74 protein-coding genes, 1 tRNA gene and 1 riboswitch are annotated in these 83,629 nt (G+C 73.1%); of the genes, 47 read left to right on the top strand and 28 right to left on the bottom strand.

Annotated features, from left to right (window positions below; genetic code table 11):
* Positions 1–97: 97 nt before the first annotated feature.
* Entirely contained in the window at positions 98–1,537 is a 1,440-nt protein-coding gene (locus ACZ4UX_RS31170) for an aldehyde dehydrogenase family protein (protein WP_465709058.1), read from the bottom strand.
* Positions 1,538–2,062: 525 nt separating this feature from the next.
* On the opposite strand from ACZ4UX_RS31170, the gene ACZ4UX_RS31165 reads away from it, so the two are divergent.
* Positions 2,063–3,052, top strand: coding sequence for a class I SAM-dependent methyltransferase (locus ACZ4UX_RS31165; protein WP_465709057.1), 990 nt, complete (start codon positions 2,063–2,065; stop codon positions 3,050–3,052).
* A gap of 84 nt (positions 3,053–3,136) precedes the next feature.
* Here ACZ4UX_RS31165 and ACZ4UX_RS31160 read toward each other — a convergent pair whose 3' ends face one another.
* Positions 3,137–4,807, bottom strand: coding sequence for an APC family permease (locus tag ACZ4UX_RS31160; protein WP_465709056.1), 1,671 nt, complete (start codon positions 4,805–4,807; stop codon positions 3,137–3,139).
* Positions 4,808–5,088: 281 nt separating this feature from the next.
* Positions 5,089–5,176, bottom strand: a tRNA-Leu gene (locus ACZ4UX_RS31155).
* Between the two features lie 372 nt (positions 5,177–5,548).
* On the opposite strand from ACZ4UX_RS31155, the gene ACZ4UX_RS31150 reads away from it, so the two are divergent.
* Positions 5,549–6,022, top strand: coding sequence for an ATP-binding protein (locus ACZ4UX_RS31150; RefSeq protein ID WP_465709070.1), 474 nt, complete (start codon positions 5,549–5,551; stop codon positions 6,020–6,022).
* Between the two features lie 9 nt (positions 6,023–6,031).
* On the opposite strand, the gene idi is transcribed toward ACZ4UX_RS31150, so the two are convergent.
* Positions 6,032–6,685, bottom strand: coding sequence for an isopentenyl-diphosphate Delta-isomerase (gene idi / locus ACZ4UX_RS31145; protein WP_329490717.1), 654 nt, complete (start codon positions 6,683–6,685; stop codon positions 6,032–6,034).
* Between the two features lie 467 nt (positions 6,686–7,152).
* Here idi and ACZ4UX_RS31140 point away from each other — a divergent pair, with 467 nt between their 5' ends.
* The 15 genes from ACZ4UX_RS31140 to ACZ4UX_RS31070 all read left to right on the top strand — a co-directional run bounded on the left by ACZ4UX_RS31140 (position 7,153) and on the right by ACZ4UX_RS31070 (position 24,832).
* Complete coding sequence (locus ACZ4UX_RS31140; protein WP_329490718.1) at positions 7,153–7,908, top strand: phosphocholine cytidylyltransferase family protein; 756 nt, start codon at positions 7,153–7,155, stop codon at positions 7,906–7,908.
* Complete coding sequence (locus ACZ4UX_RS31135; protein WP_352292456.1) at positions 7,896–8,957, top strand: iron-containing alcohol dehydrogenase family protein; 1,062 nt, start codon at positions 7,896–7,898, stop codon at positions 8,955–8,957. Before ACZ4UX_RS31140 ends, ACZ4UX_RS31135 begins: the two co-directional genes overlap by 13 nt.
* Positions 8,958–9,048: 91 nt before the next feature.
* Positions 9,049–9,786, top strand: coding sequence for a CDP-alcohol phosphatidyltransferase family protein (locus ACZ4UX_RS31130; RefSeq protein ID WP_329492346.1), 738 nt, complete (start codon positions 9,049–9,051; stop codon positions 9,784–9,786).
* Between the two features lie 65 nt (positions 9,787–9,851).
* Entirely contained in the window at positions 9,852–10,697 is an 846-nt protein-coding gene (locus ACZ4UX_RS31125; RefSeq protein ID WP_329492347.1) for a glycosyltransferase family 2 protein, read from the top strand.
* Positions 10,698–10,885: 188 nt separating this feature from the next.
* Positions 10,886–11,827 carry an ABC transporter permease gene (locus tag ACZ4UX_RS31120; RefSeq protein WP_465709055.1) on the top strand — a complete coding sequence of 314 codons (942 nt, stop codon included), beginning with the start codon at positions 10,886–10,888 and terminating at the stop codon, positions 11,825–11,827.
* The gene (locus tag ACZ4UX_RS31115; RefSeq protein WP_329490721.1) at positions 11,820–12,629 is read left to right on the top strand and encodes an ABC transporter ATP-binding protein; all 810 of its coding nucleotides are present in this window, start codon (positions 11,820–11,822) and stop codon (positions 12,627–12,629) included. Before ACZ4UX_RS31120 ends, ACZ4UX_RS31115 begins: the two co-directional genes overlap by 8 nt.
* Before the next feature lie 358 nt (positions 12,630–12,987).
* Positions 12,988–13,920, top strand: a complete 933-nt coding sequence (gene hpnC, locus ACZ4UX_RS31110; RefSeq protein ID WP_465709054.1) for a squalene synthase HpnC — start codon at positions 12,988–12,990, stop codon at positions 13,918–13,920.
* A gap of 41 nt (positions 13,921–13,961) precedes the next feature.
* Positions 13,962–14,819, top strand: coding sequence for a presqualene diphosphate synthase HpnD (gene hpnD, locus ACZ4UX_RS31105; RefSeq protein WP_329492348.1), 858 nt, complete (start codon positions 13,962–13,964; stop codon positions 14,817–14,819).
* A 145-nt stretch (positions 14,820–14,964) separates the two neighbouring features.
* Complete coding sequence (gene hpnE, locus ACZ4UX_RS31100) at positions 14,965–16,398, top strand: hydroxysqualene dehydroxylase HpnE (RefSeq protein WP_465709053.1); 1,434 nt, start codon at positions 14,965–14,967, stop codon at positions 16,396–16,398.
* Positions 16,399–16,532: 134 nt separating this feature from the next.
* Positions 16,533–17,621: a polyprenyl synthetase family protein gene (locus ACZ4UX_RS31095; protein ID WP_465709052.1), complete on the top strand. Its 1,089-nt coding sequence runs from the start codon at positions 16,533–16,535 to the stop codon at positions 17,619–17,621.
* Between the two features lie 7 nt (positions 17,622–17,628).
* Positions 17,629–19,719: a squalene--hopene cyclase gene (gene shc / locus ACZ4UX_RS31090; protein ID WP_465709051.1), complete on the top strand. Its 2,091-nt coding sequence runs from the start codon at positions 17,629–17,631 to the stop codon at positions 19,717–19,719.
* A complete protein-coding gene (locus ACZ4UX_RS31085) occupies positions 19,716–20,408 on the top strand; it encodes a 5'-methylthioadenosine/S-adenosylhomocysteine nucleosidase family protein (protein WP_465709050.1) in 693 nt (230 codons plus the stop codon). Before shc ends, ACZ4UX_RS31085 begins: the two co-directional genes overlap by 4 nt.
* 2 nt (positions 20,409–20,410) lie before the next feature.
* Positions 20,411–21,436 carry an adenosyl-hopene transferase HpnH gene (gene hpnH, locus ACZ4UX_RS31080; RefSeq protein ID WP_465709049.1) on the top strand — a complete coding sequence of 342 codons (1,026 nt, stop codon included), beginning with the start codon at positions 20,411–20,413 and terminating at the stop codon, positions 21,434–21,436.
* 92 nt (positions 21,437–21,528) lie between these two features.
* Positions 21,529–23,439 (top strand): 1-deoxy-D-xylulose-5-phosphate synthase, encoded by a 1,911-nt coding sequence (dxs, locus tag ACZ4UX_RS31075; protein ID WP_465604591.1) that lies wholly within the window; start codon positions 21,529–21,531, stop codon positions 23,437–23,439.
* Positions 23,429–24,832: an aspartate aminotransferase family protein gene (locus ACZ4UX_RS31070; RefSeq protein WP_465709048.1), complete on the top strand. Its 1,404-nt coding sequence runs from the start codon at positions 23,429–23,431 to the stop codon at positions 24,830–24,832. Before dxs ends, ACZ4UX_RS31070 begins: the two co-directional genes overlap by 11 nt.
* 67 nt (positions 24,833–24,899) lie before the next feature.
* Here the strand turns inward: ACZ4UX_RS31070 and ACZ4UX_RS31065 are convergent, their stop codons facing one another.
* Positions 24,900–25,172 (bottom strand): DUF6343 family protein, encoded by a 273-nt coding sequence (locus ACZ4UX_RS31065; protein WP_329490728.1) that lies wholly within the window; start codon positions 25,170–25,172, stop codon positions 24,900–24,902.
* A 75-nt stretch (positions 25,173–25,247) separates the two neighbouring features.
* On the opposite strand from ACZ4UX_RS31065, the gene ACZ4UX_RS31060 reads away from it, so the two are divergent.
* Positions 25,248–25,436, top strand: a complete 189-nt coding sequence (locus ACZ4UX_RS31060) for an I78 family peptidase inhibitor (protein ID WP_329490729.1) — start codon at positions 25,248–25,250, stop codon at positions 25,434–25,436.
* Here ACZ4UX_RS31060 and ACZ4UX_RS31055 read toward each other — a convergent pair.
* Positions 25,387–26,172: a phosphatase PAP2 family protein gene (locus ACZ4UX_RS31055; RefSeq protein ID WP_465709047.1), complete on the bottom strand. Its 786-nt coding sequence runs from the start codon at positions 26,170–26,172 to the stop codon at positions 25,387–25,389. The genes ACZ4UX_RS31060 and ACZ4UX_RS31055 overlap by 50 nt on opposite strands.
* Positions 26,173–26,404: 232 nt before the next feature.
* Positions 26,405–27,172, bottom strand: a complete 768-nt coding sequence (fabG, locus tag ACZ4UX_RS31050) for a 3-oxoacyl-ACP reductase FabG (RefSeq protein WP_329490731.1) — start codon at positions 27,170–27,172, stop codon at positions 26,405–26,407.
* A 423-nt stretch (positions 27,173–27,595) separates the two neighbouring features.
* Here fabG and ACZ4UX_RS31045 point away from each other — a divergent pair, with 423 nt between their 5' ends.
* On the top strand, positions 27,596–28,462 hold the full coding sequence (locus ACZ4UX_RS31045) for a MarR family winged helix-turn-helix transcriptional regulator (protein ID WP_352292440.1): 867 nt from the start codon (positions 27,596–27,598) through the stop codon (positions 28,460–28,462).
* Positions 28,463–28,594: 132 nt separating this feature from the next.
* Here ACZ4UX_RS31045 and ACZ4UX_RS31040 read toward each other — a convergent pair whose 3' ends face one another.
* Positions 28,595–29,461 carry an aldo/keto reductase gene (locus ACZ4UX_RS31040; protein WP_465709046.1) on the bottom strand — a complete coding sequence of 289 codons (867 nt, stop codon included), beginning with the start codon at positions 29,459–29,461 and terminating at the stop codon, positions 28,595–28,597.
* A 320-nt stretch (positions 29,462–29,781) separates the two neighbouring features.
* Here ACZ4UX_RS31040 and ACZ4UX_RS31035 point away from each other — a divergent pair, with 320 nt between their 5' ends.
* The 11 genes from ACZ4UX_RS31035 (at position 29,782) to ACZ4UX_RS30985 (ending at position 40,523) form a co-directional block, all read left to right on the top strand.
* Positions 29,782–31,554 (top strand): ABC transporter transmembrane domain-containing protein, encoded by a 1,773-nt coding sequence (locus ACZ4UX_RS31035; RefSeq protein WP_465709045.1) that lies wholly within the window; start codon positions 29,782–29,784, stop codon positions 31,552–31,554.
* A 43-nt stretch (positions 31,555–31,597) separates the two neighbouring features.
* Entirely contained in the window at positions 31,598–33,370 is a 1,773-nt protein-coding gene (locus tag ACZ4UX_RS31030) for an ABC transporter ATP-binding protein (protein ID WP_380384668.1), read from the top strand.
* A gap of 171 nt (positions 33,371–33,541) precedes the next feature.
* Complete coding sequence (locus ACZ4UX_RS31025) at positions 33,542–33,787, top strand: LapA family protein (RefSeq protein ID WP_465709044.1); 246 nt, start codon at positions 33,542–33,544, stop codon at positions 33,785–33,787.
* Positions 33,784–34,548 (top strand): amino acid ABC transporter ATP-binding protein, encoded by a 765-nt coding sequence (locus ACZ4UX_RS31020; protein ID WP_465709043.1) that lies wholly within the window; start codon positions 33,784–33,786, stop codon positions 34,546–34,548. The genes ACZ4UX_RS31025 and ACZ4UX_RS31020 overlap by 4 nt, the downstream gene beginning before the upstream one ends.
* A 25-nt stretch (positions 34,549–34,573) precedes the next feature.
* Entirely contained in the window at positions 34,574–35,452 is an 879-nt protein-coding gene (locus ACZ4UX_RS31015; RefSeq protein ID WP_465709069.1) for a glutamate ABC transporter substrate-binding protein, read from the top strand.
* 12 nt (positions 35,453–35,464) lie between these two features.
* Positions 35,465–36,109 carry an amino acid ABC transporter permease gene (locus ACZ4UX_RS31010; RefSeq protein WP_465709042.1) on the top strand — a complete coding sequence of 215 codons (645 nt, stop codon included), beginning with the start codon at positions 35,465–35,467 and terminating at the stop codon, positions 36,107–36,109.
* The gene (locus ACZ4UX_RS31005) at positions 36,106–36,969 is read left to right on the top strand and encodes an amino acid ABC transporter permease (RefSeq protein WP_465709041.1); all 864 of its coding nucleotides are present in this window, start codon (positions 36,106–36,108) and stop codon (positions 36,967–36,969) included. Before ACZ4UX_RS31010 ends, ACZ4UX_RS31005 begins: the two co-directional genes overlap by 4 nt.
* 111 nt (positions 36,970–37,080) lie before the next feature.
* A complete protein-coding gene (locus ACZ4UX_RS31000; protein ID WP_329490739.1) occupies positions 37,081–37,995 on the top strand; it encodes a LysR family transcriptional regulator in 915 nt (304 codons plus the stop codon).
* Positions 37,996–38,109: 114 nt separating this feature from the next.
* Positions 38,110–38,676 (top strand): cysteine dioxygenase family protein, encoded by a 567-nt coding sequence (locus ACZ4UX_RS30995; protein ID WP_396488243.1) that lies wholly within the window; start codon positions 38,110–38,112, stop codon positions 38,674–38,676.
* A 13-nt stretch (positions 38,677–38,689) separates the two neighbouring features.
* Positions 38,690–39,727: a YeiH family protein gene (locus tag ACZ4UX_RS30990; RefSeq protein ID WP_465709068.1), complete on the top strand. Its 1,038-nt coding sequence runs from the start codon at positions 38,690–38,692 to the stop codon at positions 39,725–39,727.
* Between the two features lie 85 nt (positions 39,728–39,812).
* Positions 39,813–40,523: a spermidine synthase family protein gene (locus ACZ4UX_RS30985; protein ID WP_465709040.1), complete on the top strand. Its 711-nt coding sequence runs from the start codon at positions 39,813–39,815 to the stop codon at positions 40,521–40,523.
* 66 nt (positions 40,524–40,589) lie between these two features.
* Here ACZ4UX_RS30985 and ACZ4UX_RS30980 read toward each other — a convergent pair whose 3' ends face one another.
* The 4 genes from ACZ4UX_RS30980 to ACZ4UX_RS30965 all read right to left on the bottom strand — a co-directional run bounded on the left by ACZ4UX_RS30980 (position 40,590) and on the right by ACZ4UX_RS30965 (position 46,825).
* Entirely contained in the window at positions 40,590–42,860 is a 2,271-nt protein-coding gene (locus ACZ4UX_RS30980; RefSeq protein ID WP_465709039.1) for a glycosyl hydrolase family 18 protein, read from the bottom strand.
* A gap of 323 nt (positions 42,861–43,183) precedes the next feature.
* The gene (locus tag ACZ4UX_RS30975; protein ID WP_465709038.1) at positions 43,184–45,223 is read right to left on the bottom strand and encodes a hypothetical protein; all 2,040 of its coding nucleotides are present in this window, start codon (positions 45,221–45,223) and stop codon (positions 43,184–43,186) included.
* Between the two features lie 135 nt (positions 45,224–45,358).
* On the bottom strand, positions 45,359–46,249 hold the full coding sequence (locus ACZ4UX_RS30970; protein WP_352292422.1) for a TetR/AcrR family transcriptional regulator: 891 nt from the start codon (positions 46,247–46,249) through the stop codon (positions 45,359–45,361).
* 63 nt (positions 46,250–46,312) lie between these two features.
* Positions 46,313–46,825 carry an NUDIX hydrolase gene (locus ACZ4UX_RS30965; protein ID WP_329490745.1) on the bottom strand — a complete coding sequence of 171 codons (513 nt, stop codon included), beginning with the start codon at positions 46,823–46,825 and terminating at the stop codon, positions 46,313–46,315.
* A gap of 75 nt (positions 46,826–46,900) precedes the next feature.
* Here ACZ4UX_RS30965 and ACZ4UX_RS30960 point away from each other — a divergent pair, with 75 nt between their 5' ends.
* Entirely contained in the window at positions 46,901–48,124 is a 1,224-nt protein-coding gene (locus ACZ4UX_RS30960; protein WP_352292418.1) for a serine hydrolase domain-containing protein, read from the top strand.
* 6 nt (positions 48,125–48,130) lie between these two features.
* Here ACZ4UX_RS30960 and ACZ4UX_RS30955 read toward each other — a convergent pair whose 3' ends face one another.
* Entirely contained in the window at positions 48,131–48,454 is a 324-nt protein-coding gene (locus ACZ4UX_RS30955; RefSeq protein WP_329490747.1) for a nuclear transport factor 2 family protein, read from the bottom strand.
* A 145-nt stretch (positions 48,455–48,599) separates the two neighbouring features.
* On the opposite strand from ACZ4UX_RS30955, the gene ACZ4UX_RS30950 reads away from it, so the two are divergent.
* Complete coding sequence (locus ACZ4UX_RS30950) at positions 48,600–49,028, top strand: DUF6325 family protein (RefSeq protein WP_329490748.1); 429 nt, start codon at positions 48,600–48,602, stop codon at positions 49,026–49,028.
* Positions 49,029–49,035: 7 nt separating this feature from the next.
* Positions 49,036–49,308: an SHOCT domain-containing protein gene (locus ACZ4UX_RS30945; protein WP_465709037.1), complete on the top strand. Its 273-nt coding sequence runs from the start codon at positions 49,036–49,038 to the stop codon at positions 49,306–49,308.
* A gap of 157 nt (positions 49,309–49,465) precedes the next feature.
* On the opposite strand, the gene exaC is transcribed toward ACZ4UX_RS30945, so the two are convergent.
* The gene (gene exaC, locus ACZ4UX_RS30940; RefSeq protein ID WP_465709036.1) at positions 49,466–50,989 is read right to left on the bottom strand and encodes an acetaldehyde dehydrogenase ExaC; all 1,524 of its coding nucleotides are present in this window, start codon (positions 50,987–50,989) and stop codon (positions 49,466–49,468) included.
* Positions 50,990–51,287: 298 nt separating this feature from the next.
* The gene (locus ACZ4UX_RS30935; protein ID WP_352292410.1) at positions 51,288–52,235 is read right to left on the bottom strand and encodes a terpene synthase family protein; all 948 of its coding nucleotides are present in this window, start codon (positions 52,233–52,235) and stop codon (positions 51,288–51,290) included.
* A 291-nt stretch (positions 52,236–52,526) separates the two neighbouring features.
* Between ACZ4UX_RS30935 and ACZ4UX_RS30930 the strand changes: the two genes are divergently transcribed.
* Together ACZ4UX_RS30930 and ACZ4UX_RS30925 are read left to right on the top strand one after the other, a co-directional pair.
* Positions 52,527–55,517 carry an ATP-binding protein gene (locus tag ACZ4UX_RS30930; protein ID WP_329490752.1) on the top strand — a complete coding sequence of 997 codons (2,991 nt, stop codon included), beginning with the start codon at positions 52,527–52,529 and terminating at the stop codon, positions 55,515–55,517.
* Between the two features lie 325 nt (positions 55,518–55,842).
* A complete protein-coding gene (locus tag ACZ4UX_RS30925) occupies positions 55,843–56,925 on the top strand; it encodes an aldose epimerase family protein (RefSeq protein ID WP_465709035.1) in 1,083 nt (360 codons plus the stop codon).
* 137 nt (positions 56,926–57,062) lie between these two features.
* Here the strand turns inward: ACZ4UX_RS30925 and ACZ4UX_RS30920 are convergent, their stop codons facing one another.
* Complete coding sequence (locus tag ACZ4UX_RS30920; protein WP_465709034.1) at positions 57,063–57,569, bottom strand: GNAT family N-acetyltransferase; 507 nt, start codon at positions 57,567–57,569, stop codon at positions 57,063–57,065.
* 308 nt (positions 57,570–57,877) lie between these two features.
* Between ACZ4UX_RS30920 and ACZ4UX_RS30915 the strand changes: the two genes are divergently transcribed.
* The 5 genes from ACZ4UX_RS30915 to ACZ4UX_RS30895 all read left to right on the top strand — a co-directional run bounded on the left by ACZ4UX_RS30915 (position 57,878) and on the right by ACZ4UX_RS30895 (position 64,012).
* A complete protein-coding gene (locus ACZ4UX_RS30915) occupies positions 57,878–59,155 on the top strand; it encodes an extracellular solute-binding protein (protein WP_465709033.1) in 1,278 nt (425 codons plus the stop codon).
* A 109-nt stretch (positions 59,156–59,264) separates the two neighbouring features.
* On the top strand, positions 59,265–60,269 hold the full coding sequence (locus ACZ4UX_RS30910) for a carbohydrate ABC transporter permease (protein WP_380389992.1): 1,005 nt from the start codon (positions 59,265–59,267) through the stop codon (positions 60,267–60,269).
* 43 nt (positions 60,270–60,312) lie between these two features.
* Positions 60,313–61,221 (top strand): sugar ABC transporter permease, encoded by a 909-nt coding sequence (locus ACZ4UX_RS30905; protein ID WP_352296840.1) that lies wholly within the window; start codon positions 60,313–60,315, stop codon positions 61,219–61,221.
* 33 nt (positions 61,222–61,254) lie between these two features.
* Positions 61,255–62,967 carry a glycoside hydrolase family 13 protein gene (locus ACZ4UX_RS30900; RefSeq protein ID WP_329490758.1) on the top strand — a complete coding sequence of 571 codons (1,713 nt, stop codon included), beginning with the start codon at positions 61,255–61,257 and terminating at the stop codon, positions 62,965–62,967.
* A 25-nt stretch (positions 62,968–62,992) separates the two neighbouring features.
* Positions 62,993–64,012, top strand: coding sequence for a LacI family DNA-binding transcriptional regulator (locus ACZ4UX_RS30895; protein WP_329490759.1), 1,020 nt, complete (start codon positions 62,993–62,995; stop codon positions 64,010–64,012).
* A 59-nt stretch (positions 64,013–64,071) separates the two neighbouring features.
* Here the strand turns inward: ACZ4UX_RS30895 and ACZ4UX_RS30890 are convergent, their stop codons facing one another.
* Both ACZ4UX_RS30890 and ACZ4UX_RS30885 read right to left on the bottom strand, forming a co-directional pair.
* The gene (locus tag ACZ4UX_RS30890) at positions 64,072–64,272 is read right to left on the bottom strand and encodes a hypothetical protein (RefSeq protein WP_329490760.1); all 201 of its coding nucleotides are present in this window, start codon (positions 64,270–64,272) and stop codon (positions 64,072–64,074) included.
* 173 nt (positions 64,273–64,445) lie between these two features.
* Entirely contained in the window at positions 64,446–65,738 is a 1,293-nt protein-coding gene (locus ACZ4UX_RS30885) for a transglycosylase family protein (protein WP_465709032.1), read from the bottom strand.
* Positions 65,725–65,849: riboswitch (cyclic di-AMP (ydaO/yuaA leader) on the bottom strand. It overlaps the preceding gene by 14 nt.
* A 426-nt stretch (positions 65,850–66,275) precedes the next feature.
* On the opposite strand from ACZ4UX_RS30885, the gene ACZ4UX_RS30880 reads away from it, so the two are divergent.
* Positions 66,276–68,411, top strand: a complete 2,136-nt coding sequence (locus tag ACZ4UX_RS30880; protein ID WP_465709031.1) for a DNA polymerase III subunit gamma/tau domain-containing protein — start codon at positions 66,276–66,278, stop codon at positions 68,409–68,411.
* A 170-nt stretch (positions 68,412–68,581) separates the two neighbouring features.
* On the opposite strand, the gene ACZ4UX_RS30875 is transcribed toward ACZ4UX_RS30880, so the two are convergent.
* Positions 68,582–69,505, bottom strand: a complete 924-nt coding sequence (locus ACZ4UX_RS30875) for a sirohydrochlorin chelatase family protein (protein WP_465709030.1) — start codon at positions 69,503–69,505, stop codon at positions 68,582–68,584.
* A 514-nt stretch (positions 69,506–70,019) separates the two neighbouring features.
* Between ACZ4UX_RS30875 and ACZ4UX_RS30870 the strand changes: the two genes are divergently transcribed.
* Positions 70,020–70,265 carry a DUF397 domain-containing protein gene (locus tag ACZ4UX_RS30870; RefSeq protein WP_329490764.1) on the top strand — a complete coding sequence of 82 codons (246 nt, stop codon included), beginning with the start codon at positions 70,020–70,022 and terminating at the stop codon, positions 70,263–70,265.
* Between the two features lie 329 nt (positions 70,266–70,594).
* Here the strand turns inward: ACZ4UX_RS30870 and ACZ4UX_RS30865 are convergent, their stop codons facing one another.
* The gene (locus tag ACZ4UX_RS30865; protein ID WP_465709029.1) at positions 70,595–71,116 is read right to left on the bottom strand and encodes an ATP-binding protein; all 522 of its coding nucleotides are present in this window, start codon (positions 71,114–71,116) and stop codon (positions 70,595–70,597) included.
* A 417-nt stretch (positions 71,117–71,533) separates the two neighbouring features.
* On the opposite strand from ACZ4UX_RS30865, the gene ACZ4UX_RS30860 reads away from it, so the two are divergent.
* A complete protein-coding gene (locus tag ACZ4UX_RS30860; protein ID WP_329490766.1) occupies positions 71,534–72,400 on the top strand; it encodes a helix-turn-helix domain-containing protein in 867 nt (288 codons plus the stop codon).
* A gap of 45 nt (positions 72,401–72,445) precedes the next feature.
* Here ACZ4UX_RS30860 and ACZ4UX_RS30855 read toward each other — a convergent pair whose 3' ends face one another.
* Both ACZ4UX_RS30855 and ACZ4UX_RS30850 read right to left on the bottom strand, forming a co-directional pair.
* Positions 72,446–73,051, bottom strand: a complete 606-nt coding sequence (locus tag ACZ4UX_RS30855; RefSeq protein WP_329490767.1) for a TetR/AcrR family transcriptional regulator — start codon at positions 73,049–73,051, stop codon at positions 72,446–72,448.
* Between the two features lie 221 nt (positions 73,052–73,272).
* Positions 73,273–74,787 (bottom strand): MFS transporter, encoded by a 1,515-nt coding sequence (locus tag ACZ4UX_RS30850; RefSeq protein ID WP_465709028.1) that lies wholly within the window; start codon positions 74,785–74,787, stop codon positions 73,273–73,275.
* 87 nt (positions 74,788–74,874) lie between these two features.
* Between ACZ4UX_RS30850 and ACZ4UX_RS30845 the strand changes: the two genes are divergently transcribed.
* Positions 74,875–75,333 (top strand): MarR family winged helix-turn-helix transcriptional regulator, encoded by a 459-nt coding sequence (locus ACZ4UX_RS30845; RefSeq protein WP_465709027.1) that lies wholly within the window; start codon positions 74,875–74,877, stop codon positions 75,331–75,333.
* Between the two features lie 49 nt (positions 75,334–75,382).
* Here the strand turns inward: ACZ4UX_RS30845 and ACZ4UX_RS30840 are convergent, their stop codons facing one another.
* The 6 genes from ACZ4UX_RS30840 to ACZ4UX_RS30815 all read right to left on the bottom strand — a co-directional run bounded on the left by ACZ4UX_RS30840 (position 75,383) and on the right by ACZ4UX_RS30815 (position 80,086).
* Positions 75,383–76,330 (bottom strand): M56 family metallopeptidase, encoded by a 948-nt coding sequence (locus ACZ4UX_RS30840; protein ID WP_329490770.1) that lies wholly within the window; start codon positions 76,328–76,330, stop codon positions 75,383–75,385.
* A 132-nt stretch (positions 76,331–76,462) separates the two neighbouring features.
* A complete protein-coding gene (locus ACZ4UX_RS30835; protein ID WP_329490771.1) occupies positions 76,463–77,026 on the bottom strand; it encodes a DUF5134 domain-containing protein in 564 nt (187 codons plus the stop codon).
* A gap of 201 nt (positions 77,027–77,227) precedes the next feature.
* Positions 77,228–77,986, bottom strand: a complete 759-nt coding sequence (locus ACZ4UX_RS30830; protein ID WP_465709026.1) for an amino acid ABC transporter ATP-binding protein — start codon at positions 77,984–77,986, stop codon at positions 77,228–77,230.
* Positions 77,983–78,933, bottom strand: coding sequence for an amino acid ABC transporter permease (locus tag ACZ4UX_RS30825; RefSeq protein WP_465709025.1), 951 nt, complete (start codon positions 78,931–78,933; stop codon positions 77,983–77,985). The genes ACZ4UX_RS30830 and ACZ4UX_RS30825 overlap by 4 nt, the downstream gene beginning before the upstream one ends.
* Positions 78,934–78,944: 11 nt before the next feature.
* Positions 78,945–79,826, bottom strand: coding sequence for an ABC transporter substrate-binding protein (locus tag ACZ4UX_RS30820; RefSeq protein WP_465709024.1), 882 nt, complete (start codon positions 79,824–79,826; stop codon positions 78,945–78,947).
* Positions 79,827–79,990: 164 nt separating this feature from the next.
* Positions 79,991–80,086, bottom strand: a complete 96-nt coding sequence (locus tag ACZ4UX_RS30815) for a putative leader peptide (protein WP_352296849.1) — start codon at positions 80,084–80,086, stop codon at positions 79,991–79,993.
* A gap of 183 nt (positions 80,087–80,269) precedes the next feature.
* Here ACZ4UX_RS30815 and ACZ4UX_RS30810 point away from each other — a divergent pair, with 183 nt between their 5' ends.
* Genes ACZ4UX_RS30810 through ACZ4UX_RS30800 form a run of 3 tightly spaced genes read left to right on the top strand, consistent with a single transcriptional unit; the run spans position 80,270 to position 83,486 of the window.
* Positions 80,270–81,670, top strand: coding sequence for a DUF6421 family protein (locus tag ACZ4UX_RS30810; protein WP_329490777.1), 1,401 nt, complete (start codon positions 80,270–80,272; stop codon positions 81,668–81,670).
* Positions 81,667–82,413: an SDR family NAD(P)-dependent oxidoreductase gene (locus ACZ4UX_RS30805; protein WP_329490779.1), complete on the top strand. Its 747-nt coding sequence runs from the start codon at positions 81,667–81,669 to the stop codon at positions 82,411–82,413. Before ACZ4UX_RS30810 ends, ACZ4UX_RS30805 begins: the two co-directional genes overlap by 4 nt.
* Positions 82,410–83,486 (top strand): threonine aldolase family protein, encoded by a 1,077-nt coding sequence (locus tag ACZ4UX_RS30800; protein ID WP_352296813.1) that lies wholly within the window; start codon positions 82,410–82,412, stop codon positions 83,484–83,486. Before ACZ4UX_RS30805 ends, ACZ4UX_RS30800 begins: the two co-directional genes overlap by 4 nt.
* Positions 83,487–83,629 lie beyond the last annotated feature (143 nt).

Genomic DNA, 83,629 nt, shown 5'->3' with positions numbered 1-83,629 from the left:
CCTCTCCTCCCCCCCCCCCCCCCCCCCCCCCCCCCCCCCCCTCTCCCCCCCCCCCCCCCCCCCCCCCCCCCCCCCCCCCCCCCCCGCGCCGGCGTGCTCAGTACTGCAGCGACTTGAGCTGCAGGAACTCCTCCAGGCCGGCGCGGCCCAGCTCGCGGCCGAGGCCCGAGTTCTTGTAGCCGCCGAACGGGGCGAGCGGGTTGAAGCGGCCGCCGTTGAGGTCGACCTGGCCGGTGTCGAGGCGGCGGGCGAAGGCGGCGGCGGTGTCGGTGTCCGCCGCCCAGACGCCGCCGGCCAGGCCGTACTGGGTGCCGTTGGCGAGTTCGGCGGCGTGGTCCTCGTCGCGGTAGGCGAGGACGGCCAGCACCGGGCCGAAGACCTCCTCCTGGGCGACCGTCATGTCATTGGTGACGTCGGCGAGGACGGTCGGCCGGACGTAGAAGCCGGTGTCCAGACCGGCCGGGGCGTCCGCCCCGCCGACGACCAGCCGGGCGCCCTCGGCGAGCGCGCCGGTGATGTAGCCGCGCACCCGCTCCCGCTGCCGGGCGCTGACCACCGGGCCGATCCGGGTCCGCGAGTCGGCCGGATCGCCCGGGAGGTACTTGGCGGCGGCCTTCGCGGCGAGTCCGACCGCCTCCTCGTACTGGTCCTGGTGCACCAGCAGCCTGGTCCAGGCGCTGCACGTCTGACCGGAGTTGGCGAACACGTTGGCGACGTTGACGTTGACCGCCCGGGCCAGGTCGGCGCCGGGCAGCACCACGTTGGCCGACTTCCCGCCCAGCTCCAGCGCGACCCGCTTGATGCCCCGCCCGGCGGTCTCGGCGACGGTCCGGCCCACGGCGGTGGAGCCGGTGAACGAGACCACGTCCACCTCCGGGTGCCCGACCAGGGCCGCGCCCGCCACCGCACCGGTGCCGGTGACCAGGTTGAACACCCCGGCGGGGAAGCCCGCTTCGTGGACCAGCCGCGCGAACAGCCGGGCGACCAGCGGGGCGTCCTCGGCGGGCTTGAGCACCACCGGGCAGCCGGCCGCCAGGGCCGGCACGACCTTGGCCACGATCTGGTGCAGCGGGTAGTTCCACGGCGTGATCGCCGCGACCACCCCGGCCGGCTCGGCGAGCACCACCGAGTTCCCGATCCGCTCCTCGAAGGGGTACTCGGCGAGCAGCGCGAGGTAGGAACCGGCCACGGCCAGCGGCAGGCCGGCGTGCACGGCGGTCGCGAAGCCGATCGGCGCGCCCAGCTCGGCGACCACCGTGTCGGCTATCTCCTCCTGGCACCCGGCCAGGCCGTCCCGCAGCCGGGTGAGCAGCGCCAGCCGCTCCTCGCGGGAGGTGGCGGCCCAACTCCGGGCCGCCCGGCGGGCGGCGGCCACGGCAGCGGCGACGTCGGCCGTGCCGCCGGCGGGGACGGTGGCGAGCACCTGTTCGGTCGCCGGGTTCAGTACCGTGATCGACCCGGCGTCCAGCGAGGGCCGCCATTCGCCGTCGATGTACTGGTCGCCGTACTGGGTGCCCTGCTCCGCGTCCTGCTGCACCGGGTGGTCCTCTCATCGGATCGTCCGCCCGAGGAGCCGCGCGGGGCCGCCGCTGGGGGCCGCCGGAGGTCGCTCGGGGGTCGCTGGGGGTCGCTGGCCAAAGGGCCAGTCAAGGCCGCCCGGGCAGCCCGGCGCAAGAGCCGGACCCCCCTACTGCCCGGCCTCCTACCTCTCCGGCCCCTACCGCCCCGGGGATGGTGACAAAACGGGCACGCGAGCGGCAGTATGGACGAACCGGTCCTCCCGGGCCGCCGTCCCGCCGAGTGCTCACAAACGCGCACCGGACGAAAACGTTCGTGCGACATCTCCTCAACTCCGGACAGCGGACGGTAGATTGCGGCGCACTCCGGTGTGCGTCACTACCGTGGGCAGCGGGTTCGAACGGCGTCCGCCCACGCCGGTCCGCAGGCTGCTCCGGAAGGCCGGGCGGTGACGTCCGTCGCCGGCCCGCGCACCCGTGCGGCGGGCGGGTCCGCGCCGGAGGTCGTTCCCAGTGGTCGTCCGCACCGTGTGAGGAGCAACTTCGTGACCGACGCCGCGCTGAGCGCCGAGCAGTACCGGCCCACCGAGCCGGGCCGGCTCGATGACGTCCCCGGCTGGTTCTGGGACCACGACCGCCACCTCTTCGAGTGGTTCCTCGACCGCCAGGAGAAGGCGGGCGTCACCGGGGACCTGCTGGAGATGGGCGCCTACCTGGGGCGCAGCGCGATCGTGATCGGCGACCACCGGCAGCCCACCGAGACCTTCACGGTCTGCGACCTCTTCGACTCGGACGCCCCGGACGACGAGAACGCCGCCGAGATGTCCATGTCCTACCGGAAGTCGCTCACCCGGAAGGCGTTCGAGTCCAACTACCTGTCCTTCCACGACGCACTGCCGGAGATCATCCAGGCGCCCACCTCGGCACTGGCCGACGGCCGCCTCCCGGCCGGCGCGTTCCGCTTCGTCCACATCGACGCCTCGCACCTCTACGAGCACGTGGTGGACGACCTCCGGGTGGCCCGGGCGGCGCTCCAGCCGGAGGGCGTGGTGGTCCTGGACGACTACCGCTCCGCGCACACCCCGGGCGTCGCCGCCGCCACCTGGGAGGCGGTGTTCAACGGGGGCCTCACCCCGATCGTGCTGAGCGAGAGCAAGTTCTACGGCACCTGGGGCGATCCGGAGCCCGCCCGGCGCGCCCTGCTGGCCCGGACCGGGCTGGCCGAGGGCGTCCAGCTCGCCGTCGAGCACCTGAACGGCCAGCGGGTGGTCCGGGTCGGCGGCAGCTCCCACGGCATCGCCCCGTTCCGTCCCTCGCGCCACCACGACCGGCTGGCCGCCGAGGCCGCCCGCCGGGAGGCGGAACGGGCGGAGGCGGAGGCCCTGCGCGCCCAGCAGGAGGCCGACGTCGACCTCGCCGTCCGCCGCGCCCGCGCCGCCGAACGCCGCCGCCCCGCCAACGTCGCCAAACGCGTCGCGGGCGACCTCCTCCCCCCGGTCCTCACCGCCGCCATCCGCCGCGCCCGCCGCGGCTGACCACCCCGGCGCGCGCGTCCGCACCACGCCGAAGGGGCGTGCCGGCGGGTCGGCACGCCCCTTCGGCGTGGTGCGGCGGGTCGGTCAGACCCGGGAGGCCTCGCCGGTCTGGCGGGGCAGGGTGGCCGCGGGGCCGGCGGCATCGGCGGCGGCCGTCTCGGCCAGTTCCCGCTTGACGGCGGCCAGCGAGGGGTTGGCCCAGGCGCTGGCCACGCCCCAGCGGTAGAAGGCGAGCCCGATCAGGGCGACGATCAGCAGGTCCCAGCCCTCGGGGAGGTAGCCCCGGCCGCCGAAGTCCTCGCTGCCGGCCCAGGAGACGGCGGCCATCACGAACAGGTAGGCGATCATCCAGGCGCCGGCCTTGAGGTGCGGCTTGAGCTCGGCCCACGGCTTGCGCAGCTCGTACCAGGCCCAGATCGGCAGGCCGGCGGCCATCAGCAGGATGACCTTGCCGGTCAGCGGCCAGCGGGCCCAGTAGAGCACCAGCGAGCCGAAGACCATCGCCACCGGGGCGATCACCGGCATCGCGCGCAGCCGGACCGGTCGCGGCAGCTCGGGGGCGAGGCGGCGCAGCGCCATCACCGCGACCGGGCCGGTGACGTACGAGATCACGGTGGCGACCGAGACGATCTCGGCGAGCGAGCCCCAGCCGCGGAAGACCGCCAGGAAGAGGAAGGCGATCAGCAGGTTGAGCAGCAGAGCCGGGCGCGGGATGCCGGTCCTGGGGTCGACCCGGCCGAAGATCCTGGGCAGGTGGCCGTTCTCCTGCACGCCGTGGATCATGCGCGAGGTGGTGGCAGCGTAGATCATGCCGGTGCCGCTGGGGGAGACGAAGGCGTCCGCGTACAGCAGCAGCGCGAGCCAGTTGAGGCCCCAGGCGATCGACAGGTCGGCCAGCGGCGAGGTGTAGCCGAGCCCGCTCCAGCCGTTGCTCAGGTCCGCCGTCGGGACGGCGCCGAGGAAGGCCACCTGCAGCGCGACGTAGATCACCAGGGCGATCAGGATCGAGCCGATCACGGCCTTGGGCAGCGACTTGCCGGGGTCGCGGGCCTCGCCGGCCAGGTTCAGCGGGGACTGGAACCCGTTGAAGGCCCAGACGATGCCGGAGACGGCGACCGCCGTGAACACCGCGCTCCAGCCGTTCGGCGCGAAGCCGCCGTGGTCCGTGAAGTGGGCGGTGTCGAAGTGCGCCAGCAGCAGGGCGCCCGCGGTCAGCGTCGGCACGACCACCTTGAACACGGTGATCGCGGTGTTGGTCTTGGCGAACAGCGTGATCGCGAACCAGTTCAGCGCGAAGTAGCCGACCAGCAGCACGCTCGCCACGGCGACCCCGCTGACCGAGAGCTCCTCGCCGTCGAACAGGCCCTTCGCCCACCCGAAGTGCCAGGAGCTCATGTACTGCACCGAGGCGGTGGCCTCGCCGGGGATCACCGAGACGATGGCGATCCAGTTGGCCCAGGCCGCCAGGTACCCGGCGAGCGAGCCGTGCGAGTACTGCCCGTACCGCACCATCCCGCCGGCCTTGGGGAACATCGACCCGAGCTCGCTGTAGGTCAGCGCGATGGTGAGCGCGACCGCGGCGCCGATCACCCAGGCGACGATCGAGGCCGGTCCGGCGAGCCGGGCGGCCCGCTCGGCACCGAAGAGCCAGCCGGAGCCGATGATCGAGCCGAGGCCCACGGCGGTGAGACTGATGGTGCCGAGCGAACGGCGGTAGTGCTGATGGGAAGCCGTCGTCGACTCAGGCGCGCTCAACGTATCGGTCCTCTGTCTCCTGGGGTTCCGGACAAACGCACAGCAGACTATGGTGCGAAATAGGACGAAAACCTCAGATGAAGCTCAGATCATCCGATTGTTGCCATCTCGTGTCCGAAGATCGGACACGTACGGACCCCCGGTGGCCTCGATCCGCAGTACCCCTGTGCCCCTGTGCCGCCCCATTGCCGCAGAGCCACCGGCGCGGGCTCCCGCCGACCCGTCCGGGCAAAAAGAAATTCCCCGCCGAAACTCTTTCGAGTTCCTGCGGGGAATTGTTCTGGTGTCCGAGGGGGGACTTGAACCCCCACGCCCGATAAAGGGCACTAGCACCTCAAGCTAGCGCGTCTGCCATTCCGCCACCCGGACAGGGTGTGTGCTTCGGGGACTTTCTGCTCGCCCCCTCGGCGACAGAGAGAACATTACCAGGGTTCTGGAGTGCTTCTCACCTGCGTTTCCCCGGTGGGGACCACCGGGGTGGCGGGGATGGGTCGCAGGACTGAGCGAAGCGGTGGTTCAGGGGCGGGAAGTGGTCGGACTGTGACCGGCGGGCGGTCGGGAGCGGGCGGGAGTGGTCCGACACGGGCAAGTTGTCGACGGTGCGGCCGTGCCGGGGGCGGCTCTCCTAGCCTCTGTGGACCGAGGGCGCCATGAGCGGAACGCCTGATTCCCGGGGTCGCGGACGAAGGGCGGCTGGACGTGGAGCAGATCAGCGGGGCGGCGGAGGCCGAGCCCAGACGTGTGGCGTCCGGATGCCCGGCATCCGGACGCGCCGGGAGTGGGCCGGCCGAAGGGGTGTGGCGGTTCCCGGTGCCGGCGGTGGAGGCCTCGGTGCCGCGGACCAGGCACGCGGTGCGGGACCGGCTGCTGGCCCAGGGGATGGCGGGGGTGCGCTACCAGGAGCTGGTGGACGACCTGCTGCTGATCGTCTCGGAGCTGGTGGGCAATGCCGTGACGCACGCCGCCGAGCTGTCGCCGGAGGTGACCACCGAACTCGTGGTCGGAGCGGGCTGGGTCCGGGTGTCGGTCGAGGACGGCGACCCGTACCGGCCGAAGGCCCTGGAGAGCGACGCCGGGCGGACCGGCGGGCGGGGGCTGCTGCTGGTGAAGAGCGTCACCCTGCAGGCGGGCGGGGTCTGCGACGTGGAGCGGACGGGGGAGGGCGGCAAAGTGGTCTGGGCCTCGCTGCCCATCCCCCGGGAGGACACGCGGTAGCGGGTGGTCCTACCAGTCCCGGCCGGCGATCTCGCGGATGCCGGGCAGCGCGGCCTCGAAGACGGTCCGGAACCACACCGAGAACGGCCGCTCGTCCTGGAGCTCGCGCAGCTCCTGCGCGGACACGAAGGCGAAGTCGTCCACCTCGTCCGGGTCGGGCACGACGTCGGCGGTGACCAGGCCGACGAACAGGTGGTTCCACTCCCGCTCGATCAGGCCGGAGGCCTCGTCCGGCAGGTCGTACCGGACGGTGCCGGCCTCGCAGAGGAGCGCGGGGGCGACGCCCAGCTCCTCGGCGGTGCGCCGGGCCGCGGCGACGAACGGCGGCTCGTCGGGGTACGGGTGGCCGCAGCAGGTGTTCGACCAGACGCCGGGGGAGTGGTACTTGCCGAGGGCCCGGCGCTGGAGCAGGAGCCGTCCCTGGCGGTCGAAGAGGAACACCGAGAACGCCCGGTGCAGCCGGCCCGGCTGCTGGTGGGCCCAGTGCTTCTCGGCGGTGCCGATCGTGACGCCCTCGTCGTCGACGAGCTCCAGCAGGATCTCGGTGCCGGCGGGCGCTCCGGCCGCGGCTCGGGGGTCGGCCGTCACGTCGGTCTCCACGTCGAGACCGGTGTCGATCTCCGAGGTGAAGTGCGTCGGGCTGGTCGGCGGACTCTGGGGCATGAGGCCTCTTTCGGGGGCAATGGGAGCACCGGTGGCGTCGTGCCCCAGTCTGCCGTACGGGTGGCGGTCCGCAGGCGTCCCACACACAACAGGGCGGATCATGACCGTTCCCGCACCATTCCCGGTATCGGAATGGGCGACGGATTAGTAGAGGCGTTCGGAACGCGTTCGGCGCCCGTTCGATTCCGACGGCGTGCGGACGGTGAACGGACACCTCGACGGCACCCCTCCTTCACCACCGCCGGACCCGGTGTCCGCCCGGGCCACCGGCCGCGTTCGGGCTGGTCGCCACGGTCGCCTACCATCACTGATGACACGGTGCCCGCATCCTCGCCGGCATCGGCGCGCCACCCCGACGGCCTGCGGCGGCGCACGGTCCGGCGGCTTGCGGCAGCGCACAGCCCGCCGGGCGGCTGCGGCGTTCGGCCCGACGGATCAGCACAGCACGACGGATCAGGAGACCCCGCATGATCGGCCTCGTTCTGGCAGCCGGCGCCGGCCGCCGGCTGCGCCCGTACACCGACACCCTGCCGAAGGCGCTGGTGCCGGTCGACGGGGAGCGGACCGTCCTGGACCTCACCCTCGGCAACTTCGCCGAGGTCGGCCTGCGCGAGGCGGCGATCGTCGTCGGCTACCGCAAGGAGGCGGTCCAGGACCGCAAGGCGGCCCTGGAGCAGAAGTACGGCGTGAAGCTCACCCTGGTCGAGAACGACAAGGCCGAGGAGTGGAACAACGCCTACTCCCTCTGGTGCGCGCGCGAGCTCTTCGGCGAGGGCCTGCTGCTGGCCAACGGGGACACCGTGCACCCGGCCTCCGTCCAGCGGACCATGCTGGAGGGCAACCGGCGCCTCACCGAGGAGGGCCGCGCCCCCGGCATCCTGCTCGCCCTCGACACGGTGAAGAAGCTCGCCGACGAGGAGATGAAGGTCGTCGTCGACCCGGCCACCGGCATGCGGCGCATCACCAAGCTGATGGAGCCGGCCGAGGCGACCGGCGAGTACATCGGCCTCACCGTGATCAACCCGTCGGCCGCCGCCGACCTCACCGACGCGCTGCGCGCCACCTACGAGCGCGACCCGCAGCTGTACTACGAGGACGGCTACCAGGAGATGGTCGACCGCGGCCTGCGGATCGACGTGCAGCCGATCGGCGAGGTCTCCTGGGTCGAGGTCGACAACCACGACGACCTGGCCAAGGCGCGGGAGATCGCGTGCCAGTACTGACGCGGCTGGTGCCGTCGCCGGTCTTCGTGGAGATCCGCTCGGGGGCGCTCGACGCCCTCGGGGGGATCCTCGCCGACCAGCGGCTCTCCACCTCGGGCCGGATCGCGGTGGCGATCAGCAACGGCTCCGGGGCGGTGCTGCGCGAGCGGCTGGAGCCGGCCCTGCCGGGCGCCGACTGGTACAACGTCGACGACGGCAGCCTCGACAGCGCGGTGCGCCTGGCGGACGCGATGCGCGGCGGCCACTACGACGCGATCGTCGGCCTCGGCGGTGGCAAGATCATCGATGCCGCCAAGTACGCCGCCGCGCGGGTCGGCCTGCCGGTGGTCGCGGTGGCCACCAACCTCGCGCACGACGGCATCTGCTCTCCCGTCTCCACCCTCGACAACGACGCCGGCCGGGGGTCCTACGGCGTGCCCGGCCCGATCGGCATCGTGGTCGACCTCGACGTGATCCGGCAGGCCCCGCCGCGCTTCGTGGCGGCCGGCATCGGCGACGTCATCTCCAACATCTCCGCCTGCGCGGACTGGGAGCTGTCCCAGGCCGAGACCGGCGAGCCGGTGGACGGACTGGCCGTGGCGATGGCCCGTTCGGCGGGGGAGAACCTGCTGCGGCACCCAGGAAACCTTCAGGATCAGGACCTCCTGACAGCGCTCGCGGAAGCCCTGGTACTGTCCGGCATCGCGATGAACATCGCCGGCAGCACCCGGCCCTCGTCGGGGGCCTGCCACGAGATCTCGCATGCCCTGGACGTGCTGTATCCCAAGCGATCCGCCCAGCACGGCGAACAGGTCGGCCTCGGGGCCGCCTTCGCCAGCTTCCTGCGGGGCGAGCGCGAGCTGACCGGTCTGATCGTGGAGCGCCTGTCGCGCCACGGCCTGCCGGTGACCGCAGCTCAGATCGGCTTCACCGAGGCGGAGTTCACCGAGGCGGTGCACTACGCTCCGAACACCCGCCCGGGCCGCTTCACCATTCTTGAGCACCTCGACCTCTCCCCCTCAGCGATCAGGGACGCGTACGCCGACTATGTCCAAGCCGTCAACAGCTGACCCCGCCACGAAGGGCTCGCCCCCGGCCCCGGTGGATCTGACCCGCCGCCCCTCCGTCGAGGAACTGCGCGCGGTGATCCACCCGGAGGGCATGCTCCAGCGCCGCAGCGCGGAGCACTGGGCGGGCCGCCTCTACATGCGGCGGATCTCGCTGCGGATCACCCGCGTGCTCTCCACCGTGACGGCGATCACGCCCAACGGTCTGACCTACCTGATGATGCTGACCGGCATCCTGGCCGGTGCCGCGCTGATCGTCCCGGGCCTCACCGGCGCGGTCCTCGGCGCCCTGCTCATCCAGGTCTACCTGCTGCTGGACTGCGTGGACGGCGAGGTCGCCCGCTGGCGCCGGCAGACCTCGCTCACCGGCGTCTACCTGGACCGGGTCGGCCACTACATGTCCGAGGCGGCCCTCCTGACCGGTCTCGGCCTGCGCGGCTGCGACCTCTTCCACCGGAGCGGCACCGCCTCGCACTGGGAGTGGGCCTTCCTCGGCACGCTCGCCGCGCTCGGCGCCATCCTGATCAAGTCCGAGACGGACCTGGTGGACGTGGCCCGGGCCCGCAGCGGTCTCACGGCGGTCGAGGACAGCGCCTCGGTGCCGCGTTCCTCCGGCGTCGCCAGGGCCCGCCGGGCGGCCTCCTTCCTCAAGTTCCACCGGCTGGTGGGCGCGGTCGAGGCCTCCCTGCTCATCCTCGCCGCGGGCGTCGCGGACGCCGTGCACGGCGGGCTGCTCTTCACCCGGCTCGCGGTGGTCGTGCTGGCCGCGATCGCGATGCTGCAGACCGTGCTGCACCTGCTGAGCATCGTCCTCTCCAGCAGGCTCCGGTGAGCGCCGTGACGGAGCACCTCCCGGCCGCCGCCGACACCTTCCGGCTCGGCGCGGTCATCATCACCATGGGCAACCGCCCGGCCGAGCTGAACGCGCTGATCGAGTCGGTCCGCGCCCAGGAGGGCCCGACCGTCGAACTGGCCGTGGTCGCCAACGGCGCCCCGCTGCCGCCGCTGCCGCCGGGCGTGCGCAGCGTCGAGCTGCCGGAGAACCTCGGCATCCCGGGCGGCCGCAACGTCGGCATCGAGCTGTTCGGCAAGGACGGCCGGGAGGTCGACGCCGTCCTCTTCCTGGACGACGACGGCCGGCTCCCGGGCACCGACTCGGCCCGGCTGCTGCGCGAGGCCTTCAGCGCCGATCCGGAGCTGGGGATCGTCAGCTTCCGGATCGCCGACCCGGACACCGGCGTCACCCAGCGCCGGCACGTCCCCCGGCTGCGCGCCAGCGACCCGCTGCGCTCCTCCCGGGTGACCACCTTCCTGGGCGGTGCGAGCGCCGTGCGCTGCACGGTGTTCGAACAGGCCGGCCAGCTGCCCGCCGAGTTCTTCTACGCGCACGAGGAGACCGACCTCGCCTGGCGCGCGCTGGACGCCGGCTGGGCCATCGACTACCGGGCGGACGTGGTGCTCCACCACCCGACCACCTCGCCCGCCCGGCACGCCACGTACTTCCACAACGTGGCCCGCAACAGGGTGTGGCTCGCGAGACGGAACCTTCCGGCCCTGTTCGTGCCTCTCTATCTGGGAACCTGGTTCCTGCTGACCCTGGCCCGCCGCCCCTCCCCGGAGGCGCTGAAGGCCTGGTGGGGCGGGTTCCGGGCGGGCTGGCGCGAACCCTGCGGTACGCGGCGGCCCATGCGATGGCGTACCGTTTGGCGACTGACCAGGCTGGGCCGACCGCCGGTCATCTGATCGTACGGTCGGGCGGCCCCACGATGATTTGAACCGGACGGTTCAGTCGTCGTACGGTCGTCCGATCGCAGCGGCCGGTGACCACGCACCGGCCGGACTCCCCCGTGATCCGAGTGGATCCCCCTCGGCGAAAGGCCGGCGGACCCCCGTCGACCGGCCTCCCCGACGATCCCGCGCGAAGGACGAATGTGTCGACAGTGAGTGAACCCGTCAGCCTCTCAGCCCCGAGGGGGGCGGACGCGGGCCTGACCCCCAAGCAGCTTGCGGACAAGTACGGTCTCGCGGTCAGCGGCAGACGACCCGGCCTCGTCGCCTACACCAAGCAGCTGTGGGCCCGCCGGCACTTCATCTGGGCCTTCGCCACCGCCCGCCTGGTGGCCCAGTACACCGACGCCAAGCTCGGCCAGCTCTGGCAGGTCGTGACCCCGCTGCTGAACTGCGCCGTGTTCTACCTGGTCTTCGGTGTGATCCTGCGCAACAAGGACGGGTTCCCGGAGGGCACGTACACCGCGTGGCTCTGCATCGGTGTCTTCGTCTTCCAGTTCACCCAGAACGCGGTGCAGTCCGGCACCCGGGCGATCTCCGACAACCTCGGCCTGATCCGCGCCCTGCACTTCCCGCGTGCCTCGCTGCCGATCGCCTTCACGGTGATCCAGCTCCAGCAGCTGATGATCTCGATGGTGGTGCTGGTCGGCGTGGTGCTGGCCAGCGGCATCGAGCCCGGCCGGACCTGGCTCGCGGTGGCCCCGGCGCTCCTCCTGCAGTCGATGTTCAACACCGGGGTGGCCCTGGTGATGGCGCGGATCGGTTCCAAGACCAGTGACATCTCCCAGCTGATCCCGTTCGCGATGCGCGCCTGGATGTTCCTCTCCGGCGTGATGTTCAGCATCCAGGACAAGATCAACGGCTGGCCGGAGTTCTGGCAGAAGGTGATGCAGCTCAACCCGGCCTCGGTCTACATGGACCTGATCCGGCACGCGTTCGCGCCGGTCATCTACAACAAGCACGTCCCCCAGCACCAGGTGTTCCCGCCGCACCAGTGGACGTACGGCATCGCCTGGGCGGTCGGGATGTTCGTGATCGGATACGTCTTCTTCTGGAAGGCCGAGGAGGAGTACGGCCGTGGCTGACACCGACCTGCGAAAGGGCCTGACCGTGCAGGACAGCGACGTCGCACGCGAGCCCACCGTCGTCGTCGACGACGTGCACATCGTCTACCGGGTGCACGGCGCCGGCTCCGGCAAGGGCAGCGCCACCTCCGCGATCAGCCGGATCATCAGCCGCAAGCGCTCCGCGGGCGTGCGCGAGGTGCACGCGGTGCGCGGGATCAGCTTCACCGCGTACAAAGGCGAGGCGATCGGCCTGATCGGCTCCAACGGCTCCGGCAAGTCGACCATGCTGGCCGCCATCGCGGGCCTGCTGCCGACCGAGAAGGGCGGCATCTACACCAACGGCCAGCCCTCGCTGCTGGGCGTCAACGCGGCGCTGATGAACGAGCTCACCGGCGAGCGCAACGTCGTCCTCGGCTGCCTGGCGATGGGGATGACCCCGGCCCAGGTGCGGGAGCGCTACCAGGACATCGTCGAGTTCTCGGGCATCAACGACAAGGGCGACTTCATCTCCCTGCCGATGCGCACCTACTCCTCCGGCATGGGCGCCCGCCTGCGGTTCTCCATCGCCGCGGCGAAGACCCACGACGTGCTGCTGATCGACGAGGCGCTGGCCACCGGCGACCAGGCGTTCCAGCAGCGCAGCAAGAAGCGGATCGACGAGCTGCGCGGCTCGGCCGGTACGGTCTTCCTGGTCAGCCACGACAACAGCTCGATCCGCGAGGTCTGCGAGCGGACCATCTGGATCGAGGCCGGCGAGCTGGTGATGGACGGCCCGACCGAGGAGGTCGTGAGCCGCTACGAGCGCGGCGACCGGCCGTAGGACCGCAAGGGCCCCGCACGGAGGGCCGGTGACCGGGGCAGCCCGGCCGCCGGCCCTCCGTCGTTCCCCGGCCCGCCCGACCCCGGGTGGAACCCCGCCGTCCCCCGGGTGGCCCGCCGCTGCCCGGGTGAGCGCCCCGCGCGCCGGGTGGGGCGCCCTTTTCCGGCGCGGGCGGTGGTGTCAGGCTGTAAGGCGCGGGGGTGGTGTGTCGCAGGTGACCCCCGATATCGGACGCGTGTCCGACTCGGGCCGGTCGTACCGAGCGGTGTAGAACGGGGGAGTGACAGCAGTGTCGGCTTCGGCCCAGCCCAGTAGTGAGTCCCGGCCCGGCGACGGGACGGCGGACGGTCCAGCGGGAGTGACCCTGGACAAGGCGAGCGCGGAGAACTTCCCGGTCGCCCCGTTCTTCCTGCCCGCCGCCTGGCGCGACGACCTGATGGCCGTCTACGGCTTCGCCCGGCTCGTGGACGACGCCGGCGACGGCGACCTCGCCGACCCGGCCGGCGCCGCCCGGCTGCTCGGGGTGGCCGGGCGGCCCCCCGCCGTCACCCCTTCGGCCCAGCCCGCCCCGCCGGGTCCGGACGAGGTCGCCTTCCGGCTCGCACTGCTCGACGGGCTGGAGCGGGACCTCGACCGGGTCTTCGAGACCGCCCTGCGCCCCGCGGCCGCCGAGGCGCCCCGCCACCCGCTGATGCGCGCGCTCGTCCCGCTGGTGGACCGGCACGCGCTGACCCCGGAGCCGTTCCGCCGTCTGATCGAGGCCAACCGGGTGGACCAGACCACCGCCCGCTACGCCACCTACCGGGACCTGGTCGGCTACTGCACGCTCTCCGCCGACCCGGTGGGCCGGCTGGTGCTGGCCATCGCGGGCGTCTCCACGCCCGAGCGGATCGAGCTCTCCGACGCCGTCTGCAGCGGCCTCCAGGTGGTCGAGCACCTCCAGGACGTCGCCGAGGACCTCGCCCGCGGCCGGATCTACCTCCCGGCCGAGGACCTGGCCCGCTTCGGCGTCACCGAGGCCGACCTCGCCGCCCCGTCCGCCGGCGACGCGGTGCGTGAGCTGGTCGCCTTCGAGGTCGGACGGGCCCGCACCCTGCTGGACCGCGGCGCGCCGTTGGTAGGTACGGTTCGGGGGAGGCTTCGACTGCTCCTGGCGGGATTCACCGCCGGCGGGTACGCGGCCCTGGCCGCCATCGAGGGCGCCGGGTACGACGTGCTCGCCCAGCAGACGAAGCCCGACAAGCGCCGCCTCGCAGCGAAGGCGGCGGCCATCTTCGCGAAGGGAAGGTGAACGCCCGAGTGGCGGCATCACCACTGGCGTCGGCGCAGGTCATGGCGGCGTACCGGTACTGCGAGGCAGTCACCGGACTGCAGGCCCGCAACTTCAGCTACGGCATCCGCCTGCTGCCGGAGCCGAAGCGGCTGGCCATGTCGGCCCTGTACGCCCTGGCGCGGCGGGTCGACGACATCGGCGACGGCGAGCTCCCCGCGGACCGCAAGGCCGAGGCACTGCTGCGCACGCGCGAGCTGCTGGACGAGATCCGCGCGGGGTCGGTGTCGGAGGACGACACCGACCCGATCAAGGTCGCCCTGGCGGACACCGCCCGGCGCTTCCCGATCCCGCTCGGCGGCTTCGACGAGCTGATCGACGGCGTCGAGATGGACCTCAAGGGCGCCGAGTACCAGACGTACGAGGAGCTCAAGGTCTACTGCCGCTGCGTCGCCGGCGCGATCGGCCGGATCTCGCTCGGCGTGTACGGCTGCGACGACCCCGAGCGCGGGGCCCGGTACGCCGACACGCTGGGCCTGGCGCTCCAGCTCACCAACATCCTGCGCGACCTGCGCGAGGACGCCCTCAACGGCCGCACCTACCTGCCCGCCGAGGACCTCGTCCGGTTCGGCTGCGAGCGGGGCTTCGCGCTGCCCAGGCCGCCGGCCGGCGCCGACTTCACCGGTCTGGTCGCCTTCGAGGCGGCCCGGGCCCAGGCCGCCTTCGAGGAGGGCCTGCGGCTGCTGCCGATGCTCGACCGCCGCAGCCGCGCCTGCACCGCGGCGATGGCCGGGATCTACCACCGGCTGCTCGGCCGGATCGCCGCCGACCCGGAGTCGGTGCTGCGCGGCCGGGTCTCGCTGCCGGGCTGGGAGAAGGCGTACGTGGCGCTTTCCGGGCTCGCCGGGGGGCGTTCTTGATTCTCGCCGCACTTCTGTCACGCTGTGTCAGCGGGGAATCACTTATGGGTAGAGCCGTGTTGACCACCGTGTTGGGCACGACCGTGTTGACCACGAGCGCCCCGGACCGGACCGGGTCGGGCGCCGGATGCGAGGGGGAGGGCCGATGACCGGGCGAGCCGATGCCGCGCGCCCGGCCGCCGTCGTGGTCGGCGGCGGCCTGGCGGGCATCACCACCGCGCTCCGGCTGGCCGAGGCCGACCACCGGGTCACCCTCGTCGAGGGCCGTCCCCGGCTGGGCGGCTTGGCCTTCTCGTTCCAGCGCGGCGAGCTGACCGTCGACAACGGCCAGCACGTCTACCTGCGCTGCTGCACCGCCTACCGGGGCCTGCTGGACCGGCTCGGCGCGAGCCGGCTGGTCCACCTCCAGGACCGGCTGGACGTCCCGGTGCTCGGGGTGTCCGGGCCCGCGGCGGCGCCGGTGCGCACGCTCGGCCGGCTCCGCCGGGCGGGCCTGCCCGTCCCGCTGCACCTGGCCGCCAGCCTGGCCACCTACCCGCACCTGGCTCCCGCCGACCGGGCCCGGGTGGTCCGCGGCGCGATCGCGCTCCAGGGCCTCGACCTCGCCGATCCGGCGCTGGACGCGGTCTCGTTCGGTGACTGGCTGCGCCGCAACGGGCAGAACGAGCGCACCATCGCCGCGCTCTGGGACCTGGTCGGCGTGGCCACCCTGAACGCCCGGGCCGACCAGGTGTCGCTGGCGCTGGCCGCGATGGTCTTCAAGACCGGCCTGCTCTCCGATCCGGGCGCCTCCGACATCGGCACGGCAGCCGTCCCGCTCGGCGTGATCCACCACGACCGGGCGCTCGCCGAGCTGGAGCGCGCCGGCGTGAAGGTACTGCTGCGAGCCCGGGCGACCGAGCTCAAGCCGTCCGCCCCGCAGCACGCCGTCCGGCTGGAGAGCGGCGAGCTGCTCATGGCCGACACGGTGGTGCTGGCCGGCACCCAGGACACCGCCGCCGCCCTGCTGCCGCCCGACGCCGTCGACGCCCAGCAGCGGCTGGCCGGCTTCGGCACCGCGCCGATCCTCAACGTGCACGTGGTCTACGACCGCAAGGTGCTGCGGCGCCCGTTCTTCGCCGCGCTCGGCTCGCCGGTGCAGTGGGTCTTCGACCGCACCGCGCACTCCGGGCTGGCCGCCACCGAGCTGGGCCGGGCCCACCCCGGGGCCCAGTACCTGGCGCTCTCCCAGTCCGCCGTCCAGGACGAGATCGACCTGCCGGTGGCCGAGCTGCGCCGCCGCTACCTGCCCGAGCTGGCCCGGCTGCTCCCCGCCGCCGGCGGGGCCGAGGTGCTGGACTTCTTCGTCACCCGCGAGCGCACCGCCACCTTCGACCCGGCCCCGGGCACGGCCGCCGTCCGCCCGACGGCCCGCACGCACGTCCCCGGCCTGCTGCTGGCCGGCGCGTGGACGGCCACCGGGTGGCCCGCGACCATGGAGGGCGCCGTCCGCAGCGGCCACGCCGCGGCCGACGCGGCGCTCGCCGGCGCCGGCACCCGGCTCCCGGTGGACCGCGGCGACGGGAGGTGGCCCCGGTGACCCAGGGCCCCGCCGCCGGTCCCGGCGACCCCGCGAGATCCGGCCGCCCCACCGCCGGCCGCACCGGTCTCATCGACATCGCAAGCGCCCGGCCGTCCCGCGCGGCCCGGCACCACCAGGGAGAGGGAACGCACGTGGAGTCACGCACCGGCACTGCCGTCGGAGGCACGGCGCACGCCGAACCGGTCTCGGTGCCGGAGCTGCTCGCCCGCAGCCGCACGCTCTGCACCCCGCCGTTGCGGGCCGCCGTCGCCCGTTTGGCCGCACCGATGGACACCGTCGGGGCCTACCACTTCGGCTGGATCGACCGGGACGGCACGCCGGCCGCGGGGGACGGCGGCAAGGCCGTGCGCCCCGCTCTGGCGCTGCTCTCGGCCCAGGCCGTCGGCGCCCCGGCGGAGGCCGGTGTGCCCGGTGGGGTGGCCGTTGAACTGGTGCACAACTTCTCCCTGCTCCATGATGATCTGATGGACGGTGACGAGACCAGACGGCACCGGGCCACCGCCTGGACGGTCTTCGGACCGGCCCAGGCGATCCTGGTGGGCGACGCCCTGGCGACGCTCGGTACCGAGGTGCTGCTCGACGCGGCCACCGCCGGTGGCACGAGCCCCACCGACGCCGCGCGCGCCGTCCGGCTCCTCACCACCGCCACCCGTCGGCTCATCGACGGCCAGGCCATGGACGTCGCCTTCGAACAGCGGGACAGCGTCACCGTCGCCGAGTGCCTGGAGATGGAGGGCGGCAAGACCGCCGCCCTGCTCGCCGCCGCCTCCGCGATCGGCGCCGTCCTGGCCGGCGCCGACGACCGGGTCTCGGACGCCCTCCAGCGCTACGGCCACCACCTCGGACTGGCCTTCCAGGCGGTGGACGACCTGCTCGGCATCTGGGGCGCCACCGAGGTCACCGGCAAGCCGCACTGGGGGGACCTCCGCCAGCGCAAGAAGTCCCTGCCGGTGGCCGCGGCCCTCGCCGAGGGCGGCCCGGCCTCGCGCCGGCTCGCCGAACAGCTGGCCGACCCCTCCGGGCGCGGCGAGGAGAGCGAGCCCGAGCTCGCCGCCCGCGCCGCGCTGATCGAGGAGGCCGGCGGCCGCGCCTGGACCCAGGAGGAGGCCCGCCGCCAGCACACGACTGCCCTCGCCGCTCTGGACGAGGTGCCCATGCCCGATGTGGTGCGCGAGCACTTCGTCGCACTCGCCGAATTCGTGGTGGTACGAGAGAGGTGACGTTACGTTGACAGCAACCGCGGACGGCCGGCTCGACCCTGAGTACGATTCCGAGCCGGTCGCGGTGGGCGACCGCCCCCCGGCGCTGCTGAGCGCCGGGCGGTCGGTCGACCGGCCCGACCAGGAGCAGGACGGTCCGCTCTCGGCCGAGGAGGCACTGGCGCGCGCCACCACCCACCTGCTCTCGCTGCAGAGCTCCGAGGGCTGGTGGAAGGGCGACCTGGAGACCAACGTCACCATGGACGCCGAGGACTTACTGCTCCGGCAGTTCCTCGGGATCCGGACGGAGGAGCAGACCAAGGCCACCGCCGAGTGGATCCGCTCCCAGCAACGGGAGGACGGCACCTGGTCCACCTTCCACGGGGGACCGGCGGAGCTCTCCACCACGGTCGAGGCCTACGTCGCCCTCAAGCTCGCCGGTGACGATCCCGACGCCCCGCACATGCTCGCCGCCGCCCGCTACGTCCGGTCCGCCGGCGGCATCGCGGCCGCCCGGGTCTTCACCCGGATCTGGCTGGCCCTCTTCGGCTGGTGGCCCTGGGCGCGGCTGCCCGAGATGCCACCGGAGATCATCTTCCTGCCCAAGTGGCTCCCGCTGAACATCTACGCCTTCGGATGCTGGGCCCGGCAGACCATCGTGCCGCTCACCATCGTCTCGGCGCACCGCCCGGTGCGCCCCGCGCCGTTCCCGCTGACCGAGTTGCACACCGACCCGGAGCACCCCTTCCCCGAGCGCCCGCTCGCCCCCGCCACCACCTGGGACGGCGTCTTCGAACGCCTGGACAAGGTGCTGCACGCCTACCACCGCCGGGCGCTGCGCCCCCTGCGCCGGCTCGCCCTCTCGCAGGCCTGCCGCTGGATCGTCGAGCGGCAGGAGGCGGACGGCTGCTGGGGCGGCATCCAGCCGCCCGCCGTCTACTCGCTGATCGCCCTGCACCTGGAGGGCTACGAACTCGACCATCCGGTGATGCAGGCCGGGCTCTCCTCCTTCGACCGCTTCACCGTGCACACCGAGGACGGCCGGCGCTGGCTGGAGGCCTGCCAGTCCCCGGTCTGGGACACCTGCCTGGCCACCATCGCGCTGGCCGACGCCGGGCTGCCGGCCGATCACCCCGCGCTGGTCTCGGCCGTCGACTGGATGCTCGCCGAGGAGATCACCCGGCGCGGCGACTGGTCCGTCCAGCGGCCCTCGCTCGCCCCCGGCGGCTGGGCGTTCGAATTCGAGAACGACACCTACCCCGACATCGACGACACCGCCGAGGTGGTGCTCGCCCTGCGCCGGGTGGCCCACCCCGATCCCGCCAAGGTGACCGGCGCGGTCGACCGCGGGGTCGGCTGGAACCTCGGCATGCAGTCCAAGAACGGCGCCTGGGGCGCCTTCGACGTCGACAACACCAGCACCCTGCCCAACAAGCTGCCGTTCTGCGACTTCGGCGAGGTGGTCGACCCGCCGTCCGCCGACGTCACCGCCCACGTGGTGGAGATGCTCGCCGAGGTCGGCAAGGGCAAGGACCCCCGCACCCGCCGGGGCGTGGAGTGGCTGCTGCGCAACCAGGAGGCCGACGGCTCCTGGTTCGGCCGCTGGGGCACCAACTACATCTACGGCACCGGCTCGGTGCTGCCCGCCCTGGTCGCGGCCGGCGTCCCGGACGAGCACCCGGCGATCCGCCGCGCCGTCCGCTGGCTGGAGGACCGGCAGAACACCGACGGCGGCTGGGGCGAGGACATGCGCTCCTACGAGGACCCGGCCCGCTGGGCCGGGCGCGGCGACTCCACCGCCTCGCAGACCGCGTGGGCGCTGATGGCGCTGCTCGCGGCCGGCGAGGGCCCGGACGGCCGGGCCAACCCGGCGGTCGTGCGCGGGGTCGACTGGCTGGCCCGCACCCAGCTGCCCGAGGGCACCTGGGACGAGCCGCAGTTCACCGGGACGGGCTTCCCGTGGGACTTCTCCATCAACTACCACCTCTACCGGCTGGTCTTCCCGGTCACCGCGCTCGGCCGGTACCTGCACGGCACTCCCGCCACCGGCCGGGACAGCGTCCCCGGTGCCAAGGGCGCCCCGGCCGGCGGCAGCCCGGTGATCGGGGCGGCCCGGTGAAGCCCGCTCCGCTGCTGGTGCTCTGCGCACTCGGCCCCGAGGTCTGGGCCCTGCGCGGAGGGGACTGGCGCGGCGCCGCCGGCGGGCCGCCGGTACTGGTCCGCACCGGTGTCGGTCGCCGCCGGGCCGCCCACACGGTCAGACGGCTGCTCACCTCGGCCCCCGGCGGCTACGGCGCCGTCGTGGTGGCCGGATTCGGCGCGGCCGTCGCGCCGGGAATAACACCCGGTGACGTGATCGTTGCGGACGGCGTGCGCGATGCCGAGGGGAACCTCTTCGCGGTCGACTCCGGGCCCGAGCTCAGCCGGGCGCTGAAGACGCGTGGGCTGACGGCCCACACCGGCGTGCACCACACCGCCGACCACGTGGTGCGCGGTCTGGAGCGGCGCGCCCTGCACCTGCAGGGCGCACTCGCCGTCGACATGGAGGCCGCGGCGGTCCTCGCCGCCCTCCAGGAGATCCGCCCGGCCCTGCCCGCCGCCGTCCTGCGGGTGGTGGTCGACACCCCCGAGCGCGAGCTGCTGCGCCCGGGCACCCTGCCGGCCGGCGTCCGCGCCTGGCGGACGCTGCGGGCCACCGTGCCCGCGCTGGTCGACTGGCACGAGCAGAACCGGCCGCGGCAGGCAGGCCCGCGGTCCGCAAGCCTCAACCACCCCACACCCTCGACGCTCCCTCAGGAGGCGAGCTAGCCATGGCCATGCCGTTGCGCCAAACCGTGCGGGTCGGCACCTACCTCATGCAGCAGAAGCTCAAGCGGCGGGACAAGTTCCCACTGATCGTCGAGCTGGAGCCGCTCTTCGCCTGCAACCTCGCCTGTGAGGGGTGCGGCAAGATCCAGCACCCGGCGGGTGTGCTGAAGCAGCGGATGCCGGTCGCCCAGGCGGTCGGCGCGGTGCTGGAGTCGGGCGCCCCGATGGTCTCGATCGCCGGCGGCGAGCCGCTGATGCACCCGCAGATCGACGAGATCGTCCGCCAGCTGGTGGCGCGCCGCAAGTACGTCTTCCTCTGCACCAACGCGCTGCTGCTGCGCAAGAAGCTGGACAAGTTCACCCCCTCGCCGTACTTCACCTTCACCGTGCACATCGACGGGCTGCGCGAGCGGCACGACGCCTCGGTGGCCAAGGAGGGGACCTTCGACGAGGCGGTGGAGGCGATCAAGGAGGCCAAGCGGCGCGGCTTCCGGGTCACCACCAACAGCACCTTCTTCAACACCGACACCCCGCAGACCATCATCGACGTGCTGGACTACCTCAACGACGACCTCAAGGTCGACGAGATGATGATCTCCCCGGCGTTCGCCTACGAGAAGGCGCCCGACCAGGAGCACTTCCTCGGCGTGGAGCAGACCAGGGAGCTCTTCCGCAAGACCTTCTCCGGCGGCAACCGGCGCCGCTGGCGGCTCAACCACAGCCCGCTCTTCCTGGACTTCCTGGAGGGCAAGGTCGACTTCGAGTGCACCGCCTGGGGCATCCCCAACTACTCGCTCTTCGGCTGGCAACGCCCCTGCTACCTGATGGCCGACGGGTACGTGCCCACCTACCGCGAACTGATCGAGAAGACCGACTGGTCGAAGTACGGCCGCGGCAAGGACGCGCGCTGCGCCAACTGCATGGCGCACTGCGGCTACGAGCCGACCGCCGTCCTCGCCACCATGGGCTCGCTCAAGGAGTCGCTGCGCGCGCTCACGGAGACCGTCGGCGCCAACCGCGGTCGCTGACCGCGCCCCGCCCGGCACGGGGTCGCCCCCGTGCCGGGCGGTCCTGCCACAGGGGGGCACCACAGCACTGCTCCGAGTCGTGAGGTGAACACATGCCACTGCTCTCCGGCGTCACGTCCCCGGCCGACCTCAGAAAGATCCCGGCCGCCGACCTCCCACTCCTCGCCGACGAGATCCGCGCCTTCCTGATCGATGCCGTCACCCGGACCGGAGGCCACCTCGGCCCGAACCTCGGGGTCGTGGAGCTGACCATCGCGCTGCACCGGGTGTTCGACTCGCCCTACGACCGGATCGTCTGGGACACCGGCCATCAGAGCTATGTCCACAAACTGCTCACCGGGCGGCAGGACTTCTCGAAACTGCGTTCCAGGGGCGGCCTGTCCGGCTATCCCTCGCGCGCGGAGTCCGAGCACGACCTGGTCGAGAACTCGCACGCCTCCACCGCCCTCTCCTACGCCGACGGCCTCGCCAAGGCCGCCCAGCTGCTCGGCCAGCACGACCGGCAGACCGTCGCGGTGATCGGTGACGGCGCGCTCACCGGCGGGCTCGCCTGGGAGGCGCTCAACAACATCGCCGAGGCGCGGGACCGCCCGCTGGTGATCGTCGTCAACGACAACGAGCGCTCCTACGCCAGGACCATCGGCGGCCTCGCCCACCACCTCGCCACGCTGCGCACCACGCAGGGGTACGAGCGCTTCCTCGCCCTCGGCAAGGAGGCGCTGCAGCGCACCCCGCTGGTCGGGCAGCCGATCTTCGACGCGCTGCACGGCGCCAAGAAGGGGTTCAAGGACGCCTTCGCCCCGCAGGGCATGTTCGAGGACCTCGGGCTCAAGTACCTCGGCCCGATCGACGGCCACGACCTGGGCGCCGTCGAGCAGGCGCTGCGGCAGGCTCGCGGCTTCGGCGGCCCGGTCATCGTCCACTGCCTGACCGTGAAGGGCCGCGGCTACGGTCCGGCCGAGCAGGACGAGGCGGACCGCTTCCACGCCGTCAACCCGATCGACCCGTACACCTGCCTGCCCATCGCGCCCAGTGCCGGGGTCTCCTGGACGTCGGTGTTCGGCGAGGAGATGCTCGCGCTCGGCGCCGAGCGGCCGGACGTGGTCGCGATCACCGCCGCGATGCTCCAGCCGGTCGGGCTGGCGAAGTTCGCCAAGGCCCACCCGGAGCGGACCTTCGACGTGGGGATCGCCGAGCAGCACGCCGTGACCAGTGCGGCGGGGCTGGCCACCGGCGGGCTGCACCCGGTGGTCGCGGTCTACGCGACCTTCCTCAACCGGGCCTTCGACCAGGTCCTGATGGACGTCGCCCTGCACCGGCTGGGCGTGACCTTCGTCCTCGACCGCTCCGGGGTGACCGGGCCGGACGGCGCCTCGCACAACGGCATGTGGGACATGTCGATCCTCCAGGTCGTCCCCGGCCTGCGGCTGGCGGCCCCGCGCGACGCCGACCAGCTGCGGGCCCAGCTGCGCGAGGCGGTGGAGGTGACGGACGCGCCGACGGTGGTCCGGTTCCCCAAGGGGAACATCGGGCCGGCCGTCCCGGCCGTGGAGCGGATCGGCGGCGTCGACGTGCTGCTGCGGACCGGCGAGCTGCCGGAGATCCTGCTGGTCGCGGTGGGCACCATGGCGGGCGCCGGGCTGGACGCGGCGCGTCTGCTGCTGGCCGAGGGGTTCACCGCGACGGTCGTCGACCCGCGCTGGGTCAAGCCGGTCGACCCGGCCCTGCCCGCGCTGGCCGCCGCGCACCGGCTGGTCGTCACGGTCGAGGACAACGGCCGGACCGGCGGCGTCGGCGCGGCGGTCGCCCAGGCGCTGCGGGACGCCGACGTGGACGTCCCGGTGCGGGTGCTCGGCCTGCCGCAGGAGTTCCTCGGCCACGCCGCCCGGGGCGAGATCCTGGAGGAGACCGGGCTGACCGGCACCGGGGTCGCCGCGCAGACCGCGGCTTTCGCCAAGAACCTGCTACCGACCCGAGGAGCGAACCAGCGCCATGCAGGCTGACCCCGGCAACGAACCCCGCTTCGACCTCGCCGCCCTGCTCGCCGAGCGCGGGGGCGAACGGTACGAGCTGCACAGCCGCCACCTGAATCCGCAGCTGCCGCGGATGCTGCACACCATCGGCTTCGACAAGTACTACGAGCGCGCCGAGGGCCCGTACTTCTACGACGCCGAGGGCAACGAGTACCTCGACATGCTCGCCGGGTTCGGCATCTTCGCGCTCGGCCGGCACCACCCGGTGGTGCGCGGGGCCGTCCAGCAGGTGATGGACCTCGACCTGCCGGACCTGGTCCGGTTCGACTGTTCGCCGCTGCCCGGCCTGCTCGCGGAGCGGCTGCTCTCGTACGCGCCGGGGCTGGACCGGGTCTTCTTCGGCAACAGCGGCACCGAGGCGGTCGAGACGGCGCTGAAGTTCGCCCGCTATGCCACCAGGCGCCGGCGCGTGCTCTACGCCGACCACGCCTTCCACGGGCTGACCACCGGTTCGCTCTCGGTCAACGGCGAGAGCGGGTTCCGCAAGGGCTTCGATCCGCTGCTGCCGGACACCGCGATCCCGCTCGGCGACCTCGGGGCACTGGCCAAGGAGCTGAAGAAGGGCGACGTCGCGGCCCTGATCGTGGAGCCGATCCAGGGCAAGGGCGTGCTGGCCCCGCCGCCCGGCTGGCTGCGGGCGGCGCAGGAACTGCTGCACGAGCACAAGGCGCTGCTGATCTGCGACGAGGTGCAGACCGGCATCGGCCGGACCGGGGAGTTCTTCGCCTACCAGCACGAGGAGGGCGTGCTGCCCGACCTGGTCTGCGCGGCCAAGGCGCTCTCCGGCGGCTACGTCCCGGTCGGGGCGACGCTCGGCAAGGGCTGGATCTTCGAGAAGGTCTACTCCTCGATGGACCGGGTGCTGGTGCACTCGGCCAGCTTCGGCTCCAACGCGCAGGCGATGGCGGCGGGCCTGGCGACCCTGGAGGTGATGCGGGACGAGAAGGTGGTGGAGAACGCCCGCGCCGTCGGGGACCGGTTCCGGGAGCGGCTGGCGGCGCTGGTCGAGCGGTACGAGCTGCTGGCCGAGGTCCGCGGCCGGGGCCTGATGATCGGCATCGAGTTCGGCCGGCCGAAGTCGCTGAAGCTGCGGACCGGGTGGACGGCGCTGCAGGCGGCCCGCAAGGGCCTGTTCGCCCAGATGGTGGTCGTCCCGCTGCTGCAGCGGCACCGGATCCTCACCCAGGTCTCCGGCGACCACCTGGAGGTGATCAAGCTGATCCCGCCGCTGATCATCACCGACCGGGACGTGGACCGGTTCATCGACGCCTTCACCGACGTGATGGACGACGCGCACCGCGGCAGCGGCCTGATGTGGGACTTCGGGCGGACGCTGGTGAAGCAGGCGGTCGGCAACCGCTGAGCGGGCCGGGCCGCGGCGGAGTGGGAAGTCGGCCGGTCCGACTTCCCACTCCGTGGGAGACACCGCGTCAGAGCTCGGTCCGGCGGCGCCGGATGACGATGACGAGATCGACCACGGCGAACAGGGTGAGGAGCCCGCAGGCCACCGCGAATCCGGTGAGCGTGCCCCGGCCGGGCGCGCCGTACGCCGGGGCGTTGGCGGCCCATATCGCGAAAGCCACCGTCGCGACGGCGAACAGCGGGGTGAAGGTCAGGGAGAGCAGATAGCGCAGTTTGAGGTCGCTCCGGGCGGTACTGGGTTCGGTGCCGCTGCGCCAGCGCCGCGGCGTCGTGGCTCGCATACCCGCGCACCTCCCGTCGGACGGGATCCGGTCTACGATTCCAGCGTACGTCCGGGTACGAGTGGGGGAGGGGCGATGCCGGAAGCGGACGCGGAGGGCTACGCGGGCCTGCGGGTCGAGCGGGCGCGGGAGCTGGCCCACCGGGACGGCTGGACCTCGGTGCGGGTCCTCCAGCCGGGGGCGATGATGACCATGGACCACCGCGAGGGGCGGCTCAACCTCGCGGTGCGCGACGGGGTCGTGGAACGCAGCTGGGAGGGGTGAGCGCCGGCCCCCGGCGCCGGGCGGTCCGCTGTTCGAGGGCGGTCACCAGGGGCTCCAGCAGGGGCAGCGAGAGCAGCACCAGCAGGCCCGCGGCCCAGCCGGCCAGGACGTCGGTGACCCAGTGGGTGCCCAGGTAGATCGTGGTGAGCCCGACCGAGGTGGCGGTGGCGCCGGCGAGCACCGCGCCGCCGCGCCGCCACCGGACCGCCAGGTAGGCCAGGACGCCCCAGGTGACCACCGCGTTGGCGGTGTGCCCGGAGGGGAATATGGTGCCGCCGGAGAAGAGTTCGGGCGAGCCGACGTAGTGCGCGTAGTGGGGGCCCAGCCGGCCGGTGACGATCTTCACCGCGCCCACCGTGACGTTGAGCAGCAGCAGGGCCGCCCCCATCACCAGCAGCGGGCGCAGGCGCCGCAGCCGGAGGGCGCGCCAGCCGAGCCAGGCGAAGGCCGCGACGGCGGACGGGCCGCGCTGCCCGGCCACCACCCAGTTGTCGAGCAGCGGCTGCGGCCCGGGCCACCGCTCGTAGGGGCGGGCGAGGCGCACCGCCCAGTCGAGGTCGACCAGCGGGGTGTCGAGGAGGACGCCCGCCACCACCATCAGGTAGCCGAGCGCGGTGAGGGCCAGCAGCCCCGCGCGCCGTCGGCCGAGCGGGGGCCAGCCGGGTTCTCCGGAGGTGCGGCGGGAGCGCTTGCGGCGGGTGGTCGGGTTCTCCTGCAATTCACTCGGCGCTCGCACGCCGGTGACCCTACCCAGTGGACCGGCGTGACTCCCGGTGGAATTCGGAATTCTTCGGAGCGGCGTTTGAATGACCGGATCGCCATCGCTCCGGTCCGATTTCCCGATATTCCCCTGTCGAATGTGCGAGCGAACACCGATCGCCCATTCCCAAGGGCGGGCAAAACACACGGAGTGGGAGACCGGCCACGCCGGTTCCCACTCCGTGGTAACCCTGTGTAGGTTCGATGGCTCAGTCGAGGGGACCGCCGGCCACGTAGATGACCTGGCCGGAGACGAATCCGGCGCCCTCGCTCGCCAGGAACGAGATGGTGTGCGCGACGTCCTCGGGCACACCGACCCGCTGGACCGGGATCTGCGAAGCGGCTGCCTTCTTGAACTCCTCGAACTCCATCCCGACCCGGGCGGCGGTGGCCGCCGTCATGTCCGTGGCGATGAATCCGGGGGCGACCGCGTTGGCGGTGACGCCGAAGCGGCCGAGTTCGATGGCGAGGGTCTTGGTGAAGCCCTGCAGACCGGCCTTGGCGGCGGAGTAGTTGGCCTGGCCGCGGTTGCCCTGGGCCGAGGAGGAGGACAGGTTGATCACGCGGCCGAAGCCGGCGTCCACCATGTGCTTCTGCACCGCGCGGGTCATCAGGAAGGCGCCGCGGAGGTGAACGTTCATGACCGTGTCCCAGTCGGACTCGGACATCTTGAAGATCAGGTTGTCGCGCAGCACGCCCGCGTTGTTCACGAGGACGACCGGCGGGCCGAGTTCGGCGGCGATCCGGTCCACGGCGGCCTGCACCTGTCCGGCGTCCGAGACGTCCGCTCCGACGGCGATCGCCCGGCCGCCGGCGGCGGTGATCCGGTCGACGGCGTCCTGGCCGGCCGCCTCCTCCAGGTCCAGCACGGCGACGGCGTAGCCGTCGGCCGCCAGCCGCTCGGCGGTGGCGGCGCCCAGGCCGCGTGCGGCGCCGGTGACGACGGCGACCCTGGGGGCGGTGCTCTGCTCGGTCATGCTCGCTCTCGTCTCTCTCGGATCTCGCCGGGAGGCTCCCGCGGAGTCGCCCGGCGGGGGGTGGACCGCTGAGTGGGCCACACCCTACCGGCGAGTAAGGTGCGCGGCCAGGGTGGAAGGCGCAGGTGACCGAGGGTAAGGACCGGCCGGTCGGCTTTCTCCTGCGAACGGGTTACCCACGGGTCGGCACGGCGCGTAAATATGCCAATGTTGCCGAACCTGCGTCTACTATCCGCCCCCGCCTGCCAGCAAGGGCCAGCCGTTTGTATAGTGTCCGCCAGCAGCCACCGGCTGCACGGCTGGAGCGCCCTCCCTCACAGCGGGACGCCCACTCGCCGTTACTGCCCCACCCGGGTGTCCCACACACACCGGGTGTGACATCGGGACGGATACATGGTGCTGGGGGAGATCCCGACGACCCGCGTGTCCGCGCGACTGCAGCAGTCGCCCGGGCACCTGATCCGCGTTGCACAGCAGGTACACACCCGTCTGTGGTCCGAACACGTCGGAGCCGATCTCACGGCTCCGCAGTTCGCCGTTCTGCTGGTCCTCGCCCTCGAACCGGGTGCTGACCAGCGGACGGTCGGCGAGCGCGCCTCGCTGGACAAGGCCACGATGGCCGAGATGGTCGCCCGGCTCGTCCGGCGCGGCCTGGTGTTGCGACGCCGCGATCCGGCCGACGGCCGGCGCAAACTGCTCGCTCTCTCGCAGAGCGGCGCACAGGCGGTGCGCGAGGCCACCGGCGGAGTGGTCCGTGTGCAGCGCACGCTCTTCGAGCCGCTCGCGGCCGAGGAGCAGCTGGAGATTGTCCGGGTGATGGCCAAGATAGCCAGGCTTGAACCCGCCGCGGTCGCCGTCCTCACCGACGCGCGGCCGATGCTGGACGCCCAGCGGGCGATCGGCTATCTGATCAGGGTGAGCCAGCAGGTGCACACCAAGCTCTGGTCGGAGCACGTCGGTTCGGAGCTGACGGCGCCGCAGTACGCGGTGCTCGACGCCCTCGAACTGGAACCGGGCGCGGACCAGCGCACGGTCGGAGAGCTGGCCTCGCTGGACAAGGCCACGATGGCCGAGATGGTCAGCCGGCTCGTCCGGCGCGGCCTGGTGCAGCGCCGGCGCGACCCTTCGGACGGGCGGCGCAACCTGCTGTCGCTCTCGCCGGCGGGTCAGGACCTGCTGCACCGTTCGGCCGCGGGCGTCGCCCAGGTCCAGCGGCTGCTGCTCGGTCCGCTGGACGAGGACGAGCACGAACCGGCGATGGCGCTGATCGCCAAGGCGGCCAGGCTCTAGCCTTCGCCTTCGAAATCCAGCCAAAACGATTCGCCAACGTACCGAAGGCCGCCGACCCGAATGGGGGAAGGCGGCCTTCGGTGTTGACGGCCCTTCAGGAGCACGGCGACGGCTCCGTGCTCACCGAGGGTGTCAGCTCCAGTCGAACTCCTGCGGGTCCGGACCGATCCGCACGCCGGTGGCCAGGCCGGCGATCGCGGCGAGGTCGGCCGCGTCCAGCTCGAAGCCGGCCACGTCCAGGTTCTCCTTGATCCGGGAGGGGGTGACCGACTTCGGGATCGCGACGACGCCGCTCTGCAGGTGCCAGCGGAGCACCACCTGGGCGACCGTGCGGCCGTGCTTCTCGGCGATCTGCGCCAGCACCGGCTCGGCGAGCAGCTCCTTGCCCTGGCCCAGCGGGCTCCAGGCCTCGGTGGCGATGCCGTGCCGGGCGTGGAAGGCGCGCAGCTCGTCCTGCGGGAAGTACGGGTGCAGCTCGACCTGGTTCAGCGCCGGCACGACCGAGGCCTCGTCGAGCAGGCGGGTGAGCTGCTCGGCCCCGAAGTTCGAGACGCCGATCGACTTGACCCGGCCGTCGGCCAGGAGCTGCTCGAAGGCCTTCCAGACGTTCGGGAAGGTGCCGTGCATCGGGCGCGGCCAGTGGATCAGGTAGAGGTCGAGGTACTCCAGGCCGAGCTTGGCCAGCGAGGCGTCGAACTCGCGCAGCACCGCGTCCCGGCCCTGCGGGCCGGACCAGTCACGGGTGCCCGAGTTCCAGAGCTTGGTGGTGACGTAGAGGTCCGCACGGGCGACGCCGCCGCCCGCGATCGCCTCGCCGATCGCCCGGCCGGTGCCGGCCTCGTTCTCGTAGATCGCCGCGGTGTCGATCGAGCGGTAGCCCGACTCGACGGCGGTGCGGACGGCGGCCGTGGCCTCGGCGTCCGGGACCTGCCACACGCCGAAGCCCAGCTGCGGGATCTGCGAGCCGTTGTTGAGGGTGACGCTGGGGATGCTGCTCACGGGAAGGGGTGCCCTCCTGGTTGTCCATAGGTTCGTGTGGACCAACCGGCCCGTTGTCCGGATTGTTCCCGGTCGGGCAAAGAATCTTCTGACGCGTTGTACCGGCGTGCGCAGGAGGTCCGGGAGGGGGCGCGCGACGCGGAAAACCTGTTGCGCAGCTCACAGTCGCCTTGGCAGGCTCGCTGCCATGACCTCCTGAGCAGCCCCCCGGCCGTGACCGCACCGGCCCCATCCTCCCCTTCCCCCACCACGTGCTCCCGACGCCACCGCGCGACGAGCACGTCGTCGCCATTCGCCCGCACCACCCCCAACGGAGCGTCATGCCGCTCAAGACCCTGCCGCTGGCCGATCCCGGCGACCCGGATCTCTCCTCCCCCCTCGCCTTCCTGCGCTGGCTGCAGCGCAGCCAGCGGCGCGGGCAGGTGCTCGCCACCTGCTGGTCGCTGCTGGAGATGGGCAGCCGGGCGGCCCTGCCGCTCCCGGTGGGCCTCGGCGTCCAGGCCGCCGTGGACGGCGACGCCGCCGGCCTCCGGTGGGCCGGTGCCGCCGTGCTGGCCCTGGCCGTCGTCGCCGCCTTCGGCGCCGTCATGCTGCACCGCCAGGCGGTGTGGAACTGGATCCACGCCGCCACCCAGGTCCGCCAACTGGTCTCCCGTCAGGCCTCCCACCTGGGCGCCGGGCTGTCCCGGCGGATCGCCACCGGTGAGATCGTCGCCGTCGGCAGCGGGGACGTCGAGAAGATCGGCTGGTACGTCGAGCTGGTCGCCCGGCTCCGCGGCGCGGTGCTGGTCTGGCTGGCGGTCAGCGCCGCGGTGCTGGTCGCCGAGCCCGTCCTCGGCCTCGCCGTGCTGCTCGGCGTCCCGGTGCTGGCCGCCTCCGTCTGGCCGCTGCTCGGCCCCTTCGAGCGGCGCTACTCCGAACAGCGCGCGCTCGGCGGCAAGGCGACGGAGCTGGCCGCCGACACCGTGGCCGGGCTCCGGGTGCTCCGCGGCATCGGCGGCGAGGAGCTGTTCCTCGACCGCTACCGGGCGGCCTCCCAGAAGGTCCGCGCGGCCGCCGTCCGCTCGGCCCGGGTCTGGTCGCTGATGCAGGCCCAGCAGGTCCTGCTGCCGGGCCTCTTCGTGGTCGGCGTCACCTGGTACGGGGCCCGGCTGGCCGCGGACGGGGAGATCGGCATCGGCACCCTCGTCGCGGTGTACGGCGCCACCGCCTACCTGGCCGCGCCGCTGCGCATCCTCGGCGAGGCCGCGCACGCCTGGAGCGTCGCCCGGGTCTCCGCGGGTCGGGCCGTCCGGGTGCTCTCGCTCAGCCGGACGACCGGCACCGCCGAGGCCGTGCTCACCGGGCCGGGCCGGGCCGACCTGTTCGACCCGATGACCGGGCTGACGCTGCGGGCCGGTGAGCTGACCGCCGTCGTCTGCGGCGACCCGGACTTCGCCGGGGCGCTGGCCGGCCGGCTCGGCGGGCACGTCCCGCTGGGCGAGGGGGAGCGGGCGCAGCCCTCCGTCCGGCTCGGCGGCACCGAGCTGGACGCCGTGCCGCTGGCCGAGGCCCGGGCGGCGGTGCTGGTCCACGACAAGGAGCCGGTGCTGCTCTCCGGCACCCTGGCCGAGCTCTTCGACGTCCCCGCCTCGGGCCGGGTCACCCCCGCCGAGGCGCTGGCCGCCGCCCGCGCCGAGGACGTCCTGGACGCGCTGGTGGACGGCTCGCCCGAGTGCGCGGGGGACGCCATGCGGGCCGGGATCACCGAGCGCGGCCGCTCGCTCTCCGGCGGCCAGCGCCAGCGGCTGGCGCTGGCCCGCGCCCTGCTGGCCGACCCGCCGGTGCTCGTCCTGGACGAGCCCACCAGCGCGGTCGACGCCCACACCGAGTCCCGGATCGCCACCGGGCTGCGTGCGAGCCGGGAGGGGCGCACCACGGTGGTGTTCGCCACCAGCCCGCTGCTGCTGGACCAGGCGGACCGGGTGGTGCTGCTCCAGGGCGGCCGGGCCGTCGCGGCCGGCCGCCACCGCGAGCTGATGCGCACCGAGCCCGCCTACCGCGCCGTGGTCACCCGCGACGAGGAACCGGTCGCCGTCGGGGAGGGCGTATGAGCCCCGCACCCGTCCGCCGCCCCGCCCAGCCGAGGAGCACCGCATGAAGCCCCCCGCCCATCAGGAGCAGGGACCGGCCACCACCCTGCCGGTCGGCTCGCCGGCCACCGTCCGCGCCTACCTGCGGCTGCTCGCCCGGCGGCACCGCGCCGGCTTCGGCGCCGTGGTGGGCCTGCACTCGGTGGCCACCGTGGCCGGCCTGGTCGGGCCCTGGGTGCTCGGCACGCTGGTCGAGTCGCTGGCCACCGGCACCGCCGGGTCCACCATCGCGGTGGCCGTCGCCTGGTACCTGCTGGCCCTGGTGGTGCAGTCCGCCTTCACCTGGTGGTCCCGGCTGCGCGGCAGCGTCCTCGGCGAGCGGGTGCTGGCCGACCTCCGGGAGGACTTCCTGGTCCGGTCGGTGACGCTGCCGACCGGTGTGCTGGAGCGGGCCGGCACCGGGGACCTCGTCTCCCGGGGCACCACCGACATCGACCGGCTGGACAAGTCGGTCCGCGAGGCGGTGCCCGAGCTGGCCGTCGCCGTGGTCTCGCTGCTGCTGGTGCTCGGCGCCCTGGTGGTGACCTCACCGCTGCTCGCGCTCACCTCGCTGATCGGCCTGCCGCTGCTGCTGGCCAGCTCGCGCTGGTACTTCCGGCGCGCCCCGCAGTCCTACCGCAACGAGTCGGCCGGCTACGCCGCGGTCAACACCGTGCTGGCCGAGACGGTCGACGCCGGGCGGACGGTCGAGACGCTGCGCCTGGGCGACGACCGGGTCCGGCTCACCGACCGCAAGCTCGGCGAGTGGCTCGCCTGGGAGCGGTACACCCTCTGGCTGCGCTCGGTCTGGTTCCCGACCATCGACGCGGTCTACACCCTGGCCGTGCTCGGGACGCTGGTGCTCGGCGGCCTGTTCACGCTGGAGGGCTGGATCACCGTCGGCCAGCTGACCACCGGGGTGCTCTACGCCCAGGCGCTCACCGGCCCGGTCGACCTGATCCTGCGCTGGTACGACGAGCTGCAGATCGGGCAGGCCTCGCTGGCGCGACTGGTCGGGGTCCGTGAGGTGCCCGAGCACGAGAGCGACGAGTCCGCCCGCCCGGACGGCCGGCACGTGCGGGCCGACGAGGTCCGGTTCGGCTACCGCGAGGGCGCCGACGTGCTGCACGGGATCAGCCTGGACGTCGCTCCGGGCAGCCGGGTCGCCCTGGTCGGTCCCTCCGGTGCGGGCAAGTCCACCCTGGGCCGGCTGCTGGCCGGGATCTACGCGCCCGGCCGGGGCAGCGTGACGCTGGGCGGGGCGGCGCTCTCGCGGATGCCGGCCGAGCGGGTCCGGGCGGAGGTGGCCCTGGTCAACCAGGAGCACCACGTCTTCGTCGGCACCCTGCGGGACAACCTGCGCCTCGCCGCGCCGGACGCCGCCGACACCGAGCTGCGCGCCGCGCTGGACGCGGTGGACGCCGGGGAGTGGGTGGACGCGCTGGCGCAGGGGCTGGACACCGAGGTCGGCTCGGGCGGCACCGCGCTGACCGCTCCGCAGGCGCAGCAACTGGCGCTGGCCCGACTGGTGCTGGCCGACCCGCACACCCTGGTCCTGGACGAGGCCACCTCGCTGCTGGACCCGAGGGCCGCCCGGCACCTGGAGCGCTCGCTCTCGCGGGTGCTGGAGGGCCGGACGGTGATCGCCATCGCGCACCGGCTGCACACCGCCCACGACGCGGACGTGATCGCCGTGGTCGAGGGCGGGCGGATCAGCGAGTACGGCAGCCACCCGGAGCTGGTCGCCGCGGGCGGTCCGTACGCGGCGCTCTGGCGGTCCTGGCGGGACGAGCGGTAACCGGGGGGGCAGCGGCCCCCGGGCGCCCCTGCTGCCCCCGACCGGCCGCCACCGGTGGTCGGCCGCTCCCGGTGGCACAGCGCAAACCCGCACGGGGCAGGGTTGCCCCGTGCGGGTTACTCCCGGGCGCGTAACCGGACAAGTCGGTCGATCGGCCCGCAGACTGCGCGTGTGACCAAGATTTCAGACGGATCCTCCAGCACCCGGCGCAGCGAGATCGGTGGCATCCCCACCCGGTACATCGGGATCGGCGTCATCGTCGTGCTCGCGGTGTGGTTCCTGTTCGCCAACCTCGACAAGGTGAAGATCCAGTTCTGGGTGTTCACCGTGACCGCGCCGCTCTGGATCGCGCTGCTCGCCACCCTGCTCGCGGGTGGTGCGCTGGGGTGGCTGCTGAAGGGGCGGAGCACCAAGTGACGGCACCGCCGGGGGCGTCCGCCTTCGAGCCGCTGATCGAGCTGCGGGGCGTCAACAAGCACTTCGGCGAGCTGCACGTGCTGCAGGACATCGAGCTGACGGTGGGTCGCGGCGAGGTCGTGGTGGTGATCGGGCCCTCCGGCTCCGGCAAGTCCACGCTCTGCCGGGCGATCAACCGCCTGGAGCCGATCGAGTCGGGCAGCATCTCGATCGACGGCAAGCCGCTGCCCGCGGAGGGCAAGGGGCTCGCCCTGCTGCGCGCGGACGTCGGGATGGTCTTCCAGTCCTTCAACCTGTTCTCCCACAAGACCGTGCTGCAGAACGTCTCGCTGGCGCAGATCAGGGTCCGCGGCCGGCCGCGCGCGGAGGCGGACGCGAAGTCCCGGGCCCTGCTGGAGCGGGTCGGGCTGGTCGCCCAGGCGGACAAGTACCCGGCGCAGCTCTCCGGGGGCCAGCAGCAGCGCGTCGCGATCGCCCGGGCGCTCGCCATGGAGCCCAAGGCACTGCTCTTCGACGAGCCCACCTCCGCCCTCGACCCCGAGATGATCAACGAGGTGCTGGACGTGATGCGCCAGCTCGCGCACGAGGGCATGACCATGGTGGTGGTCACCCACGAGATGGGGTTCGCCCGCGCGTCGGCCAACCGGGTGGTGTTCATGGCCGACGGGCGGATCGTCGAGGACCGTGCCCCCGAGGACTTCTTCGGCGCGCCGGAGAGCGAGCGCGCCCGGGACTTCCTGTCCAAGATCCTGAAGCACTGAGGCGGGCGCCGTGACGAGGAAGTGGATGCTCGCCGCCGCGGCCCTGATCGTGCTGCTGGCCGGCTGCGGCAAGGAGGGCACCCCGCCGCCGAAGGGTCCGCAGCCCAGCGCGCTGCCCAGCTACCAGGTGCGGGACGCCGCCGGCATCACCGGTTCGCCCACCCTGGACGCGGCGCGCGCCCGGGGCCACCTTGTGGTGGGGGCCAAGGAGGACCAGCCCTACCTCGGCCAGAAGAACCCGGCCACCGGGGAGTACTCCGGCTTCGACATCGAGATCGCCAAGATGGTCGGCGCCGACCTGGGCTTCGCGCCCGACCGGATCGAGTTCCGGACGATCGCCTCCGCCAACCGGGAGACCGCCCTGCAGAACGGGCAGGTGGACTACTACGTCGGCACCTACACCATCAACGACAACCGCAAGAAGCTGGTCGGCTTCGCGGGGCCGTACTACCTGGCCGGCCAGTCGCTGCTGGTGCGCAAGAGCAACGACACCATCCACGGCCCGGAGGACCTGAACGGCAGGAAGGTCTGCTCGGCGGCGGGCTCCACCCCGTACCAGCGGATCCAGAAGCAGTACCCCGACGTCAAGCTGATCGGCTACGACACCTATTCGGCCTGCGTGGACAACCTGATCACCGGCCAGGTGGACGCCGTCACCACGGACAACACGATCCTGATGGGCTACGCGGCCAAGGTGCCGGACGAGCTCAAGGTGGTCGGGCCGCTGTTCTCCCAGGAGCCGTACGGGATCGGGACGCCGAAGGACGACACCGTGCTGCGCTACGCGCTGGACGACGCCCTGGCGCACCACGAGGAGAACGGTGACTGGAAGCGGGCCTACGACGCCACCCTCGGCCTGTCCGGGGTGCCCGCGCCGACCCCGCCGCCGATCGACCGGTACTGAGAGGGCCGCCCCGTGAAAACGCTGACCGACAACTGGTCGACCTACTGGGAGGGCTTCCTCGGCACCCTCTCGCTGTTCGTGGTGAGCGCCGTGCTCGCCCTGGTGCTGGGCGTGCTGATCGCCGGCTTCCGGGTCTCGCCGGTGCGGCCGCTGCGGGTGTTCGGGACGGTCTGGGTGACGCTGCTGCGCAACACCCCGCTGACCCTGCTCTTCTTCATCGTGGTGCTGGGCCTGCCGCGGTTCGACATCACGCTGCCGTTCTTCACCTTCGCGGTGCTCGCGCTCGGCTGCTACACCTCGGCGTTCGTCTGCGAGGCGATGCGCGCGGGGGTCAACACCGTTTCCAGCGGCCAGGGCGAGGCGGCCCGGAGCCTGGGCATGACCTTCGGGCAGACGATGAGCCTGGTGGTGCTGCCGCAGGCGTACCGGTCGGTGGTCGCCCCGATCGGCAGTGTGATGATCGCGCTGGCCAAGAACACCGCGATCGCCGGCTCGTTCAGCGTGACCGAACTGCTCGGCAGCTACCGGACCATCAACGAGCTGGGGTACAGCATCATCTGGACCTTCGTCTGGATCGCCGTCGGCTACCTGATCATCACTCTGGCCGTCAGCGCGCTCTTCAACGTGCTGGAACGACGAGTGGCGGTGTCGCGATGACGGTGGAATCCTCGGCGCTCTACGACATCCCCGGCCCCAAGGCGCTGGCCCGGCACCGGCTGTACGGGCTGATCGCGCTGGTCGCGATCGCCGCGCTGATCGGGTGGATCGTCTACATGCTGTTCCACACCGAGCAGTTCACGTACCAGAAGTGGATGGCCTTCGAGTACCAGGGCGTGCAGGACCTGCTGCTGCGCGGGCTGGGGAACACGCTCAAGGCCTTCGGATGGACGGTGCTGTTCGCGTTGCCGTTCGGCGCGCTGTTCGCGGCCGGGCGGCTCTCCGACCACCGGGCGGTGCGCTGGTTCTCCACCCTGGTGGTGGAGTTCTTCCGGGCCATGCCGGTGCTAGTGATGATCTTCTTCATCTTCGTCGCGCTCAAGGTGGAACCGCTCTGGGCGCTGGTGGCCGGTCTGGTGCTGTACAACGGGTCGGTGCTGGCCGAGGTGTTCCGGGCCGGTGTGCTCGCGGTGCCCGCCGGGCAGCGCGAGGCGGCGTACGCGCTGGGCATGCGCAAGACCCAGGTGATGTCCTACGTGCTGGTGCCGCAGGCCAACCGGGCGATGCTGCCGGCCATCATCAGCCAGCTGGTGGTGGCGCTCAAGGACACCTCGCTGGGCTTCCTGATCACCTACGAGGAGTTCCTGCACGCGGGCAAGCTGATCGCCACCAACCTCGACTACGACCTGCCGTTCATCCCGGTGGTGATGGTGATCTCGCCGATCTACATCGGGATGTGCCTGGCGCTCTCCTGGCTGGCCCGGTGGGTCGAGGCCCGTACCCGGCGCAGTCCGAGCACCCAGGGCGGCGCACCGGTCGCCGAGGCCGGACTGGTGCTGGGGCTGCCCCCGGAGGAGTAGGAGCGGCGGGAACGCACCGGAGAAACCATAGGTGCGGGCGGGAATAGCTCCGGCATCTCCAAAGTCTGCTTATGATTCCTGGGACCAGGGGCGCGGGCAGGTGGAGGGGCAGTGGAGCCGGTATTCGACTCGCGGCACATCAGGACCTTCCACGAGGTCGTCCGGGCCGGCTCCTACTCGGCCGCCGCCCGCGAACTCGGCTACACCCAGCCCGCCATCACCCAGCAGATGAAGGCGCTGGAGCGGTCCGTCGGAGTGCCGCTGTTCACCCGGGCCGGGCGCGGGCTGCGCCTCACCGAGGCCGGTGAGGCACTGGCCCGGCACGCCGAACTGATCCTCGGCAGTCTCGCCGCGGCCCAGCAGCAACTCGGCGCGCTCGCCCGGCTGCGCGCCGGGAGGGTCCGGGTCTGCGCGTTCCCGAGCGCCAACGCGACCCTGATACCCCAGGCGATGGCCCGGCTGCTCGCCGAGCACCCCGGGGTCCGGGTCGAACTGCTGGAGGCCGAACCGCCCGACTCCGTGCAGCGGCTGCTGCGCGGCGAGTGCGACATCGCGCTCTCCTTCCGCTACCCGGGCGTCGCCGCCGAGCTGCCGCCCGAGCTGGACGAGATCCCGCTGATGGAGGACCTGCTCACGGTGCTGCTGCCGGTCGGCCACCCACTGGGCCGCCGGCACGCCGTCCGGCTGGCCGACCTCGACGGCGAGCGCTGGATCGCCGGGTGTCCGCGCTGCCGGGCCAACCTGCTGCACGTCTGCGCCGAGGAGGGCTTCGCACCCGACATCGTCTTCTCCACCGACGACAACCTGGCGGTGCAGAGCCTGGTCGCCGCCGGGGTCGGGATCGCCCTGATGCCCGCGCTGGTGCTCTCCTTCATGTGCCACCGCAAGGTCACCGGGCGCGCCGTCGAGCCGCACCTGCGGCGCCAGGTGAGCGCGTACGTGCTCCGCGAGCACCGCCGGATCCCGGCCACCGCGCTGGTGCTGGACCAGTTGCGGTCCGCGGCGGCCTCGCGGGTGGGCTGCTGATCCCCGCCGTTGGAAACCGGCCGTCGGCCCGGGGTCAATCCATAAGCGGGGTTTGGGGAAGAGCGAAAGAACCCTCCTTGGACGTGATGGGTCGGTCGGGGCCAACCTGCTGGCATGACACCCTCCGCCACGGTCGGCAGCGACCGGCTCACCGAGCGCATGACCGCCCTGGTCGGCGAGATCCGCGCGGTCGTGGACCGCGGCCTGCCGCCGGAACTCACCGCCTACCTGGTCGGTGAGCGACTCGCCCCGCACCTGGGCGACGCCGGCCTGCTCACCGAGGCGCAGTGCGAGGGGGATCCCGACCGCTACCGCCAGCACGTCCTGCACGCCGAGGCCGACGGCGGGTTCTCGGTCGTCGCACTGGTCTGGCTGCCAGGCCAGGAGACCCCGATCCACGACCACGTCTCCTGGTGCGTGGCCGGCGTCCACCAGGGCAAGGAGAGCGAGACCCGCTACCGGCTGGTGTCCGACGGACGCACCGCCCACCTGGTGGAGACCGAGCACGTGGTCGGCCCGGCCGGCACCGTCGCCGCCTTCGCCCCGCCCGGCGACATCCACCTGGTGCGCAACGCCTGCTCCTCCACGGCCATCTCGATCCACGTCTACGGCGCCGACGTCTCCCGGCTGGGCACCAGCATCCGGCGTGTCTACCGGCTGCCCGCCGACGGGCGGCGGTGAGCCCGCCGTGGCACTGACCCTCCGGGACCGGCCCGTCCGCACCCGCGCACTGCCCCCGCTCGGCGGCGACGTCCCCGGGCTGCTGCTCGCCGCCCTCGGCGTGGCCGCCGCGCTCGCGATCCACCAGGCCGTGCCCGCCGTTCCCAAGCTCACCGCCGCCGTGGTGCTCGGCATGGCCGCCGCCCACCTGCCCGGGCTGCGCCCGGTGGTCCGCGGGGTGGCCCGGCCGGGCCTCTCGACGGCCGGGAAGCGGCTGATGCGGCTCGGCATCGTGCTGCTCGGCCTCAAGCTCGGCCTGGACGACGTGCTCGGCCTCGGCTGGGCCACCGTCGCCATGGTGGTCGCCGTGGTGGCCGCCACCTTCGCCGGGACCGTCTGGCTCGGACGCCGGCTCGGCCTGCCGGGCGACCAGCCGCTGCTCGTCGCCACCGGGTACTCGATCTGCGGGGCCTCGGCGATCGGCGCGGTCAGCCAGGCCGCCGGCAGCGAGGAGGAGGACGTCGCCGCCTCCGTCGCGCTCGTCACCCTCTGCGGCACCCTGGCCATCGCCGTCCTCCCGCTGCTCCACCAGCCGCTCGGGCTGGACGACGCCGGGTTCGGGCGCTGGGTCGGCGCCAGCGTGCACGACGTCGGGCAGGTGGTCGCCACCGCGCAGACCGGCGGGGCGGGTGCGCTGCGCGAGGCCGTCCTGGTCAAGCTGATGCGGGTGGTGCTGCTGGCGCCACTGGTCGCCGGGGTCGCCGTCGCGATGCGGCGGGCGCGCCGGGGCACCCCCGGGGCCACCGGCAAGCGGCCGCCGATCGTGCCGCTCTTCGTGGCCGGGTTCCTCGCGATGATCGCGCTGCGGACCACCGGCGTGCTGCCCGACCGGGCGCTCACGCTGGCCGGGGACACGCAGGAGCTGCTGTTGGCGGCCGCGCTGTTCGGCCTCGGCAGCGCCGTGCACCTGCCGACCATGCTGCGCACCGGCGGGCGGATCGCCCTGCTGGGGCTGGCCTCCTGGGTGATGGTCGCCGGCGTCAGCTACGCGGGGGTGCTGATCACGACGTGACCGGCGGGGCGGTGGCCTCGGCTATTGTCGGGCGGGTACTCGTTCGCCGAGCCGTTCTGCACCCGAGCCCGGGAGGAATCGCCGCATGTCCATCGCACTGCCCGCACGGGACGACCAGGAGGCCGTCGTCACCCTCGACCGGCGGGAGGGCCCGTTCGGCGAGGTGGTGCTGCGTCGGCGCGGACGGCACTTCGAGATCATCGCGAACGGCTGCTTCCTGATGGACACCGCCGACGGCCGCTCCGAGCGGCTGCTGATTCAGGCGGCGCTGGACGAGCTGGACCGCACCGGTCCCGGGGTGGAGCGCCCCTCGGTCCTGATCGGCGGGCTCGGCGTCGGATTCTCGCTGGCGTACGCGGTGGCCGAGGCGCGCTGGGGCCGGATCGCGATCGTCGAGCGCGAGAACGCGATCATCGACTGGCACCGGAGTGGCCCGCTGGGTGCCTTCTCCGGCGGCGCGCTGGAGGACGAGCGGGTGGCGGTGCTCCACACCGACCTGCTGGAGTACCTGGCGGCGGCGGACGGCGAGCGCTACGACGCGCTCTGCCTGGACATCGACAACGGCCCGGACTGGACGGTCACCGACTCCAACGCCGGGCTCTACGGCGCCGACGGGCTGGCCGTGCTCTGGCACCGGCTGCGGCCGGGCGGGGTGCTGGCGGTCTGGAGCGCGCAGCCCTCCCCGGACTTCGAGGAGGCGCTGCGCGCGGCGGGCTTCTCGGACGTGGTCACCCACGAGATCGAGGTCGCCCGGGGAGTGCCGGACGTGGTGCACCTGGCCCGGCGCGCCGACTGAGCGCCGCGCCGGACCGGGTCGTACTGGGCGGGACCGGGTCGTACTGGGCCGGGCTGTACCGGTGGCCTACTTCAGACCGTTGTCCACCGCGGCCATCAGCTCGCCGTTCGGGGTGTCGCCGTCGAAGGCCCACACCATCGCGCCGGCCAGCCCCTGGGACTTGATCCAGGCGGTCTTGCGGGCGATCTCGATCGGGTCGTCGTAGGTGTAGAGGACGGTCCCGTTGTAGATGTACGCGTGGCCGGCCACCGGGTCCCGGTAGAGGGTGTAACCGCCGCCGGTGGCCATCTGCTTGAGCTTCTTGTAGTCCTCGAAGCCGGCCTCGTACGTCCCCGGGCCGGGGCCCGTCGCGGTCTGGAACAGGCCGTTGGTGGTGCCGCGCGGCACCCCCGTCCAGCCGCGTCCGTAGAACGGGATGCCCAGGGTCAGCTTGCTCTTCGGAGCGCCGCCGTTGAGGTAGGCGTTGATGGCGATCTCGGAGCTGAACTGCCGGTCCGGGGTGCTCGGGTCACCGGCCGCGAGCTTGATCGCGGACTGCTGGTTGGTGCTCATCTCCCAGCCGCCGTGGTAGTCGTAGCCCTGGATGGTGGCGAAGTCGAAGGCGCCGAACAGCCCGGGGACGTCGATGCCGGCGGTGACCTTCGCCGGGTCGGCCGGGAGGAAGGCGCTCAGCGTGTAGTGCTTGGCGGTGGTGGCGCCGAGGGCGTCCAGCTGGCGGCGGAACTCCTGGGCCAGCAGGGTGTAGTTGGCCTTGTCGGTCGGGCGGAAGATGTTCCCGTCGTGCCCGCCGGAGGCCGGCCACTCCCAGTCGAGGTCGATGCCGTCGAAGATGCCGGCCGCGCTGCCCGGGCCGCCGCGGCCGTCGATGACCGGCAGGTTGCCCTTGATGTACATGTCGATGCAGGAGCTCACCAGCGCCTTGCGGGAGGCGTCGGTGGCGGCCGCGTCGGAGAACCACTTGCTGTACGACCAACCGCCCAGCGAGATCTGGATCTTGAGGTTGGGGTACTTGGCCTTGAGCTGCTTCAACTGGTTGAAGTTGCCCGCCAGCTTCTGGTCCCAGGTGTCGGTGGTGCCGGCCACCGAGCTGCCGGCGTCCCAGCCCTTGCCGAAGTCGGCCCAGGCGTCACCGGCGCCGTCGCCCGCGTTGGGGTCGTTGTCCGGTCCGGCGGCCTTGTTGGTGATGAAGCACTGCTTGGTGGTCGGGTGGATGTTGGCGAAGGCGTAGTTGAGCGTGGTGAGCCGGCCGGCCGAGCCGGAGGTGTCGAGCTGCTTCACGCTGTACCCGCGGGCGTAGATGCTCCACTGGGTGAAGTAGCCGATCTTCAGCGCGCCGGGGTTGCTCCCGCCGGGCTGGGTCTTGCCGGTGACGGCGTTCGACGCGGGGGAGACGTTGCCGGCCGCGTCCCGGGCCTTCACGGTGAAGGTGTACGAGGTGTCCGGAGCCAGGTTGCCCACGGTGGCGGAGGTGCCCGTGACGGTGGCGGCGAGCGCGGTGCCGTTGTAGACGTCGTAGGCGGTGACCCCGATGTTGTCGGTGCTGGCGCCCCAGGTGAGCGAGACGCTGTTGGCGTCCGAGCCGGTGACCAGCGGGGTGCCGGGGGTGGTCGGTGCCTGGCGGTCCGGGTCGGTCGGCGGCTTGGTGGTGGCGGTGACCGGGCCGGCGGCGGCCGAGCGGTTGCCCGCGGCGTCGAAGGCCTGGACGGTGAACTGGTAGGCGGTGCCGGCGGTCAGGCCCTGGACGGTGACCGCCGTGGTGGCGCCGTCCGTGGTGGCGACCTTGGTGGCGCCCTGGAACACGTCGTAGCCGGTGACCCCGACGTTGTCGGTGCTCGCCGTCCAGGCGAGGTCGACGGTGGTCTGGGTGGTGGTGCCGGCCTGGAGGCCGCCGGGCACGGTCGGCGCGCTCTGGTCCCCGCCGGCGCCGTCGCAGGGCTGGCCGTTCAGCTTGCAGTTGAGCAGCGGCTTGTAGGCTCCCGAGTAGGCGATGTTGAAGCCGAAGTTGTACGTGCCGCCCGGCGGCAGGTTGCCGGCCCAGCTGGGGTTCTTGACCGTGACGTGCGAACTCGCCGTGGTGTAGCTCGCGTTCCAGAGGGAGGCGACCGTGTTGGCGGCCGGCAGGTCGAACTCCAGGGTCCAGCTGGGCAGGGTGGCGCTGGAGCCGTTGGTGATGGTGTAGCTGCCCTCGTAGCCGGTGCTCCAGTCGCTGCCCTTGGTGAACGTCGCGGTGGCGGACCCGGCGGCGTGGGCGGCGGTGCTGGGCAGGGAGACGGCGAGCAGCGGGACGATCAGGGTCCCGGCCGCCAGCAGCGGCAGCTTGATCCGACGTCGGCGCATGGTTGTGGCTCCTGTCCTGGGGCCTCCGGGCATGCCGGGTCGCCCCGTTACCTGTGGGGAGGTGTCAGGTGCGTGGAGCAGCGTGCGGGAGCTCCGGGCCGTCGGGCGGCGCGGAACCGGAGACCTCCGGCCGTCGGGGTGCCGTCAGGATCCTGTGCTCCCCGAGGGTAGGGAGCCGGTCGGCAACTGGCAATAGGTCTGTACCAGTTGACGGTGGTGGACATGTCGGGTGGCGCGGTCGCCGGTCGGTGGGGCCGGGCGCGGACGCGCACCGGCGGCCGCCCCTGGTGCGGGGCGGCCGCCGGTGCGCGGTGGTCCGGGCCTCAGCCGAAGGGGCTGGTCTCCGGCGCGGCGGCCGGTGCGGCCTCGGGGGCGGCGGGGGCGGGGGTGTCGGCCGGCAGCGGGGCGAAGGGGTTGAAGTCCGGCGGCGGGACCATCACCGGGGTGCCCTTGGGGCCGCGCGCCGGGTCGTCCGGCCCGTCCTCGGCCGTCGGCAGGGTGACGGTCGGCGCGGGCACGGTCGGCGGCGCCGAGGGCGGCGGCGGCACGGCGGCGGGCTGCGGGAGGGTGGTGCCGAACGGGTCGCTCGGCCGGTCCTCGGCCGTCACCGTGCCGAACGGGTCGGCGGCCCGGGGGGCGGCCGGTGCGGCCTCGGGGGCGGCGGGGGTGTCGGCCGGCAGCGGGGCGAAGGGGTCGAAGTCCGGCGGCGGGACCATCACCGGCGTGCCCTTGGGGCCCCGCTCCGGGTCGTCGGCGGTCTCCGGCACGGTGGTGTCGGTGAGCGTCGCGGCCTGCGGGGCGAAGGGGTCGAAGTCCGGCGGCGGGACCATGACGGGGGTGCCCTTGGGGCGCCGCTCGGCCGCCTCCGGACTGTCGTCCGGCACCAGGAGGGGCTCGACGGGCGTCGGGTCGGCCTCGGGGGCGAAGGGGTTGAAGTCGGCCGGGGGGACCCGGACCGGCGTGCCGCGCAGGTGGACCGGCAGCGGCGTGGCGTCGTCCGGAACGGGCGCGGCGGCCTGCTCCGGGACGGCTTCGGCGGCGAACCCGGCCGTCGCGGCGAGCGCTTCGGCCGCCGGAGCGGGCGTCGGAGCCGGAGTCGGGGCCGGGTACGGCTCGGCGGGGACGCCGTGGGCGGGGGTCGCGGCGGGCGCCGGCGCGAAGGCGCGGACCGGCGGGGTCAGCTGCCCGGCCACGCCGTCCCAGCCGAACTGGACGCTCTTCAGCAGCTCGGCGAAGGCCTCCGTGTACAGCTCCCAGTCCTGCTGCTGCGCCGTTGTGAGCTGGACGCAGAGCACCGAGACACCGTCCGGCAGCGGCACGAACGCCTCCACCACCGAGGTGACCGCCCAGCGGCGCCGGCCGTCGTCGGCGAGCGGACCGGGGACGGGGACGCTGCGGCCCTCGACCAGGACGGCGGCCGGGCCGGCCGGCAGCAGCACCGTCCAGACCTCGGCGTGCCGGCGGACGGTGGCCAGTTCGGTGGCCAGCCCGGAGATCGGCAGCGGGTGGCGGGCGAGCGAGACCACCAGGGTGGCCTCGGTCGGCCGGCCGGCCACCTCCAGGGCGCAGACCCCGGCGTAGACCGTGCCCGAGGCGGTGATGGTGTCGGCCAGGGACGCGGCGATCACCGCGAAGTCGCGGCGCGGCGCCGGACCGGCGCCGCTGAACAGCTCCTCGGCGACCTCGGCCAGGTGCGCGGTCAGCTCGGCGGCGGCCGCACCGGTGGCCGGGTCGACGCCCTTGGCGGTGGCCGCCGCGCCGGCCCCGGCCGGGCCGGCGGGCACGGTACGGGCGGAGACGCCGACCGGGCCGCCCGGGGAGGTCAGCGGGTGGAAGCCGGGCGGGACGACCAGGCGGACCTCGGCGCCGGCGCCGGTGGCGAGCTCCACCGGCTGCCGGGTCTGCTGTCCGGCGGCGAGCGCCGCCAGCGCGGCGGCGAACGGCGGGCGCAGCTCGGGGGCGGCGACCTCGCCGGCCACCGGCAGCCCGAACAGCGCGGCCGTGGCGGTGCCCCGGTCGGCCACCGCGCCGCGTACCGGGCCGCCGCCGTAGCGCGCGAGCAGCGCGTCGCCGGCCAGCTCGGCCAGCGGGGCGCCGGTGCCCGGGCGGGCCGTCCCGGCGGTGACCACGGTGCCGAGCCGGTCGACGGCGTCGTGCACCGGACCGTTGGGCGCCAGTGGGAGGTTGAAGAGGGCCTCGGCCGCCGGGTGGGCGCCGGCGGTCAGGGCCGTCAGCGAAGCCGCCGGGTGGCGCGAGGTGTGCTTCTCGAAGAGGGCTTCGGTGAGCGCGCCGAGCGTCGCGGACACCTGCTCCGCCGGGGCGAAGGGATTGGCCTCCGTGGTGAACTGGCCGTCCTGGGTCAACTGATGAGCCCCCCGCTCTGCTGCGTGTGCGTTGGTGGTTCGGCGGATCCGGGCGCGCTCGTGACCGGCGCGGCGTCAGATCCGTGCCCATTCCTATCAGAGGCCGCCGCTGTGGCAGAACCGGCGTCCGCCGGTTCAGTTCGCGGGCTCGACCGCCAGCGCGGCGACCGCGTCCGCGATGCCGGGAACGGCGAACAGGCCCGCGAGTTCGCGCACCAGCCGCCCGGCCGGGCCGGCGGGGTGCTCGGCGGCGAAGAAGCCGGCGAGTTCGGCGGCCAGCGCGGGCTCCCGGGCGGCGGTCAGCGTCAGGGCCGCGACGAACTCCTGGACCAGGTGCAGCTGGAGCTCCTCCAGCGGCACCGAGCGCTCGCCCAGCCACTCCAGCGAGGTGATCTCGGCGTTGGCGATCCAGGCGCGGACGGTCAGCCGCAGGCCCGGACTCGGCGAGGGGACCGCCAGGTGGCTCAGGATCTGGTCGTGCGCGGCCCGCCGGACTTCGTCGATCACCGCCGACGTCCCGGCGCTGGCCGCCACCGAGCCGCCGCGCAGCAGCGCGGCGAAGCCGGGACCGTGGCTCTGCACGAAGTCCAGGTAGCGGCCCATCACCCGGTACAGCCGCTCGGAGAGCGGGCCGTCGGCGGGCTCCTCGAAGCGGCCGGCCAGCTCGCGGCCGGCCCGGCGCAGCGACTCCTCGTACAGTGCCTGCTTGCCGGGGAAGTAGTGGTAGACCAGCGGGCGGGAGGCGCCGGCGGCGGCCGCGATGTCGTCGATCGACACCTCCTCGGGCGGGCGCCGGCTGAAGAGGTCCAGGGCGACGGCGATCAGCTGCTCGCGCCGCTCGTCCACGCTGAGCCGCCGGCGCGGGCGCTCGCCGCCCTTCCCGGCCGGTGCGCCGGCGGCGGTGCCGCCGGGTGCCGCGAGGTCCGGGGTCGCGCCGTCCGGGGCGCCGGTGCGGCCGGCGGCCCGGCCGCTGCTCCGGGCGGTGCGCGGGGACGTGGGCGCCGCCGACGGCGTACGGGAAGCCATGGGCGTCACCCTATCCGGCCCGGGCGGCCGCCGTGGATCTTGTCCGGTCGCCGGGAACCGGGCCTACCGCGCCGGGTGCCGTTCCCGGTAGCGGCGGTACGCCTCCAGGCCGTCCGGCACGAACGCGTCGGCCGCCAGCCGGGCGTCCAGCTCCTCCGGGGTCAGCCAGGCGTGCCAGGCGACCTCGGACTCCTGCGGCGCGACCGGACCGTCCCAGCGCGCCTCGTACAGGTCGCACCACCAGGAGAGCCCCTCCTGCCGGAAGAGGAACTTGAACAGCGGGCGCGGCTCGATCCCGCTGACGCCGAGCTCCTCCTCGGCCTCGCGGACGGCGGCGCTCGCGTACGTCTCGCCGGCGCCGACCACGCCGCCGACGAACATGTCGTGGAAGCCGGGCGCGAACAGCTTGGTGTCGGTCCGCCGGTGCACGAAGATCCGCCCGGTCCGGTCGCGGACCAGGATGAACACGCAGCGGTGGGTCAGCCCCCGCCGGTACACCTCCCCGCGCGGGGCGGTCCCGATCACCCGGTCGTGCTCGTCGACGACGTCCAGCAGTTCATCGGCAGGGTTGGTCATGACGGACAGGTTAGGGTTTCCGGGCCCGGTTCGAACGCGGGCACGACAGGATTCGGACGACTCCGGGGGCGCGCGGTGACGGAGATCTGGGGCGAGACGGCCGAGGGCTTCGAGCCCGTACGGGAGGCCTTCTCGCGCAACTTCCAGGAGTACGGCGAGCTCGGCGCGGCGTTCGCGCTGTACGTGCGCGGGCGCAAGGTGGTCGACCTGTGGGGCGGCGACGCCCGGCCCGAGGTCGGTGGCCGGCCCGCGCCGGCCGTGCCGTGGACGGCGGACACCGCGCAGGTGCTGCGCTCGGTCACCAAGGGCCTGACCGCGACCACGGCGCTGCTGCTCGCCGAGCGCGGGCAGCTCGACCTGGACGCGCCGGTGGTCTCGTACTGGCCGGAGTTCGGCGCGGCGGGCAAGGGCGGGGTGCCGGTGCGCTGGCTGCTCTCGCACCAGGCCGGGGTGCCGGCGCTGGACGTGCCGCTGCGGCTGGAGGACGTGCTCACCTGGGAGCGGGCGGTCGCGGCCGTGGCCGCGCAGGCGCCGGCCTGGGAGCCCGGCACCGCGCACGGCTACCACCCGTACACCTTCGGCTGGCTGGTCGGCGAGGTGGTCCGCCGGGTCAGCGGGCGCACGGTCGGCCAGTACTTCGCCGAGGAGATCGCCCGGCCGCTCGGCCTCGACCTGTGGATCGGGCTGCCGGCCGGCGCCGCGCCGCGGGTCGGCCGGCTGGTGGACCTCCCCGCTCCGGAGGCCGCCCGGACCGGCCCGAGCGGGCTGCGGCTGCGCCCCAAGCAGGTGGTCCGGGACGCCTACCAGGACCCGGCCTCGCTGACCGCCCGGGCGTTCGCCTCGGTGCGGCCCGGGGTGGACCTCAACGACCCGGCGGTGCAGGCCGCCGAGATCCCCGGGGCGGGCGGGATCGGCACCGCGCGGGCGCTGGCCCGGTTCTACGCGGCGCTCGTCGGCGCGGCCGACCGGGAGGGCGGGGCGCCGGGCACGGTGCCGGCACCGTTGCTGGGGCCGGAGGTGCTGGCCCGCGCGGCCGGGCCGGTGGTCAGCGGGCCGGACCGGGTACTGATCGTCAACTCGACGTTCGGCCTCGGCTTCTTCCGGCACGGCCCGACCGCGCTGATGGCCTCGCCGGCGAGCTTCGGCCACCCGGGCCGGGGCGGCTCGCTCGGCTTCGCCGACCCGGAGCTCGGCCTCGGGTTCGGCTACGTCACCAACGGCATGCAGCCCGGGGTGACGGGAGACGTCCGCTCCCGCCGGCTGATCCACGCGGTGCGCGGCTGCCTCGGGCTGTCCTGAGCGGCGTCAGGCTTGGCCGGTCTCGAAGCGGCTGATCCGGTTGCCGTCGACGACGAAGCGCCAGGCGGTGCGCATCTCGCCCCAGGTCTCGTTGCTGTAGTTGGCGATCAGCGCGCGGCCGCCGTCCGACTCGGACTGGACGTCCATGTGGCCGCGGCTGGTGAAGATCTCACGGTCGATCCAGTCCGCCAGGTCACGGTCGGCGCCGTCGTCGGACATCGTGGCGTCCTCGGTGAGCAGGGCCGTGAAGGCCGCGCGGTCGTTGGCGTTGATCGCGGCGACGGCGGCCCGGACGGTCGGGTCGGAGAGCTTGGCGATGGCGATGGTCACGGTTTCTCCCAGGGTGAAGGGGGACGGGACTCCTGTCTAAGGCGTCCGCCGGGCGTGTCCGGGCATGTCGGCGGCGCGTCGGTGATTTTCGGTATTCATGTGCTTTGATCCCGATATGGGTGATTTGCTCACGGAAGGGAGTCCCATGGGTCCGGCCGAACTGCTCGTCCTGGCGTTCCCCCGGCAGACCATCACCGTCGAGGCGGCCACCGTGCTCGGCAAGCTGCGCACCGGGGGCGACATCCGGGTGGTCGACTCGCTGGTGGTCACCCGGCACGTGGACGGGGAGGCGACGTACGGCGAACTCGCCGACTACGAGGACCTGCGCGGCATCGTCCCGGACGGGCACGCCGACCTGCCGCTGATCGGGCCGGAGGACGCCCAGGAGGCGGCCGAACTGCTGGTGCCGGGCACGGTGGCCCTGCTGGTGCTGATCGAACACGTCTGGGCACGGGAGGCCGCCGAGGCCCTGAGCGCCGTCGGCGGGCGGATCGCCTCGGGCGTCCGGATCCCGCCCGAGCACATCGACGAGGCCGTCCGCGCCGCCGAGGCGCACCGCGCGGCCGGGAAGTGAGGACGCCGTGATCCGATCCTCGGGGCCGATCCGGCCGGTGCGGGTGCAGCGGCCGGTGGGCGCGCCGCTGGTGCGCGGACCGGTGCTGGGCGCCGCGGCCGGCCGGCCGCCGGGCGGGCCGGTGACCGAGGGCGCCGGACCGGTGAACGAGCCGGTGAACGAGCCGGCGGTCGGGCCGCAGATCGCGGACATGCTTTTCGACCTGGGCCGGCTGGCCCGGCAGGGCTTGCTCACCCCCGAGGAGTTCGCGACCGCGAAGGCGCGGCTGCTCGGCGGGTGAGCTCGGGAGAACCGCGGTGCGGCGCCTCGCAGGGGGCGCCGCGACGCGGACCACGGGGAGTGGTGGCGGAGTGGGAAGTCGGCCGGTCCGACTTCCCGCTCCGCCTTTCGCGTCCGTCGGGAGCGCCCGCGGCCCGGCCGGGCGTCCGGCGCCCGGCCTAGAAGAAGCCCAGGGCGTCCGGGGAGTAGCTGACCAGCAGGTTCTTGGTCTGCTGGTAGTGCTCCAGCACGGCCTTGTGGTTCTCCCGGCCGATGCCGGAGTTCTTGTAGCCGCCGAACGCCGCGTGCGCGGGGTAGAGGTGGTAGCAGTTGGTCCAGACCCGCCCGGCCTGGATCGCCCGGCCGGCCCGGTAGGCGGTGGCGCCGTCCCGGCTCCAGACGCCCGCGCCGAGGCCGTACGGGGTGTCGTTGGCCTGGGCGATGCCGTCGTCGAAGTCCTCGAAGCGGGTGACCGAGAGGACCGGGCCGAAGATCTCCTCCTGGAAGATCCGCATGCTGTTCACGCCCTCGAAGACGGTGGGCGTCACGTAGTAGCCGCCGGCCAGCGAGCCGCCGAGGTCGGCCCGCTCGCCACCGGTCAGCACCTTGGCCCCCTCGGCCTGGCCGATCTCGATGTACGAGAGGATCTTCTTCAGCTGGTCGTCGCTGGCCTGCGCGCCGACCTGGGTCGCGGTGTCCAGCGGGTCGCCCTGGCGGATCGCCCGCACCCGCTCCAGGCCGTCGGAGAGCAGGCGGTCGTAGACGGCGGACTGGATCAGTGCCCGGCTCGGGCAGGTGCAGACCTCGCCCTGGTTGAGGGCGAACATCGCGAAGCCCTCCAGGGTCTTGTCGTAGAAGGCGTCCTGCTCGGCCGCGACGTCGGCGAAGAACAGGTTGGGGCTCTTGCCGCCGAGCTCCAGCGAGACCGGGATCAGATTGCCGCTGGCGTACTGGGAGATGAGCCGGCCGGTGGTGGTCTCGCCGGTGAAGGCTATCTTCCGGATCCGGGGGCTGGAGGCCAGCGGGCGGCCCGCCTCCAGGCCGAAGCCATTGACCACGTTGAGCACGCCGGGCGGCAGCAGGTCCGCGGTGAGCTCGACCAGCAGCAGGATCGAGGCCGGGGTCTGCTCGGCGGGCTTGAGCACCACCGCGTTGCCGGCCGCCAGCGCCGGGGCGAGCTTCCAGACCGCCATCAGGATCGGGAAGTTCCACGGGATGATCTGGCCGACCACGCCCAGCGGCTCGTGGAAGTGGTACGCCACGGTGTCCTCGTCCAGCTGGGAGAGGCCGCCCTCCTGGGCGCGCAGCGCGCCCGCGAAGTAGCGCAGGTGGTCGACGGCCAGCGGCAGGTCGGCGGCCAGCGTCTCGCGCACCGGCTTGCCGTTGTCCCAGGTCTCCGCGACCGCCAGCTCCTCCAGGTGGTCGGCGATCCGGTCGGCCATCCGCAGCAGCACCTGGGCGCGTTCGGCGGGCGGGGTGCGGCCCCAGGCCGGGGCGGCGGCGTGGGCGGCGTCGAGCGCGGCCTCGATGTCCTCGGCGGTGCCGCGGGCGACCTCGGTGAAGACCTCACCGGTGACCGGGCTGGGGTTCTCGAAGTACTCGCCGCGGACCGGCGGCGTCCAGCGGCCGCCGATCCAGTGCTCGTAGCGGGGCCGGTAGGCGACGATGCTTCCGGGCTGACCCGGGGGCAGGTAGACCGTCATGTGCTGGGTGCCTCCTCGCGCTGTCGGGGCACCGCCGCGGCACGCTGGCCGGGCGGTGCGCCGGGCCGCACCGGCGGCCCGGCGGAGGGTGCGGCCGTGCACGCGGGCGGGGCGCCGCCGGGGCGCCCGCCGCTGGGCGTGTCGGACACGCCCTGGCACCCTAGCCGCGGACGGCGCCCCGCGGCTACCGTCCGTACGGGAGGGGTCCACGGAGGGTGCGCGTTCCGGCCGATTCCCGCCACGGCCGGGGCCCGGGCCGGGCGTTCGGGACCGCCCGGCCGGCGCGGGGCGGTCCGGTTCAGGCGGACTGGTACCGGCCGGTGCGCGACTCCCAGCTGAGGTAGCCGGCCAGCCAGGTGACCAGGCCGTCGGCGTACCGCCCGGCGATCGCCCGCTCCACCCGGGCCAGGCCCAGCTCCCGGAAGACGTCGGGGAGTTGGGCGTGCAGCTGGCGGCAGCGCTCGACCATCAGCTGGGCCTCGGCCATCACCACGGCGCAGGCCTCCTCGGCCGAGCAGCGGCGCTCCCGCTGCACGATCATCACCAGGTTGTTGACGTCGCCGCGCGGGGCCTCCAGGGGGAAGGACCGGACGTCGTTGCTGAGCGAGGGGATGTCGGCGGCGAGCTGGCGCAGTTGACGCAGGACCGGGTGGTGGAGCACGGCGGCCGGCACCTCGAAGTTGCCGAGCCGCTCCACCATGTCGAAGATCGTCTCCATCGCGGCGGTGCCCCGCCTGAGCACCAGGTACCCGTCTCGGTCCGGCGGGCGCGCGGAGATCCGCCCGGCGGCCTCGGCCGGGTGACTGGCCAGGTACCACTCCCAGTTGTAGGCCGCGCGGGCCTGCCAGCGGGCGGGCATGCCGCGCACGCTGCGGTCCCAGAGGTCCGCGAACGCCGTCTCGACGGGGGAGGAGGCGTCGGGGCGGGCGCCGTGCAGGACGGCGATCAGCCGCTCGCAGATCGGGGCGACCTCGGTGGGGCGCCGGCCCAGCGGGCCGTCGAACTGGTCGTCGAAGAGGAAGTAGAAGCCCATCAGGTCGGCGGCCAGGGCGAGTTCGTCCGGCCCCGAGTCCGGGTAGCCGAGGGCGGCGAGGTCGACCACGTCCCAGTGGGCGTAGGAGGGGTGCGCCGGATCCGGGAGCAGTGGATGCCGGGTCAGCCAGGCGCGGTGCAGCTCGGCGGCGTGCGGGCCGTGCGGGCTGCGGCGGTGCGGGAACGGAATCTGAAGTGAGGTGTCGTCAGACATCGGACTCCCGGTGCGGCGGAGGGTGGGGGCGCTGGCGGTACTCGTGCTGATTGTGGGGGAGTTGGTGTGGCGGGTTTCCATCAGGGGGTCCCACAAGGAAGATCAACTCGGTGGGAATGCCGTAGAGTATCGGATGCAATGATCGGACGTTAGGGATATAGGGCAATTGCCCTTGGCAAGCCGTCCGAACCCTCAATCTCGGCCCCAGCCTGCGCGAATGCTGCGCAACGCGCCCCCAGCGGCGCTAATCTCGGCTCCACGGGCAGGGAACGGTGAGGCGGAGGCACGACGGTGACCGAGCAGCGACACGAACTTCGGGCGGAGGCGGCCGGCGCGGAGAAGCAGGACGCGGACGCCCTGTCACCCCGGGTCAGGCTGCGCGACCGCGACGCCGAACTCCGGTCGGCCGAAGCCGCGGTGGAGAAGCTCTGCCGGGAGTTCGCGGCCGGCGGCACCGAGATCGGCGAGCTGCTCACGTTCTCCGGCCGGCCCGGCATCGGCAAGACCAGCCTGCTCCACGAGGTCCGCCGGATCGCCAAGCTCCGCGAGGGCGCCACGGTGCTCTTCGCCCGCGGCGGCGAGCGCCAGTTCAACGAGCCGTACCACGTCCTGCGCCAGCTGCTCCAGCCCGTCCTCGGCGACCTCGCCCCCGACGAGTTCCGGCAGGTGATGGGCACCTGGGAAGAGGTCGTCGGACCGGCCATGGGCCTCAAGCAGCCGAAGAGCGGGGCCCGCCGACTCGATCCGCAGGGCGTGCGCGACGGCCTCGACTACGTCCTCACCCAGCTCGCCCCGCGGCGCGCCCCGCTGGTGATGATCGTCGACGACCTGCACTGGGCCGACCTCGAATCGCTCGGCTGGCTCACCCAGTTCGCCGTCCGGGCCCGCGAGTTGCCCGTCCTGCTGGTCTTCGCCTACCGGGAGGACGCCGCCGACTGGCAGCCCGAGGCCCAGGACCAGCGGTGCGCCGTCACCGGGCTCGCCACCCGCCGGCACGAGCTCAGCAGGCTCTCGCTGGTCTCCGTCACCGACATGATCCGCGCCGAGTTCGGAGCGAAGGCCGAGGACTCCTTCTGCTACGAGTTCTGGAACGTCGTCAACGGCAATCCCTACGAGGCCGTCGCCCTGCTCGACCAGGTCCGCGACCAGGCGCTCGAACCGGTCGAGGAGAACTCCCAGCAACTGCGCGAACTCGCCGTCGACGCCACCGGGATGACCCTCAAGCGCTGGCTGGACCGGCTCGGCGCGACCACCCTGCGGTTCGCCTGGGCCGCCGCGATGCTCGGCACCGACATCCGGCCCGAGCTCGCGGCCCGGATCTCCACCCAGAGCGCCGAGGGCTCCCGCGAATCCATCAAGCAGCTGCGCCGCCAGCGCGTCCTCACCCAGACGCCCAACGGGAACCTGGAGTTCGTCCACCCGCTGATCGGCAGCTCGATCTACAACACCATGCCGGAGTCCACCCGCACCGGGATGCACGGCGTGGCCGCCGCCGAGATCGAGAACGCCGGACTCGGCCTGCTCGCGGCCTCCCGCCACCTGGTGGAGACCTTCCCCGGCGAGGGCGACGACCGCACCGTCCGCAAGCTGCGCCGGGCCGCGCAGGAGCACCTGATGATCGGCGCGCCCGAGGCCGCCCAGCGCTGCCTGCACCGCGCGCTCGCCGAGCCGCCGGACGACGAGGACCGCGCCGAGGTGCTCTACGAGCTCGGCTGCTCCGCCCTGCTGACCGACCCCGGCGCGACCGTCAACCAGCTGCGGCTCGCGCTCGACCCCGAGGAGGGCCCGCTGCGCCCCGCCCTGCGGGTGGACGCCACCTTCCGGCTCTCGGAGGTCCTCGCGCACAGCGGCCAGCTCGGCGAGGCCGCACGGGTCTGCCAGGAGGAGGCCGAGCAGACGGTCGGCGACCCGGCCGGTCGGCTCCGGCTGGAGGCCGCCTCGTTCATGTGGCACGCCTACCGCAAGTCCGAGGAGGACGGGCCGGGCCGCTCGGAGCGGCTGGGCGCGCTCTGCCGCAGCCTCACCGGCCGGGAGGCCGCCGACCGGGCGGTCCTCGCGTTGCGCGCCTGGGACCTCACCCTGCGCGGCGAGCCCTCCGCCGAGGTGCTGCGCCACGCGGACCAGGTGCTCGACCAGGGCCGGCTGCCCAAGGGCCTCGGCTGGACCGACAACACCTGGGGCTTCGAACTGCCCGCCACGCTCGGTCTCTCGTACACCTACAGCGATCGCATCGCGCAGGCCGAGCGGCTCTTCGGGGACGCCATCGTCCAGTTCGAGGTGGCCGGCTGGAGCGGCGCGCACCGCGGCTTCGCGTACTTCCTGATGGGCCTGGCCCGGTTCCGCCGGGGCCTGCTCGCCGAGGCCGAGGACTTCCTGCGCCGCGCGCTGCGGCTCTCCGAGCGGATCGGCCCCAAGCTGCCGCTCGCCTGGGACGCGGTCGGCGTCCTGGTGGACACCCTGATCGCCCGCGGCCGGATCAACGAGGCCTGGGAGCTCGCGAGCGGCTTCGGGTTCAGCCCGCCGTACCACGAGACCGCGATGGTGCTGCCGGACGCGGCCTCGCTCTACGGCAAGCTGCTGCTCGCCAAGGGCCGCAACGCCGGGGCCGCCGCCGCGCTCACCCAGGCCGGTGCCCAACTGGACGCCCGGGGCTGGCACAACACCGTCTGGGCGCCCTGGGCCGGCCACCTCGCCATCGCGCTCGCGCAGGACGAACCCGACAGCGCCCGCGCCTACGCGGAGCGGTCCGTCCGCGACGCCCGCCGCTTCGGCACCGCCTCGGCGATCGGGACCGCGCTGCGGCTGCACGCCCAGATCGAGGACGGCCAGCAGGCGGTGGAGCTGCTGGAGCAGGCCGTGCGCCACCTCGGCCAGTCGCCCGCCGGGTACGAGCACGCCGTCGCCCTGGTGGAGCTCGGTGCCGCGCTGCGCCGGGTCGGCCGGCTGGAGGACGCCCAGGAGTACCTGTACCAGGGCATCGAACTGGCCCAGCACTGCGCCGCCGACGGCCTGGTCGAGCAGGCCCGCCGCGAGCTGGCCAACTACGGGCTGCGGCCCAACCGGCTGGCGGACGTCCGGGAGATCCTCAGCCAGCCCGAGTGGGACGTCGCCCGGCTCGCCGTCCGCGGATTGCCGGCCCAGCGGATCGCCGAGGAGCTCGGCGTCCACCTGAGCCTGGTCAACCGGCGGCTGGCGGCCGTCTACCGCAAGGCGGGCAGCGGGCCGGACGGCCTGGCCTCGGCCCTCGGCATGCCGCCCGAGCAGCCCGGCAGTGCGGACTAGCCCGGCGGCACGGACCAGTACGGCACCAGGGATCAGCACGACAGGACGATCCAGCACGACAGGACGAACCAGCCCGGCGGTACGGGCCGACGCGGCGCCTCGGGGAGCGGCGGGTCGGACCGGTACCCCGGGGCGGTGCGCGCGACGCGGCGGAGCGGCGCCGCGCGAGGGACCGGCGGACGGCAGTGGGACAACGGCGCGCGGGGGCGACATGAGCGCCCTCGCCACCGGCCCGCTGACTAGGCTGGCCCACGGGGCTGCGGGCCCCGGACGGACCCGGTACCAGGGGCCGCGGCACGCCGCGGCCGTCAGTGAGGAGCAGGACATGTCGACGCCCCCGGCGAACGGCTCGCAGCCGACCAGCGTGCGGCACGAACCCCTCGAACCCGCGGGCGCCGGCGCCGCGATCGAGCGCTGGACCCTTCGGGCCGGCCCGTACGAGGCGAGCGTGCTGACCCTCGGCGCCACCCTGCACACCCTGAGCGGCCCCGACCGGGCCGGCCGGACCGGGCAACTGCTGCTCTCCTCCGACCGGTTGGCCGAGATCCTCGGCCCGGCCCGGCACTACGGCACCGTCGTCGGCCGCTACGCCAACCGCATCGACGGCAGCAAGGTCACCATCGACGGGGAGGAGCACCCGCTCGCCCCGACCGGCGGCGGCATGACCCTGCACGGCGGCCCGGACGGCTTCGCCCACCGGATGTGGGAGGCCGAGGAACTGCCCACCGGTGTCCGGCTGCGCCTGCACAGCCCCGACGGCGACCAGGGGTTCCCCGGCGCGCTCGACGTCACCGTCGACTACACACTGACCTCCGCCGGCGAGCTGACGATCGCCTACCGCGCCGTCACCGGCCGGCCGACCGTGATCAACCTGACCAACCACGCGTACTTCAACCTCGCCGGCGAGGGCAACGGGGACGTCCTCGGCCACCTGCTCACCCTCGACGCCGACGCCTACACCCCGGCCGACGAGCGCCAGATCCCCTACGGCCGCACCGAGCCGGTGGCCGGGACGCCGTTCGACTTCACCGTCGCCCGGCCGATCGGCAAGTCGGTGCACGACGAGCACCCGCAGCTGACCGGTCCCGGCGGCTACGACCACAACTGGGTGCTGCGCCCGCGTCCGGCCGACGGCACCCCCGCCCGGGCGGCGCTGCTGGAGGAGCCGGTCGGCGGCCGCACGCTGGAGGTACTGACCACCGAGCCGGGGCTGCAGGTCTACACGGCCAACAAGTTCCAGGGCGCGGTGACCGGCGCGAGCGGCGTCCCGTACGGGCCGTTCGCCGGGATCGCGCTGGAGACCCAGCACTTCCCGGACTCCCCGCACCACCCGGACTTCCCCAGCACCGAGCTGCGGCCGGGGGAGGAGTTCCGCTCGACGACCGTGCTGCGCCTCGGCGTGAGCTGAGCCGGCCCGGTGGCGGGCGGCGCGGGGCCCGGGGCAGTCCCCCCGGACCCCCGGGTCGGCTCCTGGCCGCCTAGCCCCGCCTCTCGCCACCGGTGAGGCCCCTCGCCCCCCGAAGCCCGGCCGGCCGGGCCGGGCCGTCAGCGTGCCGGGAGCTCCCGGCGCATGCAGAGCCGTGGCCAGCGGTCCAGGCCGTGCTCGGCCTCCCGGCGGCGGATCTCCCGCAGGCCGGGGGTGATCTCGCCGTCGGCGAGCGGCCGGAAGCCGCAGCGCGCGTAGTAGGGCGCGTTCCACGGCACCTCGGCGAAGGTGGTGAGGGTCAGTGCGGGCGCGTCGGTGCCCGCCGCGAGGTGCTCGATCAGCGCCCGCCCGATCCCCCGCCGGGCGTGGCCGGGGTGGACCGAGACCTGTTCGATGTGCAGGGCGCCGTCCACCGGCTCGGCCAGCAGGTACGCGACGGGTGCTCCCCCGGTGCCGGGCGCGACCAGCGCGACGCCCTCGTCCAGGTAGCGGGCGAGTTCCTCCGGGGTGGGCGGCTCGTCCTCGGCGATCTCCGGCATCCCGATGGCGGCGAACGGCGCCCCGGCGGCCCGTTCCAGTGCGCACAGCAGCGGCAGGTCTTCTCGCGTGGCGGCTCGGATCAGCATCCGTCCAGTCTGCTGCAAGGGCCTTGCCGCAACCCAGCGTATTTTCCGACGGTCGGGTAACGGGGCGAACCGGACATAAGGATTCAGGATCTTCGCCTGTCAACTACCGTGCGGCTACGTCCAGGACACGTGGGCGTAACGATCGGCGATTCTTGCAGAAACTTGCTGCAAGGGCTTTCGGTGATGATTGCGCCGCTGTTAACTTCCTTCCCGAGCCCGACCGCAGCAACGGTGCGGTCGGGACGAGGCAGCCATTATGCGCCTGTCTCACACATCTCGGGCACCCCCACCCCTCCCAAGGAGTTCTCATGCGGCGTGGCATCGCGGCCTCTGCCCTCGTTGTGGCCCTCGCGGTCTCGATGGCTGCCTGTGGCAGCAGCGGCTCCAGCTCGGACGGCAAGGCCGACGGGCCGGTCACCCTCACCTACTGGGACACGTCGAACGCGACCAACGAGGCGCCGAACTACCAGGAACTCACCAAGAAGTTCGAGGCCGCCAACCCGAACATCAAGGTCGACTTCGTCAACGTGCCGTTCGACCAGGCGCAGAACAAGCTCCAGACCGCCATGGGGGCCAAGGGCGCTCCGGACGTGTTCCGCTCCGAGGTCGGCTGGACCGCCGCCTTCGCGAAGGCCGGCTACCTGGAGCCGCTCGACGGCACCCCGGCCGCCGCCGACTCCGCCGCGTTCCAGCCGACGCTGATCCAGCAGGCCAAGTACGAGGGCAAGATGTACGGCGTCCCGCTGGTCACCGACACCCTCGGCCTGCTCTACAACAAGGAGCTCTTCACCAAGGCCGGCATCACCGCCGCGCCGAAGACCTGGGACGAGCTGAAGACCGCCGCCGCCGCCGTCAAGGAGAAGGCCGGCGTGGACGGCTTCTGGCTGAAGGCCGCCGACGGCTACTACGCCATGCCGTTCCTGTTCGGCGAGGGCACCGACACCGTCGACGCCGCGGGCAAGAAGATCACCATCACCTCGCCCGAGGCCGTCAAGGGCATCGAGACCTACAAGTCGCTGTTCACCGCGCCGGGCACCGCCAAGGCCGACGTCACCACCGACGCCTACGCGCACATGATGGACGCCTTCAACAGCGGCAAGGTCGCGGCGATCATCCAGGGCCCCTGGGAGATCACCAACATCTACAAGGGCTCCGCGTTCGCCGACAAGACCAACCTCGGCATCGCCCCCGTCCCGGCCGGCTCCAGCGGCAAGTCCGGCGCCCCCACCGGCGGCCACAACATCTCCGTGTACGCGGGCGCCGACAAGGCCCACAAGGCCGCCGCCGAGAAGTTCGCCGCCTACATGACCTCGGCCGAGAGCCAGGCCTTCATCGCGCAGAAGAACTCCACCCTGCCGACCCGCGCCGACGCCTTCACCCCCGAGGTCAAGGCCGACCCCGGCATCGCCGGCTTCCAGGCCGTGCTCCCCAGCGCCAAGCCGCGCCCCGAGCTCGCGGAGTACAGCTCGCTGTTCGCCTCGCTCGGCACCAACCTCGGCAAGGTGGTCCAGGGCACCGGCACCCAGGACGGCCTGAACACCGTCGCCACCGACTACGCCAAGCTCCTCCCCGGCTTCGCGAAGTAGTCCACCCGGCCGTCCGGCCCGCCGTCACTCCCGGCGGGCCGGACGGCCAGACCCGTAGCAGCAGTCGCCGAAGCGAGGCGGCGGACCTCCTCCGAGAAGGTGTCGAACAATGTCAGTCGCCGTGCAGGGCGCCACCGGCCAGGGCGGCCGGGAGCGCGATCCGCGTCCGGGCCTGATGGAGCGCCTCAAGCGCTCGTACGCCAAGCACTGGTACGCCTACGCGATGATCGCGCCGGTCGTGCTGGTGCTGGGCGGGCTGGTGCTCTACCCGCTCGCCGAGGGCATCTGGCTCACCCTCACCGACGCCAACAGCCTCAATGCCGCCCGCACGATCGGCGTCAACGAGATCCCGGCCAGCTACCACTTCGTCGGCTTCGACAACTACGCCGACATCCTGTGGGGCCCGGGCTCGTACGACCGCTTCTGGTCGCACTTCGTCTGGACCATCGCCTGGACGGCGCTCTGCGTCTGCCTGCACTACACCATCGGCCTCGGCCTCGCCCTGCTGCTCAACCAGAAGCTGCGCGGCCGTGCCGTCTACCGGATGCTGCTGATCCTGCCCTGGGCGGTGCCGACCTTCGTCACCGTCTTCTCCTGGCGCCTGATGCTCGCCGACGGCGGCGCCGTCAACGGCCTGCTCTCCGCCCTGCACCTGCCCGAGCCCGGCTGGCTGGACGACCCGGTGGCGCAGAAGGCGGCCGCGGTCCTGGTCAACACCTGGGTCGGCGTGCCGTTCATGATGATCTCGCTGCTCGGCGGCCTGCAGTCGATCCCGGCCGAGCTGTACGAGGCCGCCGAGATGGACGGCGCCACCGCCTGGCAGCGGTTCCGCCACGTCACCCTGCCCGGGCTGCGCACCGTCTCCTCGACCGTGGTGCTGCTCGGAGTGATCTGGACGTTCAACCAGTTCGCCGTCATCTTCCTGCTGTTCGGCGGCAACGGCGCGCCCGACGCCCAGCTGCTGGTCACCTGGGCCTACCGGCTCGGCTTCGGCCAGCAGCCCCGGGACTATGCGCAGTCCGCCGCGTACGGCGTGATCCTGCTGTCCATCCTCATCGTCTTCACCTCCTTCTACCGACGCTGGCTCGCCCGCAACGAGCAGGCCAACGGCTGACGCCGACCGGTAACCAAGCGACCCACGAAGGCAGGTAACCCCGATGAGCACCACCACCGAACGACCCACCGTCCTCGTCGCCCCGGCGGCGGCGGCCGCCAAGCCGGTCAGGACCCGTCGCCGCGGCGAGTCCGGCCCGCTCGGCAAGGCGCTGGCCCACGGCGCCCTGATCCTGGCCAGCCTGATCGCGCTGTTCCCGGTGGTCTGGATCCTCTACGTCTCGCTCGGCCCGGACAAGACCGACTACCTCCACCCCGGCGAGATCATCGACAAGATGACCCTGTCGAACTACCACACGGTGCTGTTCGACACCGACTTCTTCACCTGGTTCGGCAACGCGTTCCTGGTCTCCGGGGTGACCACGGTGTTCGGCGTGCTGATCGCCGCCACCACCGGCTACGCCGTCTCCCGGATGCGCTTCCCCGGGCACAAGCCGCTGATGTGGTCGCTGCTGGTCACCCAGATGTTCCCGATCGCGGTACTGATCGTGCCGATGTACACGATCCTGTCCGAACTCGGCCTGCTGGACAGCTACCTCGGTCTGATCCTGGTCTACTCGACCACCACCGTGCCGTACTGCGCCTGGCTGCTGAAGGGCTACTTCGACACCATCCCGGTGGAGATCGACGAGGCCGGCCGGGTCGACGGGCTCACCCCGATCGGCACCTTCTGGCGGCTGGTCCTGCCGCTCGCTCGGCCGGGTCTCGCGGTGGCCGCGTTCTACTCCTTCCTGACCGCCTGGGCCGAGGTGGCCTTCGCCTCCACCTTCATGCTCAGCTCCGACAAGTACACCCTGGCCGTCGGCCTGCAGACCTTCGTCAGCGAACACGACGCCCAGTGGAACCTGATGGCGGCGACCGCGGTCCTGATCGCGATCCCGTCCTCGGTCCTCTTCTACCTGGTGCAGCGTCACCTGGTCACCGGCCTGACCGCCGGCGCCTCCAAGTCCTGACCTGCCGCTCTCTAGTCCCAAGGGATACCGTCCATGACCCAGAACCTGGCCGACACCTCCCGGCCCGCCGCCGACGCCACCGCTCACGAGGCAAGCACCGGCGCGTCCAGAGGCTGGTGGCGGGATGCGGTCATCTACCAGGTGTACCCGCGCAGTTTCGCCGACTCCAACGGTGACGGCATGGGCGACCTGCCCGGCATCCGCAGCCGTCTGCCCTACCTGCGCGACCTCGGCGTGGACGCCGTCTGGCTCTCGCCGTTCTACGCCTCCCCGCAGGCCGACGCCGGCTACGACGTGGCCGACTACCGCGCGGTGGACCCGATGTTCGGCACCCTGCTGGACGCCGACGCGCTGATCCGCGACGCGCACGGGCTGGGCCTGCGGATCATCGTGGACCTCGTCCCCAACCACTCCTCCGACCGGCACGAGTGGTTCCAGCGCGCCCTGCGCGAGGGCCCGTCCTCCCCGCTGCGCGAGCGCTACCACTTCCGCCCCGGCAAGGGCGAGAACGGCGAGCTGCCGCCCAACGACTGGGAGTCCATCTTCGGCGGCCCGGCCTGGACCCGCACCGAGAACCCCGACGGCACCCCCGGTGACTGGTACCTGCACCTGTTCGCGCCCGAGCAGCCCGACTTCAACTGGGAGAACGGGGCCGTCGCCGACGAGTTCCGCTCGATCCTGCGGTTCTGGCTGGACATGGGCGTCGACGGATTCCGGATCGATGTCGCCCACGGCCTGGTCAAGGCCCCCGGCCTGCCCGACATCGGCGGCGGCGACCAGCTGAGGCTGCTCGGCAACGACGTCATGCCGTTCTTCGACCAGGACGGCGTGCACGAGATCTACCGCAGCTGGCGGAAGATCCTCGACGAGTACCCGGGGCAGCGGATCGGCGTCGCCGAGGCGTGGACCCCGACCGTCGAGCGCACCGCCAACTACGTGCGCCCCGACGAGCTGCACCAGGCCTTCAACTTCCAGTACCTGGGCACCTCCTGGGACGCCGCCGAGCTGCGCTCGGTGATCGACCTGTCGCTCGACTCGATGCGCCCGGTCGACGCCCCCGCCACCTGGGTGCTCTCGAACCACGACGTCACCCGGCACAGCACCCGGTTCGCCAACCCGCCGGGCCTGGGCACCCAGATCCGCACCCCCGGCGACCGCGCGCTCGGCCTGCGCCGGGCCCGCGCCGCCACCCTGCTGATGCTCGCGCTGCCCGGCTCGGCGTACGTCTACCAGGGCGAGGAGCTCGGCCTGCCGGACGTCACCGACCTGCCCGACGAGGTCCGCCAGGACCCGTCCTTCTTCCGCAAGGCCGGCCAGGACGGCTACCGCGACGGCTGCCGGGTGCCGATCCCGTGGTCCGGCACCGAGGCCCCGTACGGCTTCGGCCCGACCCCCGGCGGCCCCAGCTGGCTGCCGCAGCCGGCCGAGTGGGCCGGGCTCAGCGTCGAGGCGCAGACCGGTGACCCGACGTCGACCCTGGAGCTCTACCGCAGCGCGCTGGCCATCCGCCGGGAGCAGTCCGGGCTGGGCGCCGGCACCGGGGTCGAGTGGCTGGCGAGCCCCGAGGGCACCCTGGTCTTCCGTCGCGGCTCCTTCGTCTGCACGGTGAACACCACCGCCGAGCCGGTGCGGATACCCGCGCCGGGCCGGCTGCTGCTGTCCTCCGCGGACGCCGCGCCGGAGGCCGCCGACGCCGGCGGCGAAGCGGTTCTCGGACCGGACAGCACCGACTGGTGGGCGGTCTGACGTGGTTGCAATAGGCTCTGGGACCGTGACTACGGCGCGACTATCAGACATCGCGGCGCAGGCGGGGGTCAGCGAAGCCACCGTCTCCCGCGTACTCAACGGCAAGGCGAACGTTTCCGCCGCCACCCGGCAGACCGTGCTGGCGGCGCTGGACGTGCTCGGCTACGAGCGGCCGACCAGGCTGCGCCAGCGCAGTGCGGGACTGATCGGGCTGATCACCCCGGAACTGAGCAACCCGATCTTCCCCGCGCTGGCCCAGGTGATCGAGCAGGTGCTGAGCCGGCACGGGTACACCCCGGTGCTCTGCACCCAGACGCCCGGCGGCTCCACCGAGGACGAACTGGTGGAGATGCTGGTCGACCGGGGCGTGGCGGGCATCGTGTTCGTCTCCGGCCTGCACGCGGACACCACCGCCGACCACGACCGGTACGCCCGGCTGACCGGCCGGCAGGTGCCGTTCGTCCTGATCAACGGCTTCAGCGAGAAGATCGACGCGCCGTTCATCTCGCCGGACGACCGGGCCGCGATGTGGATGGCCGTCCAGCACCTGGCCGAGCTCGGCCACGAGCGGATCGGCCTCGCGGTCGGGCAGAAGCGGTACGTCCCGGTGCTGCGGAAGATCGAGGGCTTCACGGCGGCCCTGCGGGAGGTCCTCGGCCGGACCGAGGAACAGGCCCGGGAGCTCGTCCACCACACGCTGTTCAGCGTGGAGGGCGGGCACGCGGCGGCCGGCGCACTGCTCGACAAGGGCTGTACGGCGATCGTCTGCGGCAGCGACATGATGGCGCTCGGGGCGATCCGCGCGGTGCGCCAGCGGGGGCTGTCCGTTCCGCAGGACGTCTCGGTGGTCGGGTTCGACGACTCGCCGCTGATAGCTTTCACCGAGCCGCCGCTGACCACCATCCGCCAGCCGGTCGAGGCGATGGCCACCGCCGCCGTCGACGCCCTGCTGGAGGAGGTCGGCGCGAACGCCGCCCAGCGCGGTGAGTTCATGTTCCAGCCGGAGCTGGTGATGCGCGGTTCCACGGGCGCCTGCGCCCGCTGAGACGACGACCGGGGCCCCGGAGGACGATCCAGTCCTCCGGGGCCCCGTCCTGTCCGCCCTCAGCCCTCCTGCGCGGTCGGGCGCTGCTGCCCGGTCCGCTGCCCGTCGGCGGCCTCGCCGGTCCGGCTCTCGGTGCGCCGCCCCCGGGCGAGGTAGTCGCGCAGGATCAGCTCCACCGCGTCCTGCGGGTTCCTGGTGCCGGAGAGCATCATCGCGTCGATCGCGAGATTGGCGTCGAGCGTGACGGTGACCTGGGCCATGTGACTCCTCCTCGGGTGCGGAGAAGCAGCATGCCCGCCGGGCCCGGGTTTGGCCATGCCCGGGCCCGCGCCGTCCCGCGCGCGGGCGTGCCGGAGCCCCCGGGGAGGAGCGACCAGACTCCCCCCGGGGGCTGCGGCGGACGGTGCGGACCGCGTGCGGACCGCGCGCGGGATCAGACCCGGCCGGCGAAGTCCGGGGCCCAGTTGGCGATGGTCTGGGTCCGCACGCCCACGCTCGGGTTGGCGGCCTCGACGTACTTGCCGTCGCCGATGTAGAGCGCGACGTGGTAGACGCCCGAGTCCTGGCCGTTGTTGGACCAGAACAGCAGGTCGCCGGCCTTGAGGGCGTCCAGCGAGACGTGGGTGCTGGCGGCGGCCTGGTCGGCGGCGACCCGCGGGACGGAGACGCCCGCGGCGCGCAGCGCGGCCTGGGTCAGGCCGGAGCAGTCCCAACCGCCGTTGCCGGTACCGCCGTAGACGTAGGCCTGGCCGACCTTCGACTGGGCGAAGGAGACCGCGGCGGCCATGCTGCCCGTGGCGGCCTGGGCCGGCGCCTGGGCGGCGGGCTTGGCGGCCGGAGCCTGGGTCTGCGCGGCCGGCTTGGTGGCGGTCGCGGTGGAGCCGTCGGCCTTGCCGGTGGCGCCCGAGGAGCGGTTGAACCAGTCGAAGCCCTGGCCGGACTCGTCCGAGGCCCGGGTCTTCGCGCGGTCGCCCAGGCTCAGGTGCTGGCCCGGGTAGATGACGTGCGGGCCGTCGCCGAGGGTGCCGCGGTTGAGCTCGTAGAGCCGCTCCCAGCCGCCCTGGACGTTGTTCTTGTCGGCGATCGAGGAGAGCCAGTCGCCCGCGACCACGGTGTAGTCGGAGGAGGCCTGCGCGTCCTGGCGGTACTGCTGCCAGTTCCGGCCCTGCGACTGCTGGGCGGAGTCGGCGGTGGCCGGGGCCTCGGCGGCCTTCGGGGCGGCCTTGGGCGCGGCCGGCTTGGCGGCGGGGGCGGGGGTCTGCGCCGGGGCCGGGGTGGCCTTCGGGGCGGCCGGCTTGGCGGCGGTCGCGGTGTCGACGGCGGCCGGGGTGCCGCCCTTGGTCAGACCGGCCTGGACGGAGCAGACGGGCCAGGCGCCGGGGCCCTGGACGGCGAGCACCTTCTCGGCGACCGCGATCTGCTGGTCCTTGGTGGCGAGGTCGGCACGCGCGGCGTAGCTGGTGCCGCCGAACGCCGCCCAGGTGGAGTTGGTGAACTGGAGGCCGCCGTAGAAACCGTTGCCGGTGTTGATGCTCCAGTTGCCGGTGCTCTCGCACTGGGCGACCTTGTCCCAGGTGGCGACCGAGGCGGCCGAGGCGGAGCCGGCGGTGAGGCAGGGGATGGTGAGGCCGATACCGACGACGCCGAGGGTGGCGATCGCTCGGCGGGTGCGGCCGGACAGGCGGGTGCCGTTGGTGGGCAGCATGGTGACGCGGTCCTCTCCCACGCCTGCGAGGTGAGCTGTCGGATTCGGGCTGGAGTTGCCCGGCCGCGCTGTGGACGCGGCTTCACCCCTAGCCCCGAACCGGTACGAACCGGTCCCGGGCGACTTACCTGTGGTTCCCCCGCTCCTGCCGTGGTGCGTTCTGCGCTGCCAGCGCACCCGACGGCAGGACTCGGCGTTGCGGGTGGGCTGGGTCCGTGTGGCCACGAACGGGGAGCACGTTAAGCAGACTTAAGTTCAAACCGCAAACATGTGTGACGGTCATCACAGTTTATGAAGAGCGTGCTGAATGGCTGTCCACCATGATCAGAAATGACCGATTTCGAGCAACGCCCGTCGGAGTCACGGCAACTGCCTATGCTTCAGGGCATCAGGACCGACGCGGCCGTCTGGGGGGAGGGCTTCGCAGCGATGGCCATGGACGAGGGTCCGGAGGCCGGTGCGCCGGCCGAGCGGCCACGTGGGACGCACCGCCGGGCAAAACACCGCAGAGCGGACATCCCGCCCGCCGAGCCCCGAACTCCCCTGCCCCGGCGGACGATGCTGCGCTGGCTCGCCGTCGGCACGGTCTTCGCGGCGGTCGGCGGCGAGGCGCTGCGGCGCTCCCTGGACGGCCGCTCCGCGCCCGTCGCCGCCCCGGAGGACCCCGCCACGGAGCCGGGAGCGGCCGACCCGGCCGCGGCGCACCGGCACGGCGCCGCGTCGCCCTCCGGGACGCCCGGGGGCGCCACCGACGGCGCCCCCGCCGAGGGGGCGGCCGCGCCCGGGCAGCCCACCGCCGGAGCCGCCCCCGCGCCCACCCCCGACCAGGGCGGCCGCCCGTGGTCGGACCAGGCCGGCTGGGGCGGCCGGGTACCCGGACCGCAGAGCGCCGTCCGGATCACCGACCGGGTGCTGCTCGACACCGACGCCGCGATCGGCTCGCTGCTGGTCGAGCCGGGCGGTGCGCTCACCTTCGCCGCCGACCGCAGCCTCACCCTCGCCGCCGCGGGCAACGTCGAGATCCGCGGCACCCTCGCGCTCGCCCCCGAGGGCGCCGCCGTGCACACCGTGCGCTTCCCCGCCGTCGACGAGCGGCGCTTCCGGGGGGACGGCATGAAGGTGGTCGACACCGACGTCGGCCTCTGGGTCACCGGCGCCGGGTACCTGCGGCTGGACGGCGCGGCCAAGACCGCCTGGGTGCGAGCCGACCGGGCACTCGCGGCGGGCGACACCACCGTCAGCCTGGCCGCGTCGCCCACCGGTTGGCTGCCCGGCGACGAACTGGCCGTCACCCCGACCGGTCCGCCCGGCGAGGACGGCTTCTCCACCCGCTACGACCTCGCCGTCGTCCGGTCCGTCAGCGGATCCACCGTCACCCTGGAGGCGCCGCTGACGTACGCGCACCCCCGGGTGGCCGCCGGAGGGGGCGTCACGGTCGGCGCCGAGGTGCTCAACCTGACCCGCAGCGTGCGGATCGAGGGCACCGCCGAGGGCCGCGCCCACGTCCACCTCACCACCTCCCGCCGGGCCGACCTGCGGCACGCGGCGCTGCGCTGGGTCGGCCCGCGCACCGACACCGCGGAGTCCTGGAAGGGCCCGGACGGCAGCGCCCCGGTGACCGCCCCGGTGCTCGGCCGGTACGGGCTGCACTTCCACATGCTGGGCGACACCACCCGGGGCACCGTCGTCGAGGGCCTGGTGGTCCGCGACGCGGGGAGCCACGCCTTCGTCCCGCACGCCAGCCACGGCATCACCTTCCGCAGCTGCATCAGCCACGACACCTGGGAGGACGCCTACTGGTGGGACGGCCCGCCGGACACCCGCACCCCGCAGCAGCCCTCCGACGACATCGTCTACGAGTCCTGCGTCGCCTCCCGCACGCGGCTGGAGCCCAACCCGCGGGCCTACCGGCTGACCGGCTTCAACCTCGGCGCCGGCACCGGCGGCAAGGCGCTGGACTGCGTGGCCGTCGGCGTCCAGGGGGCCGACGGTGCCTCCGGCTTCGAGTGGCCGGAGAACAGCGAGGGGGTCTGGACGTTCCGGCGCTGCCTGGCCCACAACAACCTGCGGGACGGCATCTTCGTCTGGCTGAACGCCCAGCAGCACCACGTGGTCACCGAGTTCGCGGCCTACCACAACGGCGGGTGGGGCATCGAGCACGGCGCGTACCTCAACGACTTCGACTACACCGCGAGCGTGCTGTACGGCAACGGCGGCGGGGGAGTGGCGCTGCACTCGCTCGGCCGGGACAAGGGGACCGTCTTCGACGGCCTGCTGATCGACGCCGCCGGGCAGAGCGACTACGGCGTCTCCACCGCGCGCCACGAACTCGCCGGGGAGGCGGTCACCTTCAGCCGCAGCCGGTTCACCGGCCACCGCCGGGCCGGGATCGCCTTCCGGGCCACCCCGGACGGCAAGCCGGACGACATCCTCGTCCTGGACTGCGAGTTCGACGGCAACGAGCTCTGGATGGACCCGGAGTCCGCGCCGCCGAAGAACATCCTGCTGCGCCGGGCGGGGCAGTCCGAGGTGCTCCAGGTGCGCAAGGCGGACGGTGGCGGCGGGCGGTCGCCGTGGAACGCCACCGGCGTGCCGGTGGCCGCCTTCGCCGCGCAGTCCCGGCCGGTGCAGCTGCCGGCGCTGCGGCTCAAGGACGCGGCGGCGGCCACCGGCCGGGTGGATGGGCGGACCTGAGGCGGGCCTGAGGCCGGGTCCCGCACCGACGCGCCGCGGACCGGTACGCCGCGGACCGGTACGGCGCGGGCCCGTACGGAGAGGGCCGGTGCGGCGGGGACACGGACGGCGGGGGGTACGGCGAGGGCCCGGAGCGGGCGCGCTCCGGGCCCTTCGGCGCTCGTGGTCCGCTACTCGGCGGCGGCCTCCCCGGCCTCCTGGGCAGCGGCCTCCTCGGCGGCGGCCTGCGCGGCGAACGCCTCGGGGGCGACGGCCGGCAGCACGGCGAGGTAGGTGGCGGCGATCAGCTGGCCCACCGTCGGGTAGGCGCCGAGCGGCGCGGCGCTCGGGCAGCCGGTCTCCTCGGCGGCCGTGGCGAGCAGCTCGGAGTCGGCCTCCGGGCCGATCACCAGCGGGGCCAGCGCGGGGCGCTGGGAGCCGGTCTCCTTGAGGTGCGCGACGGCGGCGGCCACCGAGCCGGGCACGTCGAGCGCGGCGGGCACGACCGGCACCGCGAGGCGGGCGGCCAGCAGCACACCGGTGATCCCGGCCGCCGCGGCGGCCTCCTCGCCACCGACGGTGGTGAGGACGACGCCGTCCGCGGCCGTCGCGATGGCGAACAGCCGGGCGCGGTCGGCGCGGGCCAGCCCCGCCTCGGAGAGCCGGACGTGGACGGCCTCGGCGAGCAGCGGGTGCGGGCCGAGGACATCGGTGACGTGGGCGCCGTACTCGGCGGCCAGCGCGTGCAGTTCGGTCAGGAACCCGTGCGGGCCGGGGACCAGCGGCACCACGACCGGGGCGGGCAGGCCGGACTCGGCGGCGTGCGCCAGCAGTTCGGCGACGGAGTACTCGTCACGGCCGGGCTCGCTCCCGCCCGCGCCGCTGTCGAGGTAACCAGCCGCGGTCTGCACGCCGTTCTGCTCGCTGCGTACGATCGACAGCAGTTCCTCGACCACGGAACGGGACTCCGGCCCGGCGGTCGCGGGCACCGCGAGCACCAGGGCCGGGGATCCGGCCGGGATCTCGGGGCGCTCGGGGCGTCGGTGGCGCCCCCGCGCACGGGAGCCTGGGGTGCGGACGGGCAGTGGCGCGCCCGGGATGGCTGCGGTGCTCATGGCGGAGATCGTAGGACATCCCCCGGCCAACGCTGCAGTCGGCTGCCGTACCGGGAGGGGCGGGGTGCCCGAAATTCGGACATACCGTAATCAATCCCTATGTGGCTACCACTTCTGCCTGAGACGTGACAGGAGGTGCCGCGCGTTGCGGCGGTGGCGCGTGAGATGTCTCACAGCATACGGACGGTCTGACGGAGGGTCACGGCGGTGCGACTCCGGGCGCCCGAAGATCAACATTCAGCGGGTGGCCGCCTACGGGCGGTTATCGGAGTCTTCCCGATTGCCCCGGATATGTCCGCTTACGTTCCCTCAGGTGTCGAGGCGGTGAAGAGTTCCGATTTGTCGACGAAAGGCCCGTGCACCTGCAACGTCCCGTGCTGATGCACGTGCACTGGAGCTATCATCACGTCAAGTGAGGCGTTGTGCCGGGCCGGTACGGGGCCGGCCCAGTCGTTCGGCTGCGAGCCGGGGCGCCGAGCTGGACGACTACTCCGGAGCTCTTCGGGAGATTTCTATGCACGACAGGTACGACACGTACAACGGGATGGCGGCTGCGGACCTCAAGGACGTGGTCTGGCAGAAGAGCCTCCACAGCAACTCCCAGGGCAATTGCGTCGAGTTCGCCGCGCTCCCGGGGGGCGACGTGGCGATGCGCAACTCGCGCTTTCCCGATGGTCCGGCACTGATCTACACCCGGGCCGAGATCGCGGCGCTGCTGCTGGGCGCCAAGGACGGGGAGTTCGACCACCTGGCGGTCTGAGCGTTTCGTCCTCTTCGCCATCGGGGGGCCGTCGTGGGTGCTGACACCACGACGGCCTTTGTCTTCTCCGCCCGGCCGCCCCGTGGTGGGCGTCGTGAGCGGGTGCCGCCGGTGCGGCCGTCGCTCCGGGAGGCTGTCACCGGGCGATCGCGCGACCGGCTGCCGCCGACCGGTCGCCGTCGGGCCGGGGCTCGCGGGCGGGCCGCGGCGGACCGGGCGCCGCACGTCTGCGGCCAGGAGCGTGCGCGGCCGCGGATCGGGAGCGGTGCCGCCCTCCCGGTGCCGCACCCCGGGAGTGGTGCCGTCCTCCCGCCGGCCGCGGCGCACGGCTAGGCCGAGCGGCGGTGCCGCCCGCCGAGCTCCGCCAGCGCGCCGGCCTCGGGCTCGAACAGCGCCCAGACCACCTTGCCGCCGCCCAGCGGGTGCCAGCCCCAGGACCGGCTGAACGAGTCCACCAGGTGCAGCCCGCGACCCGATTCGGCGACGAAGTCCGCCTCCCGGGCCACCGGCCCGGTGCTGCTGGGGTCGCTGACCGCGCAGACCACCTGCGGTGCGCGGTGCACCAGGCTTATTCGGATCGGTAGCCGCCCCTCGGGAGCGGGCTGGGTGGGAAAGTCGTAGTCGTCGAGCGCGCCGCCCGTCGCACCGGGGCACGCGCCGATGGCGTGCCGCAGGGCGTTGGTCACCAGTTCCGAGGCCACCAGCGCGACGTCGTCGAACAGTCCGCTCAGTCCCCAGCGCTGAAGAGCGGTCCTGGCGAAGTCGCGGGCGGTTCTGACAGCTTCGTAGCGAGGGGCGAGCGTACAGGTGACCACATGGGGATCGACTGCCAAGGCCGTACCGGTGCTCATGAAGAGCTCCTCCCATAAGGGGGCGGACACGGCTGGACCCGCCGGGGTCATGCCGGTCACCTCCGACTCGCTAGGCCGCGCGGCCGACCCCTCGACCAGTCGCGCGCGCACACGAAGGCCCGGTGGCGCGAGGGCGCTGCCGGGCTGGTGCGCGGAGTCGCGCGTGGGGTCGACGCGGAGCCCGCGGGATTGCCAGGGATGTGCAGGTGCACGTGCACCATCGTCCTCTGCGCTCACTGCAGATGCAAGAGTCGATTCACGTGCAGTCGTTCAAATGGCATATGCAAGCGCCGAATGCACGTGCATCCTGGTGTGAGGAGTGCAGAACTGATAGGAACATCCGTCAGTATCGGCACCGTGAGCGCTCAACTGATGGCAGACTGTGCGCTGTTTGCCCTAGGTGGAGGTTTCGACCGCATGACCACAGTTCAGCCGGGCGGCGGCTCGATGGTCCGCCGGATCCTCCTCGGCTCCCAGCTGCGCCGCCTCCGTGAGGCGCGCGGCATCACCCGCGAGGACGCGGGCTATGCGATCCGCGCCTCCGAGTCGAAGATCAGCCGCATGGAGCTCGGCCGCGTCAGCTTCAAGGAGCGCGACGTCGCCGATCTGCTCAGCCTCTACGGCGTGGACGACGGCGGTGAGCGCGAGGCCCTGCTCGGCCTGGTCCGGGAGGCCAACAAGTCCGGCTGGTGGCACAGCTTCAACGACGTGCTGCCGGGCTGGTTCCAGACCTATGTCGGACTGGAGGAGGCCGCCGCACTGATCCGCACCTATGAGGTCCAGTTCATCCCGGGCCTGCTGCAGTCCGAGGAGTACGCACGGGCGGTTTTCGGTCAGAGTCGCCCGGTGATCAGCGAGGACGAGGTCGAGCGGCGGGTGAGCCTGCGGCTGCGCCGCCAGAAGCTGCTCGCCGAGGGCAGCAGCCCCCGGCTCTGGGCGGTCATCGACGAGGCGGCCCTGCGACGGCCGGTCGGCGGCCCCAAGGTGATGCGCGGTCAGGTGCAGTACCTGATCGACGTCGCCGAGCAGGCCAACGTGGTGATCCAGGTGATGCCGTTCCGCTTCGGCGCCCACGCCGGGGAGTCCGGGGCGTTCACGATCCTGCGCTTCCCCGAGCAGGACCTCGCCGACGTGGTTTACCTGGAGCAGCTCACCAGCGCGCTCTACCTCGACAAGCGCGACGACGTCGACGCGTACATCCAGGTCATGGAGCGGCTCTGCGTCGACAGCCTGACGCCGGAGCGCACCATCGACCTGCTGGCGTCGATCCTCAAGGAGCGCTGACCCGGCCCGGGCGACCGGGCACCGAACGGCCGCCGGCCGCCGCGTTCACCCGCGGGCCGGCGGCCGTTCGCGTTCCGGCGGCTGCGGCTGCGGGGGGAGGCCGAGCGGCCAGTCCAGGCCGTAGCGGCCGAACAGGTCGGCGCGGATCAGCGCCAGCGGCAGTTCGGCACCCGGCAGCAGTACCCCGATGCAGCCGCCCATCAGCGCGCTGCGCAGCACCGCGTGCTCGGCGAGCGGGTCGGGCGCGCCCCAGTCGCGCAGCAGCCCCTGGAGGATCGCGCCGAGCTGCCGCTGCTCCGGGTCCTGGACGAAGGCGCCGGTGTCCGGGTCGAGGATGAGCGCGAGGTGCGAGCGCATCACCCGGGGGTGGTCCATCGCCAGCCCCAGCACGGTGTCGATCGCGCGGGCCAGTCGGGCCTCCGGCGAGGAGCCGGGCTCCATCGCGTCCAGGGCGGCCGACAGCGCCAGGTGCATCATCCGGTGGGTCGCCGACTGCATCAGCAGCCGTTTGCCGTCGAAGTAGTACGAGAGCAGGCCGCGGGCGAGGCCGGCCCGCTCGGCGATGTCGGTCAGCGTGGTGCCCGCGTAGCCGTGCTCGTCGACGAGTTCGACGGTGGCGCGCATGATGCGCCGGCGGGAGCGTTGACGCATTTCCTCATTGACCGAATCCCCGCGAGGTGCCATCGTGTCTGCTCCGTACGTTCGTTGGCTCCTGGCCAATATACTGGCGGCGCGAGCCGCCGATCCGTGGAACCCCGCACTCGGGCGGGACTGCGGGGATCGGCTCGTACGGACGCGCCGGCTCCACCGACACGGGGGTTTGGTGGAGCCGGCGCGTACCTGAGGTCGAGGACGGGGCCGGGCTGGTGGGGTCAGCTCTTGGTCAGGACCTCGTCCCGTCGGTCGGCCAGGTCGACGGACGGATAGTCATAGTCCGGGACGGAGACCGTAGTTGACCGCTTGCGCCGGTCGAGCACGGCGCCCGCGGTGGCGATCAGGAAGCCCAGCGCGGCGATCCCGGTGATGAGGACCAGGGCGGGCCGGTAGCCGTCCAGCTGGGCCTGGGCACCGTCCCCGCCGCCACTGCCCGCGGTGATCATCGCGGTGGCCCCGGCGAGCACCACGGCCGTACCGACCTGGATCGCGGTGTTGACCAGCCCGGAGGCCAGGCCCTGCTCCTCGTCGCCCACGCCGTCGGTGGCGGCGATGTTCACCGAGGGGAAGGCCAGGGCGAAGCCGACGCCCAGCAGGATCATCGACGGCAGCACCAGGGTGAGGTACGAGCTGTGCTCGTCCAGCCGCAGGAACAGCGCGAAGGCGGCGGTCAGGGCGAGCAGGCCGATCGGCAGCAGCCGGCCGGTGCCGAAGCGGTCCACGATCGGGCCCATGAACGGGGCCGACAGCGCGATGAAGGCGCCGGCCGGGAGCAGTCCGAGCGCCATCTGCAGGGCCGACCAGCCGAGCAGGTGCTGGAGGTAGAGGGTGACCACGAACTGGAAACCGCCGTAGGCGCCGGTCATGGTGAAGGCGATCACGTTGGCCCGGGCGACCGAGCCGTTGCGGAAGATGCCGAGCCGGACCAGCGGGTGGGCGGTGCGGCTCTCGGTGACCAGGAAGGCGGCGGCCAGGGCGGCGACCACGACGAGCGAGCCGAGGGTGCGCAGGCTCAGCCAGCCGGCGCCCTGCGCCTCGGTGACGGTGAAGACCAGGAGCAGCACGGTGAGCGTGCCGGTGATCGCGCCGAGCACGTCGTACCCGCCCTTGGCCCGCTCCTCGACCGGGCGGGGGAGCAGCCGGATCGCGAAGAGCAGGGCCAGCAGGGCGACCGGGACGGGCATCAGGAAGGTCCAGCGCCAGCCGACAGAGGTGAGCAGGCCGCTGAGCACCAGGCCGAGCGAGAAGCCGCTGGCGCCGCAGGTGGTGTAGATGGAGAGCGCCCGGTTGCGGGCCGGGCCCTCCGCGAACGTGGTGGTGATGATCGACAGGCCGGCGGGCGCGGTGAAGGCCGCGCTGACGCCCTTGAGGAAGCGGGCGGCGATCAGCAGGCCGCCGTCGTCGACCAGGCCGCCGAGCAGTGAGGCGCCCGCGAAGACGCCGAGGGCGACCAGGAACACCCGGCGCCGGCCGAGCAGGTCGGCGGCGCGCCCGCCGAGCAGCAGCAGCCCGCCGTAGCCGAGGACGTAGCCGGAGACCACCCATTGCAGCGCGGAGGTGGAGAGGTGGAGTTCGGAGCCGATGGACGGGAGGGCGACGCCGACCATGGAGACGTCGAGGGCGTCCAGGAACATCGCGGCACAGAGCACGATCAGGGTGCCCCAGAGGCGGGGGGTCCAGCGCAGCCCGGAGGCTGACGGGTCGTCGGTTGCGGGGACGGTCGCGGTGGTCATGGGGAGGACACTACATGCACGTGCATTCATTGCAAGTGAATTTAATGCGGCTACATAAGTTTCATGTGCACGTGGTACTGTGGCCGGGTGGCTGAACTCGACTCTCCGGCGGAGGCAGGTCTGGTCGCCGAATGGCGAGACCTGCTGGCCCGCCATGCCGCGACGTCCTGTGCGCTCGATCGCGAGCTGGGTGAGAAGTACGACCTGGGCGTGAGCGAGTTCGAGGTGCTGGAGCGCCTGGTCGAGGAGCGCGACAGCGCGGTCGGCCACCAGCTGCGGGTCCAGGAGCTGGCCGACACCGTCCATCTGAGCCAGAGCGCGCTCTCGCGGCTGATCGGCCGGCTGGAGAAGGCCGGGCTGGTGACGCGCGCGATGTGCCCCAACGACCGGCGCGGCATCCAGGTGGCGCTCACCGAGGCCGGCTGCCGGCGCTACGCCGAGGCCCGGCCGCTGCACCGCGAGGTGCTCGCGCGCACGCTCGGCTCCCCGGTCTCTCCCGACCCGGTCGCTCCCGGCACCCCTTGCGGGGAGTCGGCGCCAACCTGACGCTCCGTCACCGGTTCGCCGAGGGCGGGCCCGTAGGCCCGCGCCGGAATCAGAACAGGGTCGAGAGCCCCGGTGCGGCGGCCAGCAGGACGGCGGCGGCCGGCGCGGCGAGCGCGGCCAGGGTGAGCCGCAGCCGGTGGGTGACGGGCAGCCGGGGCCGCCCGGCGAGCAGCCGGTCCACCCGCTTCGGGGACTGCGCCAGCCCCGGCGGGCAGGAGCCGAACACCCCGCGGTCCAGGTTGAGTTCGGCCAGCGCCACGGCGGTGGTGTGCCGCCCGTGCCGGCGGGCCGCCCGGTCGTCCGCGGCCAGCTCCACGAGTTCGCCCACCTGGTCCCGGAAGGCGCTGAACACGCCGACCCCGGGGAACCCCGAGGCGAGGGCCTGCGAGCACTGCGACAGCCAGTGGTGCCGGGCCCGGACGTGTCCGCGCTCATGGCTCAGCACGGCGGCCAACTCCCGGTCCGTCAGCTGCTGGAGGGCTCCGGTGGTGACCACCAACCGGGAGTTGTGACCGGGCAGCGACCAGGCCTCCGGGCGGACGTTCTCCAGCACCACCAGCCGCTCCCGGCGGTGCTTCAGGGTGTCGATGGACCCCGGCAACTCGGGAGCCCGGCTCGCCAGTTGGGCGTGCCGCCGATTGCGCAGGGCCTTCGCCGAGCGGACTTCGCGGGTCAGGGCCAGCACGGTCTGCACGCCGCCCGCCGCCAGGACCGCGGCACAGAGCCGCCCCCAGCCCTCGGCGTCCTGGAGCGCGTACGCGGCCTCCACGCCGTGCGGCGCGCCGGTGAAGAGCAGTACCCGCAGCTCCGGCAGGGCGGCCGAGGCGGCCAGGACCAGGCTCAGGGCGCAGCACAGCAGGACGGCGACCACCAGGCACTGCCAGACCAGCAGGGCCAGCACGGGTTCGCGCTCGGCCCAGCGGGCCCGGGCCAGCAGCCGGGGCGCCACGGTCGAGAGCAGCAGTCCGAGCAGCAGCAGGCCGAGCAGGGCCGTCATGGCATGGGCTCCCCGAGTACGCACGGAACGCGACAGCGCGCTCCTTGCCAACCTAAGCGCTGCCGGCGTCCGGAGGAACGGCTTTCGGCCGCCCAGTGACCAACGCCACGCCCCGGGCCGCGCGGGCCGCTCTCACATCGTCAGGAGCATGGCGAACATGCCCAGGCCCATCGCCAGCCGGCAGGCCCGGGGCAGCCCGGCGGTGCGCAGGCTCCCGGACACCTGGCCGCCCGGTGCGGCCAGCAGGTGGCTGCCGGCCCAGAGCGAGTAGCCGCCGAAGTAGAGCAGCAGCGCGCCGGTCAGCAGCGGGGCTCCGGCGCTCGCGCCGTGGTGATGGCCGTGGGCCGGCGCGGCCGCCATCGCGAGCGCCATGTACGTCATCGCCAGTCCGCCGACCGCGTGGTGCAGCCGGTGGCCGCGCCCGGTCCGGTCGCGGGCGGCGGCCAGCAGGAAGAGCACCGCGGGGAAGCCGAACAGCCAGACCCAGAGCACGGCGGGGACGGCGGCCCCGGCGAGGGCCATGGCCGCCATCCCGAGCCCCATCAGGGCCTCGGCGGCGTCCGACTCGTGGGCGTGGCCGCGGCCCGCCCCGGCGTCCGCCGCGCACGGGGTGCGGCCCAGGCGGCTGAGGCAGTAGGCGCCGGACGTGGCGGTGAGGGCGGCCAGCAGCCAGCTGACCAGCACTGGACCGTGCAACGGCGGCCTCCCGGAGAACGCGGACAGACGTGCTGTCCACGATCACCGGTCGAAGCCGCGCGCAGCAGGGCGCGAACGGGGGCGCATGGGAGTGACGGGCGTAGTGATTCCTCCGGAGACACCCCCGAGGCCCGGGTGCACTGGTCCGTTCGAGTGATACCTGTTCGTTCGGTCGAGGACCTGCCGGCCGAGCGGCGGGGCCTACGGCGCCAGTCGTCCCGAGGCGACCACCCGGCTCAGGAACCGCCTGGTCCGGTCGTGCTGCGGATCGCCGAACACCTGCTCCGGCGGGCCCTGTTCGAGCACCACCCCGGACTCCAGGAAGCAGACCTGGTCCGCCACCTCACGGGCGAAGCCCATCTCGTGGGTGGAGACGACCATCGTCATGCCCCGCTCCTTGAGGTCCCGCACCACCGCGAGCACCTCGCCGACCAGCACCGGGTCGAGCGCGGCGGTGATCTCGTCGAGCAGCAGCAGCCGGGGCCCGGTGGCCAGCGCGCGGACGATGGCGACCCGCTGCTGCTGCCCGCCGGAGAGCCGGTCCGGGTACTCCCGGGCCTTGGCCGCGAGACCCAGCCGGTCCAGCAGCTCCAGCGCCTCGGCCTCGGCCTCCGCCCGGCCGCGCCGGTGCACCCGGCGCGGCGCCAGCGTGACGTTCTCCAGCACCGTCATGTGCGGGAACAGGTTGTACGCCTGGAACACCACACCGATCCGGCGCCGGACGGCGTCCTCGTCGGTGCGCGGGTCGGTGATCTCCGCGCCGTCCAGGAAGATCGCGCCGTCGTCGATCCGCTCCAGCAGGTTGGCGCACCGCATCAGGGTGGACTTGCCGGAGCCGGACGCGCCGATCAGCGCCGTCACGGTGTGCTCGGGCACGGCGAGGTCCACGTCGCGCAGGACCAGCTGGGAGCCGAAGCTCTTGCGCACCGACTCCAGCCGCAGGACCGGGTTGGTCGTCACACGGCACCTCCCTGGTGCTGACGGCGGTTCATCCGGCGCGACAGCCAGTCGGTGAACCGGGTGAGCGGCACGGTCAGCACGATGAAGACCAGCCCGGCCACCACGTACGGGGTGTAGTTGAACGACCGGCTGGCGATGATCTTCGCCGCGTACACCGCGTCGATCGCCCCGCCGATCGACACCAGGCCGGTGTCCTTCTGCAGGCTGACCAGGTTGTTCAGCAGCGGCGGCACCACCCGGCGGACCGCCTGCGGCAGCACCACGTGGCGCATCGCCTGCGCGTTGCTCAGCCCGAGCGAACGGGCGGCCGCCCGCTGGTCGGGGTGCACCGAGTCGATGCCGGCCCGGAAGACCTCGGAGACGTACGCGGAGTACGTCAGCACCAGCGCGGCGCCGCCGAGCAGCATCGGATCCGTGGTCACCCCGGTCAGCCGCAGCGCCGGCACGCCGGTGATCATGACCAGCAGACAGATGATCATCGGCAGACCGAGGAAGAAGTCCACGTACGCCGTGGCCAGCAGCCGTACCGGCAGGAAGACCGGTCCGCGCAGCGTCCGCAGCACCGCCAGCAGCAGGCCGAGGACCAGGATCAGCACCCCGCAGCCGAGCATCAGCTCCAGGTTGATCCGCAGGCCCCTGAGCACCTCCGGCAGCGCCCGGCGGGCGTAGTCGGCGTCGAAGAAGGCCTTCCGGGTGGCCGCCCAGCCGGGGGAGTTGACCACCAGCAGGGAGAGCGCCACGGCGGTCACCAGGGTCGACGTCCCGGCGATCAGCGCGGCCCGGCGGCTGCGGCCGCGCCGGTACGCCTCGTGCGCCAGCCGCCGCGCGGACGGGCGGTAGTTGTCGTCCGGCGCCGGCCCGGGCGGGTCCGTCCGCCGGCGCCGGCGCAGCCCGGTGCCGCTCCCGCCGCCGGCCTTGCGGGGACCGGCCGCGGCCTCGGCGCTCATCGGGGCCCCGCTCACTTCAGGACGGGTGCGGAGACGGCGTCGGAGAGCCACTGCTTCTCCAGCTTCGCCAGCACGCCCTCGGCCCGCAGGGCGTCCACCGCCCGCGTGACGCACCCGGTGAGCCGGGAGCCCTTGTCCAGCACCAGCCCGAACTGCTCGCCCCGCGCCGCCCCTTCGAACTGCCCGACCACCTGGGCGTCCGTCACCTCGGCACCGGTGATGTAGAACGCCGTCGGCAGGTCCACCACCAGGGCCTCGATCTGGCCGTTCCGCAGTGCGGCCTTCGCCAGGTCGTTGGAGTCGAACACGGCCGGCTGCACGGTCGGCCGGATGGTGTCGGTGACGACCTCCAGACTGGTGGTGCCCACCTGCGCGCCCAGCTTGGCGCCCTTCAGGTCGGCGACGCTCTTCGCCCCGGCCGCCTTGGAGCTCTTCAGCGCGATCACCGCCTGCCGCACGTCGTAGTAGCCGGAGGAGAAGTCGACGGCCTGCTTGCGCTCGTCACTGATCGACACCTGGTTGATGTCGAAGTCGAAGTCCTTGGCGCCCGGGGTGGTCGCCTTGCCGAACGGCGCCGCCACCCAGGTCACCTTCTCCTTCGGGTAGCCGAGCTTCTCGGCCACGGCGTACGCCACCGCCGACTCGAAGCCCTTGCCGTTCTCCGGCTTGTCGTCCGTGAACCAGGGGTCGTAGGCGGGCTGGTCGGTGCCGATCGTCAGCGTTCCCGCGGTGCGGGTGCCCAGCGCACCCGGCGCGCAGCCGTCGGCCGTCCCCGGGGCACTCGCGGCGGCGCCCGTGCCGGACGCGTCGGACGCGGAGTCCTGCGGGGCGCACGCGGTCAGCGCGGCGGCGGTGACCAGCAGGGCGGCGAACGGCTTGCGGAGGGAGGTCATGGCGGGGCTCCTGGAAAGAGGGACCGGAAAGAGCGGGGAGCGAGCGGCGCGGGGGCCCGGGCCGGGCCGGCACCCCGGCGGGTCACTTCCCCCCGGTGGCGGCGCCGGAACACAGGCGGCATGGTCGGCGTACGGGGCCGCGTCCGCGGCGCCCCCGAGCCGGATCAGCGGCAGCGGCAGAGACCGCGCGCACAACAGCTGGAAGACACCCGGAGCAGGTCGATGTGGCGTCGCGCCACCAGGATCACCGCCGGGAGCATGGCGGGAGGTTCGCATCCCCACGGCGCGGCTGTCCAGAACATCCAGATGACCGTCCACATGTCGGACAAGCGGTTTCGGAGCCCCGAACCGGGAGAATCGACGGCAGGGCCCCCCTTGAACAGGAGAACCTGTCGTACTTATGGTGGTCCTGTTGAAATACCTCCTGTCGAAGTGAGTCCACGATGCAGAATCTTTCGCCAAGGCTCGCTGTGGCGGCCGACGCCCCGGTCTCGACCCACGCCGGCCACCCGGCCTGGCTCCGTCTGAAGGACGCGGTCGAGGCCCTGCGCCCGCTGCAGTCCAAGGACGGCTCGATCGACCTGTCCGCCGTGCAGCGGCACACGGTCGACCCGCTGGTCGCCACGGTCCGCAGTGCGATCGCGGAACTCGCCCCGCTCTTCCCGCACGACGCCGCCTACCTCGCCGCCGTCGACGCGGACCTGGCCAAGTGGGCCGACACCGGCTACCGGGAGCCCGACTTCCTGGACTCGCTGCTCGCCTTCCAGCCCGCCGACCAGCGGGAGGACGGCCTGGAGCACCTGGTCGTCTTCGCGATGTACACCCAGAACGGCAACCCGAACCGCAACCTGGAAGCCGTCCTGCTGCGCGTGGTCTGGCCGGACTGGCTGGCCGAGCTGGAGCGCACCCGCTTCGACAACCCGATGTTCGTGCCGATCACCTTCACCGACTTCACGGCCGGCTACGACACCAACTCCGCCGTCCTGTTCCCCGAGACCGTGGCCGTGCGCAAGGCGCCGGAGCGCTTCACCTGGGGCGGCATCTTCTGCGACCGCGAGGCCGCCCGCTTCCGCGCCGTCACCACCAGCGCCGTCCGGCAGCTCGGCCTGGAGATCCCGGCCGACGCCGAGGGCCTGCTGGAGGACCAGGAGCGCGCCCAGCAGACCTTCGTGCTGTGGGACCTCGTCCACGACCGCACCCACAGCCACGGCGACCTGCCGTTCGACCCCTTCATGATCAAGCAGCGCAGCCCGTTCTGGATGTACGGCCTGGAGGAGCTGCGCTGCGACCTCACCGCCTTCAAGGAGGCCGTGAAGCTGCAGGCCGAGGGCTACGCCCAGGGCCGCGACGTCCAGTACGCCATCCTCTTCGACCGGATGTTCCGCTTCCCGGTCAGCGGTGACCGCGTGCGCAACTACGACGGCATGGGCGGCCAGCTGCTCTTCGCCTACCTGCACAAGCACGACGCGCTGCGCTGGCGCGACAACCGCCTGAGCATCGACTGGGACCGCGTCGCCGACGTGACCAACGCGCTCTGCGGCGAGATCGAGACCCTGTACCGCGACGGCATCGACCGCCCGAAGACGGCCCACTGGATCGCCGCCTACCAGCTGGTCTCCCGCTACCTCACCCCGCACCCCGCCTCCACCTGGGCGAAGGGCCCCGACGCGCTGCCGCTGGACACCGCCGACGGCAAGGCGCTCAACAAGGCCCTGTGCGACGCCGTCCACCCGGACGAGTTCCCGTTGAGCATGTTCTACGAGGCCCTCGCCAAGAAGCTCGGCGGCGTCATCGCCGCCACCACCGGCATCACCGGCGCCGGCATCCAGGAGGTCGCCGCGTGAGCACCCACCTCGAAGGCAAGGTCATCGCCGTCGCCGGAGCCAGCGGCCCGGCCGGCCAGGCCGTGCTGCGCCGGCTCGCCGCCGACGGCGCCACCGTGATCGGCGCCGACATCGACCCGCAGCGGCTGGAGAAGGCCCTCGACACCGTGCGCGGGGCAGTCCCCGGCGCCCGGGTCAGCGGCCAGGTCATCGACCTGCTCGACCCGCAGGAGGTCCACGACTGGGCCGACCACCTGGAGGCCGAGCACGGCCACGTCGACGGCCTGCTGCACCTCGTCGGCGGCTGGCGCGGCAGCAAGAAGTTCTTCGACACCCGGATCGACGACTGGGACTTCCTGCACGACACCGTGGTGCGCACGCTCCAGCACACCTCGCTCGCCTTCCAGCCCGCGCTGCTCCGCAGCGAGTCCGGCCGGTACGCGATGATCTCCGCCGCCGCCGCCCACAAGCCGACCGCCGGCGGCGCCGCCTACGCGGCGGCCAAGGCCGCCACCGAGGCGTGGACGCTCGCCATGGCGGACTCCTTCAAGAAGGAGACCACCGCCGAGGACGGCGAGCCCACCGCCGCGGCTGCGATCCTGGTGATCAAGGCGTTGGTCAGCCCCGAGATGCGGGCGGAGAAGCCGGACGCGAAGTTCGCCGGCTTCACCGACACGGCCGACCTCGCCACCGCCCTGGCGGGCCTCTGGGACCGCCCCGCAGCAGAACTGAACGGACAGCACCTGTGGCTGACAGCCCGATGACCGAACCGACCCCCACCGACGCGGTACGGCGGCACGACCCCGCCGTCCGCGGCTTCGCCAGCGACAACTACGCCGGCGTGCACCCGGAGGTCCTCGCCGCGATAGCGCTCGCCAACGGTGGCCACCAGGTCGCCTACGGCGAGGACGACTACACGGCCCACCTGCAGGACGTCTTCCGCCGCCACTTCGGCGAGCACGCCGAGGCGTACCCCGTCTTCAACGGCACCGGCGCCAACGTCGTCGCCCTGCAGGCGCTGCTCCCGCGCTGGGGCGCCGTCGTCGCGGCCGAGAGCGCCCACATCAACGTGGACGAGGGCGGCGCGCCGGAGAAGATGGGCGGCATCAAGCTGCTCACCGTCCCCACCCCGGACGGCAAGCTCACCCCCGAGCTCATCGACCAGCAGGCCTGGGGCTTCGGCGACGAGCACCGCGCGCAGCCGCTCGCGGTCTCGATCACCCAGAGCACCGAGCTCGGCACCCTCTACACGGTGGAGGAGATCCGGGCCATCGTCGACCACGCCCACCAGCTCGGCATGCTGGTGCACGTGGACGGCTCGCGGCTGGCGAACGCCGCCGCCTCGCTCGGCGTGCCGCTGCGCGCCTTCACCACCGACGTCGGCGTGGACGTGCTGTCGTACGGCGGGACGAAGAACGGGCTGCTCTTCGGCGAGGTCGTGGTGGTGCTGAACCCCGAGCGGGTCCGGAACATCAAGTACCTGCGCAAGACGTCGATGCAGCTGGCGTCGAAGATGCGCTTCGTGTCGGTCCAGTTCGAGGCGCTGCTCGCGGGCGACCTCTATCTCCGCAACGCCGGCCACGCCAACGCCATGGCCAGCCGGCTGGAGGCGGCCGTCCGCGGGATCGAGGGCGTGACCGTCGTCCGCCCGGTCGAGGCCAATGCGGTGTTCGCGATTCTCCCGCGCGAGGTCAGCGAGCGACTGCAGAAGCGTTACCGCTTCTACTTCTGGAACGAGCACACCGGCGAGGTCCGCTGGATGTGTTCGTACGACACCACCGAGGCGGACATCGACGCCTTCGCGGCCGCCATCGCCGAGGAGATGGGCCGCGCCTGACGGCGCCGGTGACCGCGGATCGTCCCGTCCTGCGACAGCAGGGCGGGACGATTTGCATGTGGCGGGCCGGTCCCCGTACAGTTCCGGAGTCGCACCGAGAGGGGCGGCGGAATGCGAATCCGATGAATGAAACTCCGGAAAAC

The sequence above is a fragment of the Kitasatospora sp. NPDC028961 genome (assembly GCF_055564815.1).
Note: the sequence above shows the minus strand (reverse complement) of the source record. Positions and strands in the feature narration are given on the sequence as shown.

What these genes read in the sequence shown, in the direction of transcription:
- fabG (WP_329490731.1), bottom strand. Translation starts at nt 27,172, where the DNA reads ATGACCGAGCAGAGCACCGCCCCCAGGGTCGCCGTCGTCACCGGCGCC.
- ACZ4UX_RS31005 (WP_465709041.1), top strand. Translation starts at nt 36,106, where the DNA reads ATGACGGTGGAATCCTCGGCGCTCTACGACATCCCCGGCCCCAAGGCG.
- ACZ4UX_RS31070 (WP_465709048.1), top strand. Translation starts at nt 23,429, where the DNA reads ATGCAGGCTGACCCCGGCAACGAACCCCGCTTCGACCTCGCCGCCCTG.
- hpnD (WP_329492348.1), top strand. Translation starts at nt 13,962, where the DNA reads ATGGCGGCGTACCGGTACTGCGAGGCAGTCACCGGACTGCAGGCCCGC.
- ACZ4UX_RS30920 (WP_465709034.1), bottom strand. Translation starts at nt 57,569, where the DNA reads ATGCTGATCCGAGCCGCCACGCGAGAAGACCTGCCGCTGCTGTGCGCA.
- ACZ4UX_RS30865 (WP_465709029.1), bottom strand. Translation starts at nt 71,116, where the DNA reads ATGAGCACCGGTACGGCCTTGGCAGTCGATCCCCATGTGGTCACCTGT.
- dxs (WP_465604591.1), top strand. Translation starts at nt 21,529, where the DNA reads ATGCCACTGCTCTCCGGCGTCACGTCCCCGGCCGACCTCAGAAAGATC.
- ACZ4UX_RS30970 (WP_352292422.1), bottom strand. Translation starts at nt 46,249, where the DNA reads ATGGCTTCCCGTACGCCGTCGGCGGCGCCCACGTCCCCGCGCACCGCC.
- ACZ4UX_RS30950 (WP_329490748.1), top strand. Translation starts at nt 48,600, where the DNA reads ATGGGTCCGGCCGAACTGCTCGTCCTGGCGTTCCCCCGGCAGACCATC.
- ACZ4UX_RS30995 (WP_396488243.1), top strand. Translation starts at nt 38,110, where the DNA reads ATGACACCCTCCGCCACGGTCGGCAGCGACCGGCTCACCGAGCGCATG.
- ACZ4UX_RS30900 (WP_329490758.1), top strand. Translation starts at nt 61,255, where the DNA reads ATGACCCAGAACCTGGCCGACACCTCCCGGCCCGCCGCCGACGCCACC.
- ACZ4UX_RS30850 (WP_465709028.1), bottom strand. Translation starts at nt 74,787, where the DNA reads ATGACCACCGCGACCGTCCCCGCAACCGACGACCCGTCAGCCTCCGGG.
- idi (WP_329490717.1), bottom strand. Translation starts at nt 6,685, where the DNA reads ATGCCCCAGAGTCCGCCGACCAGCCCGACGCACTTCACCTCGGAGATC.
- ACZ4UX_RS30875 (WP_465709030.1), bottom strand. Translation starts at nt 69,505, where the DNA reads ATGAGCACCGCAGCCATCCCGGGCGCGCCACTGCCCGTCCGCACCCCA.
- ACZ4UX_RS30870 (WP_329490764.1), top strand. Translation starts at nt 70,020, where the DNA reads ATGCACGACAGGTACGACACGTACAACGGGATGGCGGCTGCGGACCTC.
- ACZ4UX_RS30860 (WP_329490766.1), top strand. Translation starts at nt 71,534, where the DNA reads ATGACCACAGTTCAGCCGGGCGGCGGCTCGATGGTCCGCCGGATCCTC.
- ACZ4UX_RS30855 (WP_329490767.1), bottom strand. Translation starts at nt 73,051, where the DNA reads ATGCGTCAACGCTCCCGCCGGCGCATCATGCGCGCCACCGTCGAACTC.
- ACZ4UX_RS30980 (WP_465709039.1), bottom strand. Translation starts at nt 42,860, where the DNA reads ATGCGCCGACGTCGGATCAAGCTGCCGCTGCTGGCGGCCGGGACCCTG.
- ACZ4UX_RS30825 (WP_465709025.1), bottom strand. Translation starts at nt 78,933, where the DNA reads ATGAGCGCCGAGGCCGCGGCCGGTCCCCGCAAGGCCGGCGGCGGGAGC.
- ACZ4UX_RS30820 (WP_465709024.1), bottom strand. Translation starts at nt 79,826, where the DNA reads ATGACCTCCCTCCGCAAGCCGTTCGCCGCCCTGCTGGTCACCGCCGCC.
- ACZ4UX_RS31015 (WP_465709069.1), top strand. Translation starts at nt 34,574, where the DNA reads ATGCTCGCCGCCGCGGCCCTGATCGTGCTGCTGGCCGGCTGCGGCAAG.
- ACZ4UX_RS30840 (WP_329490770.1), bottom strand. Translation starts at nt 76,330, where the DNA reads ATGACGGCCCTGCTCGGCCTGCTGCTGCTCGGACTGCTGCTCTCGACC.
- ACZ4UX_RS31125 (WP_329492347.1), top strand. Translation starts at nt 9,852, where the DNA reads ATGGGCAACCGCCCGGCCGAGCTGAACGCGCTGATCGAGTCGGTCCGC.
- ACZ4UX_RS30905 (WP_352296840.1), top strand. Translation starts at nt 60,313, where the DNA reads ATGAGCACCACCACCGAACGACCCACCGTCCTCGTCGCCCCGGCGGCG.
- ACZ4UX_RS30880 (WP_465709031.1), top strand. Translation starts at nt 66,276, where the DNA reads ATGCTGCGCTGGCTCGCCGTCGGCACGGTCTTCGCGGCGGTCGGCGGC.
- ACZ4UX_RS31060 (WP_329490729.1), top strand. Translation starts at nt 25,248, where the DNA reads ATGCCGGAAGCGGACGCGGAGGGCTACGCGGGCCTGCGGGTCGAGCGG.
- ACZ4UX_RS31140 (WP_329490718.1), top strand. Translation starts at nt 7,153, where the DNA reads ATGATCGGCCTCGTTCTGGCAGCCGGCGCCGGCCGCCGGCTGCGCCCG.
- ACZ4UX_RS30915 (WP_465709033.1), top strand. Translation starts at nt 57,878, where the DNA reads ATGCGGCGTGGCATCGCGGCCTCTGCCCTCGTTGTGGCCCTCGCGGTC.
- ACZ4UX_RS31065 (WP_329490728.1), bottom strand. Translation starts at nt 25,172, where the DNA reads ATGCGAGCCACGACGCCGCGGCGCTGGCGCAGCGGCACCGAACCCAGT.
- ACZ4UX_RS30800 (WP_352296813.1), top strand. Translation starts at nt 82,410, where the DNA reads ATGACCGAACCGACCCCCACCGACGCGGTACGGCGGCACGACCCCGCC.
- ACZ4UX_RS30910 (WP_380389992.1), top strand. Translation starts at nt 59,265, where the DNA reads ATGTCAGTCGCCGTGCAGGGCGCCACCGGCCAGGGCGGCCGGGAGCGC.
- ACZ4UX_RS31130 (WP_329492346.1), top strand. Translation starts at nt 9,049, where the DNA reads ATGCTCCAGCGCCGCAGCGCGGAGCACTGGGCGGGCCGCCTCTACATG.
- ACZ4UX_RS31035 (WP_465709045.1), top strand. Translation starts at nt 29,782, where the DNA reads ATGCCGCTCAAGACCCTGCCGCTGGCCGATCCCGGCGACCCGGATCTC.
- exaC (WP_465709036.1), bottom strand. Translation starts at nt 50,989, where the DNA reads ATGACGGTCTACCTGCCCCCGGGTCAGCCCGGAAGCATCGTCGCCTAC.
- ACZ4UX_RS30935 (WP_352292410.1), bottom strand. Translation starts at nt 52,235, where the DNA reads ATGTCTGACGACACCTCACTTCAGATTCCGTTCCCGCACCGCCGCAGC.
- hpnH (WP_465709049.1), top strand. Translation starts at nt 20,411, where the DNA reads ATGGCCATGCCGTTGCGCCAAACCGTGCGGGTCGGCACCTACCTCATG.
- ACZ4UX_RS30815 (WP_352296849.1), bottom strand. Translation starts at nt 80,086, where the DNA reads ATGCTCCCGGCGGTGATCCTGGTGGCGCGACGCCACATCGACCTGCTC.
- ACZ4UX_RS30985 (WP_465709040.1), top strand. Translation starts at nt 39,813, where the DNA reads ATGTCCATCGCACTGCCCGCACGGGACGACCAGGAGGCCGTCGTCACC.
- ACZ4UX_RS30925 (WP_465709035.1), top strand. Translation starts at nt 55,843, where the DNA reads ATGTCGACGCCCCCGGCGAACGGCTCGCAGCCGACCAGCGTGCGGCAC.
- ACZ4UX_RS30965 (WP_329490745.1), bottom strand. Translation starts at nt 46,825, where the DNA reads ATGACCAACCCTGCCGATGAACTGCTGGACGTCGTCGACGAGCACGAC.
- ACZ4UX_RS30890 (WP_329490760.1), bottom strand. Translation starts at nt 64,272, where the DNA reads ATGGCCCAGGTCACCGTCACGCTCGACGCCAATCTCGCGATCGACGCG.
- ACZ4UX_RS30810 (WP_329490777.1), top strand. Translation starts at nt 80,270, where the DNA reads ATGCAGAATCTTTCGCCAAGGCTCGCTGTGGCGGCCGACGCCCCGGTC.
- hpnE (WP_465709053.1), top strand. Translation starts at nt 14,965, where the DNA reads ATGACCGGGCGAGCCGATGCCGCGCGCCCGGCCGCCGTCGTGGTCGGC.
- ACZ4UX_RS31030 (WP_380384668.1), top strand. Translation starts at nt 31,598, where the DNA reads ATGAAGCCCCCCGCCCATCAGGAGCAGGGACCGGCCACCACCCTGCCG.